The organism is Agrobacterium bohemicum (assembly GCF_001562555.1).
In the GTDB taxonomy this organism is placed as follows: Bacteria; Pseudomonadota; Alphaproteobacteria; order Rhizobiales; family Rhizobiaceae; genus Agrobacterium; species Agrobacterium bohemicum.
The window spans coordinates 315580-402893 of record NZ_KQ961025.1; the positions used below are offsets into that span (position 1 = coordinate 315580).

At 55.5% G+C, this 87314-nt stretch carries 78 protein-coding genes; 31 read left to right on the forward strand and 47 right to left on the reverse strand.

Annotation, left to right across the window (positions count from 1 at the left end; genetic code table 11):
* Positions 1 to 23 precede the first annotated feature (23 nt).
* Positions 24 to 641, forward strand: a complete 618-nt coding sequence (gene cobO / locus ATO67_RS07105; protein ID WP_067646042.1) for a cob(I)yrinic acid a,c-diamide adenosyltransferase — start codon at positions 24 to 26, stop codon at positions 639 to 641.
* A 3-nt stretch (positions 642 to 644) separates the two neighbouring features.
* Complete coding sequence (locus tag ATO67_RS07110; protein ID WP_067646044.1) at positions 645 to 2102, forward strand: cobyric acid synthase; 1458 nt, start codon at positions 645 to 647, stop codon at positions 2100 to 2102.
* On the opposite strand, the gene cbiB is transcribed toward ATO67_RS07110, so the two are convergent.
* The gene (gene cbiB, locus ATO67_RS07115) at positions 2089 to 3054 is read right to left on the reverse strand and encodes an adenosylcobinamide-phosphate synthase CbiB (protein WP_067646046.1); all 966 of its coding nucleotides are present in this window, start codon (positions 3052 to 3054) and stop codon (positions 2089 to 2091) included. The two genes, ATO67_RS07110 and cbiB, sit on opposite strands and share 14 nt — an antisense overlap.
* Between cbiB and cobD the strand changes: the two genes are divergently transcribed.
* Positions 3053 to 4081, forward strand: a complete 1029-nt coding sequence (cobD, locus tag ATO67_RS07120; protein WP_067646048.1) for a threonine-phosphate decarboxylase CobD — start codon at positions 3053 to 3055, stop codon at positions 4079 to 4081. The two genes, cbiB and cobD, sit on opposite strands and share 2 nt — an antisense overlap.
* A gap of 130 nt (positions 4082 to 4211) precedes the next feature.
* On the opposite strand, the gene ATO67_RS07125 is transcribed toward cobD, so the two are convergent.
* The 7 genes from ATO67_RS07125 to ATO67_RS07155 form a co-directional block, all read right to left on the reverse strand.
* Positions 4212 to 5489 (reverse strand): L-fuconate dehydratase, encoded by a 1278-nt coding sequence (locus tag ATO67_RS07125; protein ID WP_067646050.1) that lies wholly within the window; start codon positions 5487 to 5489, stop codon positions 4212 to 4214.
* 49 nt (positions 5490 to 5538) lie between these two features.
* Positions 5539 to 6549 carry a zinc-binding alcohol dehydrogenase family protein gene (locus ATO67_RS07130; protein WP_067646052.1) on the reverse strand — a complete coding sequence of 337 codons (1011 nt, stop codon included), beginning with the start codon at positions 6547 to 6549 and terminating at the stop codon, positions 5539 to 5541.
* A gap of 3 nt (positions 6550 to 6552) precedes the next feature.
* Complete coding sequence (locus tag ATO67_RS07135) at positions 6553 to 7374, reverse strand: amidohydrolase family protein (protein ID WP_067646054.1); 822 nt, start codon at positions 7372 to 7374, stop codon at positions 6553 to 6555.
* Between the two features lie 2 nt (positions 7375 to 7376).
* On the reverse strand, positions 7377 to 8390 hold the full coding sequence (locus ATO67_RS07140) for an aldo/keto reductase (RefSeq protein ID WP_067646056.1): 1014 nt from the start codon (positions 8388 to 8390) through the stop codon (positions 7377 to 7379).
* A 126-nt stretch (positions 8391 to 8516) separates the two neighbouring features.
* A complete protein-coding gene (locus ATO67_RS07145) occupies positions 8517 to 9458 on the reverse strand; it encodes an ABC transporter substrate-binding protein (RefSeq protein ID WP_067646289.1) in 942 nt (313 codons plus the stop codon).
* An 82-nt stretch (positions 9459 to 9540) separates the two neighbouring features.
* Entirely contained in the window at positions 9541 to 10563 is a 1023-nt protein-coding gene (locus tag ATO67_RS07150; RefSeq protein ID WP_067646058.1) for an ABC transporter permease, read from the reverse strand.
* Positions 10553 to 12127 (reverse strand): sugar ABC transporter ATP-binding protein, encoded by a 1575-nt coding sequence (locus ATO67_RS07155; RefSeq protein WP_067646060.1) that lies wholly within the window; start codon positions 12125 to 12127, stop codon positions 10553 to 10555. The genes ATO67_RS07150 and ATO67_RS07155 overlap by 11 nt, the downstream gene beginning before the upstream one ends.
* Positions 12128 to 12382: 255 nt before the next feature.
* Here ATO67_RS07155 and ATO67_RS07160 point away from each other — a divergent pair, with 255 nt between their 5' ends.
* Positions 12383 to 13075 carry a FadR/GntR family transcriptional regulator gene (locus tag ATO67_RS07160; protein ID WP_067646062.1) on the forward strand — a complete coding sequence of 231 codons (693 nt, stop codon included), beginning with the start codon at positions 12383 to 12385 and terminating at the stop codon, positions 13073 to 13075.
* A 45-nt stretch (positions 13076 to 13120) separates the two neighbouring features.
* A complete protein-coding gene (locus ATO67_RS07165) occupies positions 13121 to 14653 on the forward strand; it encodes a UxaA family hydrolase (RefSeq protein WP_067646064.1) in 1533 nt (510 codons plus the stop codon).
* Positions 14654 to 14750: 97 nt separating this feature from the next.
* On the opposite strand, the gene purH is transcribed toward ATO67_RS07165, so the two are convergent.
* The 4 genes from purH to htpX all read right to left on the reverse strand — a co-directional run bounded on the left by purH (position 14751) and on the right by htpX (position 20789).
* Complete coding sequence (gene purH / locus ATO67_RS07170) at positions 14751 to 16367, reverse strand: bifunctional phosphoribosylaminoimidazolecarboxamide formyltransferase/IMP cyclohydrolase (RefSeq protein ID WP_067646067.1); 1617 nt, start codon at positions 16365 to 16367, stop codon at positions 14751 to 14753.
* Between the two features lie 116 nt (positions 16368 to 16483).
* Positions 16484 to 18106, reverse strand: coding sequence for a heparinase II/III family protein (locus ATO67_RS07175; RefSeq protein ID WP_106404914.1), 1623 nt, complete (start codon positions 18104 to 18106; stop codon positions 16484 to 16486).
* A 344-nt stretch (positions 18107 to 18450) separates the two neighbouring features.
* A complete protein-coding gene (locus tag ATO67_RS07180) occupies positions 18451 to 19833 on the reverse strand; it encodes an RsmB/NOP family class I SAM-dependent RNA methyltransferase (protein WP_067646071.1) in 1383 nt (460 codons plus the stop codon).
* The gene (htpX, locus tag ATO67_RS07185) at positions 19830 to 20789 is read right to left on the reverse strand and encodes a zinc metalloprotease HtpX (protein ID WP_067646073.1); all 960 of its coding nucleotides are present in this window, start codon (positions 20787 to 20789) and stop codon (positions 19830 to 19832) included. The genes ATO67_RS07180 and htpX overlap by 4 nt, the downstream gene beginning before the upstream one ends.
* 108 nt (positions 20790 to 20897) lie before the next feature.
* Between htpX and ATO67_RS07190 the strand changes: the two genes are divergently transcribed.
* Positions 20898 to 21098 carry a DUF1674 domain-containing protein gene (locus tag ATO67_RS07190; RefSeq protein WP_067646075.1) on the forward strand — a complete coding sequence of 67 codons (201 nt, stop codon included), beginning with the start codon at positions 20898 to 20900 and terminating at the stop codon, positions 21096 to 21098.
* A gap of 64 nt (positions 21099 to 21162) precedes the next feature.
* On the opposite strand, the gene ATO67_RS07195 is transcribed toward ATO67_RS07190, so the two are convergent.
* The 8 genes from ATO67_RS07195 to hemE form a co-directional block, all read right to left on the reverse strand.
* Positions 21163 to 22047, reverse strand: a complete 885-nt coding sequence (locus ATO67_RS07195; protein ID WP_067646077.1) for a ParB/RepB/Spo0J family partition protein — start codon at positions 22045 to 22047, stop codon at positions 21163 to 21165.
* Positions 22048 to 22117: 70 nt separating this feature from the next.
* Entirely contained in the window at positions 22118 to 22912 is a 795-nt protein-coding gene (locus ATO67_RS07200) for a ParA family protein (RefSeq protein WP_067646079.1), read from the reverse strand.
* Positions 22913 to 22932: 20 nt separating this feature from the next.
* Complete coding sequence (gene rsmG / locus ATO67_RS07205) at positions 22933 to 23550, reverse strand: 16S rRNA (guanine(527)-N(7))-methyltransferase RsmG (protein ID WP_067646081.1); 618 nt, start codon at positions 23548 to 23550, stop codon at positions 22933 to 22935.
* Between the two features lie 11 nt (positions 23551 to 23561).
* On the reverse strand, positions 23562 to 25439 hold the full coding sequence (gene mnmG / locus ATO67_RS07210; RefSeq protein ID WP_067646083.1) for a tRNA uridine-5-carboxymethylaminomethyl(34) synthesis enzyme MnmG: 1878 nt from the start codon (positions 25437 to 25439) through the stop codon (positions 23562 to 23564).
* A gap of 55 nt (positions 25440 to 25494) precedes the next feature.
* A complete protein-coding gene (gene mnmE / locus ATO67_RS07215) occupies positions 25495 to 26820 on the reverse strand; it encodes a tRNA uridine-5-carboxymethylaminomethyl(34) synthesis GTPase MnmE (protein WP_067646085.1) in 1326 nt (441 codons plus the stop codon).
* A gap of 84 nt (positions 26821 to 26904) precedes the next feature.
* Positions 26905 to 28170, reverse strand: a complete 1266-nt coding sequence (gene rho / locus ATO67_RS07220) for a transcription termination factor Rho (protein ID WP_103587028.1) — start codon at positions 28168 to 28170, stop codon at positions 26905 to 26907.
* Between the two features lie 187 nt (positions 28171 to 28357).
* Positions 28358 to 28855, reverse strand: a complete 498-nt coding sequence (gene hemJ, locus ATO67_RS07225) for a protoporphyrinogen oxidase HemJ (protein WP_106404922.1) — start codon at positions 28853 to 28855, stop codon at positions 28358 to 28360.
* 59 nt (positions 28856 to 28914) lie between these two features.
* A complete protein-coding gene (hemE, locus tag ATO67_RS07230) occupies positions 28915 to 29949 on the reverse strand; it encodes a uroporphyrinogen decarboxylase (protein ID WP_067646089.1) in 1035 nt (344 codons plus the stop codon).
* Between the two features lie 405 nt (positions 29950 to 30354).
* On the opposite strand from hemE, the gene ATO67_RS07235 reads away from it, so the two are divergent.
* From ATO67_RS07235 to dnaQ, 5 genes are read left to right on the forward strand one after another with little or no spacing between them, the layout of a single operon-like run.
* Positions 30355 to 31176 carry a pyruvate, water dikinase regulatory protein gene (locus ATO67_RS07235; RefSeq protein WP_067646091.1) on the forward strand — a complete coding sequence of 274 codons (822 nt, stop codon included), beginning with the start codon at positions 30355 to 30357 and terminating at the stop codon, positions 31174 to 31176.
* 33 nt (positions 31177 to 31209) lie between these two features.
* Positions 31210 to 31809 (forward strand): Maf-like protein, encoded by a 600-nt coding sequence (locus tag ATO67_RS07240; protein WP_067646093.1) that lies wholly within the window; start codon positions 31210 to 31212, stop codon positions 31807 to 31809.
* Entirely contained in the window at positions 31802 to 32659 is an 858-nt protein-coding gene (locus ATO67_RS07245) for a shikimate dehydrogenase (protein WP_067646095.1), read from the forward strand. Before ATO67_RS07240 ends, ATO67_RS07245 begins: the two co-directional genes overlap by 8 nt.
* Positions 32656 to 33255 (forward strand): dephospho-CoA kinase, encoded by a 600-nt coding sequence (coaE, locus tag ATO67_RS07250; RefSeq protein ID WP_067646097.1) that lies wholly within the window; start codon positions 32656 to 32658, stop codon positions 33253 to 33255. The genes ATO67_RS07245 and coaE overlap by 4 nt, the downstream gene beginning before the upstream one ends.
* A gap of 2 nt (positions 33256 to 33257) precedes the next feature.
* Entirely contained in the window at positions 33258 to 33956 is a 699-nt protein-coding gene (gene dnaQ / locus ATO67_RS07255) for a DNA polymerase III subunit epsilon (RefSeq protein ID WP_067646099.1), read from the forward strand.
* 140 nt (positions 33957 to 34096) lie between these two features.
* On the opposite strand, the gene secB is transcribed toward dnaQ, so the two are convergent.
* Together secB and ATO67_RS07265 are read right to left on the reverse strand one after the other, a co-directional pair.
* Complete coding sequence (secB, locus tag ATO67_RS07260; protein WP_067646101.1) at positions 34097 to 34579, reverse strand: protein-export chaperone SecB; 483 nt, start codon at positions 34577 to 34579, stop codon at positions 34097 to 34099.
* Between the two features lie 83 nt (positions 34580 to 34662).
* A complete protein-coding gene (locus tag ATO67_RS07265) occupies positions 34663 to 35175 on the reverse strand; it encodes an FxsA family protein (RefSeq protein ID WP_067646103.1) in 513 nt (170 codons plus the stop codon).
* A 194-nt stretch (positions 35176 to 35369) separates the two neighbouring features.
* On the opposite strand from ATO67_RS07265, the gene ATO67_RS07270 reads away from it, so the two are divergent.
* The 5 genes from ATO67_RS07270 (at position 35370) to ATO67_RS07290 (ending at position 40728) form a co-directional block, all read left to right on the forward strand.
* Positions 35370 to 36065 (forward strand): Tim44/TimA family putative adaptor protein, encoded by a 696-nt coding sequence (locus tag ATO67_RS07270; protein WP_067646105.1) that lies wholly within the window; start codon positions 35370 to 35372, stop codon positions 36063 to 36065.
* Entirely contained in the window at positions 36062 to 37180 is a 1119-nt protein-coding gene (gene mltA / locus ATO67_RS07275; protein ID WP_067646107.1) for a murein transglycosylase A, read from the forward strand. The genes ATO67_RS07270 and mltA overlap by 4 nt, the downstream gene beginning before the upstream one ends.
* Positions 37180 to 37767, forward strand: coding sequence for a Smr/MutS family protein (locus ATO67_RS07280; protein ID WP_067646109.1), 588 nt, complete (start codon positions 37180 to 37182; stop codon positions 37765 to 37767). Before mltA ends, ATO67_RS07280 begins: the two co-directional genes overlap by 1 nt.
* Positions 37764 to 38129 carry a helix-turn-helix domain-containing protein gene (locus ATO67_RS07285; protein WP_067646111.1) on the forward strand — a complete coding sequence of 122 codons (366 nt, stop codon included), beginning with the start codon at positions 37764 to 37766 and terminating at the stop codon, positions 38127 to 38129. The genes ATO67_RS07280 and ATO67_RS07285 overlap by 4 nt, the downstream gene beginning before the upstream one ends.
* A gap of 160 nt (positions 38130 to 38289) precedes the next feature.
* Positions 38290 to 40728 carry a DNA gyrase subunit B gene (locus ATO67_RS07290; protein ID WP_067646113.1) on the forward strand — a complete coding sequence of 813 codons (2439 nt, stop codon included), beginning with the start codon at positions 38290 to 38292 and terminating at the stop codon, positions 40726 to 40728.
* A 115-nt stretch (positions 40729 to 40843) separates the two neighbouring features.
* On the opposite strand, the gene ATO67_RS07295 is transcribed toward ATO67_RS07290, so the two are convergent.
* On the reverse strand, positions 40844 to 41446 hold the full coding sequence (locus tag ATO67_RS07295) for a nitroreductase family protein (protein ID WP_067646117.1): 603 nt from the start codon (positions 41444 to 41446) through the stop codon (positions 40844 to 40846).
* 192 nt (positions 41447 to 41638) lie between these two features.
* Here ATO67_RS07295 and ATO67_RS07300 point away from each other — a divergent pair, with 192 nt between their 5' ends.
* The 8 genes from ATO67_RS07300 to ATO67_RS07335 all read left to right on the forward strand — a co-directional run bounded on the left by ATO67_RS07300 (position 41639) and on the right by ATO67_RS07335 (position 49839).
* Positions 41639 to 42481 (forward strand): fumarylacetoacetate hydrolase family protein, encoded by an 843-nt coding sequence (locus ATO67_RS07300; protein ID WP_067646119.1) that lies wholly within the window; start codon positions 41639 to 41641, stop codon positions 42479 to 42481.
* 169 nt (positions 42482 to 42650) lie between these two features.
* Positions 42651 to 43886 carry a polyhydroxyalkanoate depolymerase gene (locus tag ATO67_RS07305; RefSeq protein WP_067646121.1) on the forward strand — a complete coding sequence of 412 codons (1236 nt, stop codon included), beginning with the start codon at positions 42651 to 42653 and terminating at the stop codon, positions 43884 to 43886.
* Between the two features lie 45 nt (positions 43887 to 43931).
* Positions 43932 to 44699: a M48 family metallopeptidase gene (locus ATO67_RS07310; RefSeq protein ID WP_067646123.1), complete on the forward strand. Its 768-nt coding sequence runs from the start codon at positions 43932 to 43934 to the stop codon at positions 44697 to 44699.
* Between the two features lie 103 nt (positions 44700 to 44802).
* Positions 44803 to 45459 (forward strand): phosphoribosylanthranilate isomerase, encoded by a 657-nt coding sequence (locus tag ATO67_RS07315; protein WP_067646125.1) that lies wholly within the window; start codon positions 44803 to 44805, stop codon positions 45457 to 45459.
* Positions 45460 to 45461: 2 nt separating this feature from the next.
* Positions 45462 to 46682, forward strand: a complete 1221-nt coding sequence (gene trpB / locus ATO67_RS07320; protein WP_067646127.1) for a tryptophan synthase subunit beta — start codon at positions 45462 to 45464, stop codon at positions 46680 to 46682.
* 2 nt (positions 46683 to 46684) lie between these two features.
* Positions 46685 to 47524: a tryptophan synthase subunit alpha gene (trpA, locus tag ATO67_RS07325; protein ID WP_067646129.1), complete on the forward strand. Its 840-nt coding sequence runs from the start codon at positions 46685 to 46687 to the stop codon at positions 47522 to 47524.
* Between the two features lie 37 nt (positions 47525 to 47561).
* On the forward strand, positions 47562 to 48455 hold the full coding sequence (accD, locus tag ATO67_RS07330) for an acetyl-CoA carboxylase, carboxyltransferase subunit beta (RefSeq protein WP_067646131.1): 894 nt from the start codon (positions 47562 to 47564) through the stop codon (positions 48453 to 48455).
* A 40-nt stretch (positions 48456 to 48495) separates the two neighbouring features.
* On the forward strand, positions 48496 to 49839 hold the full coding sequence (locus ATO67_RS07335; RefSeq protein WP_067646295.1) for a bifunctional folylpolyglutamate synthase/dihydrofolate synthase: 1344 nt from the start codon (positions 48496 to 48498) through the stop codon (positions 49837 to 49839).
* 148 nt (positions 49840 to 49987) lie between these two features.
* Here ATO67_RS07335 and trxA read toward each other — a convergent pair whose 3' ends face one another.
* From trxA to chvI, 12 genes are all read right to left on the reverse strand, one after another.
* A complete protein-coding gene (trxA, locus tag ATO67_RS07340) occupies positions 49988 to 50308 on the reverse strand; it encodes a thioredoxin (protein ID WP_067646133.1) in 321 nt (106 codons plus the stop codon).
* A gap of 90 nt (positions 50309 to 50398) precedes the next feature.
* Positions 50399 to 53956: a double-strand break repair helicase AddA gene (gene addA, locus ATO67_RS07345; protein WP_067646298.1), complete on the reverse strand. Its 3558-nt coding sequence runs from the start codon at positions 53954 to 53956 to the stop codon at positions 50399 to 50401.
* Positions 53946 to 57122, reverse strand: a complete 3177-nt coding sequence (addB, locus tag ATO67_RS07350; RefSeq protein ID WP_067646135.1) for a double-strand break repair protein AddB — start codon at positions 57120 to 57122, stop codon at positions 53946 to 53948. The genes addA and addB overlap by 11 nt, the downstream gene beginning before the upstream one ends.
* A 25-nt stretch (positions 57123 to 57147) precedes the next feature.
* Entirely contained in the window at positions 57148 to 57867 is a 720-nt protein-coding gene (locus tag ATO67_RS07355) for a nucleotidyltransferase family protein (protein ID WP_067646137.1), read from the reverse strand.
* Positions 57868 to 57877: 10 nt separating this feature from the next.
* Entirely contained in the window at positions 57878 to 59392 is a 1515-nt protein-coding gene (tsaE, locus tag ATO67_RS07360; RefSeq protein ID WP_067646139.1) for a tRNA (adenosine(37)-N6)-threonylcarbamoyltransferase complex ATPase subunit type 1 TsaE, read from the reverse strand.
* Positions 59389 to 61824, reverse strand: a complete 2436-nt coding sequence (locus ATO67_RS07365) for a sensor histidine kinase (protein WP_245303916.1) — start codon at positions 61822 to 61824, stop codon at positions 59389 to 59391. Before ATO67_RS07365 ends, tsaE begins: the two co-directional genes overlap by 4 nt.
* Before the next feature lie 352 nt (positions 61825 to 62176).
* Positions 62177 to 63577 (reverse strand): adenosylhomocysteinase, encoded by a 1401-nt coding sequence (gene ahcY / locus ATO67_RS07370; protein WP_067646145.1) that lies wholly within the window; start codon positions 63575 to 63577, stop codon positions 62177 to 62179.
* Between the two features lie 126 nt (positions 63578 to 63703).
* Complete coding sequence (locus tag ATO67_RS07375; protein ID WP_067646147.1) at positions 63704 to 63979, reverse strand: HPr family phosphocarrier protein; 276 nt, start codon at positions 63977 to 63979, stop codon at positions 63704 to 63706.
* Between the two features lie 14 nt (positions 63980 to 63993).
* Positions 63994 to 64395, reverse strand: coding sequence for a PTS sugar transporter subunit IIA (locus ATO67_RS07380; RefSeq protein WP_067646150.1), 402 nt, complete (start codon positions 64393 to 64395; stop codon positions 63994 to 63996).
* Between the two features lie 125 nt (positions 64396 to 64520).
* The gene (locus ATO67_RS07385) at positions 64521 to 64985 is read right to left on the reverse strand and encodes an HPr kinase/phosphorylase (protein WP_067646152.1); all 465 of its coding nucleotides are present in this window, start codon (positions 64983 to 64985) and stop codon (positions 64521 to 64523) included.
* Entirely contained in the window at positions 64975 to 66753 is a 1779-nt protein-coding gene (locus ATO67_RS07390) for a stimulus-sensing domain-containing protein (RefSeq protein WP_425352189.1), read from the reverse strand. Before ATO67_RS07390 ends, ATO67_RS07385 begins: the two co-directional genes overlap by 11 nt.
* 64 nt (positions 66754 to 66817) lie before the next feature.
* Positions 66818 to 67543, reverse strand: a complete 726-nt coding sequence (chvI, locus tag ATO67_RS07395) for a two-component system response regulator ChvI (RefSeq protein ID WP_103587306.1) — start codon at positions 67541 to 67543, stop codon at positions 66818 to 66820.
* 336 nt (positions 67544 to 67879) lie between these two features.
* On the opposite strand from chvI, the gene ATO67_RS07400 reads away from it, so the two are divergent.
* Entirely contained in the window at positions 67880 to 69490 is a 1611-nt protein-coding gene (locus ATO67_RS07400) for a phosphoenolpyruvate carboxykinase (protein ID WP_067646158.1), read from the forward strand.
* 109 nt (positions 69491 to 69599) lie between these two features.
* A complete protein-coding gene (arfB, locus tag ATO67_RS07405; protein WP_067646301.1) occupies positions 69600 to 70034 on the forward strand; it encodes an alternative ribosome rescue aminoacyl-tRNA hydrolase ArfB in 435 nt (144 codons plus the stop codon).
* 3 nt (positions 70035 to 70037) lie between these two features.
* On the opposite strand, the gene coaA is transcribed toward arfB, so the two are convergent.
* The 7 genes from coaA to hisB form a co-directional block, all read right to left on the reverse strand.
* On the reverse strand, positions 70038 to 71006 hold the full coding sequence (coaA, locus tag ATO67_RS07410; protein ID WP_106404924.1) for a type I pantothenate kinase: 969 nt from the start codon (positions 71004 to 71006) through the stop codon (positions 70038 to 70040).
* 29 nt (positions 71007 to 71035) lie between these two features.
* Entirely contained in the window at positions 71036 to 71359 is a 324-nt protein-coding gene (locus tag ATO67_RS07415) for a phosphoribosyl-ATP diphosphatase (RefSeq protein ID WP_067646162.1), read from the reverse strand.
* Positions 71360 to 71375: 16 nt separating this feature from the next.
* On the reverse strand, positions 71376 to 72152 hold the full coding sequence (gene hisF, locus ATO67_RS07420) for an imidazole glycerol phosphate synthase subunit HisF (RefSeq protein ID WP_067646164.1): 777 nt from the start codon (positions 72150 to 72152) through the stop codon (positions 71376 to 71378).
* Positions 72149 to 72883: a 1-(5-phosphoribosyl)-5-[(5-phosphoribosylamino)methylideneamino]imidazole-4-carboxamide isomerase gene (gene hisA, locus ATO67_RS07425; protein ID WP_067646166.1), complete on the reverse strand. Its 735-nt coding sequence runs from the start codon at positions 72881 to 72883 to the stop codon at positions 72149 to 72151. Before hisA ends, hisF begins: the two co-directional genes overlap by 4 nt.
* Before the next feature lies 1 nt (position 72884).
* The gene (hisH, locus tag ATO67_RS07430; protein ID WP_067646168.1) at positions 72885 to 73535 is read right to left on the reverse strand and encodes an imidazole glycerol phosphate synthase subunit HisH; all 651 of its coding nucleotides are present in this window, start codon (positions 73533 to 73535) and stop codon (positions 72885 to 72887) included.
* A gap of 1 nt (position 73536) precedes the next feature.
* Positions 73537 to 74028: a DUF2628 domain-containing protein gene (locus ATO67_RS07435; RefSeq protein WP_067646170.1), complete on the reverse strand. Its 492-nt coding sequence runs from the start codon at positions 74026 to 74028 to the stop codon at positions 73537 to 73539.
* Positions 74029 to 74103: 75 nt separating this feature from the next.
* Entirely contained in the window at positions 74104 to 74700 is a 597-nt protein-coding gene (gene hisB, locus ATO67_RS07440) for an imidazoleglycerol-phosphate dehydratase HisB (protein WP_067646172.1), read from the reverse strand.
* Positions 74701 to 74901: 201 nt separating this feature from the next.
* Between hisB and hslV the strand changes: the two genes are divergently transcribed.
* The 4 genes from hslV (at position 74902) to ATO67_RS07460 (ending at position 80217) form a co-directional block, all read left to right on the forward strand.
* Positions 74902 to 75429 carry an ATP-dependent protease subunit HslV gene (gene hslV / locus ATO67_RS07445; RefSeq protein WP_067646174.1) on the forward strand — a complete coding sequence of 176 codons (528 nt, stop codon included), beginning with the start codon at positions 74902 to 74904 and terminating at the stop codon, positions 75427 to 75429.
* A gap of 77 nt (positions 75430 to 75506) precedes the next feature.
* Positions 75507 to 76817, forward strand: a complete 1311-nt coding sequence (hslU, locus tag ATO67_RS07450) for an ATP-dependent protease ATPase subunit HslU (RefSeq protein ID WP_067646176.1) — start codon at positions 75507 to 75509, stop codon at positions 76815 to 76817.
* A 147-nt stretch (positions 76818 to 76964) separates the two neighbouring features.
* A complete protein-coding gene (locus ATO67_RS07455) occupies positions 76965 to 77927 on the forward strand; it encodes a DUF1402 family protein (protein ID WP_067646178.1) in 963 nt (320 codons plus the stop codon).
* 118 nt (positions 77928 to 78045) lie between these two features.
* A complete protein-coding gene (locus tag ATO67_RS07460; RefSeq protein ID WP_106404915.1) occupies positions 78046 to 80217 on the forward strand; it encodes a malate synthase G in 2172 nt (723 codons plus the stop codon).
* A gap of 114 nt (positions 80218 to 80331) precedes the next feature.
* On the opposite strand, the gene ATO67_RS07465 is transcribed toward ATO67_RS07460, so the two are convergent.
* On the reverse strand, positions 80332 to 81018 hold the full coding sequence (locus ATO67_RS07465; protein ID WP_067646180.1) for a L,D-transpeptidase: 687 nt from the start codon (positions 81016 to 81018) through the stop codon (positions 80332 to 80334).
* 185 nt (positions 81019 to 81203) lie between these two features.
* On the opposite strand from ATO67_RS07465, the gene ATO67_RS07470 reads away from it, so the two are divergent.
* Positions 81204 to 81689 (forward strand): MmcB family DNA repair protein, encoded by a 486-nt coding sequence (locus ATO67_RS07470; protein WP_067646182.1) that lies wholly within the window; start codon positions 81204 to 81206, stop codon positions 81687 to 81689.
* Positions 81690 to 81711: 22 nt separating this feature from the next.
* On the opposite strand, the gene ATO67_RS07475 is transcribed toward ATO67_RS07470, so the two are convergent.
* From ATO67_RS07475 to lhpI, 4 genes are all read right to left on the reverse strand, one after another.
* Positions 81712 to 82302: an ActR/PrrA/RegA family redox response regulator transcription factor gene (locus ATO67_RS07475; protein ID WP_067646184.1), complete on the reverse strand. Its 591-nt coding sequence runs from the start codon at positions 82300 to 82302 to the stop codon at positions 81712 to 81714.
* A 69-nt stretch (positions 82303 to 82371) separates the two neighbouring features.
* A complete protein-coding gene (locus ATO67_RS07480) occupies positions 82372 to 83679 on the reverse strand; it encodes an ActS/PrrB/RegB family redox-sensitive histidine kinase (protein WP_067646186.1) in 1308 nt (435 codons plus the stop codon).
* A gap of 16 nt (positions 83680 to 83695) precedes the next feature.
* Complete coding sequence (gene hrpB, locus ATO67_RS07485) at positions 83696 to 86176, reverse strand: ATP-dependent helicase HrpB (protein ID WP_067646307.1); 2481 nt, start codon at positions 86174 to 86176, stop codon at positions 83696 to 83698.
* 13 nt (positions 86177 to 86189) lie between these two features.
* The gene (gene lhpI, locus ATO67_RS07490; RefSeq protein WP_067646188.1) at positions 86190 to 87131 is read right to left on the reverse strand and encodes a bifunctional Delta(1)-pyrroline-2-carboxylate/Delta(1)-piperideine-2-carboxylate reductase; all 942 of its coding nucleotides are present in this window, start codon (positions 87129 to 87131) and stop codon (positions 86190 to 86192) included.
* Between the last annotated feature and the right edge of the window lie 183 nt (positions 87132 to 87314).

Genomic DNA, 87314 nt, shown 5'->3' on the forward strand with positions numbered 1-87314 from the left:
GAGACCCGGAAGGACCAACCGCCATGACCCGCGACATCAGCGACAGCGAAGCCGAACGTCACCGCGCCAAGATGGTCAACCGCAAGGCGGTTCAAGATGCTGAAGTCTCCGAAAAGACCGTCGAAAAAGGTCTGCTGATGATCAACACCGGCCCTGGCAAAGGCAAGTCTACCGCAGCCTTCGGCCTTGCCTTGCGCATGCTGGGCACCGGCAGACGTGTCGGCATTGTCCAGTTCATCAAAGGCGCATGGTCCACCGGCGAACAACAGGCACTCGCCCTGTTCGGTGACCGTGTGGAGTGGCGCACCATGGGCGAAGGTTTCACGTGGGACACTCAGGATCTCAAGCGCGACGTCGCCGCCGCGACCAAAGCCTGGGAGGAAGCCAAGGTGATGATGGCCGATGACACCATCGGTCTCGTGGTTCTGGATGAGCTCAACATCGCATTGCGCTATGATTATCTACCGCTGGAAGAGGTGGTAGAGACCCTGCAAACTCGTCGCCCCGGTTTGCACGTTATCGTCACCGGCCGAAATGCCAAGCAGCCGTTGATGGATGCCGCCGATATGGTTACGGAAATGACGCTTGTGAAACATCACTTCAAAGCTGGTGTGAAAGCGCAATCCGGCATTGAGTTCTAATTCATGACAGCGCGCGTTTTGATGTTTCAAGGCACCGGCTCGGATGTCGGCAAGTCGCTGATGGTGGCAGGGCTGGCCCGCGCCTTCGTCCGTCGCGGACTGTCCGTCATGCCCTTCAAGCCGCAAAACATGTCCAACAATGCCGCCGTCACAGCAGATGGTGGCGAAATTGGCCGGGCACAGGCCTTGCAGGCACGGGCTGCTGGCGTTCCGCTTTCCGTGCATATGAACCCCGTGCTGCTCAAACCCCAAAGCGAGACCGGTGCGCAGGTGGTGGTGCAGGGCAAAGTAATCGGCAAAGCCAAAGCCGTAGATTACCAGCATATGAAGGCAGGGTTGATGCCGCGCGTTCTGGAAAGCTTTGAACATCTCAAGGCGAAAGCTGACATCATCCTGATCGAGGGTGCGGGCAGCGCTTCGGAAGTCAATCTCCGCGCCAACGACATTGCCAATATGGGCTTCGCCCGCGCAGCCAATGCCCCCGTCATCCTGATTGGCGATATCGACCGAGGCGGCGTCATCGCCAGCCTTGTTGGTACAAAGGCGGTTCTGGATGCAGACGATGCCGCCATGATTCATGGTTTCATCGTTAATCGTTTCAGGGGTGATCCAAACCTGTTCGATGAAGGAATGCGCATTATCTCAGATAAAACCGGCTGGAACCCGATCGGCCTCCTGCCGCATTTTGCCGATGCCAATCGCCTGCCAGCAGAGGACGCGTTGGGCCTGACAGCACCTGGGCAGCACAAACCCGGCGCGAAGATCCGCATCGCAGTGCCGATCCTGCCGCACATCTCGAACTTCGACGACCTTGATCCCCTTGAGGCTGAGCCGGATGTCGAGCTTATCAGGGTGCGCCAAGGCGATGTCATTCCCGCAAATTGTGCACTGGTGCTGATTTGCGGCTCCAAATCCACGATCGCCGATCTGAGCGCCCTGAAAAGTTCAGGGCTTGATGTAGATATCAAGGCGCATGCGCGCCGTGGCGGCTTTGTGCTTGGCCTATGCGGTGGCTACCAGATGCTCGGAAACACGGTGGCAGATCCTGATGGTATCGAGGGTACGCCTAACACGATAGAGGGGTTGGGCTTACTGGATATCGACACTGTGCTGACGGGAGACAAAAGGCTCGTTTCTGTCATCGGCCAAAGCTTCGATCACGTTTCTTTCTCCGGCTATGAAATGCATGTCGGTGTAACGACAGGGAATGACAACATGCGTCCCTTCTCTACGATGGGCGACCACGCCGAGGGCGCGATCTCTGCTGATGGCCGCGTCTTTGGCACCTATATTCACGGCCTCTTCGCAGACGACAATCAACGCAGCGCATGGCTGGAGCGACTGGGCGGCGAAAGCTCGGCACTCAATTACGAAGCGCAGGTGGATGACGTTCTGGACCGGTTGGCGGACCACATGGAACGCCATCTCGATCTCGATGCACTACTGGCTATAGCGCGATAGCCAAGGCTAACGCACCGAAAAACGCGATCAACATAGCATCCGCGATACGTGCGAGTGTCAAAGCCTGGCGAATATCGACAGATGTCAAATCGCGCCGCCCACCTTCGCCCATGAACCGCGCCTCGATCATTTGCCCGCCGTAAGACCGAGGACCGGCCAGCGCGAAACCAAGTGCCCCTGCCAGTGCCGCCTCCGGCCAACCGGCATTGGGCGAACGGTGATGGTGCGCGTCTTGGAAAATAGAGCGGAAACCAGCCCGAGGCGAAGCGCCATTCACGAAAAAAGCAGCGAGGACAAACAACAGGCCAGTCAGCCGGGAAGCGGGCAGGTTGACCAGGTCGTCCAGTCGCGCCGACGCCCAGCCAAATGCTTCATGACGGGCAGAGCGATGGCCAATCATGCTGTCTGCTGTGTTGATCGCCTTGTAACCCGCACCGCCGGCAAGCCCCAGAAGCCCTAACCAAACCGCGGGAGCGACGACACCATCGGAAAAGTTTTCCGCCAGACTTTCAATCGCTGCGCGGCAGACCGCAGCCTCATCCAGATTATCGGGATCACGCCCCACGATCATCGAAACGGCTTTACGACCGCCTTCGATACCCTCACGTTCCAAAGCCATCGCCACGGCCTCGACATGCTGCTCCAAGCTTTTCTGTGCTGGCAGGGATGCGCCAAGCACTGCCACGGCCAATATGCCGAACGGAAGCCATAGAAGTGCTGACTGCAACACCGATGCACTCAGCACCGTCGACCCTAGAAGGATAACAAGAGCGGCAACACCCGTGCCTTTGCGACGTAAAAATGAATCACTCCCCCGGTTCCATTTTCTATCTAGGAGCGCGATAAGCGAACCGATCCAGGTTACGGGGTGGCCGATGCGTTTGAACAGCCAGTCGGGATAGCCGAGAAGGCGCTCGATGAGCAGTGATAGGAAAGCGAGAGCGAAGAACATGGGCGAAAAGGTACCAGAAAAAGCACAACCGGCGATCCGCCATGGAGGCAATCTGGGCCACGCGCGCCAGCTTTTTCCGCAGGCGCCCGAACCGTGGATCGATCTTTCCACCGGGATCAACCCGCACTCCTACGCCCATTCGCCCATTCCTGCCAGCGCCTTTGCCCGCCTGCCGGAACCGGGTGCCGTCGAAACCCTGAAAAACATCGCGGCAACGGCGTTCAGCGCGCCCTCTGGCACTCACATTGCCGCAGCCCCCGGAACGCAGATGCTGATGCCGCTCTTGGCACATATGGCTGTCCAAAGCGGCGCGAAAAGATGCGGCGTTCTTTCACCGACCTACGCCGAACACGCCCGCACTGCCCGCATTGCAGGCCTGGCTGTAACCGAAGTCTCTGAAATCAGGGATCTCTTGGCCTTTGACTACGCCGTCGTCATCAACCCAAACAACCCCGATGGGCGGGTGTCTGATCGCACCGAGTTGCAGGGACTGGCAGCAGCCATGCGCAAAAAGGGCGGGCTGCTTGTGGTGGATGAGGCGTTCATCGAGACCGGTCATGCGCAAAGTCTTGCCAATGCAACAACATCAGATGGCCTCATCGTCCTACGTTCCTTCGGCAAGTTCTACGGCATGGCAGGCGTCCGTCTCGGCTTCGCAGTCGCCCATCCCGATGTCGCAGCAGAGCTCGAGTCAAGGCTTGGCCCTTGGGCCGTTTCAGGCCCGGCTCTGCATATCGCAACAGAAGCGCTCGGGGACCACACCTGGCAAGATGCAATGAGACTCCGGCTAAGGGATGATTCGGCACGGCTAAACGAGATGATGATAGAAACCGGTTTAACGATCGCTGGGAGTACGTCGCTCTTTACGCTCGTTCGCGATGAGCGGGTACCGCACCTGTTTGCCCACCTGATGCAACACGGCATTCTGACGCGCATCTTCGATGAGAGACCTAAGGATATTCGCTTTGGTCTTCCAGGAGAAGAGGCCGAGTGGGTGAGGCTCGAAGCAGCGCTGGCTGCGTTCTAGAGCAACGCGATTATCCCAATTCGACGTCATCCTCGGGCTTGACCCGAGGATCTAACGAACCCCAACATTAAACGTGGTTAGATCCTCGCCACAAGGGCGAGGATGACGGTGGAACGGGCAGCGAGCCCATTTACCCCTTGAACAAATAAGCCTCAATCGTTTCAGGCCTCATCTCAATCGAAAAACCTGCCATTTTCGGCGGCATGTAAGCAGCATTCTGAATATCGCAGGGCTCAATGAAGTGCTCATGCAGATGGTCGACATACTCGATGACGCGGCCATCCTTGGTGCCTGAGACGACAAGATAATCGATCATCGACAGGTGCTGCACATATTCGCAAAGCCCGACCCCGCCTGCATGTGGCCAGACAGGCAAATCGTATTTCGCTGCAATCAACAAAACGGCCAACACTTCATTGAGTCCGCCCATGCGGCAGGAATCGATCTGGACCACGTCGATCGCGCCTTCGGCGATGAACTGCTTGAACATGATACGGTTCTGGCACATTTCGCCGGTTGCGACCTTCACAGAACCAATCGCCTGACGAATTTTGCGGTGACCTGCGATGTCGTCAGGGCTGGTCGGCTCTTCGATGAAGAAGGGCTTGGCGAAAGCAAGCTTGTTAACCCACTCAATGGCCTGATCGACCTCCCATACCTGATTGGCGTCAATCATGAGGTAGCGATCGGGGCCGATCACTTCGCGGGCGATGGTCAGGCGACGGATGTCGTCTTCCAGATCGCGCCCGACTTTCATTTTCACATGGTTGAAGCCTGCATCAATGGCTTCCTGACATAGGCGTCGTAATTTATCATCGCCGTAACCCAGCCATCCCGCAGAGGTCGTATAGCAGGCATACCCCTCTTGTTTAAGGATCTGCGCCCGCTCTGCCTTACCGGTTTCGGCTTTCTTCAGGATTGCTAGCGCATCGTCGCGCGTCAAGACATCGGTCAGGTAACGGTAATCGACGATATCGGCGATCTGTTCGGGGCTCATATCGGCCACCAGTTGCCAGACCGGTTTGCCGACCTGCTTGGCCAGCAGATCCCATACAGCGTTGACGACGGCACCCGTGGCCAGATGCATGGCACCCTTGTCCGGTCCGATCCAGCGCAGCTGGCTATCACCCGTCAGATGACGCCAGTATTTGCCGGGATTTTCCAGGACGGCGGAAAGATCGGTACCGATAACCAGATGCCGCATCGCTTCGATGGCCATGCAGCAAATCTCGTTGCCGCGACCGATGGTGAAGGTCAGACCGTGTCCTTTCAAGGTGGTGTCATCGGTATCGAGAATAACATACGCGGCGGAGTAATCCGGATCGGGGTTCATCGCATCTGAGCCATCAAGGCTTTGCGAAGTTGGAAAACGCAAATCGAAAACGCGCAAATCGGTAATCTTGGTCATGGCCTCACTCGCAGTCGGGGGTCACAGAATTTCTTTATTTTTGCAGGTCTCAGGCGACTTCCACCATGCCTTTGATCACACCAGCCTTAGGGTTGGTCAGGTCTGCAAAGCGGGCGGGAACATCGGCCAGTGTCATACGGTGTGTGATCAGCGCTTCCGGGACTTTGCCGGAACGCTGCGCCGCTAGGACCACTTCAAAATCCTCAAGCGTCGCGTTGCGGCTGCCCAGCAACGTTGTTTCGCGCTTGTGGAACTCAGGATCATTGAAGCTGATGTCGCTAGCGACAATCGATACCAGCACGTAGGAGCCGCCATGGCCAACGAAGGAAAAGCCCCGTTCCATGGCTTTAGCATTGCCTGTCGCATCAAAAACGGCGTCGAAGAAATCCCCGCCCGTAATCTCGGATAGGCGGTCCTTATCGCCATCGCCAAGTGCGACGATGTGGGTGACACCTAGTTGATCCTTACAAAAATTCAACCGGTCTTCGCGGCTATCGATCATCGTCACAGCGGCACCATTGAGAACAGCAAATACGGCAACTGCCATGCCGATCGGTCCGGCACCGACGATCAACACCTGCTGACCGGTCTCGACCGCGCCTCGACGCACCGCATGTGCGCCGATGGCCAGAAATTCCGTCATCGCTGCTTGATCAAGAGTGAGACCTTCAGCCTTCAGAACGAACTGTTCTGGCACGCTCAGATATTCCACCATGCCACCATCGCGGTGTACGCCCAACACCCCGATGTTGCGGCAGCAATTGCTTTTGCCTTTCAGGCAAGCGCTGCAATGTCCGCAGGAAATGTAAGGGATGATGGTGACGATATCCCCTACAGCCAAATCGCTTCCTTCAGGTGCATCTTCCACCGTGCCGGATAACTCATGTCCCATAATGCGGGGATAGGAGAGGTAGGGTTGATTGCCGGTGAAGATATGTAAATCCGTGCCGCAGACGCCTATGCGGCGGATACGCACCAGAACATCGCCCTCGCCGCGGTGCGGCGTCGGCAATTCCTTGGCTGATAAAAGCCCGGGCTTATCGCAAAAAATCGCCAGCATATGTCACCTGTCAGAAAGAGAGTAAAAACGCACGGCATTGCCGCCAAATACTGCATCATGGTGGGCAGCGGGTACGATGCTGCGGCTGAAATCCAGCCATGCCTGATAATCGCCAGCCAGCCGCAAGACGGGCCAGTCGCTGCCAAACATCACCCGTTCAGCACCGAACAGATCGATAATGGTTTCAGCATAGGGCCGCACTGCCTCAGGCTTTTGATCACCGCGTTCGGTTAGCAGACCTGAAAGCTTGCAATAGACGTGGGGAAGGGCAGCCAAAGCCGCCATATCCTTGCGCCAATTGTTGTAATGACCGATTGCGATCAACGGCTTTGCACCGTGATCAATGACGATTGGAAGCCCGGTATGGCGGGTCGCGAAGGCAAGCAGATGCGGCAAATGCCGAGGGAGAACCAGCGCATCGAATACAAGGCGGTGATCGATCAAGGCTGTGACAGCTGGATCAAGCGCAGGATCCACTATCCAGCTGACATCGGCGATGTCCTGCAACATCGGTCGCACACCCTTAAAGGTAGGGTGGGCTGCGCGTCTGATGATCTGTTCAGACGCGTCCGGTGCCTTCATATCGAGCCAGCCGACAACGCCTTTAATGAAGGAATGCTTGTCGGCCAGCGCCAACATGAAATCCGTATCACCAGCCGTTTCCATCGTCTGCACCAGCACTGTGCCAGTTACACCCGCCTGCTGCATCAATGGCAGCAAATCGTCAGGAAGAAAATCCCGGTAGATGGCAGCCAAAGAAGGCGGCGGCCACTGGCCGGCACGATCCTTCAAAAGCCAGAAATGCTGGTGGGCGTCGATCAGCATGGTCAGACATTGCCTCCCGGTACCGGCGCACCCTCAGCAATCAGGTCGCGCTTTTGCAGTTCGCGCCAGAATTCAGCCGGAATATCCTGCTCGAACCATTCTATATTGGATGAAAGTTGCTGTGCGTTGCGCGCGCCGGACACCACTGTAACGGACGCGGCATGCGCCAGCGGAAATTGCAGCGCAGCAGCCTGCAACGAGACGCCAAGCTCTTCGCATACATCATGGAGGGCATCGACCTTGGCCAGAATATCGGCTGGCGCATCCGCATAATTGAACTTGCGATTGCCCGCCAGAATGCCGGAATTGAAAACACCCGCCATAACGATGGCAACGCCGCGTGTGGCACATGTGTTCAGGAAATCGAGGCTGCTCTGTTCAAGCAACGTGTAGCGTCCAGCCAGCATCGCAACGTCGATGTCGAAAACTTCCATTGCGCTGCGAACGACTTCCCATTCATTGACACCAAGGCCGACGGCACCTGTGGAGCCCTCTTCACGCAGCCTGGCCAAGGCCTTGAAACCGCCGCCGGATGTCAATTGGTCCCAGTAATGCTGATGCTTGTCGCCATGCGTAAAGGGACCAATATCGTGAATGTAGAGAATATTCGGCTTCAGAATGCCAAGTCTTTGCTGGCTCGCCTCGAAAGAGCGTAGAATGCCATCGTGGGAATAATCATAGACCGGACGGAAGGGTAGGGGTGCAATATAAGCGTCCTCTTCCGGTCCTACCGTTTCATCCGGCACCATGACACGGCCCACCTTGGTGCTGATCGTATAATCTTTACGCTCATGCTCGGTGACCATCGTACCCAGTCGACGTTCGGAACGGGTATAGCCGTAAAACGGCGCGGTATCGAAATAACGTATGCCGTGCTGCCAGGCCGTATCAAAAGCACCCTTGGATTCCTCATAGGGCGTGACGCGATAAAGGTTGCCCATCTGGGCACAGCCGAGCCCCATCAGCGTGACCTCGACCTCACAACGGGGCAGCTTGCGTTTATCGGAAACTTTCATCGCGGACACTTTCGAAAACTCAGTGTTGGTATGAATGATCGCGACAGGTCGCGATCATCCTAATAATCCAATTGTACTCTCTCCCACCATGCTCGCATTTGGCCCGAGCATGACGAAGAGCAGATATCAATAAAGAACGTTCTTCGCTTCCGGCTTGTCGATGTTGTCTTTGGTCACCACCACGACGCCGGTATCAACGAACTTTTCGACCTTTTCCTTGGCGATCAGCTTGGACACGGTCTGTACGCCCAGTTCACCCATCTGATAGGAGCCCTGAACCACGATGCCGGACAAAGTGCCGTCCTTGACGAAGCCCTGAAGGTCCTGATTGCCGTCAAAACCGATGGCGACAACCTTGCCCGCCTTGCCGGATTGCGCAAGCGCACGACCGACGCCAATGGCAGTGGGTTCATTCGCACCAAAGATGCCCTTGAGATCGGAGTTGGCCGCCAGAACGTCGGTCGTCTGGTTAAGCGCCGTCGCCATCTGCGACTGCGAATAATAGGGGCCGACGATCTGGAGCTTGGAATTCGCCTTGATGTAATCCGTGAAACCGCCAACACGGCCGATTTCGGAACCGGCACCGGCGACGTAGGACATAACGGCGATCTTGCCTTCCTTACCAACCTTTTCGATCAGTGCCTGGGCTGCCAGTTCACCGGCCTTTTTATTGTCGGTTGCGAGGAAGGACTGGTAATATTGCTCGGCACCCTTGGCGAGTTGCGAATCTACGATAACCACGGGGATGCGGGCTTCCCAGGCCTTTTTCACGGCAGGAACCAGCGCGTCAGGATCGGAAGGGGCTAGAACAATGCCTGCGACCTTACGGTTGACGGCATTTTCCACCATGTTGACCTGATCGGCGATGGCCGATTCCGAGGCCGGACCCTGGAAGGTCATAGTGTTGCCCTTGGAGTCCTTGATCGCGGCATCCGCACCCTTCTGGACGTTCTGCCAGAAGGTGGAATTCACGGTCTTGACGATGACGGCGATTTCACCGGCCTGAACAGCGGAAACGCTCCACAGCGCAATCACCGATGTCAAAAGAGCAGTCGTAAGCTTTTTCATGTTTTCCTCCATTGTGCCGGCGCAGCGATATCTCCTCGTCGCCGTGCCGGTTTCCCGCGGAAAAGGTCCGCACCCCTATAGATCATCGGCGGTTGCGCAGCTGGTCGATCCAGACCGTGCCGAGAATAACCAGACCGATGATAATCTGCTGCGTGAAGGCCGAAACGCCGTTCATGTTGAGGCCATTGCGCAAAATACCGATGACGAAGGCGCCGATAGCGGTGCCAGAAATCGTGCCGACACCGCCAATCAGCGATGTGCCACCAATGACGGCACTGGCGATGGCATCGAGCTCATACATAACACCCTCGTTCGGCTGCGCCGTGACAAGGCGGGACATCAGCACGCAGCCGGTCAAACCCGCCAGCGTGCCAGACAACACATAGGTAAAGTTGGTGACGCGGGCCACGTTGACGCCGGACAGCCGCGCGGCTTCCGCATTCGAGCCTACCGCATAGATGTGTCGTCCCAGTACAGAGCGGTTCAGCATGAAGGAAACGGCAATCGCGATCACGATCATCAGAATGACCGGGTAGGGAATGCCGGGAAATACCACATTCGGAAACCCGTCATCGCCAATGTTGACGATGCGAAACAAAGCGCCGTTGCCAAGTTCGCCAAAGGACTCGCCAAGGCCGGACACGGCCCGCGCACCGGTGATTTGCAGAGCGACACCGCGAGCGATCAGCATCATGCCGAGTGTTGCGATGAACGGCGGCAGCTTGAAGCGCGTGACCAGCAGGCCATTGATAAGGCCGCACAGAGAACCCGTCAAAATGCCGAAGAACATGCCAACCGGCACCGGCATGCCCAGCTCTTTTACCGCAAGAGCTGCGACCACACCTGCCAGCGCCAGCACCGAGCCCACCGAAAGATCAATGCCGCCAGTGATGATAACGCAGGTCGCGCCGATGCCGAGCAGGGCAATCGACGTCACCTGCAAGGCAATCGTCATGGCATTGTTGACGGTGAAGAACGCATTGCTGGTGGCTGAAAACACGATCGTCAGAAGCACCAGACTGCCGAGCGCGGCAAATTTCTGGATGATATCCTTCTGCCGGTCGCTGAAGGAAAAACGCTTGGGTGTTTCTGGACTAACCGACATGTCTATCTCCGCTGCTATAGCCGGAGGCATAGCGCATGATTTCTTCCTGATTGGTCTTTGCCGTTTCCAGAATTCCGGTAATTCTGCCTTCGTGGAAAACCGCAATCCTGTCCGTCAATCCCAGCACCTCCGGCAATTCGGAGCTGATGAGAATGACGCCGATACCCTTGGCAGCCAGTTCGTCCATGATTTGGTAGATCGCGAACTTCGCCCCAACATCGATGCCGCGCGTCGGCTCATCGAAGAACAGAACGCGAGACTGGCGAAACAGCCATTTACCGATAATGATCTTCTGCTGGTTGCCGCCGGACAAAAGCCGCACCGTCTGCTTGATGGAGGGTGTGCGGATGTTCAAAAGGTCGACGTAGCGCTTGGCAACCTCGTCATGTTTCTTGAAATCGATCAGTCCGAAACGGCTGGAGACGGCCTCCATATTGGCCAATGACGTATTGGCGGCCACCGACATCTTGATGGCAAGACCATCGGTCTTCCGATCTTCTGAGAGATACGCGATGCCGTTTTCAATCGCATCCTGTGGCGACTTGATGGACAGGGTACGTCCCTCGAAAGTAACCGTTCCCGCGTCAAAGGCATCGGCTCCGAAAATAGCCCGCGCCACCTCGGTGCGACCGGCGCCCATCAAACCTGCGAACCCTAAGATTTCCCCACGCCGAAGCTCGAAACTGACATCGTGAAACACGCCGGTGCGTGTCAGCCCCTCAACCGCGAAAATCACCTCATCGGTTGGCCTGGATGTTCGCTCTGGAAACTTTTCCTCGAGCGACCGGCCCACCATTCGCGTGACGATATCGTCAACCGTAACAGCCTTGAAATCATCGGTCGAGATATGACGGCCGTCGCGCAAAACGGTCACGCGGTCAACGATCTCTGCCATCTCGTCCAGCCGGTGCGAGATATAGACGATGCCGACGCCTGATGCCTTGAGATCGCGGATGACCTTGAACAAGAGCCGCGTTTCCTGCTCCGTCAATGATGACGTCGGCTCGTCCATGATCAGGACTTCGGCATCGAGCGACAGTGCCTTTGCGATCTCTACCATCTGACATTGGGCGACAGATAGGCCGCGCACCAGCTGGTCAGGGTTGAGATCGACGCCGAGCCGGTCGAGACAGCGTTTAGCGTCAGTGCGCAACTTCTTGCGGTCAACCAGAAATGCTCTCTTCGGCTCTCGAGCCAGATAGATGTTTTCGGCGATACTCAAATGCGGAACGAGGTTCAGTTCCTGATGAATGATGGCAATGCCGGCCGCCTCCGATTCCAGCGGCGAGGCATACTGAACTTTTTGCCCTTTGTGCAAAATCGTGCCGCTCGTCGGCTGGTACACACCGCTGACGATCTTCATCAGCGTCGATTTTCCAGCGCCATTTTCACCGCAGACGGCATGAACCTCGCCTGAACGCAGATCGAAATGCACGTCACTCAGCGCTTTAACGCCTGGGAACTCCTTGCTGATATTGTCCAGCCGTAGCAGAACGTGGCCATGCTCACGCACGGCGGCGGCGTCCACAATTCTGTTCTGAGCAGTCGATGCGCCGTGCGACATCCAGATCCTCCCGATAGCGCCCTAACTCCACCCAAGGCGCTGCGAATAGGAGAGATGGTTAGGCCGCATTTTCATCTTGGTCAAGCCAATTTTGGAATGTGGTGGAGATGAGTGTCATTTGATATTGATCAATCAAAAGAAATATCTAAAATTATATCACATTTTCAATGCTATAAACATTATCTTGCGTCTGTTTGACGTTGAGGATACGGTAAGGCCAAATCTTAGGAAGTGCGCCATTCGCGCAGAACTCATATGAATGGTCAGGCCAAAATTATGGAGCCGCGCAGGCTTTATCAGCAGATTGCAGATCAGATCCGCGAATTGATCGAGAGCGGAGAATTTCAGACGGGTTCGCGGCTTCCGCCGGAGCGTGAGCTGGCACAACGGCTTGGCGTCTCGCGCCCGTCTCTGCGCGAAGGGCTTATCGCACTGGAAATCGATGGAAGCGTCGAAATCCGCATGGGCTCCGGTGTCTACGTCCTACCCGAACCAGTGCAGTCAAGCACGCGAACCAAATCGCTTGGCGAAAGCCCGACGGAATTGATGCAGGCGCGGGCAGCGCTTGAAGGCACCACCATCGTGCTTGCCGCCAGTCGCATCGATGCGGACGCGCTGAAAACATTGCGGTCCACGCTAGATGCGATGCGCAATGAAATAGAGGCTGGACGCAAGCCTCTGGATCAAGACCGGCAGTTTCATATCATCATTGCCGAACAATCCGCCAACAGCGTCCTTGCCCGCCTCGTTGCAGATTTGTTCGATGAGCGTCACAGCCCGATGTCCGCACAGTTTCGGGTCAAATTCGAAGACAAGAACACCTGGACATTCGCCTTACAGGAGCATGAGGCTATTCTGGCTGCTCTGGAGGCGAAAGATCCATTACTGGCGCAATCGACAATGCATAGCCATCTTGACAGCTCCAGACGGAGATGGGTCGAGAATTAAAGACGACAAGCTCGAAAGAGCGGATTTTCGCGAGGAGGAGACCGCGTGACAGACATTTCAGAAGCCACCATTTTGCTCAACACAAGGGACAACGTCGCGGTTGCGCGTCGTTCCATTCAGCCCGGTGGTGCCACCGGTCGTGGAGAGTTGACTGCACTTGAGCTGATCGGGCGTGGGCACAAAGTGGCCCTCTCGACCATCAAAACCGGTCAGGATGTCATCAAATATGGTCAGATTATCGGTATCGCGACGCAGGACATCGAACCGGGTCGGCACGTTCACCTCCACAACCTGGCCATGGTGCCATCCGAGCACGCCCATCAATTCAGTGTCGATATCGAAGAAAAGGGCATGCTACCGCTGGATCAGCGCCGCACCTTTTTGGGCTTCGACCGCGGAGCAGGCGGTGTCGGCACACGCAACTACATCGGAATCATCGCCTCGGTAAACTGTTCCGCCACAGTGTCGCGCTACATAGCAGACTATTTCAACCGCGATGGCGGACTTGACGGTTTCGACAATATCGATGGCGTCGTGGCATTGACCCATGGCACCGGCTGTGCGCTCAACGCCAAGTCGGAAGGCTACAGACTGTTGATCCGCACCATCCAGGGCTACGCTCGGCACCCTAACTTCGGCGGCATCCTGTTGATCGGGCTAGGCTGTGAAACCAACCAGATTGCACCGATCCTCGAACACTACAAGATGGAAGAGGGCGAACGCCTTCGTACCATGACCATTCAGCAGCATGGCGGCACACGGAAAACCATCGAGGCGGCAATTGCCCAGATCAAGGATATGCTGCCCGTCGTCAATGCTGCAAAGAGGACGGAACAGCCATTGTCGGCCCTGAAGGTTGCCTTGGAATGCGGCGGTTCGGATGGTTACTCCGGTATTTCCGCCAATCCAGCCCTGGGTTATGCCTCAGATCTCATCGTCCAGAACGGCGGCACGACCGTGCTGGCGGAAACGCCCGAAATCTACGGTGCCGAACACCTCCTTACACGCCGTGCCATTACCCCGGCAGTCGCTGAAAAACTTCTGCAGCGCATCGATTGGTGGCGGGATTATACCGCTCGTAATGGTGACGAGTTGAACAACAATCCCTCCCACGGCAACAAGCTGGGAGGTCTGACCACGATCCTCGAGAAGTCACTGGGTGCTGTCGCAAAAGGCGGCTCCATGCCGCTGAAAGCCGTCTACGAATTTGCCGAAACTGTCACGGAACCCGGTTTTGTCTTCATGGACACGCCTGGCTATGATCCGGTCGCCGTCACAGGCCAGGTAGCAGGCGGCTGTAACGTCATCTGCTTCACCACCGGTCGTGGCTCCGTCTCGGGCTTCAAACCTTCGCCGTGCATCAAGATTGCCACCAACACCGAAATGTACGAACACATGAAGGAAGATATGGACATCAACTGCGGTGAGATCGTTACCGGTCGTGAGACCATTGAGGAATCCGGCAAAAGAATCTTCGAGCACATCATCGCTGTCGCATCAGGCGATAAAACCGTGAGCGAGATTTATGACTACGGCGATAATGAATTCGTGCCGTGGCAGGTCGGGGCTGTTACTTGAGCATGTGTCCCACGTGAAACATGAAGCCCTAGCATAAGCTCAAAAGCACCCTTATGGATAAGGACCGGGAGGTTCTACACCCTCCCGGCCGAGCTCGTTAATGCTTGAAATGACGCATGCCTGTGAACACCATAGTGACATTATGCTCGTTCGCCGCGTCGATCACATCCTGATCCCGCATCGAACCACCGGGCTGAATAACCGCTGTCGCACCAGCGGAGATCGCGGCGAGCAAGCCGTCTGCAAAGGGATAGAACGCCTCGGACGCAACCGCGGAACCTTTGGTCAGTGGCTCGGCAAGCCCCATCGCCTTGGCAGCGTCTTCAGCCTTCTGGGCCGCGATTCGCGCTGAATCGATGCGGCTCATCTGGCCAGCACCGATGCCTGCCGTCTGGCCGTCCTTGGCATAGATCACCGCGTTGGATTTCACATGCTTGGCAATCTTAAAGGCGAACTTCATATCTTCAAGCTCTTGCGCTGTCGGTGCGCGGTTGGTTACGACCTTAAGGTCGAGATCTTCGACCATGCCATTGTCACGGCTCTGGACCAGAAGACCACCGGATACGGTTTTCGCCGTAATACCAGCAGCGCGCGCATCTGGTAGACCACCGGCTGACAGAAGACGCAGGTTCGGCTTGCGAGCAACGATCAGCTTGGCTTCTTCGGTTACATCAGGTGCAATGATGACTTCGGTGAAAAGCTGGATGATTTCTTCAGCGGTTTCAGCATCCAGCGTGCGGTTCATGGCAATCACGCCACCGAAAGCAGAGACGGGGTCACAGGCCAGCGCACGCTTGTAGGCATCCAGCAAGGTGGTCCCCGTTGCAACACCGCATGGATTTGCATGCTTGATGATGGCGACGGCTGGTGCATTCTCGGGCAGGAATTCTGCGACCAGCTCGTAAGCAGCATCGGTATCATTGATATTGTTGTAGGAAAGTTGCTTGCCCTGCAGAAGCGTGGCCGTCGCAACACCGGGGCGCTTGTCTCCGGTCAGATAGAAGCCAGCACTCTGATGCGGATTTTCGCCGTAACGCATCTTTTCCTTCAGCACGCCGCCAATCGCGCGGTAGTGCGGCGTCTCGATGGAGAGCGCTTCGGCAAACCAGTTGGAAATAACCGCATCATACGCTGCGGTGCGCGCATAAGCCTTGGCAGCGAAACACTGGCGCAGCGCATAGCTCGTCTGACCGTCTTCGGCCTGCAATGCTTCCAGCAATTCTGGATAATCGCTTGGATCGGTCACCACAGTGACATAGGCGTGGTTCTTGGCCGATGCGCGGATCATGGCAGGACCGCCAATATCGATATTTTCTACCGTCGTCGGATAATCGCCACCCTTGGCGCGGACCTCTTCGAACGGATAAAGATTGATAACGGACAGATCGATGGCTTCGATACCGTGCGCCTGCATGGCTCTCACATGTTCGGCATCATCTCGGATCGCCAGCAGGCCACCATGGACATTGGGGTGCAACGTCTTGACACGGCCATCCATGATCTCAGGAAATTGAGTGATATCAGAAACGTCAGTGACCGGAAGACCTGCATCGGCAATGGTCTTCGACGTGCCACCTGTCGACAGAAGTTTCACGCCCAGCTTGACCAGAGCGCCCGCCAGCTCGACGATGTCAGTCTTGTCGGAGACCGAAAGCAGCGCAGTGCGGATTTTGACTTTGTCGGGAGCGGGAATTTTCTTGGAAACGACGGCCATTAAGACAACTCCGTAATGCGGAAAAGAGAAGCCGGTGAGCTAACCATCCGGCGGTTGCCGTCGCGTTAGCACAGCTTTACGTATTAATAAACATGGGGAGACGGAAGACGCCGATGCTACGGCGTCTTTTCGATAATCCAACGAACATCGACTGTGTCAGGAGGGTTGAACGAGATTTCGATCTGTTGCGAAGGACGAATGCCTGAGGCATCCGCCATGAATACGTCTTCCGCAATTGTAACAATTTGCCCGGGCGCGGAAAACACCCAGCCTGTACCATCGACTGCGGTCATCAAAACGGATTCGTCATTCAGCTGAACCAACTCTATGGAAGGGTGAATGTGGAAACGCGACACGGCATCAAGGCGTTCTATGGTTCTTTTCTTACCATCTTGAGATGGCTGAATGCTATCGCGGCCCTTAATCTTGGTTCCTGTAACATTCAGTTCCAGTTCGCGCTCGTGTATATATCCGAATTGCTTGAGATACCCATCGTGAGATGTCACCAGCACGTCGGCACCCTTGTCATCCATATGTCGCTCGATGTTTACGTCCGTCACACCCGGTATGACGATAGGCCCGATAAGCCTTGAGCGCGAGAGGCGTGAAGACGAGGTGTCATCGAGGGTCACTGTAGAATGCGCTGCTGTTGAACGGCTTGCGCGCCTAAAATCTGTGGCGGCATGGGGTGGAAAACCTGAGTTGACGATGAACCGGTTTCGAACCGAAGACAGCTCGAAGGACAGGCATCCACAATGCGCGCCCTTTGAAAGCTCAAGTGTCTGGGGAAGACCGGTGTCTACGATGACGACAGTCGATCCCGCCGATAACCGTTGATAGGCGATATCAGGCATCGCGCGAGAAGGCCGGCCGGATGTCTCATCGTATCGCAACACGGAAGCCAGTTCATTGGCAAGCGTAACCGTCGCACCGTTGAAGAGCGCCAGATCACCATCCTGATGACGAAAGAACCGGATGGCAGGAAACATGCGATCAATCGCAGGAACGAGGCCGGGCGGTACGTCATGTCCGAGATTGATATAGCTTTGTCGCAGCGGCAGCAGATCCAGCAGAAGGTCCAGCATCACACGTGGGTTGCGCGACACGTGTCCGCCATCCGGCAACACTTGCCGCTCCAACTCACGGTCAAGTTTCATGCCATGACGTGCAATATTTACCGCTCTATTCGGCAGTGAAATCGATGCGACAGCCAAGGCTATCCGGATTTTCAAGCGGATTTCACCATCAGGCGCATATTTTGCGATGAGGCTGAGATACCGCACGTGGTACCCAAGGCTTTTCAGAAAGCGGCGATAGAAGCCAGCATCTGCATTCTGTAGAATGACCGGAGAATGCGATAGCCAGGAAATCAGCCTTTGTGCCACAATTTCCGGGGTCCAGGCGACCCCTTTGATCCTTCGCCCATGAAGGGCAATCCAGTCTGACACCAGAAGCCTGGAGCGAGCGCAGGCCTCATCCGATTTGCTGGCGCGGACGTGCCGCAACCAGCCAAATGCGTGAAGCCTCTCTTCGAAAGCTGCCGATGGCAGATCGAGCGAGAAAGGGGATGCCCCGCCCGTTTCCAGAACGCGTCCAGCGAGCGCGATACGCCCCTTGACCAATTCCTGCGCGACATAGGGGTCGACCGCGCGCAAATCCGTAGGTGCTGCAACCAGACCACTGGGAACACGTTCGGCAAATCTCAGAAAACGGAGACGCGACGGCGCAATGCCGATCATGGCACGGTTTCTAAATATCCGTATAAAAAGCCCCGCAACACTCAAGTTGCTTTTCAGGGATGTAACCAAACTTGCGTTTCCCGCCCGCCCGAAGACGTGTTCTGGTTCAGTATCTCAGCTGGAAATCATCGTTGATTTTCGTGCTAAGACGCCGATTGAAAGCGACCTTTATGCAGCTGAACGTCCGCACCGCCCTTGGGAAAGGACGCCATATTGCGATTGCGACATCGATCAATATTTCAGGAAAAGCTTCATATTTTGTAAACGATCCAAATCCGGCATGACCAACGTAGATCATTCAAGATGTGAATCCGGCTCAAGGTTTAATGTCTGGCTAAAAATGCTTATGTCAAACGCAGAACCGCAGCATAAAAGCCGTCAACGCCGCCAAACATATCCGGCGTCGTACGCAGATCTCCGATATCATTGATAGCAGCTTCCAAGCCAGGAAACTGGGCTTTAGCAGTTGGAACACGCTGCAAGGAAGGTTCACTCGCGAGAACCTTCGCCACCATCTCCTCACCCTCGGACGGATCGAGCGAGCAGTTTGAGAACACGATCATGCCGCCGGGCTTGACCATGGTCATGGCGTGGCGAAGCATCTGTTCTTGCAGGGCTGCGAGCTTGGCGATATCTCGCTCATCCTTGGTCCAGCACACGTCCGGGTGCTTGCGCAAAGTTCCGGTGGAAGAGCAGGGCGCATCCAAAAGCACAGCATCGAACAAAACATCGGGCTGAAATTTCAGCATATTGCTTTCGATCGTCTCGGCTTTCAGCTTTAGTCGATCGAGATTTTCACGGAGCCGCTTCAGTCTGTTGCCGGATTGATCAAGCGCAGTAACATCCGCACCGGCAAGGATAAGCTGTGCTGTCTTGCCGCCAGGCGCGGCACAGAGATCAGCCACGCGTTTGCCCCTCAGGTCACCCATCAACCGCACCGGCAAGCTGGCAGAAAAGTCCTGCACCCACCATTCACCATCGGAGAAGCCATCCAGTCCGGAGACGGATCCCTCGAAAGAGCCAAGTCGAACGCTGCCATTGGGCATAACGATACCGTTCAACTTTTCAGCCCAATGATCGGGATTGGATTTTACAGTAACATCAATGACAGATGGCACAAGCTGCGCCTCGGCCATACGCTCCGCAGCGTCTTTTCCATAAATCTTGACCAGACGGTTGTAAAACCAGCTTGGCAAAACTGGCACTGCACTCACCGCCTGCAAAACATCGTCTTTTTCACGTCCCAAACGCCGCAAGACAGCATTGACGAGTTTTACGAAGCGCTTATTTCTTGGATCGCGATGTGCTTGCTCCACCGCCAGATCGACAGCCGAATGGTCCGGAATATCGAGATAAAGCATCTGAGTGACACCAACGACGAAAACATGGTGCAATGACCGCGCTCCCTGTGGCAAAGGCCCATCCAGAAGCATTGCGAGAACTGCTTCGATACGTGGGAGATGTCTCAGCGAGGTGTTGACGATGGCACGCACCAGAGCACGGTCAGGAAGGCTCAGTGCCCGATAGGCAGGGTTGCCGTTCTCCGCATCCAGCATGCCATCCAGCGATGTCTTTTTGTCCAGCACCGCAGAGATGATCTTGACTGCAGCTACGCGAGCAGCGAGCCCTGGTTTCCAGTCGTCAGCGAAGGATGCCTCGTTGTTGTTTCCACCAGACGGCTTACGTTTATGATGTTTTGCCGGCGTGGCGGAGGAATTCGATGTCAAGACCAGGGACCTTTGCGCTCGTTTTGATCGCTTTTTCCAAAACCGGTGTTTGGAACAGAGCGTGATTTGCGAACCGCATTAGCATTTGTCGGCTGAGAGGTCGATGCCTGCGAGTAACCCTTCGACATGGCATGAAGCGCAGCGATCCGGTTGTTCGTATCGGGGTGTGTCGAAAACAGATTGTCCATCCGTTCGCCGGAGAGCGGGTTGATGATGAACATATGGGCTGTCGCCGGGTTTCTCTCGGCGTCGTCATTGTGGATTTGCTTGGCTGCACCGGCGATCTTTTGCAGAGCAGAGGCAAGCCACAACGGATTCCCACAAATCTCAGCACCGCGTCGATCAGCGGAATATTCACGTGTACGGCTAATTGCCATCTGCACCAGCATAGCAGCAAGCGGTGCGACGATCATCGCCACCAGCACACCTATGAAGCCAAGCGGATTGTTGTTTTCACGATTTCCACCAAAGAAGAAAGCGAAGTTGCCCAGCATTGAAATCGCACCGGCCAATGTGGCCGTGATGGTCATCGTCAATGTGTCGCGATTTTGAATATGGGCCAGCTCATGAGCCATGACGCCAGCCACTTCCTGCGGCGTCAGGCTTTCCATCAATCCGGTCGATGCTGCGACAGCTGCATTTTGCGGGTTGCGACCCGTCGCAAAAGCATTGGGTTGAGGACTATCATAGACGTAGACCTTCGGCATAGGCAGACCTGCATTGTGCGAAAGGTCCCGGATCATGGCGAAAAAATCCGGCGCATTACGTTCATCGACTTCTTGCGCCCGGTAGGCCTTCAGCACCATTTTATCTGAATTCCAATAGGAAAACAGGTTCATTCCAGCTGCGACGAGAAGAGCGATCATCATGCCGCCTGTGCCACCAATTAGAAAGCCGATGCCCATGAACAAAGCGGTCATGAACGCCAACAACATAGCCGTACGCATCAGGTTCATCTAAAATCTCCGATCAAAAGGCGAAATGACTTATCAAGTCATAGCAACTTCTATAATCTGGTTACGAACAAACGTATTTCAATATGCTGTCATAAGGCCTTGAGATCTATGCAAGACGCGTACAACGACAACAGTGGCGAAAATGAAAAGAAGCTGCCACCTGCGGCAGAGCGCGCGCTGAAGGAGGCTGAGGAGCGCCGCCGGATGGCAAAGGCGCTGGAATTGCCCGCAGAAACCGGCGGGAGAGGCGGCGCCGAACCCGTGCGTTTTGGTGACTATGAAATCAAGGGGCGAGCCATCGATTTTTGAGCGAGGCTGCCTAGGCCCCGCTTCTATAAAATACAATTTTATATTTAAAATCAGTTATTTACGACTATTTCTGTTCAAGAAGACGACACACGCCTTCCAGTTGTTCAAGCGTGCGGTAATTAATACGGATATGGCCGCCCGTTCCCTTGTGATTGATCTTAACGTCAAGCCCCAAAGCATCCGACAGCGTGCGCTCCAGCGCAACCGTATCGGAATCCTTTTCATGCTCCTCTCTGCGCGGTAGCGTAGGATTGAGCTGCATGTGGATATCAGCCTGGGCCAGACGTTCCGCGTCGCGAACGGACAGTCCTTTTGCGACAATGGAGCGTGCAAGGTTGATTGGGTCTGACGTCGAAACCAATGCCCTCGCGTGCCCGGCCGACAGGGAGCCCTGTGACAACATATCACGAACGGGTTCAGGCAGCTTCAGAAGACGCAAACTGTTGGCAACGTGGCTTCGACTCTTGCCAATAATCTCGCCGAGATCATTTTGCGTGTAGCCGTGTTCAGCGATCAGTTGGTCATACCCCATCGCCTCTTCCAGCGGATTGAGGTCAGAACGCTGAACGTTTTCAACAATTGCCAACTCAAGTGCGGTGCGATCATCGACATCACGGACAATCACTGGAACTTCGGTAAATCCTGCAAGTTGTGCTGCGCGCCAGCGACGTTCACCGGCAATGATCTCATAACGATCTTGGCTTGTTGTACGAACGACAACCGGCTGAACGATACCATGCTGACGAATCGAGGATGCGAGATCCTGAAGTTCGCTCTCATCGAAATGACGGCGCGGGTTACGCGCGCTACGGGCAATAAACTCAATTGGAATAGTACGGTCTGCATTCACCGCGCGTTGCGGTTCACCAACAGGAAGCGGTTGGTCCATTTCGCCAATCAAGGCTGCAAGACCACGTCCAAGACGGCGCTTCGAAAGATCATCACTCATATTCAACTCCACAATCACGCAGACGCGTTATTCATCGTACTCTGCGGTGTAATGCTTATTTCGTCGCTGTTTAGGCGGCTTTCCGTAAACGCTCGCGCTGAATAACTTCAGATGCCAATTGCAAGTACGCTTGGCTTCCAGCACATTTCAAATCGTATAATATGGCGGGCTTACCGTAGGAAGGCGCTTCAGACACACGGACATTCCGAGGAATGAGTGTGTGGTAAACCTTTTCGCCGAGATGCGTGCGGACGTCGTTGACGACCTGCTGAGCCAGATTGTTGCGGGAATCAAACATTGTCAGCACGATGCCCTGGATATCCAGAGTAGGGTTCACGGTACCACGTATCTGATTGACGGTGTCGAGCAACTGACTCAACCCTTCAAGCGCGAAGAACTCACACTGCAGCGGAACAAGCACGGAATGCGCTGCGGCCATCGCATTCATCGTCAAAAGGTTGAAAGAGGGCGGGCAGTCGACAAGAATATAGGAATAGGAGCGAGCATCATCGGCTTGCAAAGCGTTTCTCAGAAAAAAGACCCGATTGGCTGCATTCGCCACTTCCATCTCGAAACCAAGCAAATCCATCGTGGAGGCGACGATGTCCAGATTTGGGACAGCAGTCGGCACCGCGACTTCCGCGACGGAATTCGTACCGACTAATAAATCATAGGATGAAAGTTTACGAGATCGCCGATCAATACCCAAGCCCGTGCTTGCGTTGCCTTGAGGATCGAGATCCACAACCAGAACACGTTCACCAATTGCTGCAAGTGCCGTCGCAAGATTGATGGCAGTCGTTGTTTTACCGACGCCACCTTTCTGGTTTGCAATCGTAATTATCCGGTTTTTTTCGAACATAATGCCGCACCTGACTTGGTAAATCAGCTTCTCGAGGCAAGGTGACTAATCTCCAGAACTACGGAGCTCGCTTCGACGCTGCTCTGATGTTTTAACAGATCGAAATCCCAACGACCACGCGCTTTTTGCACCTCTGCCTCATAATCCCGGCCTTTGTTGAAATAGCAGCGCAAATTTTCGTTTTTGCGGTTCCAAGGCTCCACATACTCCAGCAATAAGTCCAGGTCGGCGAGTGCTCTCGCAGATATGACATCACAATTGGTTATAACCGCCGATGCCGCTTCAATGCGAACGGGATGTACTTTTCCCCGCGCGCCTGTTTCATTCAAAGCCACACGAAGAAACCCGGCCTTTTTCCTATTGCTCTCCACAAGATGAACCCAGCCTTCACCGAACTCAGCCATAAAAATTGCTGTAATAATTCCGGGAAATCCGCCCCCGCTCCCTAAATCGACCCAAATCTGGGGCTTGGGAGAGAGTTGGAAAATCTGAGCGCTGTCAGCAATGTGCCGCGACCACAATTCGCCGAGCGTGGAGGACGCGACCAGGTTCGTTGTCGCATTCCATTTTTTGAACAGATCGACAAAATGCTCAAGACGCTCTTGTGTTTCACGTGAAACACTTTGACCGTTTATCATCATATTAGGACTCGTTATAGCTGTGAGCGCAACTTTTGATTTTGCGTGGAAGTGCCCTTTTTGACGAGAGCGAGAATGAGTGAGATAGCCGCGGGGGTCATTCCGTCAACACGTCCGGCCTGAGATATGTTGGAAGGACGCGCTTTTTGAAGTTTTTGCTTCAGTTCATTCGACAGCCCCGACAAAATGGAGAAGTCAAAGTCTTCCGGAATTGTCCGATCCTCATCCCGTTTGATGTCAACTATATCAGCACTCTGACGCTGCATATAAACCGCGTAACTAGCCTCGATCTCAAGGACTTCCCCGACCTTACTGGAGATCTCATGAAATTCGGGCCACACTGTTTTGAGGCTTTCGAAGGTGATATCGGGGTAAGCGAGCAATTCGTATGCGGAACGCCTTTGCCCATCATGGTTCAATTTCAAACCATGCTTCGCCGCTTGGGTCGGGCTGATTGAGCTTTCTTTTAAAACAGAACGACTGTGCTCAAGTCCCTCGACAAAATTATTGAATCTTTGTCCTCTGGCTGTGCCAACGATACCAGCGTTTATTCCAAAAGGTGTTAAGCGCAGATCGGCATTGTCTACACGAAGCGACAGCCGATATTCGGCGCGTGACGTAAACATCCGATACGGTTCTGTCACACCTTTGGACGTCAAATCATCGATCATGACGCCAATGTAAGATTCAGTACGGCTAAAGTGCACCGGCTGCCCCCCACCTGCAAGAAGGGACGCGTTAAGACCTGCGACGAGACCCTGTGCCGCAGCTTCTTCATAGCCTGTCGTCCCATTGATCTGACCAGCGAGAAAAAGCCCCGGTATCTTACGGCACTCGAGCGAAGGTCGGAGTTCGCGGGGATCGACATAGTCATATTCAATGGCATAACCGGGCTGGATGATCCTGACACCTTCTAGCCCTGGGATTGCATGAATGAACATCTCTTGAACGCTAGCGGGAAGGGATGTCGAAATACCATTTGGATAAATTGTATCGTCATCTAATCCTTCGGGCTCGAGAAATATCTGATGTCCGTCGCGCTCGCCGAAACGAACGATTTTGTCCTCAATGGATGGGCAATATCGGGGACCGACACCTTCAATTTGCCCCGAATACATCGCCGATAAATGGATGTTTTCTTGGATGATTTTATGAGCGACCGGAGTTGTCCGCGTCACACCACATTCGATTTGCGGATTGACGATTTGATCAGTCATAAATGAAAATGGCACTGGATCGGCATCAGCACCCTGGCGTTCAACTGCGCTCCAGTCGATCGTCTTACCGTCAAGACGGGCAGGCGTACCCGTCTTCAGCCGGCCCATGTTCAAGCCTGCCCGGGTTAGGGTGTCGGACAGTCCAATGGAAGGTTTCTCGCCAACGCGGCCCGCCGGTATCTTTTCGGAACCGATATGAATGAGACCGCGTAAGAAAGTTCCGCTCGTCAAAACGACTGCTGCGCAAGGGATTCTGCGACCGTCGGACATGATGACTGCCGTGATGGCACCGTGCACTATCTCGATATCATAGGCATCGCCTTCGATGACAGTCAAATTTTTGATAATGCGAATTTCGTTCTGCATTGCTTCTCGATACAGACGACGATCAGCTTGGGTCCGAGGTCCCCGAACCGCAGGCCCTTTTTTGCGATTGAGCATTCGGAACTGGATGCCACCCGCATCGGCGACCCGACCCATCAGGCCATCGAGCGCATCAATTTCCCGTACAAGGTGACCTTTACCCAAACCACCGATTGCCGGGTTACAGGACATTACGCCAATGGTATCTTTGTTGTGCGTCAATAGAGCGGTCTTCGAACCATGACGCGCAGCGGCAGCCGCTGCTTCGCTTCCAGCGTGACCGCCACCAATTACAACGACATCATATGTCATTATAAATCTCTTTGCTTTTGACGCATCTCATCAGAGTGCGAGTGTTTCACGTGAATCATTTGCCGATACAAAACTCGGAAAATATGACGCCGAGTAAGTCTTCGACATCAACGCGGCCGGTGATGCGACCGAGAGAGGTTGCAGCCAACCGCAGATATTCCGAGCGGATCGCTAGATCCATACCCTCGGATTTCAGCGCATCACTAACATAGTTTAACGTCTCTTCAAGGCGTTTCTTATGTCTTGCCCTGCCAGGCACAAGTGTCAGGGATGAACCGACACGCTTTTCAATCTCTGAAGCGATATGCTGATGCAAACAGTCTAGTCCCCAGCCAGTCTCGGCAGAGACAGAAATATGTTTTGCAATATCGTCAGGTGGTTGAGCCAGATCGGCCTTGGTCCTGATGAAGGTAAACGGTAATTCAGACAGTTCGGCCAATTGTTGCGGTGCCGAATCGATGTCAGACAACAAAAGAACGAGATCAGCCTGGCCTGCGGTTTGTTTCGCGCGACGAACACCTTCGAGCTCGACAACATCAATTGTATCTCGCAAACCGGCTGTATCGAAGACGGTTACAAGGTAACCGTTGATATTGAGATCAACACTCAAAACGTCGCGGGTAGTACCGGCAATATCGGTCACTATGGCGATATCTCGACCACTGAGCGCATTGAGGAGACTGGACTTGCCGACATTGGGCGCACCAACCAACGCGACCTTGAAGCCATCACGAACGATTTCTGACGATGACCCCGCCTGAAGGTGAGTGTCAAGCTCGCCATAAAGGCTGGAAACATCATTCCAGACCTTATCCGCGACAGAATCTGGGACGTCTTCCTCATCAGAGAAATCCAGTTCCGCTTCGATGAGAGCTCGACATCGGGTCAAGCGATGCGCCCAACCGTCATAGAGTTCGGATAAACGACCACTCGTCTGCTCGACTGCGAGACGCCGCTGCATCTCAGTCTCGGCCTTCAACAGGTCGGCGAGACCTTCAACTTCCAGCAAATCCATCTTGCCATTGTCATAGGCGCGTTTCGAAAACTCACCCGCGTCGGCGTGGCGTATTTCCGAGATAGCATCGAGTTCCCGAAACACAGCTTCTGCAACAGCTCTGCTGCCGTGAATATGGATTTCTACGCAATCCTCGCCGGTAAACGAGTGAGGCGCTGGAAACTGAAGGACCAGCGCTTGATCCAACTCTTCATTGTTTCGGTTACGAATCGTTTTTAATGCTGCTTTGCGCGGTGGTGGCAGATCGCCCGCTGTCATCAAACCTAAAGCCGTTAATGCCTTAGGTCCGCTCAATCGTAAAACGGCAACGCCCGCCGGAAGAGAACCGCTCGACAAAGCATAAATCGTATCATTGGAATGAGACATAAAGCGTCATCTCGCTAAAACAATTGGCCGCATCCGAATAACGGACGCGGCCTTATGGTCGGTTAGCATGATCTCAGAAGAAGATCAGGTGTTCATGGAATCGAAGAAATCACCATTCGTCTTCGTCTGCTTAAGCTTGTCGATAAGGAATTCGATAGCATCTGTTGTGCCCATTGGCGCCAGAATGCGGCGCAGGACAAAGATTTTCTGGAGATCCTGGCGCGGCACCAACAGGTCTTCCTTACGTGTACCGGATTTGAGAATATCCATCGATGGGAAGATGCGCTTATCGGCGACCTTGCGGTCCAGAACGATTTCAGAGTTGCCCGTACCCTTGAATTCTTCGAAGATAACTTCGTCCATACGGCTGCCGGTATCGATCAAGGCGGTTGCGATGATCGTCAGCGAGCCACCTTCTTCGATGTTACGGGCCGCACCAAAGAAGCGCTTGGGGCGCTGCAAGGCGTTGGCATCCACACCACCTGTCAGGACTTTACCCGAAGACGGGACGACGGTGTTGTAAGCGCGGCCAAGGCGCGTAATCGAGTCGAGCAGAATAACCACGTCACGCCCGTGTTCGACAAGGCGCTTAGCCTTTTCGATAACCATTTCAGCGACCTGAACGTGGCGAACGGCGGGTTCATCGAAGGTCGAGGAAACGACCTCACCCTTCACCGAGCGCTGCATATCGGTCACTTCTTCCGGCCGCTCATCGATCAGAAGAACGATCAGGTAGCATTCTGGATGATTGGCGGTAATGGAATGAGCAATGTTCTGGAGCAGAACGGTCTTACCTGTGCGCGGTGGCGCAACGATAAGGCCACGCTGACCTTTACCGAGCGGTGCCACGAGATCCATGACACGAGCGGAGAGATCCTTCGATGTCGGAACCTCCAGCTCAAGCTTGAAACGCTCATTCGGATAAAGCGGCGTCAGATTATCGAAATGGACCTTGTGGCGGATTTTTTCCGGATCATCGAAATTGATCGTGTTGACCTTCAGCAGCGCGAAATAGCGCTCACCTTCTTTCGGTCCACGAATCGGCCCTTCGACGGTATCGCCTGTTTTCAAGGAGAAACGGCGGATTTGCGAGGGCGAGATATAAATATCGTCAGGACCTGGCAGATAATTCGCGTTGGCCGAACGCAGGAAGCCAAATCCGTCCTGGAGAACTTCGACGACACCTTCGCCGATGATCTCGATGTCCTGACTTGCCAGAACCTTGAGGATTGCAAACATGAGCTCCTGCTTGCGCATCGTGCTCGCATTTTCGACTTCCAGAGATTCCGCAAATGTCAGCAAATCGGTAGGGGATTTGCTCTTAAGTTCCTGAAGCTTCATTTCAGCCATGAAGAGAAAGACCGTCTTTAAAATATGTGTGTGGGGAAAGGCTTGATCGCGAATCAGGTACTGGGGGTGTCCCGCAGACGGCTGAATAATTCACATGCCATTGAGATGAGTTACGGGAAAATAGCGATTCAACCGTAAAGCCGCAAGAGGAAAGCACCAATTCCGAGAAAATTATCGTGAACACCTCTCAAGCGAAGGGTTTCACAACCACAAGTATGACTATGGCGATCATCAGAACCGTCGGAACCTCGTTCATCAACCGCCAGTGACGGGCAGAACGTTTGTTTTCATCCCGGGCAAAGCGCTTGACGCTGCGGCTAAAGTAGACATGCGCCGCAGTCATGAGAACGACAAGACCGATTTTCGCATGCAGCCATCCGCCCGAAAATCCATAAACAGACCAGGCGAGGTAGAGACCCAGAACCCAGGAAATCATCATCGCCGGGTTCATTATGACCTTCAAGAGCCGCTGTTCCATGATTTTGAAGGTCTCCGATGTCTCTGATCCGGGCGCCGCATCCGTGTGGTAGATGAACAGTCGTGGCAGATAAAACAGGCCCGCCATCCAGGAAATCACCGCGATGATGTGCAACGCCTTGATCCAGAGATAAGCATCAGCCGGATCCACATGCAGAACGACCGCGATCAGCGCGACGAAGACCACGAGTGCCATACCGGCGCGCATCCGTGTCTTGCGACCGGCCTTTGCGGATGTCTGCTCATTGTGCGTTTGCTCGCTCTCGCTCATTTCACCACACCGTGGGAGCGTACCCTTGCGACGAGCCGTGCGACGTTCTCAGGGTCTGCTTGTGGGGTGATGCCGTGGCCGAGATTGAAGATCAGTGGTCCTGCCCCGAGACAGTCAAGGATAGCATCGATACCGTCTTCAAGCGCTTTGCCGCCGGCAACCATCAGCATCGGGTCGAGATTGCCCTGCACCGGACCGTCCTTCTGCAGATCACGAGCGAAAGAGAGAGGCACGCTCCAGTCGAGACCGATGGCATCGGCTTTCGTTTTCTGGCGGTAATCCTTCAGCAGAATACCGGCACCTTTAGCAAAAGCGATGATTTTAGCGTCCGGTTTACGAGCCCGCACGGATTGAATGATCCTTGCGACAGGCTTTACAGCGTAATCCTCGAATTCTTTTTCACCGAGCACGCCTGCCCAGGAATCGAAGATTTGCACGGCATCGGCACCGGCATCAAGCTGCGCTACGAGGTAATCAGCGGAGACCTCAGCCAGAAACGCCAAAAGCTTTTCCATGGCCTCCGGATGCTGGTAACCGAAAAGGCGTGCAGGTGCCTGATCAGGCGTGCCGTGACCGGCAATCATGTAGGTGGCGACCGTCCAAGGCGCACCACAAAAACCAAGAAGAGTGGTTTTTGATGGTAAGTCATGGCGAAGCTTCGTAACCGTTTCAAACACCGGTTGGAGATGCGGTAGGATGTTATCCGCCTTCAGATCCAAAATACCGGCAGGGTCAATTGGATCCATGGCCGGACCCTTACCCTCGGTGAAGGTCACATTGCGTTTCAGGGCGTCAGGTATCACCAGAATATCGGAAAACAGAATAGCTGCGTCCAGATCAAACCGGCGGATCGGCTGGAGCGTCACCTCAGTGGCAAGCTCTGGATTGTAGCACAGGTCCAGGAAACTTCCTGCGACTTTACGCGTTTCTCGATATTCCGGAAGATAACGACCCGCTTGCCTCATAAGCCAGATAGGGGGAGGGCTAAGTGCCTCTCCATTCAAAACCTTCAAAACGCTACGCTCAGACATCGGCTCATCTTTTCTAAAAATAAAATAAAAGAGATTCTTAAGATTTTCTATTTCTTAGAGTCTGTGAGTAGCAAGGATTAAATCCTGTCCGGCTTATATGCCGCATGCTGGAAAACGTCGTGGCTGTGAGGATAAGAGTCCACCAAAGATTGGATCGTTTCTTGGATAAGTCAAAATCCATCATAAAAACAGATATTTAAGGTTGAGATTCAGCCATTCTGAATTGTGGATAACAGCTGAAAGATTTTTAATAGCCTCTTATTGTCCTCACAATTCACAAGCGGGTCTTTGCTTGCTACACAAAAAGCCGATTGTGGATAAAACGCAGGTTTTGCGCCCAGCGGACCACCACCCGCTGCAAAGCCTCATCTTGTCCACCCTTATCAACAGGGAGACGAAAACAGCGTGGAGAACCAAAAAAGCTTCTTCCATCTTCACCTGATTTCTGACTCCACGGGTGAGACTCTGATGTCGGCAGGCAGGGCGGTGTCAGCGCAGTTTCAAACGGCCATGCCGCTGGAACACGTATATCCAATGATCAGAAACCAGAAACAGCTTCAGCAGGTCCTCGATAGCATCGATAAGGAACCCGGGATCGTGCTCTACACGATTGTTGATGAAAAGCTGGCGGAATTCCTGAACCTACAATGCCACGCTATCGGCGTTCCCTGCGTCAATGTTCTGGAACCTGTCATCGGCATTTTCCAGACGTATCTTGGGACAGCATCCAGACGACGGGTTGGTGCGCAGCATGCCCTAAATGCAGATTATTTTGCGCGTATCGAGGCGCTTGATTTCGCTATGGACCACGATGACGGGCAGATGCCGGAAAGTTACGACGAGGCGGATGTCGTTCTGATCGGCATCAGTCGGACGTCAAAGACGCCGACAAGCATTTATCTCGCCAATCGTGGCATCAAGACTGCGAACATTCCCGTAGTACCGGGCGTTCCGTTGCCACCGAGCCTATATGAGGCAACCAGACCTTTGATCGTCGGCCTGGTCGCGACCTCCGATCGTATTTCCCAGGTCCGTGAACATCGCGAGTTGGGGACGACAGGCGGTTTCGACCGTGGTCAATATATTGACCGGGCGACTATCATGGAGGAACTGAAATATGCTCGCGTTCTTTGCGCTCGCAACAACTGGTCTCTCATTGATGTCACACGGCGCTCGATTGAAGAGACGGCCGCTGCCATTCTTGCCCTTCGTCAACGGACACGTTAATCCATTTTCTAAACCGTTCGGAGACCATGGTTGATGAAACCAGACCTTATTCTCGCTTCCTCCAGTGCTTCCCGCCAGATGCTAATGCGCAATGCTGGCTTGGCCTTCTCTGCGCAGCCTGCCGACATTGATGAGCGCGCTATCGACGCGGAGCTTGAGAAACAGGGTGCGACCCCAGACAGGATTGCAGTTGAGCTCGCCAAAGCAAAGGCTTTGGCCGTCAGCGCTTTGAACCCGGAGGCAATTGTCCTTGGGTGTGACCAGACCATGTCACTTGGTGACAGAATTTATCACAAGTCGAAAGATATGGCTGAAGCGCATGCCAACCTGATGTGTTTATCAGGTAAGACGCACCGTCTTAACTGCGGCGCTGCATTGGCCAGAAACGGTGAGATTATCTGGGACGTCGTCACGATTGCCGACATGACAGTGAGACATCTGGATGCTGCTTTCGTCCACCGTCATCTGGAACGGGTCGGGCCGAACGTGCTTTCGAGCGTGGGCGCGTATCAGTTGGAGGGAGAGGGAATACAGCTTTTTACAGCGATTAATGGAGATTATTTCACCATTCTTGGTTTGCCGCTTCTGCCCCTCTTAACAGAACTTCGCGAGTTGGGTCTGATCGATGGCTGATTCACGTGAAACATTAACCAAAACAGCGTTTGTTACCGGCTACCCGATAAAGCATTCCCGTTCGCCGTTGATTCACAGACATTGGTTGGAAAGATTTGGAATTGTCGGGTCCTATCAAGCGCTGGAAGTTGCCCCCGACGACTTTGGTGCATTCATTGCAGAGCTGAAATCCGGTAATGGTTTTGTCGGTGGAAACGTCACGATTCCTCATAAGGAATCCGCCTATCGATTGGCAGATCGACCAGATGAGATTGCGCAGGAATTGGGAGCGGTCAACACCGTCTGGCTCGAGAATGGTGTGTTACACGCTTCTAATACGGATGGCTTTGGTTTCATATCCAATCTAGATGCGTCTCATCCTGGATGGGACAAGACAAGCCGGGCGGTGGTATTGGGTGCTGGGGGCGCAAGCAGGGCGGTTATTCAGGCGCTAAGAGATCGCGGCATCTCTGAAATCCATGTTGTAAACCGCACTGTTGAGCGCGCGAAAGAATTGCGCGATCGATTTGGCGCGCAGGTTTATGCTCATGCATTGCAGGCACTGGACGAAGTGTCCACGGGTGCGGGTTTTTTCGTCAATACGACATCTCTTGGAATGGAGGGTGGTGAGGTGCCGGATATTGATTTTTCAAGGCTGTGCAGCGGTGCTGTCGTCACTGATATCGTCTATGTTCCGCTGAAGACGCCCATTTTGAAGATGGCAGAGCGTCAGGGATACACCACAGTAGATGGCCTCGGCATGCTTCTTCATCAAGCCAGACCCGGTTTTGAAAAATGGTTTGGTCAAAAACCAACGGTCGATGACACGCTGAGATCTTTGATCATCGCTGATATGGATAAACGTGGATGATCGTCATCGGACTTACCGGATCGATAGGAATGGGGAAATCGACAACAGCGGGGCTATTTGCCCATGAGGGTGTTGCTGTGTTCGATTCGGACGCTGTTGTACACCAGCTTTACGAGGGGGAAGCGGTCTCATTGATTGAGGAGGCTTTTTCCGGCACTACGAATGAAGGCAAAGTCGACCGTGAAAAGCTTGGCGAAGCATTGAGGCGGAATCCGGCTAATTTTATCCGGTTGGAGCAGATCGTGCATCCGCTAGTGCGGGGTAAGCAACAGGAGTTTCTGGAGCAGGAACGTACCCTTGGTACCGAATTTTCGCTGCTCGATATTCCTCTTCTTTTTGAGACCGGTGCTGAAACCCGCGTTGATGTGGTCGTAGTCGTTACCTGTGCGACTGATATTCAGCGACAGCGTGTATTGGCGCGCCCGGGAATGAACGAAGAAAAATTACAAATGGTCCTTGCGCGGCAGGTGCCCGATGAGGAAAAAAGAAAACGTGCCGATTTCATCATCGATACCGGGCGGGGAATAGACGATGCCCGCGCCCAGGTGCTGGCGGTGCTTGTCGTCTTGCGGACTAGACGAGACGGAAAGGTGTGACGATGCGCGAAATCATATTCGATACGGAAACCACGGGGCTGGAATCGAAGGCCGACCGGATCATTGAAATCGGTGGCATCGAACTCTTCAATCATTTCCCGACCGGCAAGACGATCCATCTCTATATCAATCCGGCGGATCGAAAAGTTCACCCGGATGCGCTGGCGGTTCATGGCATCACGGACGAGTTTTTGCAGGACAAGCCGAAATTCGAGGACGTGGTTCAGGAGATTCGCGACTTCTTCGAGGGCGCGCGCTGGGTAGCGCATAATGCGACTTTCGATATGGGCTTTATCAACGCCGAGTTTGCCCGTCTTGGTATAGAGCCCGTTTCGCCGGAATTGGTGACTGATACGCTGTCCATGGCGCGTCGCAAACACCCGATGGGTCCGAACTCGTTGGACGCCCTCTGCCGCAGATATGGCATCGACAATTCGCACCGAACTCGACATGGAGCCTTGCTCGACTCTGAACTTCTTGCCGAAGTCTATATCGAGATGATCGGTGGTCGGCAGACGGCTCTCGGGTTTGGAGCTGCGGCAAAAACACAAAACGTGGATGTCGTTGATGACGTTCCCTTTGAACCTCTGCATCGTAGCAAACCACTCCCGATCAGGCTGGATCCGGAAACGGCTGCGGCGCATGGAAAGCTTGTTATGACGATGGGCGACAAGGCGATCTGGAATAAATACCAGCACTGAACATCCTCTACGGATAGTCGGTGAGCCATGATCACTCTGTTCTAAGCCTGAGCAGGTCGTTAAGATGCCATCGCCGCTCAAAAATAACCCGGGCTTTTGACCCGGGTTCTCTGTCTCAATCATCTGTCAGCTATCAGCTATCAGTTTGGAACGGCCTGGACCTGTGCACGGGCCTGTTCTTCAGCAACACGCTGGGCAAACATCTGAGAGAAATCGATAGGATCGATCATCAGTGGCGGGAAACCGCCATTGCGTGTGACGTCTGCAATGATCTGGCGTGCGAAGGGGAACAGCAGGCGAGGGCACTCGATGAAAAGCACAGGCAGCATATGTTCCTGCGGAAAACCGGTAATACGAAAAACGCCGCCATAGACCAGTTCAGCTACGAACAAAATCTTGTCGCCATCCTTGGCTTCAGCGTTCAGCGTCAGGACGACGTCGAAGTCGGAACCCGAAATCGGGTTTGCATTGACGTTGACGTTGATGTTGATCGCAGGCGCGCCATCTCTGGCCTGAAGCGAACGGGGAGCACCAGGATTTTCAAAGGACAAATCCTTGGTGTATTGGGTCAGAATATTGAGGGAAGGGTTTGCACCGTCCTGCGCACCGTTTTCAGTGGTCATACTATGTCCTCGCGGATTGAATTCTTGGAAAGCCGTCTATCATTTAGACAATAGGCTTACAACCCTTTGATATACGGGTCGCGTCAAGGTTTGGGCAAGTTGCGATCATCCCTGTTTTGCGACCAGGGAGAGTTGTTCGGCCCATCGCGATGGAAATCCTCGTCATCCAGATCCACCACCTTGGCAGAGCCGGAATTCTGCTGATCTCTGCGAAACCCTTGCGTTTTGAAGGACCCCGCAACGACGATGCGAGGACCGATCGCCTTCCAGATCAACGTCCTGAAGGCTGGCACTAGCAGAAGCAGTCCAATGATATCGGTAATGAAGCCAGGCACGAACAAAAGAATACCGGCGATAACGCGCATGCCGCCGTTGATCATCGCCTGAGCGGGTTCATCGCCGGTGCGACTGGCATTTTGCAGATTGCGCACCATGCCGAGACCGCCAGCTCTGAGAATGACGAGACCAAGGAACGAGGTAAATAGAATAAGCGCCAGCGTCAGCCACAACCCCAGTGCCTTGCCAACGACGATAAAACCGGCAATTTCGAGGATCGGCATCAGAAGTACGACGATGGGTAAGAACGAGAAACGCATATCGTTAGCCTTGCGTGTTACTGGAACACCGAGCCGAAAGCTTTCTTCCGGAAAATTCGATGCTGGATCGGGACGAGATCATCACTGTGCCGAACCTTTGATAGAGCCGATTGAATCTGCAGGTTTGAATGATGAGCAGATGCAGACTATATGATGTGTAGAAAATTAGATTTAAATGGCGGTTTCGGTAAAAGATGGGCTCAAGCGACTTTATAACATTGTTTTTCCTTGTGGCTGCAGTGCTGATCTTTCTTCAGCTTCGCAGCGTTCTTGGCCGTCGTACCGGTAGTGAAAAGCCTCCGATCGACCCTTATAGCCCACGCGATGCTGCCAAATCTCCCATTGAGGATAACAAGGTCGTGACCTTGCCTCGTCGTGGCGATGGTGAAGAGGAAAACCCTTTTGCAGAAATCGACGCGATTGCACCGGTAGGTTCTGCGCTCAATGATTCGTTGCGTGAATTGACGAAGACCGATCCGTCTTTCCGCCCCAAGGAGTTCCTGAACGGCGCGCGCATGGCATACGAGATGATCGTGATGGCTTTCGCCGATGGAGACCGCAAGTCTCTCAAAAATCTTCTGTCCAAGGAGGTCTATGAAGGATTCGATGCGGCAATCTCTGAACGGGAAAGCCGCGGCGAAATTGTCAAATCGACATTCGTCGGTACAGAAAAGATCGATATCACCCACGCCAGCATCCGTGATTCCGAAGAGCAGATTACCCTGCGGATCATCAGCCAACTGATTTCGGCAACCTATGACAAGGATGGCAAGGTCATCGATGGCGATGCGGAAAGTGTTTCCGAGGTTGATGACATCTGGACCTTCTCGCGTGATATTCGCTCGCGTGACCCGAACTGGAAGCTGATCGCGACCGAATCTGAACAATGACGACGACTGGGCAGGATTTCGACATCAAACATGTGTCGTTCGATGAACTGCCCGGTTGGCAGGCGGATGACCCGTCACCGCTCTTCCCGGCGCTTCGATCCGTCCTCACACATTTGCGGGGTGGCAAGCCCTATCGCACAGGCGCGATTGGCCTGACAGCGGACGATCTTGTGCCGCTTCTTGAAAAAGCCGACAAGGTTGAACTGGCGGGTGCAGAGATTGCCCGCCAGTTTTTTGAAGAACAGTGTCTGCCATTCAAAGTATCGCTCACGTCCGGTAAAAAAGGCTTCGTAACCGCCTTTTATGAACCGGGATTGGAAGTGTCCGCGACACCGGATACGGTCTGGAAATATCCAATCTATCGCCGTCCCGCAGATCTGATCGATCTGGATGAGAGCAACAGGCCTGCTGCCATCGATGCCCATTATGCCTTTGGTTTAAACCGTGAGGGAGCGATCAGCACTTACCCTGATAGAGGCGAGATTGATCGGGGCTATCTGCAAGGCCGAGGTCTGGAAATCGCCTGGGCGAAGTCAAAGGTCGATCTTTTCTTTGTTCATGTACAGGGTGCTGCGAGGCTTCGTTTTGCCGATGGAACCATCAAACGCATTACCTATGCTGCAAAAGCCGGCCACCAGTTTTCTGCGATAGGACGCTTGTTGCTGGACCGCGGCGAACTCGACGCTGCCACTATCTCGATGCAGACAATTCGCGCATGGCTCAACGATCACCCTGAGCAGGTGGACGAGGTGCTTTGGCACAATCGCTCCTACATCTTTTTCCGCGAGGCAGATGTGGAAGGCTTAGAGCTCGGCCCTATCGCTGCCGCAAAGGTGCCTCTGGTCGCCGGTCGGTCCCTGGCGGTCGATCGCCTGATCCATACATTCGGATTTCCGTTTTATATCAATGCACCGAGCCTGACGCATCTCGATACAGGCCAACCGTTCGGCAGGCTGATGCTGGCGCTGGACACCGGCTCGGCGATCGTAGGACCGGCGCGAGGCGATATTTTTACAGGCTCTGGATATGAGGCTGGAGAACTGGCTGGCACGGTGCGCAACGAAGCAGATTTTTATATATTGATACCGCGTGGAGCAGCGGAAAGGTATCGGTGATGAAGGGCGGCCGCAAGCTTGGCAAGGACGAGCGCATTTTATGGGGCAAGGTAGCAAAGACGACGCGGTTGATTTCCGGGCGCGTCGAAGACCTGCTTGCCTTTGAAGCGCTGGAAGCCGAAGTCGAGATTGTCGTGCCGAAGCAGCCTGAAACGAAATCCGGCAAACCCATTCCACCATTCCCGCAAATGATCATCGAAACGGTACCCCAGGCGACCCTCGCCGAGACGGACAGGAAGCGAATTCACACACCGCTGGAGAAGCCGGTCAAGCGCAAATTGACCCGCGGGCGTCTGCCGCTGGAGGCGCGGATCGATCTCCATGGCATGTTCCAAAGCGAAGCTCACGCCGTGCTGCTCGATTTTCTGATCCGTGCGCATGAGCGCGGGCTGCGCCACGTTCTCGTCATTACCGGCAAGGGTCGGTCCATGGGCAGTGATGGCGCGTTGAAGCGAGCGGTGCCCATGTGGTTTTCCAAGCCGGAATACCGCTACCTCATTTCGTCCTATGAGGACGCATCGATGAACCATGGCGGCGACGGCGCGCTTTATGTGCGTCTTGCCAGACGGCGAGGCGATACGTCATGACTCCTTTTGCCGATGCCGTGCGCGTGCTGCGGGAAAAAAAGGGTGTGACGCAAAAACAGATGGCGCTGGCGATTGGTGTTTCGCCTGCCTATCTCTCGGCGCTGGAACACGGCAAGCGAGGCAAACCGAGTTTCGATTTGCTCCAGCGTATTGCCGGATATTTCAACATTATCTGGGATGAGGCTGAAGAATTGTTCTCGTTGGCGGGTGCGTCAGACCCACGTGTTGTGATCGATACCGCCGGTTTGCCGAAGGAATATACCGCTCTGGCCAATGGATTGGCGCGGAATATTCGCAAGCTGTCGCCAACTGTGATAGATGAATTGGCAGAGGTGCTGCAAAAAAGCCGTTCTTGCGATTGAAACCCGCGCTATCCCCTGTTTTGTGCCGGGTTTTGGCGGTTGTGGACTTTGGATATCGAGGCGGAATTTCTATAGTCACACGTCAGATTTAAAGTGATTCGCTGTAGCACTATCCTGGTTTGAGATGGCGCTGCGACAGATACATTTGGAAAGAGTGCTTATGACTGAAACGACGTCGAGCGAAAAAAACGCCGCCAGTGCAGCCTATGGAGCCGACTCGATCAAGGTCCTGAAAGGCCTTGATGCGGTGCGCAAACGTCCCGGCATGTATATCGGTGATACCGACGACGGTTCCGGTCTGCACCACATGGTCTACGAAGTCGTAGATAACGCCATCGATGAAGCGCTGGCCGGTCACGCCGATCTTGTAACAGTCACGCTGAACGCCGATGGTTCGGTTTCCGTCACCGATAACGGTCGCGGCATTCCAACCGATATCCATACCGGGGAAGGCGTCTCGGCCGCCGAAGTCATCATGACGCAGCTGCATGCGGGCGGAAAGTTCGACCAGAATTCCTATAAGGTTTCGGGCGGCCTGCATGGCGTGGGTGTTTCCGTTGTCAACGCGCTGTCGGTCTGGCTGAAGCTGCGTATTCGCCGCAACGGAAAAATCCACGAGATTTCCTTCACGCACGGCGTGGCCGATGGCCCGCTGAAGATCGTTGGCGAATATGAGGGCCGCTCTGGCACGGAAGTCACCTTCCTTGCCAGCACCGACACCTTCACCATGACCGAGTATACCTACGCGACGCTGGAACACCGGTTGCGCGAGTTGGCCTTCCTGAATTCGGGCGTGCGCATTCTTTTGACCGACAAGCGTCACTCCGACATCAAGCAGGAAGAGATGTTATATGATGGCGGTCTTGCAGCCTTCGTGCGTTATCTCGATCGGGCCAAAAAGCCGCTGGTGGACAAGCCGGTTTACATCATCGGCGAAAAAGACGGCATCACCGTTGAAGTCGCGATGTGGTGGAACGACACCTATCATGAAAACATGCTGTGCTTCACCAACAACATTCCCCAGCGAGATGGCGGAACGCATATGGCTGGTTTCCGTGGCGCGCTGACGCGCCAGGTTACCTCCTATGCAGATAGTTCTGGTATCACCAAGCGTGAAAAAGTGTCACTGCAGGGTGAAGATTGCCGTGAAGGTCTGACCGCCGTTCTCTCGGTCAAGGTCCCCGATCCGAAGTTCTCGTCGCAGACAAAAGACAAGCTGGTGTCTTCAGAAGTGCGTCCGGTCGTTGAAAACCTCGTCAATGAGGCGCTCAGCACCTGGTTTGAAGAACACCCGACCGAAGCCAAGATCCTTGTCGGCAAGGTCGTTGAAGCCGCAATTGCGCGTGAAGCCGCTCGCAAGGCCCGTGAACTGACCCGTCGCAAGGGCGCGCTCGACATCTCATCCTTACCCGGCAAGCTTGCCGATTGCTCGGAGCGCGATCCGGCCAAATCCGAAGTCTTCCTCGTCGAGGGTGATTCGGCTGGTGGGTCTGCAAAGCAGGGTCGCTCGCGTGAAACACAGGCTATTTTGCCGCTGCGCGGTAAAATCCTGAACGTGGAACGCGCTCGGTTCGACAAGATGCTGTCGAGCCAGGAAATTGGTACGCTGATTACGGCTTTGGGCACATCCATCGGTAAGGATGAGTTCAATGCGGACAAGCTGCGTTACCACAAGATCATCATCATGACCGATGCTGACGTGGATGGCGCCCATATTCGCACGCTGCTGCTGACGTTCTTCTTCCGCCAGATGCCGGAACTGATCGAGCGTGGTCATATCTATATCGCCCAGCCACCACTCTATAAGGTCACGCGCGGCAAGTCCGTCCAGTACCTGAAAGACGAGAAGGCGCTCGAAGAATATCTGATTACAATGGGTATTGACGAAGCGTCGCTCACGGTCGGCTCCGGCGAAGTCCGTGTCGGCGATGATTTGCGCGAGGTTATTCTCGACGCGGTGCGCATGCGCACGCTGATTGACAATTTGCACTCACGCTACAGCCGCTCTATTGTCGAGCAGGCCGCCATCGCCGGTGCGCTCAACCCGGAACTGTCCGCAGATGCCAGCAAGGCTGAAGCCACGGTTGCTGAAGTTGCGCGTCGTTTGGATATGATTGCCGAAGAGACAGAACGGGGCTGGACAGGCGAAGTTTTGAACGATGGTGGCTTGCGCTTCTGGCGCATGGTGCGCGGCGTGAAGGAAGTTTCTACGCTGGATATGGGCCTGATGGGATCGGCAGATGCTCGACACATCGATCAGCTGGCCACTCGCATGGGTGACGTCTACAAGACACCGCCGGTGCTGAAGCGCAAGGACGGAGCGCTGACGATTTCCGGACCACGCTCGCTTCTCGACGCGATCTTCGCGTCCGGTCGCAAGGGCCTTTCGATGCAGCGGTACAAGGGGCTGGGCGAAATGAATGCCGAGCAGCTATGGGAAACCACGCTCGATGCCAATGTGCGTTCGCTGCTTCAGGTGAGAGTCCCGGATGCGACGGATGCAGATAGTCTCTTCGCCCGCCTTATGGGTGATGAAGTCGAGCCTCGGCGCGACTTCATTCAGGAAAATGCCCTGAACGTAGCCAATCTCGACATCTAATTTTAAACGGTGGATTGTTGCAAAAAAACGATTCACGTGAAACGTCTTGTTAAAGAAAGGCCCTGTGGAACACTCCATCGGGCCTTCTCGCATGATGGCGAGCCGCCGTCGCTCTTCAATCGGCTTTGCCGGTGAAACTTCCTTCGAATGCTACGTCAGAGAGTGGCAGTCTTTCACTGGGATTTTCTCGTGCAGCCAAATCGTCGGGCAGGGTGCTTTTGTCAGCGATGGTGCCAATGGCAACTGCTGCTTCCACGACATAGCCTTCAGGCACGTTCAGCGTTTCAACGATCTTGTCATTGAAAATACCGGCCATGGCATGGGCGTGGTAACCGAGATAATGCGCCTGCAAGGCGAGAGCGAACCACGCCGCACCAGCATCGAAGGAATGGGTCGTCGCGGGTTTTTTCTCACCGTCGCGTGAAACATTATAATTCCGTGAAATGACGAAAAGCAGGACGGATGCGTCCTTCGCCCAACGCTGGTTTCCCTCCATCAAAAGACTGATGAATGTGTCCCAATGCGGGCTGCCCTTATGGGTATAAACGAAACGCCACGGCTGCTGATTGGATGCCGACGGCGCCCAATGTGCTGCATCGAGAATTGTCAGCAAATGTTCTTTGGGCATCGCTGCATCAACGAAAGCGCGTGGCGACCATCGGTCCAGAAAGATGGGATCCACCGGGTATTCTGACTGACGTGAATTGCTGTAGGTCATATCATCTCCTCGACAATTTTCGGCGTCACAATAACACCTCGTGAAGCCATGGAATGGTGTAGCCTTCATTGGAGGACGCGCAAAGCAGAATGCGCGAGATCAACGAGGGTCCGCATTTTTGATGGTCTAAGCGTGACAAGGATAAATAGTTCGTTCATATATGCATGATCATAGCTATAGGGAGAGAGTTCCATGAAACTGATGCGCGTTGGCCAACCTGGCCAGGAAAAGCCAGCCATCCTTGATGCAGATGGTAAAATCCGAGATCTGTCGGCGCATGTGAGGGACATTGGCGGTGAGGCAATCTCTCCGGACGGTTTGAAAACCATTGAAAACCTCGATCTTTCTTCACTTCCTGTATTGTCCGAAGACCGTATCGGCGCCTGCGTTTCCGGCACTGGCAAGTTTATCTGCATCGGGCTCAACTTCTCCGACCATGCCGCCGAAACCGGTGCCAAGGTGCCGCCAGAACCGGTGATCTTTATGAAGGCCACCTCCGCCATCGTCGGTCCTGACGACAATGTCGTCATTCCCCGCGGTTCGGAAAAGACAGACTGGGAAGTCGAACTGGGAGTCGTGATAGGCAAAACGGCAAAATATGTGTCTGAGGCTGACGCGCTTGATTATGTTGCCGGCTATTGCGTGTCCCATGATGTGTCGGAACGTGCTTTTCAAACTGAGCGTCAAGGGCAGTGGACCAAAGGTAAATCCTGTGACACCTTCGGCCCTATTGGACCTTGGCTCGTTACCAAGGACGAAGTTGCCGACCCGCAAAACCTCGGCATGTGGCTGAAGGTCAATGGCGAGACGATGCAGAATGGCTCCAGCAAGACCATGGTCTATGGCGTTGCCCACGTCGTGTCCTACCTCAGCCAGTTCATGTCCCTGCATCCCGGCGACATCATTTCCACCGGCACCCCGCCAGGCGTCGGCCTTGGGATGAAGCCTCCGCGCTTTCTCAAAGCCGGTGATGTGGTCGAACTCGGAATTGACGGGCTTGGAACGCAGAAGCAGACATTCATCGCTGATATCTAATTGAAGATCGTGGAAATAGTGCATGGGCAGGCTTCGGCTTGCCCTTTCGCATTGAGCCACGAAGGATAGGAGGACTTCGCATTAGTCTCAAAATCGGTTGATTTTGTGCAAGTGCGAAAAGATGCTACTCTCCTTAAAAGACTGAGATGACGATGGGAGGCGTTTATCTATGTTCTATCAATTTTATGAAATGAACCATGCCGCGATGGCGCCGCTGCGCGCCAGTGCCGACCTCATGCGTCGAGCCTATAGCAATCCGCTCAATCCCATGTCGAATACGGCTTTTGGTCGCAGTCTGGATGCAGGCTTCGAAGTTTTCGAGCGGTTGACCCGACGTTACGGTAAACCGGAATTCGGACTTTTCTCCACGCTGGTCGATGACGAGCCTGTGGCCGTTAACGAGGAGATCGTCTGGTCGAAGCCGTTTTGTAATCTGGTACGTTTCAACCGTAATGTTGCTGTTGATCGCAAGGCCGACCCAAAAATTTTGCTCGTCGCCCCGATGTCTGGACACTATGCCACGCTTCTTCGGGGAACAGTTGAAGCATTGCTATCCTCTGCCGAGATCTACATCACCGACTGGATGGATGCGCGAACAGTGCCGCTAACCGACGGCGGGCTCGATCTGGATGACTACATTTCCTATGTCATCGAGATGCTGCATCACATCGGTGAAGGCGTGCATGTCGTGGCCGTTTGCCAGCCATCGGTGCCGGTACTGGCGGCCGTTGCCATCATGGAGGCCGATGGGGATACCTTCTCACCGGCTTCGATGACACTGATGGGTGGGCCTATCGATACCCGCATCAATCCAACCGCAGTCAATGAAATGGCCAAAGGCAAGCCCATCGAGTGGTTTCGCGACAATGTGGTGATGCAGGTGCCGTGGCCGCAGCCAGGCTTCGGCCGCGCCGTCTATCCCGGCTTTCTGCAGCTGTCTGGCTTTATGTCCATGAACCTCGATCGGCACATGACGGCGCACAAGGATTTCTACCTCAACCTCGTCAAGAATGACGGAGAGCCGGCAGAGAAACACCGCGATTTCTATGATGAATATCTGGCAGTGATGGATTTGACCGCGGAATTCTATCTCCAGACTGTTGAAACCGTTTTCATCGAACATGCTCTCCCCAAGGGTACAATGCTGCACAGGGGCAGGACGGTGGAACCATCTGCTATCCGAAACGTCGCGCTATTCACCGTGGAAGGCGAGAACGACGACATTTCCGGCGCCGGCCAGACGAAGGCTGCTCATGACATTTGCTTGAACATTCCCAATGAGAAGCGGGAACACTACGTGCAGCCGGATGTCGGCCACTATGGCGTTTTCAACGGCTCACGCTTCCGCAGCGATATCGCACCCCGTATGCTGGATTTCATGCGTAAACATCAAAAGGCCGTGTGAGGTGAAGCTGATAGCTTTTCGCATCGCGAATCGCTATGAAAGGACATGTTTTCGCTTCTCCGAAAGACCTTGAAATCGTCTGCGCTGTCCCGGTCTGCGCCATCGCAGCGCATGGTGGATGTTGACGGTCGTAGCTTGCCGATTACCATCAGGGAAAATCAACGTGCAACCCGCATCACCTTGCGGATCGAGCCCGGCGGCAAGGCGTTGAAAATGACCATTCCCTACGGTCTTCACCACCGAGACGTGGACGATTTTCTTGATCGCCATAATGGTTGGCTCAAAAGCAGACTGTCGAAATTTTCCGATGATGCTGGGCTGGTGGATGGCGGCAGCATCTTCATTCGTGGCGTTCTGCATCGCATTGAACATACCGGCACATTGCGTGGTGTCACTCATCTGGCCACTGGCGAGGCTGGAGAAGCGGTGCTGCGTGTCAGCGGGCTGCCAGAAAATCTAAGAAAGCGGATTGCAACGTTTTTGAAGAGGGAAGCGCGCGCCGATCTGGAACGTCTCGTTGCCGTTCATGCCAACAGCATCGGTAAGCCGATCCGTTCGATTTCCATAAAGGATACCCGTAGCCGTTGGGGGTCCTGCTCGCATGAAGGCAATCTCAGCTTTTCCTGGCGCATCGTCATGGCGCCGGAAAGCGTGATCGATTATCTGGCCGCCCATGAAGTAGCGCATCTTCGCGAGATGAACCATGGACCAAAATTCTGGGCTTTGTGCGAGACGCTGTGCCCGGATATGGAAACGTCGAAAACATGGTTGAAACGGAATGGATCGCAACTTCACGCAATCGATTTCGACTAAAACCATTCTAAACATTTTGGATTCACGTGAAACATTTGCTCTGTTTTAACGACTGTTTCGATTTGGCTCGACTCGACGGTCATTTCGTGGCACCTCCCAAGCTATGAGACCGGATATCAAGATTTGCGGATTGACGTCGGCGGATGCAATCGAACGGGCCGTTCGGCGCGGTGCGAGCCATATCGGCTTCATCTTTTTCGAGAAAAGCCCGCGCAACATCGAACCCGACATTGCCGGTAAACTTGCAGATGCCGTGCGCGGCAGCGTCAAGATCGTCGCCGTCACCGTCGATGCCGGCAATGATGAGCTGGACGAGATCATCGATCTGTTGAAACCCGATGTGCTTCAGCTTCATGGCAGCGAAAGCCCCGAGCGGGTGCTGAACGTTAAAGCCGTCTATGGATTGCCTGTCATTAAAGCGTTTTCCATTCGCGATGACGATGATCTTGCCAGAATTGATCCCTATATTGGGATTGCCGATAAATTTCTGTTCGATGCCAAGCCGCCAAAGGGTTCCGATCTGCCCGGCGGCAATGGCGTCTCTTTCGACTGGACGTTGTTGCGGTCTCTTGACGAAAGTGTGGATTACATGCTTTCGGGAGGCCTGAACAAGGACAACATCGCTGCAGCCTTGGCGGAAACCGGGGCGAGGGGAATAGATGCATCTTCCGGTGTCGAGAGATCACCGGGTATCAAGGATCTGGCCATGATCGACGCATTTTTCGATGCGGTCCGCTCAGCAGGATCAAAGGGAGTTTGAGAGTGAACGAAACGCTGAAACCCAACTCGTTCCGCGCCGGTCCCGACGAGGACGGCCGTTTTGGTATTTACGGAGGCCGCTTCGTTGCCGAAACCCTGATGCCATTGATTCTTGAGTTGCAGGAGCAGTGGAACAAGGCAAAGACTGACCCCGAGTTTCAGGCCGAGCTTGCCCATCTCAACACCCACTACACCGGTCGTCCAAGCCCGCTTTATTTTGCCGAGCGGCTGACACAGGAGCTTGGTGGCGCGAAGATTTACTTCAAGCGCGATGAGCTGAACCACACCGGGTCGCACAAGATCAACAACTGCCTTGGCCAAATCCTGCTTGCCAAGCGCATGGGCAAGACCCGCATCATCGCGGAAACCGGTGCTGGCCAACACGGCGTTGCATCTGCAACGGTCGCGGCCCGTTTCGGAATTCCCTGCGTCGTCTATATGGGCGCAACCGATGTGGAGCGTCAGGCCCCTAACGTATTCCGAATGAAGCTTCTGGGTGCCGAAGTAAAGCCGGTGACGGCTGGCCACGGCACGTTGAAGGACGCCATGAATGAAGCGTTGCGTGACTGGGTCACCAATGTCGATGACACCTATTACATGATTGGTACTGCGGCTGGTCCGCACCCATACCCTGAAATGGTCCGCGACTTCCAGTCAATCATCGGGCACGAGGTGCGTGAGCAGATGATGGCAGCGGAAGGTCGCCTTCCGGATATGCTGATAGCAGCCGTCGGCGGCGGCTCGAATGCCATCGGTCTGTTCCACCCGTTCCTTGATGATGCCAGCGTCAAAATCGTTGGCGTCGAAGCCGGCGGTAAAGGTCTTGAGGGTGAGGAGCATTGCGCGTCGTTGACGGCGGGATCGCCCGGCGTACTTCACGGCAACCGCACTTATCTGTTGCAGGACAGCGATGGCCAGATCAAGGAAGGTCACTCGATTTCTGCTGGTCTCGATTATCCCGGCATCGGACCAGAACATTCCTGGCTGAAAGATGCGGGCCGTGTTGAATACGTGCCCATTAAGGACAATGAGGCGCTGGATGCCTTCCAGTTGCTGACGCGAACCGAGGGCATTATTCCGGCGCTGGAACCAGCCCATGCGCTGGCGGAAGTCATCAAGCGTGCGCCGAAAATGGATAAAGACCAGATCATCGTCATGAACCTGTGCGGCCGTGGCGATAAGGACATCTTTACCGTGGCGAAACTTCTGGAAATGGGTGCGTAATCATGACTGCACGTATGGACAAGCGCTTTGCCGATCTGCGCGCTGAAAATCGCCCCGCACTGATCACCTATTTCATGGGTGGCGACCCGGATTTCGAAACGTCGCTCGGTATTATGAAATCCCTCCCGGAAGCCGGTGCCGATGTCATCGAACTCGGCATGCCGTTTTCCGATCCGATGGCGGATGGCCCGGCCATTCAGCTCGCTGCACAGCGTGCGCTGAAAGGCGGGCAGACGCTGAAAACGACGCTCGATCTGGCGCGGGAATTTCGCAAGCAGGATAATGCGACACCGATCGTTCTGATGGGCTATTACAATCCGATCTATATCTATGGTGTCGAAACGTTTCTGGACGACGCGTTGGCGGCTGGCATAGACGGCCTGATCGTGGTCGACCTGCCGCCGGAAATGGACGACGAGCTGTGCGTGCCGGCTCTGAGCCGCGACATTAATTTCATTCGCCTTGCGACGCCAACGACCGATGAGAAGCGATTGCCTGTTGTTCTCAAAAACACCTCGGGCTTTGTCTACTATGTATCGACAAACGGGATTACCGGTTCTGCACTACCGGAACCGGCCCTGATTTCTGGCGCAGTCGGGCGGATCAAGTCGCACACGAATCTTCCGGTCTGCGTCGGCTTCGGGGTCAAAACGGCCGATCATGCCCGCGCGATCGGTGCAGTTGCCGACGGCGTCGTGGTCGGCTCTGTCATCGTCAACCAGATTGCCGCCAGCCTGACCAAGGATGGCAAAGCCACGAATGACACTGTTCCCTTCGTCACAACACTGGTAAAGGGACTTTCAACGGGTGTGCGCGCATCGCGCCTTGCCGCTGCCGAATAAGTCTTCGGTTCAGCGCAGATAGTCAGGAGTATTAGACGTGAACTGGATCACCAATTACGTACGGCCTCGGATCAACTCCATGCTTGGCCGCCGCGAGACGCCGGAAAATCTTTGGATCAAATGCCCAGAGACAGGCGAGATGGTCTTCCATAAGGACCTCGAAGAAAACAAGTGGGTCATTCCGGCCTCCGGTTTTCACATGAAGATGCCAGCGAAAGCGCGTCTTGAAGACCTGTTCGATGGCGGTGTTTACGAAGCGCTACCGCAGCCGAAGGTCGCTCAGGACCCTTTGAAGTTTCGCGATTCCAAAAAATATTCTGATCGTCTGCGCGACAGCCGTGTGAAGACCGAACAGGAGGACACGATTCTTTCCGGTGTCGGCAAGCTCAAGGGCTTGAAGATCGTGGCCATTGTGCACGAGTTCCAGTTCATGGGCGGCTCGCTGGGTATCGCTGCCGGTGAAGCTATCGTGAAAGCGTTTGAGCGCGCTATCTCCGAGCGTTGCCCCGTCGTGATGTTCCCCGCTTCCGGTGGTGCACGTATGCAGGAAGGAATTTTGTCGTTGATGCAGCTGCCGCGCACCACGGTTGCCGTCAACATGCTCAAAGAAGCGGGCATGCCCTATATTGTTGTCCTGACCAACCCGACAACGGGTGGTGTCACTGCATCTTACGCCATGCTGGGTGATGTGCATATTGCCGAGCCCGGTGCTGAAATCTGCTTTGCTGGCAAACGCGTCATCGAACAGACGATCCGCGAAAAGCTGCCTGAGGGTTTCCAGACATCGGAGTATCTGCTGGATCACGGAATGGTCGACATGGTCGTGGATCGGCGCGAAATTCCCGACACGCTGGCTAGCCTGTTCAAGATCATGACCAAGACACCAGCCGATAGGTCGACGGAAATCCTGCCGCTGGCGGCTTCCGCCTGACGTCTATAGAGACTGGGCTCCGGAGGGGCCGATGACGGATATGACGACGCCTGCGCAAAGCGAGGCAGAACGGATCATCGAAAAGCTTTTGGGCCTTCATCCCAAAGGCTTCGATCTGTCACTCGACAGGATCACCATTCTCCTCGAAAAGCTTGGCAATCCGCACAAAAGATTGCCACCCATCATCCATGTTGCTGGCACCAACGGCAAAGGCTCGGTTACAGCCTTCAGCCGCGCGCTTCTGGAGGCCGCAGGTCTGAGCGTGCACGTCCACACCTCTCCCCATCTCGTCAATTGGTATGAGCGCTACCGACTCGGCATTCGCGGCGAAAAGGGCCGCTATGTCGAAGATGAGGTTCTGGCCGATGCGCTGGAACGTGTTGCTTCTGCCAATGGCGGCCAGATGATCACCGTCTTCGAAATCCTGACAGCCGTTACCTTCGTTCTGTTTGCGGAACATCCAGCCGATGCTGCTATCATCGAGGTTGGCCTTGGCGGCCGTTTCGACGCCACCAACGTCATCACCAACCCGGCGGTTTCGATCATCATGCCGATCTCGCTCGATCATCAGGCCTATCTGGGCGACAGCGTCGAGCTGATTGCTGCCGAAAAGGCCGGGATCATGAAATCGGGATCGCCCGTCGTCATCGGTCATCAGGAATATGACGCAGCGCTCGATGTGCTGGTCGATACCGCAGAACGTTTGAAGTGTCCGACCGCAGTCTACGGGCAGGATTATTCCTCCCATGAAGAGTTTGGGCGCATGGTCTATCAGGATGAGTTTAGCCTGGTAGATGCACCACTGCCGCGCCTTCCTGGCCGCCATCAACTCGCCAACGCTGCCGCCGCCATCCGCGCCGTCAAGGCGGCTGGCTTCGAAGTGACGAACAAGATGATCGAAACGGCGATGGCCTCAGTCGAATGGCCGGGCCGCCTTCAACGGATCAAGACTGGCCATATTGTTGATCTCGCACCTGCCGGTTCGGAAATCTGGATCGATGGCGGCCATAATCCTGGTGCTGGCGAAGTGATTGCCGAAGCTATGGCAGGCTTTGAAGAAAAGCAGTCGCGTCCGCTGTTTCTCGTTTCGGGCATGATCAATACCAAGGATCAGGTCGGTTATTTCAAGGCCTTCGCCGATATCGCTCAATATGTTTTTACGGTGCCTATCCACGGCACGGATGCAGCAATCGATCCAGTGGTGCTGGCGCACGCAGTGTTCGATGCCGGGTTGGTCGCCGCGCCGACATCCTCGATTGAGGAAGCGCTGGAAGAGCTGAAAAAGCGCATTGTACCCGGAAAACCAGCGCCGCGGATTTTGATTGGTGGCTCGTTGTATCTGGCAGGCAATGCGCTGGCATTAAACGGCACGGTTCCGACGTAAAAGCCCGCGGACATCGGCTTTGAGAATTGAGCCGCCAGATCCCCATCGTCATCCTCGGGTCAAGCCTGAGATGACGTCGAGGGTGGGGATAATCCAACAAAAAAGCCCGGCGATAACCGGGCTTCTCTGATTTCAGGTCAACGCTCAATCAAGCAGCACTGGAAATCCATGCTGAAAGAGCGGTCTTTGGCGCTGCTCCAACCTTGATGTCCGCCACTTCACCGCCCTTGAACATGGCGAGCGTGGGGATGGAGCGAACGCCGAACTGCGCTGCAAGCTCCGGATTTTCATCAATGTTCAGCTTCACGACCTTGACCTTGCCAGCGAGCTCGGTGGCGATTTCTTCAAGGCTGGGGGCAATCATCTTGCACGGACCACACCATTCAGCCCAGAAATCGACAACGACGGGCTCTACGGAATCCAGAACTTCGGCCTGGAAGTTTGACGTATCGACTTTCACGGTAGCCATGGTTGGCTCTCCTTTCGATGACTTGATTGTCAGTGATTTCGGTTGATAGACAAGTGATGCCGGTGGGCAGCAATTTCAATGTCCGGTATCTCACTTTGTCTCGATTGCGGCAAGGGCGGCGGCAAGCGCATCGTCGCTGAGCGTCACAAATGAAGCGTTTTCCGTGTAGACCAGAGCGCATGTAAAGGTCTTGCCTGGATAAAGCGGCGCCAGAATGCTCTTGTAAATGGCAAGCTGTGCCTTGTGCGCCAGAGATATGTCGGCATCTTTCTCCGGCGGCACGCGGTTGGTTTTGTAATCGACCAGAATGACCCGGTCGCCTTCCACCGCCAGCCGGTCGATCCGACCGGAGACCGCGTAATCCTTCGTGCCCAACCGCAAGGTTCCCATGATGGAGATTTCCGCGCGACTATTGTTGGAAAAAGCAGATTTGAGCGCGGGTGCTGACAGAACGTTAAGCGTCGAGCGAATCAGATTTTCGCGGTCCGTCTCCGGCCAGAACCGGGCGGCGCGTTCCGCATACCGGCGGGCAGCATCGTCGCGCTGTTCCAAGGGGTATTCCGGCAATGTCTGCAGCATCCGGTGCACCAGCTTGCCGCGTTGCAAGGCAAGGCCGGATGAGACCTCCTGTTTGGCAAATAGCGGTGAAGTGACCAGCAGGTCCTCGGATCCGTCATCGATGATCGTTCCGGCACCGGAAGGGCTGAGCGGACGCGGCAGAGCTGGTGGTGGAGCCAAAGGCTGCATCAGCGAAAGTGGCAGCACCTCCCGAACGGGAAGGGGCAGCGGTTCGGTTTTGGTGATTGCCTTGGCGTCTCGGCTGGTCGAGTGCCACAAGAGACCATCCCAGTCTTCGCCGCCTGCGGAAAAACCTTGGCGTTTGCAGCGGGTTTCATCCGCCGCCAGCGAACGCGCAATCATCGCATGCCAGCAATCGAGATTTTCCCGGGGGCCCCGATAGCCACAGACGATCAAGTGATCGGCAGCACGCGTCATCGCCACGTAGAGAAGACGGCGATATTCCTGCTCAGCCGAAAGCTTGAGTCGGTCCTCATCTTTCGACACCAGCGCATTGTCAAAACCTTTGCCCGGCAACCAGATGGGTAGCGAAGCATCATGGGTTTCGATGAAACGCAGTTTCGGCAGATGGCTGTGGATGAAAGCCTTCGAGCCGCCGTCGACCAGAAAAACAACGGGCGCTTCAAGACCCTTGGAGGCATGCACCGTCATGATGCGGACTTCGCCGCGTTCCTTGTCCTGTTCGCGCTTGATTTCAGGCGCGTCGGTTTCCATCACGGAAATAAAGGATTGCAGGCCCGGAAGGCCGGTCCTTTCATGATCGAGCGCGAAGGACAGAAATTCGTCCATAACGTCGCTGGCTTCATTGCCCAGCCGTCCGAGGAATTTTGCTCGACCTTCATGCAGGGTCAGCACGGCAGCAAAGAAGTCATGGATCGTCTGCGTTTTTGACAGTTCGATGAAGTGTAGAAGTTGGGCCACGGAAACCGTGAAATGGCTCCCTTCCGGCTGTTCTGATACCGCTCGCAAATACTGCCAGACGCTGGTATCCGGCGGGCGTTTGGCGGCGATCTCGAAGATGTCTTCTTCTGAGTGATTGAACAGCGGGCTTTTCAGCAGTGCCGATAGCGACAGGTCGTCCTGCGGCAACAGCACGAAGCGGCCAAGCGCCAGCAAATCCTGAATGGCGATGTGGTCGGTCAGCCGCAGGCGGTCCGCACCGGCAACGGGAATGTTCTTTCGCTGTTTTAGCTCGCGGGTCAGCGCGTTGACGAAGGCGTGGCGCTTTCTGACCAGAACCAGAATATCACCCGCCTCGATAGTGCGTTCCACGCCCTTTTCCACCACCGTTTCCTTGCCGATCATCTCAGCGATTCGCGCTGCGATGCGGCGCGCGACGATGGCGGGCGGGGCGCTTTCGCGCAGCGCATCGAAGGGTGCCGTCCAGTCCTCTTCATTTTCCACCGGCTCGGCGGCAATCATGTCCCACAGTTCAACGGTACCTGCCTGTCCTTGGCGGTTGGAGCGGTGCTCGACGGGCTCCTTCTCGGCGCTCAACCCCTCCGCATGTTCTGGCAGGGAAAAGACCTGATCGACGGCGGCAAGAACATCGTCTGTGGAGCGGAAGGACAGGGGTAGACGGACGGAATGGAATGTCTGTTCCACCGCGGTGACGCGCCGCTGCGTTTCCCGGCTTTCCTGCGAAAAGCGTTCCGGCCGCGCGCCCTGGAAGGAGTAGATCGACTGTTTCTCGTCACCTACGGCGAATACTGTGCGCCGCCCCTCACGCGCCGTGTGACCATGGAAGAAATCAGCCGCCAGCGACTGGATGATGGACCACTGCACAGGGCTGGTGTCCTGCGCTTCGTCCACCAGAATGTGATCGATACCCTGATCCAGCTTGTAGTGAACCCAGGCTCCGGCCGTATCGCGATTCAAAAGCGTCGCAGCGCGCTCTATCAGATCCTCGAAATCCAGCTGGCTGCGCTGTTTCTTTAAATCCTCGAAATCACCGATCAACCGTTCTGCGAGAGTCAGCGCATGTCTGGTCGCTTCCAGCATGCGGATGGTGCGGTATCGATCTCGGCAGGCGACGACATGGGCACGAGCCGCTGTCAGGTTGTCCAGCAGGGTGGGTGCAGACTTTTGCATGGCCTTGTTGATAACGTAAGCGTCGGACTTCGGCGCGCCTTGCGAGGTCAAAAGAGCAGCTTCAATGAATTCGACGCGCTTGAAAACATCTGTCGTACGTGCGGCTTCACGAAGGGCGTAGGCGACATCGATGACACGCGATCCGCCGATTTCGTCGCTCAGGGTTAGGTAGGTTTCCATCGACAGGCCGGAAAGACCGGGCAGGGGCCAATAGGCCGCCGCTGCCGTTTCTTCTGTTTCCTCCGCGCCAACCCCTGCCTTGGCCCGCAGCGCGGCATCGACTCCACCGCTCTGGCGTGCCTGTTGAAGAAAGCCGTTTAGCGCGTTGCGGTTGGAAACGATGGCGCCGAGCAGCGCCTCCAGCCCGGTCTCATCGGCGATATCGAGAACGTAAGCCAGCGCGTGCGCCAGCGGCTGATCTGCCTCCATGGAGACGGCGGTCAACAGCGTGCGGCGCGCTTCTGCCAACAGCGCGCTTGCGGCACGATCATCCAGTACCGAGAAATGCCCGGCGACATTCGCTTCCAGCGGAAACTGGTGCAGCAGCGCTTCGCAAAAGGCGTGAATGGTCTGAATTTTCAGGCCACCCGGCGTTTCCAGCGCCTTGGCAAACAGCCGCCGTGCTTCCTTCAGCTTAATGAGATCGGGAACACGGCCTTCGATGGCGGTGATGCGATCACTGAGATCGGCGTTGGAGAGTGTAGCCCAGTCGGCGAGACGGTCGAACACACGGCTCGACATCTCCGATGCCGCCGCCTTGGTGTAGGTCAAGCAAAGGATCGCGGATGGGCGGCATCCGGCCAGAAGCAGGCGGATCACCCGCTGCGTCAGAACGTGAGTCTTGCCAGACCCGGCATTGGCCGACACCCAGGCGGAGCTGGTGGGGTCTGACGCGCGGGTCTGCTGCGCGCTCGTCCAGTCGATCCAGCTTTTCGGATCGTCCTGCTCAGGGCCGTGATCGATGATGTCATTCAGCATCGCCATCTCCCGGTTCTGCCGTCGACCATTCGGAGACACGGGCAAGGTGGTCATATTCGCCGCCATAGGCCTGCTGCTCTTCGGGAATCAGCCGCGAAACGAAGCCGTTTTTGCCTTCGCGCAGCGAAATCAAGAACTTGGCAAGTTGGTCGAGGGAATCACTCGCCAGCTCCACTGCCGATTTCGGCGCGGTTTTGGCTGTTGCCTTGGTGTGTTCGTTGTTGATCGTATCCGTGCCAAAGCGCTCGCCTGGGCGCAGGCGCACATAGATCAAATCCTCCGGTGTCGGAGAGCCCGTATCGCGGAAGGCACCGCGCATCAGCGCCGCCGCTTCCAGCGCCAATTGCGGATCAAGCAGCGAACGCGCCTGTTTGACGGAAGGCGAAAGTCCGGTCTTGTAATCGATGATATCGGCCTTGCCGGATGTCTTGATGTCGATGCGGTCGGCGACGCCGGTCAGGCGAATGCCCGCTTCCGGAATTTCCTGCCCGGCCCTCGCCTCTATGTGGCTGCGCTTGACCAGTGCGCGACGATCTTTTTCCCATTTCAGAAACTCGCGCGCGACAGCTTCGAAGCGAGGCCGCCAGACCACATCGATATGCGGTGGCAGGTTTTCCGCATCGAAACAGGCATGCAGCACCCTGGACATTGCCTCTTCGGCAGCGGGCGTACCGGGCACATGTTCTTCGCGGGAATAGGTTTCCATGATGCGGTGATAGAGTGTTCCACGGTCGGCAGCACCCGGATCACGGTTGAATTCATCCAGCGGATCAAGCTTCAGGATGCGTCGCGCATAGATGGAATAGGGATCGCGCCGCAGCCTTCCAACTTCACTGAAGGAATAGGATTTTGGTTGCAGCTCTGCCGGCGGTGTAGGTGCAGGACGCTTGGCGGCTTGCTGGCTATCGCCTTCATCCAGCATGGTAGCCCAATGGCGGTAGGCCGTGCCACGTGCCTTCAATGTCTCGGTAAACTCTTCCCCGCCCAGCGCCAGAAGCCGTTGCAGCCAGCGTGAGGCGACGGCGGGGGTGGAGCCCTGGCGCAGAGCGCGGGTGTAGAAAATATGTCGCGTGCCATTCGCCATCTCGAAATCATGCGCCAATTGGCCGATGCGTCGTTCCGGTGGCTCGAGCCCGATGGCGGTTTTCATGTTACGGGACAGGAAAGGATTGTTGGCTGTCTGGCCGGGCCATATGCCCTCGTTCAAGCCGCCGATGATGACGGTATCGACGCTTTGAAGACGGGCTTCCAGCGCACCAAAAATGAAGACACGAGGGTGGCGCATGGCGCGAGGCTTGATCGATTCGCCAGCAATCAGCGCCGTCATGATGTCGATCCATTGCGGACCGTTGGCTTCCAGCACGCTGCCGCACTCCATCAACTCCGAAAGAAGACCGGACAGTTTTTCGCCCGCCTCATGCGACCAGAGATTGGCCAGATCACCTTTTTCATCGATGCATATGGCTTCGATCACCCGCCCTGTTCGCTCTGCCCAGTCGGCCAGCGTAAGCCGCGCCGTTAAACGGCCACTGATGGGGTCTTTGCGGACAAAAGCCGCATCCAGCGGTTCGATGGCCCTCTTGATCTGACGGGCCAAATCGGCAGCGACGATGGCAGTGCCCTCAGTCAGAGATTTCCGCCATTGCGGCGGATGCCTGTCGTCGGTCTGGAGGGCGATTTGCTGTTGCAGAAGGGTTTCCAACGTGTCGAGCGTCGTTTCTGTGCGACCACCGCGTAACGCCAGCAGTTCCAGGCCGGCAACGGCCTGGCCCACGTCTGCTTCGCCAAGACCGAAGCGGGCGAGGGGGTGTTTGAGCAGAGACATGACCGCAACGGGATCACCGGGACGCAAGATGGCTTCGAGCGCCAGCATCAACAGACCAGCCTGCTGCGTGGCTGACAGCGGCGTACCAGCGGAATCGTCGGCCTCGATGCCGAAGCGGGCAAGCTCTGTCGCGACGCGGCGCGCAAGCCCACGGTCCGGGGTAATCAGTGCCGCCTGTGATTGGCCGCCTATGCCGGGCTTTTCGAGCGCCAGGCGAAGGGCAATGGCGATGGCCGTTGCCTCTTCGCGTTCATTGGCGGCTTCTATGATAGACGCGGTGGCGAAGGCCTCATCGAAAAATGCATCGCTTTTTTCGGAGCGCCATTCATTCCACTCGCTGGTTGCCTTGGCCGGGGCAAGGGCCGTGGAAAAGATCGCGGCACGGTTTTGCAGGTCGGCGTCCAGCACACCGATCTGCTCGGCCTCGTTACGCGATACGCCGAGCTTTTGCAGCAGGATGAACAGGCCATATTGCGAATGCGTGCGGCTGGACGGATCGTCAGGGCTTTCATTGATCGACTGCCACTGGTCCTCGGGCATGTCTATGTCTAGGCCCGGCAGAACGACGGTTCCCTGAGGCAGGGCCGCGACTGATACAATCAGGTCCGCCGCTGCCGGGATGGAGCCGGTGGAGCCAGCAACGATGATGGGATCGTCCGATCCGATCTTTGTCAACCGCTCGGCTTCCGCGCGTAAAATGGCGTTGCGGTGCCGCCCGGCTGAGGATTTGTTGAGTTCTTCTAGCCGTGCGGGCCAGAAGACGCTGGCAATTTTCAGGAAATCGGCGGTCAATTGCCACCATTGCGCATGGTCGGCGGTGTTGAGCTTGGAGAGCGCATCCCAATCCCGATCTTCCGTGTCCATGGCGTCGATGACTTCGCCCAGCGAGCGTGCCAGCCAGATGGCATCGGCCGGGCTTGCGGGGGCGACCAGCGGCGAATCGGAATGAACGGCGCGGATCGCATCCGGCAGGCTGTTGCGCCAGGCAAGGATCAGGCGTGCAAGTTCGACCAGTCGCGCCGTGCTGGAAATGGGTGGCGCGAGATCGATGGTTGCGGGCGTTTCGACATCGAAGAAGCCGCTATCGTCATCGGTCTCGCCCAAGGGACGGATGATGGGCAGAATGGCCGACTGGCCGCCGAGCAGATCCACGAATTCCGAACGCAGTACACGCGCCGAACGGCGGGTGGGAACGTAGATAGTGACCTTGGCCAGCGACAGCGGATCAGCGGCATCGTAACGAAAGCCGGGTGTCAGCCTGCCATCGCATAGTGCTGCTGCCAGCGTTCTGAGGAAAGGCGTTCCGGGGGCGATGGTTAGAATACGCTTGGCGTGCGCCAATGGGTCATCTCACTATTCGGTTGCTTTAGAGGGCTGCGATGGTTCGTTCCGCATCTTCTATAGCATCCGGCGTGCCGACAGTAATCCATTGACCGGAAAGTGACAGGCCAAAAAGCCTGTTTCCGATAATGGCACGGTCGAAATAGATGTTGAGATTGAAGGCATCTGTAGGCGCGTCTTCCAGGAGCCGCGTATCCATGGCGATAGCACCGGCATAAACCACCGGACGCGGCTCACCTTCGTTGTAGCGAGTCAATTTCCCATCATCGGCGAGGTTGAAATCCTTTTTGCCGTTATGGCCAGTCGTCCGGTCCATGTCGACGCAGAGCAGCGCCATGTCCATGGTCTCAGGGTCGAAAAAATGTGCAAGCCTCTGCAGATTAGTGTTTTCATCAGGCGTTTCGCCAACCCAGAACAGGTCGGCATTCATCACGATAACGGGCCCAGGTTCCAGCTGTTTCAAGCCCTTGGCCAGTCCGCCACCGGAATTCATCAACTGTTCCCGTTCGTCCGAGATCAGGATTTTAACGTCTTTACGCGTCTCAAGATGATCGACCATCTTGTCGGCATGATGGTGCACATTGATGACGATAGTTTCGACCCCGGCCTCAACAAGCACATCAATGACGTAATCGATCATCGGCCGCCCGGCGATCTTGACCAGAGGTTTGGGAATCGTATCGGTAATCGGCCGCATTCGGGTACCCAGACCCGCCGCCAGCACCATCGCTTGTCTGATCGTCATGGGAGACACTTCACTCTTTGTGGATATCGATGCCTGCACGCTCGAACCAATAACGCAGGATGTCGAGATCGGGATGTTCCAGCGCTGAGCCCAGATAGGCGAATGTGCGTGGCATGTGTTTCATATAATGCGGCTTGCCGTCCCGCTTCATCAACCGCACCCAGATTCCCGCCAGCTTGCAATTGCGCTGGGCTGCCATGATCGCGAAAGCTCTCAGGAAGGATGCTTCATTGAAAGCAGGGTTGTTGCGCCTGATGCCGAGATAGTGCGCCATCAACCGCGCCTGCATATCAGGTGAAATCGTAACCCGCGCATCCTGAATGATGGACGCCAGATCGTAAGCCTTCGGCCCTATCATAGCATCCTGAAAGTCGATGATCCCAACTCGGTCAGTGCCGGTTTTCTCGGGTTGCCAGATTATGTTGGGCGAATGAAAATCTCGCAGCAAAAGCCCGGTTTCCGCATTATCGAGCTTTTCGATTAACTGGTCCCATACGGCAAAGAAGCCCTGCCTCTCACTGTTATCGATTTCTGCGTCATGAATATACGGCAGGTACCAATCCAAAAGCAGCGATGTCTCGATCTTCATCGCATCCGCGTCGAAGCGCGGCACTTGATAGGTCGTGCCATTCGTGAGAGTGATATCGCCAGAAGCGTAGGCATCATGCAACGCTGCGAGACAAGCGACGCTTGCCAGATAGCGCTCCTCAATTGGATTGCCCTCGGCATCCAACACCCCATCGCGACCCATATCCTCCAGAAGCAGAATGCCGCGCTCCAGATCCTGCGCTAGGATGGCGGGTACGGAAAAGCCGTTGGCTGAGAGGTAGTTGTCGATTGCAACGAAGGGGGTGACCTCGCGGGCGAGATGCACGATTTCGGCGTAGGTCTTGCCATCCTTGATGACTGGCCCTTTTGGGGGCGGCTGCCAATCCATCAGCAGGGATTGGCCCTTGATGTCGCTTACCAGCTCATAGGTGCGATAGGCGGCATCGCCGCTGAAATACTGACGGGAGGCGTTCTGTTTGCCGTTTTGATCAAGAAAATCGCGGATCGCAAGTACTCGCTCAAACCGCGCTCTTTGCCTCGGCGGTGCATCGATGGTCGCCACACGTCCTTCGCTCTGGTGGGTCAGGCGCAGCGTGATCGTGCTGTCATTGGGCAATACATTTGCCGCCATCTCCGGCCATTCGATCAGGCAAACGCCATCGGTCAGCATCTCGTCAATGCCGAGTTCATCCAGTTCGGAGGCATCAGACAAGCGATAGAGATCGAGATGCGCGACGGGAAACCGGAGATCGTAGGACTGGACGATGGTGAAGGTCGGACTGGGTACCTCGAGATATTGATCACCGGCAATTGCACGGATCAGCGCGCGCGCCAGCGTTGACTTCCCGGCACCGAGATCGCCGATCAGCGCAATGCAATCGCCGGGCTGTACGGTCAGCGCCAACTCCTCGCCAAGCCGGATCGTCTCGGCTTCATCGGCGAGGAAAATGGAAATAGGCGGAACCGTCTCGTTCATTCTGCGGCGATGGAATGCGGATGTGAGCCGGATGGAATGCGGCAACTGACCACGGTGCCTTCACCGGGGCGGCTGTCGATGGTGACATTACCGCTGTGGAGACTGACAAAACTTTCAACGATGGAAAGGCCAAGGCCAGCGCCAGTGCGGCGTCCGCCATTGCCACGTGTCGAGAAGCGGTCGAAGACGGTTTTTAGCATGTCTTCCGGGATACCTGGTCCTTGGTCTGCCACTGAGAAAACGAAGTCGCCTTCGCTGCGCTGGCACGTCAGCGTAATAGCCGATCCCTCGGGTGCAAAGTTTGCGGCATTGGTCAAAAGCTTGATGAGAATCTGCTTCAGACGCTGATGGTCGGCAACGATTGCACCCAAATGCGCAGGGGCGATGATCTCCAGCAGAACACCGCTTTCCTGCAAGCGATCCGTTATCTGCACCGACACATCGGCCAGAAGTTCGTTCAGATCGTTTTCGGTATAGTTGAGATGCATGATGCCTGCGTCAACAGTCGCCAAGTCAAGAATGTCGTTCACAATTGTCAGCAGTACGGATGAAGACGTGGAGATGTGATCGAGATATTCCGCCTGACGGTCACTGAGATCACCGATGGCGGGCGTTTTCAGGAGATCCGTAAAGCCAATGATATTGGTCAAAGGCGACCGGAGTTCGTAGGACACGTGCTGGACGAAGTCGTTCTTAAGCTCGTCGGCCTTGCGCAGCGCTTCGTTCTTTTCCTTCAGTGCCCGTTCTGCACGCACGCTGTCTGTCATGTTGACGAAGGTCAGCATGGTTTGAGAATCCGGCAAAGGAATAATCGCGTAATCCAGCACGAGGCCTGACAAAAGTTCGAGCGTGCCCTGTTTCGACAGGCGTTCATCATCGAAACTCGTGATGAACTGGCTGAAAGCGCGCCAGCCATCCGGCTTTTCATAGGATTGCGAGCAGGCTTCTTCTATGGAGCGAATATGCTTACCAGCCTCGGCTTCTTCGCCGGTGATGGCCCACAGCGCGCGGAAGGCGGGGTTCGACAGGCGGATGCGTCCGTCTGCACCAAACACGGCTACACCTTCGGAAAGATGGTCGATGGTTTCACCCTGAACCTTAACCAGCGTGTTGTAGCGCATTTGCAGGTCGACCTGCTCGGTCAGGTTTTCAAAGACCCAGGTTGCGCCGCCCTGCGGATGCGCTGTTGCGATTACACGCAGCGTCTGTCCGTTCGGCAAATGCCAGAGATCTGTTTTCGTATCGAGGGAACGGTAGACAGCGAGAGCCGTCTCTTTCCAGCTCTTCCAGTTCAACTGTTCCGGCAGTTTGCCATCGGAGCGCAGGCGGTCCAGAAGCTCGGAATTATCCGGTTTGGATTCCAGCAGAACAAGATCGACACCCCAGAGACTGACGAAGGCCTGATTGTAGAATTGCAGGCGCTGTCGGCCATCGAAGATCGCGACCGGTGTTGCCAGATGATCCAGTGTCTCGGCGTGGCTTTTAAGGGTGCGTTTCAACTCTTCACGCACGGTTTCGGCTTCCGTCGTGTCGATGGCTATGCCCGCGGAACCGCCCGGCGTTTTTATATCGACAACATCGAAAAAGGTTCTGTTGCCGGAAACGACGGTGGAGATGCGGTCATGATAGGGTGATTCAGGTGTGGCGCTCGCGCGAATTTTCTGGCGTGTGACAGTGTTCAGCAACTCGCGCTGTTCGCTGACGGCCTCATGTGGGTTGCGGGCGTCCACGCCCTGTGCATACGCGTGGTTCACCCATGTCAGTGCACCATCGGAATTGCGTCGCCAGACGGGCTGCTCAATACTGTCGAGAAGATCCTGGAATGTCGAGATCGACGATACCAACCGCTCACGCTCGACTTTAAGATTGGCAAGCTCTGCACGCAGATTATTGAGCGCCACAAAACGGGCAAATGCCTTGCCGCCGGACACGCGACCTTGAACCTCTATCACCTCGCCGCGCTGCGTCTCGACGGTCAGGTCGAAACTCTGCGCGTGGCTGCGCAGTTTTTCAATGGCTTTTTCAAGCGGAGCAGCGGACGCCGGCCGAAGCCAGCGACCGAAGGCCAGAAAATCGTGATCGGCCTGTGGTACCCCAGTTTCTGGTGGTAGTTGACCTATGAATTCCGCTCTTTGGCTCGAGCTTTCCCAGATCACGATACGGCGCGACTTATCCGCAATCAGTGCTTCGTATTTCGAAATCTTTGCATTGGCTTCGGAGAGCGCCGCTTTGAATTCGTTGGTCTCAGCTTCGATGTTTCCACGTTGGCGAACAAGCCAGACGATGGAAAATAGCGTCGCTGAAACGACACCGATAAACAATGAATAGGTTATGGTTTCTGAGGACGAGAACAGGCGTTCTCCAGTCTGCAAAACCGTGTTTTGCTGTGCTTGCGCAACTGTCGCAAAGCCGCTCAAGACAGTTCCCGTCATCAGGACGGAAAGTGTCTTCGCTCTTTTGCGAATAACGCTCACTGACCCCGCAAGCGAGGCTTTCAAGCGACTACGCACCGGCGCATCCAAGCTGCCCGGCTCATGGTGGTTTTTCGCCCGCTTTTGCGCGCGTGAATCGTCTACCGTCATCCCCGGTCTGTCTCCGTCCTATGTGCCGCATTCTCGACAAGACATCCCATTTCCGCACGCTATGCCCGCGCACGAATCAAGTCTTGTGACAATACCGCCTTCGGAAACCCCCGTGAAGGGAGGGTGCAAAAAGATATGGCGGACTTTGTCAAGCCCGCCATATCCATATCTAGTACATTAATTGTGGATATTAACCATAAAATCAATATCTGTAGTGTTCAGCCTTAAATGGACCTGTCTTGGACACGCCAATATAATCTGCCTGAAGATCAGAAAGTTCTGTCAGCTTCACGCCCAGCTTCTCAAGATGCAGACGCGCAACCTTCTCATCCAGGTGCTTTGGCAGCACGTAGACGTCGTTCTTGTACTCGCCCTGCTTCGTGAACAACTCGATCTGGCCCAGAACCTGGTTGGTAAAGGACGCAGACATCACGAAGGATGGGTGACCCGTAGCATTGCCGAGGTTGAGCAAACGGCCTTCCGACAGAAGGATCATGCGGTTGCCCTTGGCGAACTCGATGAGGTCTACCTGCGGCTTGACGTTGGTCCACTTCAGGTTCTTGAGAGCAGCAACCTGAATTTCGTTGTCGAAGTGGCCGATGTTACCAACGATGGCCATGTCCTTCATCTCGCGCATATGCTCGATGCGAATGACGTCCTTGTTGCCGGTGGTGGTGATAAAGATGTCAGCCGAGGCGACGACGTCTTCCAGACGAACGACTTCAAAACCGTCCATGGCAGCCTGCAGCGCGCAGATCGGATCGATTTCCGTGACCTTGACGCGAGCGCCAGCGCCCTGAAGCGAAGCAGCAGAACCCTTGCCAACATCGCCGTAACCGCAGACGACGGCAACCTTGCCTGCCATCATCACGTCGGTGGCACGACGAATGCCGTCAACCAGCGATTCCTTGCAGCCATACTTGTTGTCGAACTTCGACTTGGTCACGCTGTCATTGACGTTGATCGCAGGGAAAGGCAGCAGACCCTTCTTGCTGAGGTCGTAGAGGCGGTGAACGCCTGTCGTGGTTTCTTCGGTCACACCCTTGATGGCATCGCGCTGCTTGGTGAACCAGCCCGGAGAGGCGGCAAGGCGCTTCTTGATCTGGGCGATGAGGATTTCTTCTTCCTCGGAATCAGGCTTGGACAGAACGTCTTCGCCAGCTTCCGCGCGCGCGCCGAGCAGAATGTACATGGTGGCATCGCCGCCATCGTCTAGGATCATGTTGGAGAAGCCGCCATCGGTCCACTGGAAAATCTTGTCGGTATATTCCCAATATTCGGTGAGGCTTTCACCTTTGACTGCGAACACCGGAATACCGGTTTCGGCAATGGCCGCTGCCGCATGGTCCTGGGTGGAGAAAATGTTGCAAGATGCCCAGCGAATGTCAGCGCCCAGTTCCTTCAGCGTCTCGATGAGAACAGCTGTCTGGATGGTCATGTGCAAGGAGCCGGAGATCCGTGCACCCTTCAAAGGCTTGGTCTGGCCGAATTCTTCGCGGCAGGACATAAGGCCCGGCATTTCGGTTTCGGCGATGTCGAGTTCCTTGCGGCCGTAGGCGGCCAGGTTGATATCGGCAACGATGTAATCTTTTTCAGCACTCATAAGTATCTCCTGCTCAAAGGTGGCAGGGACGAACCGCTGCCTTAAAGATAGCTGCGGTTTATCAGGCTGGGATCAATCTGGCAATAATGATATAAAGAAGTCTTTATGTCTTTATATGCGTGGTTATCAAACCTCTTCGCCGAAACGGTCTGCAACTAGCGCTTCAAGTGCTGACAATGCCTCTTGCGCCTGATTGCCGCTGGCTTCGACAACGACAGTGCAGCCTGGGCTGGCAGCCAGCATCATCAGGCCCATAATGGAAGTGCCACCAACGGTCATGCCATCTTTGGAGACAGTGATTTCTGCGTCGAAACCATCAACCATCTGCACGAATTTCGCAGACGCTCGGGCATGAAGGCCGCGCTTGTTGACAATCAGCAATTCCCGCGAAAGAGGCGACATTCAAATGAACTTTTTTACTTGCCGCTGAGAACGCGGCTGGCGACATTGATGTATTTTCTGCCAGCATCCGAGGCCTCCTGCAAGGCCTTCTCCATGTTATCTTCGGTGCGAATGCCCGCAAGTTTGATCAGCATGGGTAGATTGACGCCTGCGATGACCTCGACATTGCCATTATGCATGACGGAAATGGCCAGATTGGAAGGCGTACCACCAAACATATCGGTCAGAATAATGACGCCATTGCCGTCATCGGCGCGGTCTACGGCATCGAGAATATCCTGCCGACGTTGATCCATGTCATCTTCGGGACCGATACAAACTGTCTCGATCAATTTCTGAGGACCGACCACATGCTCTACCGCGTGTCGGAATTCCTCAGCCAGCTTGCCATGGGTGACAAGCACTAGTCCGATCATTAAATGCTCCCTTTCGCACGCACCTTGATTGCCGACTATCGCAATGCCGCAATCATGTCTATCGGTGGGGGCACATCTTGATGAGGAAAATACGAAGCGCAAGCCCCAAATTGCCGGTTTTCCATTCACATTCCCTTGGTTATGAAAAGATTCTGAGCAAGTGCAGCAAATTTTCCATAGGGCATGATGCTGTCGCGCGGAATATGCAGTAAGGGCAGATGGGCACCGCCGACAAACTCCATCATTTCATTTTCAGGCGGCAGACGGGGGCTTTCCGGGTGTAGGGCAGATGTGATGGCATAATGCATCTGCGCTTTTGCCACGCTGTCCATGGAAATAATGCCGCTGCCGCGCAGTTCCAAAAGTCCCGCAATCGGCTCGGGTCGTTCCGCAATCACGATCCCGTCGCGGATCGTGATAAAGACCTGATCATCCGCCAAGAGAACTGCTGACAGGCCACAGCGCTGAGCCTCTGTCAGAAAACTGAATGCAAGCTCGCTTTTTCCGCTGCCGGATGGGCCGACAAAGAGGAGGCCTGTCTGCCCGACTACGATCGCGGTCGCGTGAATATTGGTTCGCTCAGCGCTCATTGGCTTGCGCAAGTGGAAGCGACAGGCTGAAACGTGCACCGCAGATGACGCCATATTTGTCGATGATGTTTTCGGCCTTCAAAGTCCCGTTATGCGCTTCTGCAATCTGTCGGCTGATGGAAAGGCCGAGCCCGGAATTCTGGCCAAAACCTTCGGCGGAAGGGCGGTCGGTATAGAAACGTTCGAAAATTCGATCGATGTCTTCGGCCTGAATGCCGGGGCCATTGTCTTCAACGCGCACGATGCAGCGATCTTTCTGCCTCAACAGATGTACGAAAATCCGGCCATTATCGCTGTCGACGAAGGAGCGGGCGTTTTCGATGAGGTTGGTCACGATCTGGCCGATGCGAAGATCATGGCCGTTGACGATGTAGCTGACCTTGGTGCCTGGCTTATGATCGACGGTCAAATCGATCGTGACCTTCTTTTTCTTGGCGCTGATCTGGCGGGATATCTCGACCAGATTGCCGAGCAGCACTTCCAGATCGACGGGCGAAGCATCGGCACGGGCGAGTTCGGCATCAAGGCGCGAGGCATCCGAGATATCGCTAATGAGACGGTCCAGACGGCGCACATCATGAAAGATGATTTCAGTCAGGCGCTGTTTGGATTCCTCGGTTTTGGCCCGAGGCAGGGTTTCGACGGCGCTTCGCAAGGATGTCAGCGGGTTTTTAAGCTCGTGGCTAACGTCTGCAGCAAAACTTTCGATCGCGTCGATGCGATCATAGAGCGCGTTGGTCATCTCGCGGAGAGCGATGGAAAGGTTGCCGATTTCATCCTGTCGCGCCGAAAAATCCGGGATTTCCTCACGTGCTTTCGCACCGCGTCGCACGCGGATCGCTGCCGCCGACAGGCGTCTCAGCGGCGTTGCTATCGTGGAGGAAAGCAACAGCGACAGAACAATATTGACGAGGGTAGCAATGCCGAAAACGCGCATGATGGCGAGACGCTCGGCATGCACGATCTTATCGATATCACCAGCCTGCGTGGATAGAAGCAACACGCCTAACACCGCACGGAAGCGCTGCACAGGAACGGCAACGGAAACGATCAGTTCGCCTTTTTCCGTAACGCGCACCACGGCACCGCGAACACCGGTTAGGGCGTTCATCACTTCCGGGTAGATGGAGCCATCGCCGCCCGGCGTTTCTTTGTAGAGCGGCAAGCTGCTGGGTTGGAGCATGCGATTGAAGACACTGGCGAACCACTCGCTCCATGTCTGCGTTTCCTGCACGACGGGCGGCAGATCGTAGCGCAAAACCTGGCCGCGTGAATAAAGGTGGCGCGAATCCAGCAACAAGTTGGCATCCGCATCGAAAAGACGGGCACGGGTGCGGGTTGGTGAAATCAACCGCCGAAGGACGGGTGCTACACGCTCGGGATTGATCGGAAAGCTCAGGTCTTCATCGTTGGGCACAGGCGTGATGCTCTGACCCGCCTGCAATTCCAGCAGCTTTTCAGGGTTGATGGTGATGGAATTGGTGTCGACAGATGCAGAGGCCGAAATCGCGCCTGCGATAATTTCTCCCTGTGTCAGAAGGCTTTCGACACGCGCATCGATCAGGCCTTCGCGGAACTGATTGAGATAGAGAATACCACCGACGAGAACCACGGTCGCCGCGACGTTGAAAAATAGGATACGCCGGGTGAGGCTGGAAAACACGGCATTGCCGAAAATACGCCGGACAATCGTCAGCGGATGAATACGATGCCGTCGACCGCTTTCACGGTCGTCGGCATCGGTATGATCCGATACGCTGTCCTGCATTTTGTTCAGCAACGTCGTCCCTCAGCGCCGCTATATCGCGGCGTCATTTCATGGCTGCCGTATCTCAGGCTGCTTCGCGAAAGCGATATCCCACACCGTACAGTGTTTCAATCATGTCGAAGTCGTTATCGACCAGTTTGAACTTCTTGCGCAGGCGCTTAATATGGCTGTCGATGGTCCGGTCATCAACATAGACCTGCTCGTCATAGGCCGCGTCCATCAGTGCATCACGGCTTTTGACCACACCGGGGCGCTGGGCCAACGAATGCAGGATGAGGAATTCGGTCACGGTCAAGGTGACGGGCTCGCCCTTCCAGGTACAGGTGTGGCGTTCCTGGTCCATGGCCAGTTGGCCGCGCTCCAGGGTACGGGCCTGTTGGTCTGCTGTTGGCTTCAGCGGGCTTGCACCCGGCACGGCGGCGTCACGGCTGCTGGCGCGACGAAGGATCGCCTTGACGCGCTCGACCAGAAGACGCTGCGAGAAGGGTTTAGTGATGAAGTCGTCCGCGCCCATTTTAAGGCCGAACAGCTCATCGATTTCCTCGTCCTTCGAGGTGAGGAAGATCACCGGCAGGTCGGACTTCTGGCGCAGGCGGCGCAGCAGCTCCATTCCATCCATACGCGGCATCTTGATATCAAAAATCGCCAGTTGAGGTGGACGTGCAACCAACCCGTCGAGGGCAGACGCACCATCAGTATATGTTTCGACCTTGTAACCTTCTGCTTCAAGCGCGATCGAGACCGACGTCAAAATATTCCGGTCATCATCCACAAGCGCAATTGTCTGCATAATATTGGTCTCCAGCGTCATTCATCAATACTCCCGACATGCACCCCAGCCAAAGGTTGCGCCGTGAGCCTTTCTCATGAGTATAAAGGTGGAACAAATTGTGGCAAAGGAAAAGAGTGGCTTTCTTGGCTGTCCGGCAGCAGTAAATTCTGCAGAGGCAGACATTGCCGGATTCAACAGGGAACTAAACCGATTTAAAATGGAATAAAATCTTTTAAATCGATTAATATATTGAAATTATTGATTATTTTTAAAGTCGGACTTGTCTTTTGTTTTAACCGGGATTAATTTCCGTGAAAATTTCAACGGCTTTGTTTAACGAAAAGGAACGCGCCCGTGGAGGAACTTGGAGTACATAATCCTGAAAATGGACTGTCGGCACTCGGTCTGACTGGCGTTTCCGCGGTTCACTACAATCTCATAGAGAGCGAATTGTACGAACACGCGATCCGCAACGGTGAGGCAGACGTGACTGCTGACGGAGCATTGCGTGCGGTCACCGGCCAGCACACGGGTCGTTCTCCAAAGGACAAGTTCGTTGTTCGCGATGCTTCGACAGAAGATAAAGTCTGGTGGGACAACAACAAGCCGCTTTCGCCTGAGCACTTCGACATTCTTCATAAGGATATGCTTGCCCACGCCGCTGGCAAGACGCTCTATGTGCAGGATCTTATCGGTGGTGCGGATGAGGGCAATGCGCTTCCAACCCGTGTCGTGACTGAACTTGCATGGCACGGCCTGTTCATTCGCAACCTGTTGATTCGTCCATCCCGCGAAAAGCTTGCATCCTTCAAACAAAAGCTCACGATCATTAATCTACCGAGCTTTAAAGCCGACCCTGCCCGCCACGGCGTTCGCACTGAGACAGTTATCGCGTGCGACCTGACCAAGGGCCTAGTTCTGATCGGCGGCACTTCCTATGCCGGTGAAAACAAGAAGTCTGTCTTCACCGTTCTCAACTACCTGCTGCCTGCCAAGGGTGTCATGCCCATGCATTGCTCGGCCAATGTCGGTCCTGATGGTGACGCTGCTGTGTTCTTCGGCTTGTCCGGAACCGGAAAGACGACGCTGTCTGCCGATCCATCGCGGACACTCATCGGCGATGACGAGCATGGCTGGGGCGAAGACGGTATCTTCAACTTCGAAGGTGGCTGCTATGCCAAGGCCATCAAGCTTTCGGCAGAAGCGGAGCCTGAGATTTATGCCGCCACTCGTCGCTTCGGCACAGTGCTGGAAAACGTCGTTCTCGATGAAAACCGCGTTCCGGATTTCAACGACACGTCGTTGACGGAAAACACCCGTAGCGCCTATCCGCTGCACTTTATTCCGAATGCATCCGATACTGGCCTCGCCGGTCATCCCAAGACGATCATCATGCTGACCGCCGATGCCTTCGGCGTGCTGCCGCCGATTGCCCGGTTGACGCCGGAACAGGCCATGTACCACTTCCTCTCCGGCTACACGGCAAAGGTTGCTGGCACGGAAAAGGGCGTGACTGAGCCGGAAGCGACATTCTCGACCTGCTTTGGTGCACCCTTTATGCCGCGCCATCCCGCCGAATACGGTAATCTGCTGCGTGACCTCATCGGCAAGCACGGCGTCGATTGCTGGCTGGTCAACACCGGCTGGACCGGTGGTGCCTACGGTATTGGCAAGCGCATGCCTATCAAGGCAACCCGCGCGCTTCTGAGTGCAGCGCTCACAGGGGAGCTGAAAAACGCACAGTTCCGCACGGATGTGAATTTCGGCTTTGCGGTCCCGACCGCGCTTGATGGTATCGACAGTGGCATTCTCGACCCGCGTTCGACCTGGGCTGATGGTGCAGCTTATGACGCCCAGGCTAAGAAGCTGGTTTCCATGTTCGTCACGAACTTCACCAAGTTCGAAGACCATGTCGACGGCAAGGTCCGTGATGCTGCTCCCGGTCTGTTGGTCGCTGCCGAATAAGAACTGAAAATGGATTCACGTGAAGCCCGGCCTTGCGCCGGGTTTTTCGTTTCTGCATGTGGTTTTCATCCGCACCGATCTGTGGCATCACCGCTGCCGGAGAACGAACATGGCCAGCGCCCCGCTATTTATCAGCAACCGAATCACGATCGCCGGATGGGAACTGACGGAACAATTCGTGCTGGCAGGTGGTCCCGGCGGGCAGAACGTCAACAAGGTGTCGACCGCCGTTCAACTGTTCTTCGATGTCGCCAATTCCCCGTCTCTGCCAGATCGCGTCAAAACGAACCTGCTTCAGCTTGGTGGCAGGCGGGTGTCGAAAGACGGCGTTTTGATGATCGAGGCCAATCGCTTTCGTACGCAAGAGCGTAACCGCGAAGACGCGCGAGAGCGGCTGAAAGAACTCGTCCTCAAGGCCGCGGAACCGCCGCCGCCAGTGCGCCGGGCGACGAAACCCACCAAGGGTTCGGTCGAGCGGCGTCTCAAAGCCAAATCCGGCCGTTCTGACGTCAAAAAGATGCGCAGCAGGCCCGATAAGGAATAGCCCTCAAAGCTTGCGAAGCGCCACCGTGTCGATCAGGTGGTTTTGTCCCTTGCGCAAGATCAGGTCGGCACGCGGGCGTGATGGCAAGATATTTTGCCGCAGATTCTTGAGATTGATGTTTTCCCAGAGCCCCTCGGCAATCGCCCGGGCTGCTTCTTCCGATATAGAGGCGTAGCGATTGAAGTAAGACGATGGATCGCGGAAGGCTGTTTGCCGCAGGTTCATGAAACGGTTGACGTACCAGTTATGGATCAGCGGTTCGTCGGCGTCGATGTAAATGGAAAAATCGAAGAAATCCGATACCATCGGCACGATCCGTCCACCCGCTGGCAAATCGCGCGATTGCAGGACGTTGATGCCCTCGAAAATCAGAATGTCTGGCCGGTCGATGGTGGTAAATTCGTTGGGAACCACGTCATAAGTCAGGTGCGAATAGCGGGGCGCCATCACATCCGGTTGCCCGGCCTTGATAGCTGAAAGAAACCTCAACAAAGAGCCGATGTCATAGCTTTCGGGAAAGCCCTTTCGCTCCATCAGACTTTCCCTCCGCAAGACCTCGTTGGGGTAGAGGAAACCATCTGTGGTGATGAGATCGACCTTGGGGCTGGATGGCCAGCGCGCCAGAAGTTCTTTCAGAATACGGGCAGTCGTTGATTTACCAACAGCGACCGATCCGGCAATGCCAATGACGAAGGGGGTCTTGTTAACACCTGCCATGTTGAGGAACTGGTTGCGCTGTTCGAACAGGACCTGCGACGCCTCGACATGGGTAGAGAGAAGGCGCGACAGCGACAGGTAGATGCGCTTGACCTCGTCCAAATCGATGGGGTCGTTCAGCGAACGCAATCGTTTCAACTCGTCAGCCGAAAGCGTCATCGGCGTATCGGCGCGGAATTTCGACCACTCTTCCGAACTGAAGAAATAATAGGGTGAATATTCGTCGGGGCGGAAATGATCGAGCGTGTTTGGCATGCTTTGTCCTCCCATGCGTGCCACGGTCGTCATTTAGCAGGCCTCGATTCCTTTTCCTGCAGGCCGGATTGGCGAGTGCGGCGCTCCAGTTCTGCGAGCACGTCGGAGAGTGGAATATCCGCGATCTTCAGAACCACCAGTAGGTGGTAAAGCAGATCGGCTGCCTCATCCGTCAGGTTCTTGCGATCATTGGATATGGCGGCGATGACGGCTTCCACCGCCTCTTCGCCCAGCTTCTTGGCCGCGCGGGGCTGGCCCGCCGCCACAAGCTTGGCCGTCCAGGATTGCTCGGACGAGGCGCTGGCACGTTCAGCGACGATGCGCTCCAGATCGGAAAGGGAAAAGCTGGTCATCTCTCGCTACCTTGGCTTAATCGAGGCGCATGGCGATGCCGTGCTCGGTCATATAGGCCTTGGCTTCACCGATGGAATAGGTGCCGAAATGGAAGATGGATGCGGCCAGAACTGCCGTCGCGTGGCCATCTCTCACGCCGGCAACGAGGTCGTCCAATGTGCCGACACCGCCGGATGCGACGACAGGCACACGGACCTGATCGGCAATCGTGCGGGTCAGCGCGATGTCATAACCGCTTTTGGTACCATCGCGGTCCATGGAGGTGATCAGCAATTCGCCAGCACCGCGCTCCACCATCTTGATGGCGAATTCCACAGCGTCGATACCGGTCGGCTGGCGGCCGCCATGGGTGAAGATTTCCCAGCGATCGGTTTCGCCTGTCACGGAAACCTTCTTGGCATCGATGGAAACGACAATGCACTGATTACCGAATTTGTCTGCCGCCTGCGCCACGAAATCAGGGTCTTTCACGGCAGCGGAATTGATCGAGACCTTATCGGCACCGCACAGCAAAAGCTTGCGAATATCTGAAACGGCACGAACCCCACCGCCGACCGTCACCGGCATGAAGCAATGGTCCGCTGTGCGGGACACGACGTCGAAAATCGTATCGCGATTGTCGGAGGAGGCGGTGATATCGAGAAAGCAAAGCTCATCGGCACCGGCAGCATCATAGGCTTTCGCGGCCTCCACCGGATCACCGGCATCGATGAGATCAACAAAGTTGACGCCCTTGACGACGCGACCGTCTTTGACGTCGAGGCAGGGAATAATGCGGGCTTTCAGCGTCATGCGCGTGCCTCCTTGATCAACGCCAGCGCATTTGCCGGGTCGATGCGGCCATCATAGAGCGCGCGCCCTGAGATGGCGCCCTCCAGCTTGGCGGCATCCGGCTCCAGCATACGCTTGATGTCTTCGATGGAGGCCAAGCCACCAGAGGCGATCACGGGAATGGAAACGGCATTGGCTAGTTCCAGCGTGGAGGCCCAGTTGATACCGGCCAGAATGCCATCGCGGTCAATATCGGTGTAGATGATGGCGGCAACGCCCGCACCCTCGAAACGTTTGGCGAGTTCGATGACACCGAGTTCAGAGGCTTCCGCCCAGCCTTCTACTGCAACCTTGCCACCCTTGGCATCGATACCGACAGCGACCTGTCCGGGGAAACGCTTGCAGGCTTCGATGACCAGAACCGGATCGCGCACGGCAACGGTGCCGAGAATGACGCGGGCAAGTCCGCGGGAAAGCCACGCTTCGATATGCGCCAGCGTTCTGATACCGCCACCCAGTTGCACTGGGTTCTTGGTGGATTTGAGAATAGCATCGACGGCATCGCCATTGACGCTCTGCCCGGCGAACGCGCCGTTCAGATCCACCACATGTAGCCACTCGAAGCCCTGGTCTTCGAAGGCCTTTGCCTGCGCGCCGGGGTCCTCGTTGTAGACGGTGGCCTGCTCCATGTCACCAAGCTTGAGGCGAACGCACTGGCCGTCTTTAAGGTCGATTGCAGGAAATAGGATCATGTCAGGGCTTCCAGCGCAGGAAATTCGAAATGAGGGCAAGGCCAAGTGTCTGGCTTTTTTCCGGGTGGAATTGCGCCCCGACCTTGTTGTCGCGACCCACGAAGGCCGTCATCGCGCCACCGTAATTGGTGGTGGCAATGACATCCTCGGCATGTTTGGCGGCAAGGTGATAGGAGTGCACGAAATAGGCGTGCAGGCCATCCGCACCGGTCTTGATGCCGTCAAACAGTGGGTGAGGGCGGTGCAAGTCGAGCGTGTTCCAGCCGATCTGCGGGATTTTCAAGTTAGGATCGGAGGGCGTCATTTCCACGACATCGCCCTCGATCCAGCCGAGGCCTTCGCTCGTGGTCTTTTCCAACCCGCGTGAGGACATAAGCTGCATACCAACGCAAATGCCAATGAAAGGGCGGGCCTTGGTTTCGACGGCTTCGATCAAAGCCTCATTCATACCGCTCACGGCATAAAGACCCGCGCGGCAATCGGCATAGGCCCCTACGCCAGGCAGAACGATGCAATCAGCGGATGCAACGGCCTCCGGACTGTCAGTTAGATCGATGGTCGCATCGATACCGGCTTCGCGGGCAGCGCGCTCAAAGGCTTTCGTCGCCGAGCGCAGATTGCCGGAGCCGTAATCGATAATTGCCACACGCATATCAGCGCCTTCCATTCAAATCGAATTGAAACGACCCGGCTGGATCGTTCATGAACCCGTTGCCGTTTGTGCGGTCCTGTTTCCATTCCGGCTGCGGGATTTTGGAGATTTGCGAGATGTCATCTTCTGGCAGGTTTGAAAAGTAAATCTCCTCGGCAGCGGCAAGGTCACGTGCGTGAACGACATCTTTTAACGTCCAGCCGTTGCAAAGGAGATGTCGAACAAGAATATTTCGTCCTTCGAACCCAGCGATCAAACCTGCGGCGAGCGCGAAGAGTGCGCCTGTAGTGCCGAAGCCTTCCAGTCCTGAAACCTGACCTGCCGACACTTGCAAAACAACAATTCCGATGGCGACCAACCACAGGCGCTGGATGGCGAACCACACCCAGGGAAATAGCAGGGCAAGCCATGAGAAGCGATCAGCGATGAACCGCGTGGAGCGGTGATCGCGGTCTGGACCGCCGGGTGCTTCAAGAACCAGATAAGATGTCATCGGCTTTCCTGACAATGGTCTCAGCGATGGATAAAAGCGCAATGGCTTCGTGCCGCTCTGACGATTTCATCTATCTCAGGCCAGCATGCCCTTTGTCGAGGGAACGCGGTCTGCCTGACGGGGATCGATCTCGGTGGCAACGCGCAACACGCGGGCAACCGCCTTGAAGCAAGTTTCGGCTATATGGTGGTTGTTGGCACCATAATGATTCAGGATGTGAAGGGTTATACCGGCATTCTGTGCCAGCGCCTGAAAGAATTCACGCACGAGTTCGGTATCGAAGGTGCCGATCTTTGGCGCAGAGAATGCGACATTCCAGACAAGAAACGGACGACCGGAAATATCGACGGCGGCCTTGGTCATGGTTTCGTCCATGGCAAGATCAAGCGACGCATATCTGGCGATGCCGCGACGGTCCCCGAGTGCCTTGGCAATGGCCTGGCCGATGGCAATACCGGTGTCTTCGACTGTGTGGTGATCATCGATATGCAGGTCGCCCGTCACATCGATGTCCATGTCGATAAGCGAATGGCGGCTGAGCTGGTCGAGCATATGATCGAAGAACCCCACACCGGTGGAAATCTTCGATTTGCCTGTCCCGTCGATATCGATGCGCACGGAAACGTTTGTTTCGTTCGTCTTGCGGGAAATCTCGGCTCTACGCTCTGCCATTTGGCTGCTCCGTATCAATATCGGGGTTCCTTATCAGCAAGACTGGCAAATATCCAGCCATTACATTGTCTTGCCGCATTGCACCCCGGTCCGCACCGTCCGGCTCATTTGCAATCGCAAAAACCGGACTTACATAGACTTCGAACAGGGATCGAAGACGCATCCCGTTGCAACGCCCTCTCAAGGGCAAACAGGTGTTTGATGACAACAATTATTACTGTGAGAAAGGCCGGCAAGGTGGTGATGGCCGGTGACGGTCAGGTCAGTCTCGGCCAGACGGTGATGAAAGGCAATGCTCGCAAAGTGCGCCGCATCGGCAAGGCCGGTGATGTGATTGCAGGCTTTGCCGGTGCCACGGCCGATGCCTTTACGTTGCTCGACCGTCTTGAAAAGAAACTGGAGCAATATCCCGGCCAATTGATGCGCGCAGCCGTCGAGTTGGCCAAGGACTGGCGCACGGACAAGTATCTCCGCAATCTCGAAGCCATGATGCTGGTGGCCGACAAATCGATTACGCTGGCGATTACGGGTAATGGCGACGTTCTGGAGCCGGAACATGGTGCGATCGCCATTGGTTCGGGCGGAAACTATGCGTTCGCCGCTGCCCGTGCGCTGATGGATTCGGAAAAGTCGGCGGAAGAGATCGCGCGTCAGTCGCTCGATATCGCCGCCGATATCTGTGTCTACACCAACCATAATCTCGTGATTGAAACGCTCGACGCAGAGTAAGCTGCGCCTTCCAAAACCCATGGGTTCTCTGGGCCGGGCCTGATGGCTGGCCGCAACAGGACGCCGAAAGGAACAAGATGACGACTTTTTCTCCTCGCGAGATTGTCTCGGAACTCGACCGTTATATCATCGGTCAACATGACGCCAAGCGCGCCGTGGCGATTGCTCTTCGCAACCGGTGGCGCCGCCAGCAACTCGATGAAAGCCTGCGTGACGAGGTCATGCCGAAGAACATCCTGATGATTGGGCCGACCGGCGTCGGCAAGACCGAAATTTCCCGTCGTCTCGCGAAACTTGCTGGTGCACCCTTTATCAAAGTCGAAGCCACAAAGTTTACCGAAGTCGGGTATGTCGGTCGCGATGTCGAGCAGATCATCCGTGATCTGGTGGAAATCGGCATTGGGCTGGTGCGCGAAAAGAAGCGCGCCGAGGTCCAGGCGAAAGCCCACGCCAGCGCCGAAGAACGGGTGTTGGACGCGCTTGTTGGCTCCACAGCATCACCAGGGACGCGTGAAAGCTTTCGCAAAAAGCTTCGCGATGGAGAGATGGACAAAAAGGAAATCGATATCGAGGTTGCCGACACGAGTTCCGCTATGCCTGGCTTTGATATTCCCGGTATGCCACCCGGTGCCAATATAGGCGTCCTCAATCTCTCGGACATGTTTGGCAAGGCCATGGGTGGCCGTACGAAGAAGGTGCGCACGACGGTTGAGAAGTCCTATGCCGATCTGATCCGCGATGAATCCGACAAGATGCTGGACAACGAGCTGATCCAGCGCGAAGCGGTGAAGTCCACTGAAAATGACGGCATCGTCTTTCTGGACGAGATCGATAAGATCGCGGCGCGTGATGGCGGCATGGGTGCGGGTGTGTCCCGCGAAGGCGTGCAGCGTGATCTTTTGCCGCTGGTGGAAGGCACGACCGTGTCCACGAAATATGGGCCTGTGAAAACCGATCATATTCTGTTCATCGCATCCGGTGCTTTCCATGTATCTAAACCATCGGACCTTCTGCCCGAACTTCAGGGCCGTCTGCCGATCCGCGTCGAGCTGAAGCCTCTGACCAAGGAGGATTTCCGCCGTATTCTGACGGAAACCGAGGCAAGCCTCATCCGCCAGTATATAGCGCTGATGGCAACGGAAGATTTGAATCTTGAATTTACAGATGACGCCATAGACGCTTTGGCTGATGTTGCGGTCCATCTGAATTCGTCCGTTGAAAATATCGGCGCACGTCGTCTTCAAACGGTGATGGAGCGGGTGTTGGACGAAATTTCGTTCAATGCGCCGGATCGTGGCGGCTCTGCTGTGAAGATCGATCAGGACTATGTGAAAAAACACGTAGGAGACATTGCTGCCGACACCGACCTCTCTCGCTACATTCTTTAAGCTGCGTCAGAGTGCGGCCATCTTTGCCGCACTCTTATTTTATTTGCCTTCTCTCGACATTTGACCACGTTTTTCGCTAATGAAAACGTTAATAGCTTTTGAAAGTATGGTCCGGTCTTAAAGCCGGTCGAAGAAAAGGCATTTCCCGTGCGTAAAACCCTTCTGGCATTGGCCGCGATTTTTGTCTTCGGCGTGGTTTATCCGTCGTTCGCGCAGGCGGCGACGGTGCCCCCCGGTAACCGCAATGCGGAGCAACCGGGCATACCAGGCGCTTCAGCGCGCCGCACGAAAAGCTCTAACTCCACATTTGATCGCAAATATCAGAAGGTCATCGATCTCCTTTCAAGCGATAAGCAGTTGATCTCAAAGATCAAATCGACGGCGGGCCGCTATGGGATCGACCCGATTCATATGATCGGCGCTATCGTGGGCGAGCACACCTATAATGTCGACGCCTATGACCGGCTTCAATCCTATTACGTCAAGGCTGCTTCATACGCTGGCAACAGCTTCCGTTTCGGTTACAAGGACGAAACTATCGCCCAGTTTCTGTCGCATACGCAGTTTTCCAAATGCGAGACGAAGCGCGATTCGGCCAGCTTATGGACCTGCCGGGAAGACGTCTGGGACGATAGCTTCCGGGGCAAAAAGGTTGATGGTGTCAGCTATCCGGACAATCGCTTCAGTTCGGTTTTCTTCCAGCCCTTTTATGCGGGCCAGACCTTTGGGCTTGGCCAGATTAATCCTTTGACGGCACTGATGCTGTCTGACAGGGTTGCGCGCGTTTCCGGCTTTGAAAATCTGGATGAGAATGATGCCGCCGCGGTCTATACGTCGATCATGGACCCGGATCGGTCGCTGGCTTACATGGCGGCCGCCATTCGCAAATCCATCGATGACTATAAGTCGATTGCCGATATGGACATTTCCAAAAATCCGGGCCTGACATCCACGCTCTATAATCTGGGTGGATCGCAGCAGCGAGCCGCTGCGCTTGCCCAGAAGAACCGTCAGCGTGCCGCAAGCGGGGAAGCGCCATTGTGGCCCGAGGAAAATTATTATGGCTGGCTGGTCAACGACAAGCTGCCGGAACTTCAGAATCTTTTGTAATTTTCTAGCAAGGTCGGATGAAGTATTTCTGAAAAGAAAACCGTTAGACGCTGGCCCGTGATTGACGAGGCGGCCTTTCAGCGTCCACTCTCCGACCCAATAATGACAAGGGAGATATATGGTGAGCCGCATCGAACAGCACGGTCTTTTATTTGACGAAACGCTTTATCGCTTTTTGAAGGACGATGTCCTGCCGGAAACAGGACTGGACGCAGACGCCTTCTTCGCGGGTTTTTCAAAGATTGTGCGCGAGCTGTCGCCAAAGAATCGGGACTTGCTGGCCAAGCGTGATGCCTTTCAGGAAAAAATCGACGCCTGGTATCGTGAAAACGGCGCGCCGATAGATCTTGATCAATACGAGGCGTTCCTGAGAGACATCGGCTATCTCCTGCCGGAAGGTGGTGCCTTCAAGGTCGATACGCAAAATGTCGATCCTGAAATTGCCCTGCTCGCCGGTCCACAGCTCGTCGTGCCGGTGATGAATGCGCGCTACGCGCTGAATGCCGCGAACGCCCGCTGGGGTTCGCTTTACGATGCGCTTTACGGCACAGATGCCATTTCCGACGATGATGGTGCCGCGAAAGGCAAGGGATACAATCCCAAGCGGGGCGCGAAGGTCATTGCCTGGGCACGGGATTTTCTGGATCGCTCTGCGCCATTGGCAAGCGGCAGCTGGTCACAAGTATCCGGCGTCAAGATTGAAGACGGTGTGCTGGCGATTGAAGTTGGCGGCGCATGGGGCGGATTGAGTGATCCTGCACAGTTTTCAGGCTTTGGTGGTGAGGCCGCCGCACCTTCATCAATCCTTTTGGCGAAGAACGGCCTTCACGTCGAAATCGTCATCGATCCCTCGACCGATATTGGCAAAACCGATGCGGCGGGCATTTCAGATGTCATTCTCGAATCAGCGCTGACGACGATCATGGATTGTGAGGATTCCGTCGCTGCGGTCGATGCGGACGACAAGGTCGTGGCTTACAGCAATTGGCTCGGCCTGATGCGCGGTGATCTGACCGAAGAAGTGGCCAAGGGCGGTTCAACGTTCACTCGCCGTCTCAATGCAGACCGCAATTACACCGCCCCAGATGGTTCTGCACTGACTATTCCGGGTCGCTCGCTGATGCTGGTGCGCAATGTCGGCCACCTCATGACCAATCCCGCGGTGCTTGATCAGGATGGTAAGGAAATCCCCGAAGGCATCATGGATGCGATCGTCACAGGCCTGATTGCGCTTTATGATGTCGGTCCCAACGGACGCCGCCAGAATTCGCGTGCCGGCTCCATGTATGTGGTCAAGCCAAAAATGCATGGTCCGGAAGAGGTGGCATTTGCATCCGAAATTTTTGGTCGCGTCGAAAAGCTGATCGGCATGGAGCCCAACACGATCAAAATGGGCATCATGGACGAGGAACGCCGCACCACCGTCAACCTCAAGGAGTGCATTCGCGCCGCCAAGGATCGTGTCGTCTTCATCAATACCGGCTTTCTGGATCGCACCGGTGATGAAATCCACACCTCGATGGAAGCGGGCCCGATGATCCGCAAGGGCGACATGAAGCAGGCTTCTTGGATCGCAGCTTATGAGAACTGGAATGTCGATATCGGTCTGGAATGCGGTCTTTCCGGCCACGCCCAGATTGGCAAGGGCATGTGGGCGATGCCGGACCTGATGGCGGCAATGCTGGAGCAGAAGATCGCCCATCCGAAAGCCGGTGCGAACACGGCCTGGGTGCCGTCACCCACAGCTGCGACGCTGCATGCCACGCACTACCATAGCGTCGATGTGGCAGAGGTTCAGGGCGGATTGAAAAATCGTGATCGTGCCAAGCTTTCCGACATCCTGTCGGTACCCGTCGCGGTTCGCCCAAACTGGAGCGCAGAGGAAATCCAGCGGGAATTGGATAACAATGCGCAGGGAATATTGGGCTATGTCGTTCGCTGGGTCGATCAAGGCGTTGGATGCTCGAAGGTCCCCGATATCAACAATATCGGCCTGATGGAGGACCGCGCGACACTGCGTATTTCCGCCCAGCACATGGCCAATTGGCTGCGCCATGGTGTCGTTTCCGAGGCACAGATCATGGAAACCATGCAGCGCATGGCCGCTGTTGTGGATGGCCAGAATGCGGGTGACCCAGCCTATGTGCCAATGGCGGGAAACTTCGATACATCCATCGCTTTTCAGGCCGCTGTAGAGCTGGTGCTCAAGGGTAAAGAACAGCCCAACGGCTATACCGAACCGGTCCTGCATCGCCGCCGTCTTGAGTTGAAGGCCAAACAGACAGCTTAACGGGTTTCTTTGGCGTCCCGTCGGCGACGCGTGATGACGGGCGACAAAAGCGATCCCAACAAAAAAGCCGCCGGGAAATCCTCGGCGGCTTTTTTGACTTGATGACCGGCGATCTTACTGGATCACGATAACCTTGGATGTGCGGCCTGGCCGGACGCGGCTGTAGAGATCAATGACGTCCTGATTGATCATACGGATGCAGCCAGATGAGGCAGCCGTACCGATGGATGCCCACTCAGGCGAACCATGGATGCGGAACAGTGTATCCTGGCCCTTCTCGTTGAAGAGATACATGGCGCGTGCGCCCAGCGGGTTGGTCAAGCCAGGGCCCATGCCGCCTTCCACATATTTGGAGATTTCAGGCTTGCGCACAGCCATTTCCTTCGGCGGATGCCACATTGGCCATTCCTGCTTCCAGGCGACATAGGCTTCACCAGCCCATGCAAAGCCCTGCTTGCCAACGCCGATACCGTAGCGCACAGCCTTGCCGCCCGGCAGGATGTAATAAAGGAAACGCTCGCGGGTGTTGACGATAACAGTGCCTGCTTTTTCCGGCGTTTCGAAATTCACGATCTGGCGGTGGAAACGCTTGTCCACGCGGTTGATCGGAATGGCTGGCAGGGCATAGCCTGCATCGGTCGTCGCACCGTAAACTTCGTCACCGAAGATCTGCGTGGTTTCGACATAGGCCGGTGCCGAGGCGGTGCCAGCAGGTGAGGTCTGGGTCGTCGTGGAGGCGCAACCGCCCAAAGCAAGTACGGACGACAGGCCGAGGGCAGTCAAGGAAGTGCGAATGCGCATGATGTTCTCGCGGGAAATATCGGCTATATGAGTCGATGTAGGAAGCTCTATTGAATAGATCGGTTATTTTCGATTAATCTTAGGTTGGCAAGCCGTTGCACCGCAGCAAAAGAATACGGTGCACGAAATCGCGGCCTCATGGCCTTTTTGCAACATGAAAGGGATCGATTTCCCGGATTTCATCCATGACTATTCTTTCTATCATCAACAATAATCCGTTAATCGACGGGCGGCAGTCAGAAAACGCGATGCTTGTGCGTCGCGGCGTTCAGATATTGCTGAACGAAATGCGCCACGCCGTTTTGCCGGAACTGTCACTGTCCAGTGGTAGACGGGCCGATCTCATCAGCATTTCGGCAAAGGGAGAGGTATGGATTATCGAGATCAAATCCTCCATCGAGGATTTCAGGGTGGACCGTAAATGGCCAGACTATCGGCAACATTGCGACCGGCTGTTTTTTGCGACCCATAACGGCGTGCCGCTCGATATTTTTCCGCAAGAGTGCGGAATGTTCGTATCGGATGGCTACGGCGCGCTCATGGTGCGCGAGGCACCCGAACATAAATTGCCACCAGCGACGCGCAAATCCCTGATGCTGGAGTTTTCTCGTGTAGCAGCCCGCCGCCTGATGATGGCCGAGTGGTCAACCGGCAAAAGCTATTCCGATTAGAGTAACTTGGTGGCGCCGGATATTATTTCGGCGCCCGCTTGGCCAATATGCGTTGCAATGTACGCCGGTGCATATTGAGGCGGCGCGCTGTTTCTGAGACGTTTCGCTCGCACATTTCATAGACACGCTGAATATGCTCCCAGCGTACCCGGTCCGCCGACATGGGATTTTCCGGCAAATCCATCTTGTCGCCTTCTCGCTGGGTCAGCGCATTGAACACGTCATCTGCGTCGGCGGGCTTGGCAAGATAATCGAGCGCGCCGAGCTTTACCGCTGTGACGGCAGTGGCGATGTTGCCATATCCCGTCAAAACCACGATTTGCGTGTCGTCACGGTGCTGTCGGATCGCCTCGATTACCTCAAGACCGTTGCCGTCACCCAATCGCAAATCGACGACGGCATATTTGGGCGGTGCCAGTTTTGATTTCGCGATGCCCTCGCTGACGGATTCGGCGGTCTCTACGGTAAAGCCGCGCGTTTCCATGGCGCGTGCGAGGCGCCGCAGAAACGGACCGTCGTCATCAACGATCAAAAGTGATTTGTCCGGCCCGATCGGGTCGATATCTACCGGTGCGATCGCATCTGGCTTATCTTTTTGTGTGTCGTCACTCATCCCAGCAGTCTCCAGCGGTCTTCTTCACATATAGGGACCTGGCAGGTCTCATTGAATGCGAGAGTAAAGTCAGTTACTCTTCTTATCGTCCATGATCGCGCGTGGCCAGACAACCGTCACCCGCGCCCCTGCGGCATCTGGTCCACGGTTCTCAAAACTGAGCGTTGCACCGGAGCGCTCGAGAAGGGTTTTCGCGATGAACAATCCAAGCCCCAACCCACCGGCGCGTGCCTCATTCTGGCGCTTCGTGACGTAGGGTTCACCGATCCGCGCCAGAATGTCCGGGGCATATCCCTGGCCATCGTCTTCGATCATGACCTTCACTTGCTGCGCGTCATGTTCCGCCGTCACCGTTACGGATTCGCGTGCATAATCGACCGCGTTTTCCAACAGATTGCCAAGACCATAGATAATACCGGCATTGCGTGCGCCGACCGGCTCGCCGCTTCGACTGCTTTTTTCAACCAGCCGCAGCTTGATGCCGAACTCACGGTGCGGCGCCATGACCTCCTCGATGAGAGAGGAAAGCGGAAGCTTGCGCAGGTGCTCTTCGCCGTCTGCAGAGAGCGAGGTTAGCCGGCGCAGAATATCACGACAACGCTCGCTTTGACTGCGTAGCAACGCAACGTCCTCCCTAAAACGGTCGTCCCTGCCCAGCTCTCGCTCCATCTCTTTAGCGACCACACTGATGGTCGCGAGAGGAGTGCCGAGTTCATGTGCGGCGGCGGCCGCCAGTCCGTCCAGTTGCGACAGATGCTTTTCCCGCTCGAGAACAAGTTCTGTCGCAGCCAGCGCATCTGCCAGCTGATTGGCCTCGTGGGACACACGGTATGCATAAAAGGCAGCGAACAACATCATGGCAACGATGGAGCACCAGATGCCAACATGGATGATCAGCTGGATCGGCAGCGTCTCATCCGGATACCATGGAACCGGAAAGGGTGAGAAGGCTATCGTCGTGACGCAGACAAGCGCAAAGACCAGCAGCATCAACGAATGTTTCATGGGCTGCGACGCAAAGGCGATAATGACCTGTACGCAGATAAGCGGTGCAAAGGGGTTGGAAAGCCCACCGGTGATGTAGATCAATGCCGTCAGTTGAAGAAGATCAAAGGCGAGAAGCAGTGTCGCTTCCCACGGGTCAAGGCGATAGGTGGCCGGAAAGCGAGCCGATAGGAACAGGTTTGCCACTGCGAGCGCACCGATCAGCACGGCACAGGTGAGAAGAGGCAGCGGAAAATTGAGGCCGAAGGCAACGATGAGGATCGTCGCGCTCTGCCCGACCACGGCCAGCCAGCGCAGCCAGACAATTGTCTGCAAACGGATATGGCGACTGGCACGGCCGAGCCGCGTGTTTTCTTCTGGCTGAACGGCCATCCGCCGATCTCCTGTCTTACGTTCCGCGCGGCTTTACGCGATTGGTCGGCAGTGCCGAGGCTGGATCTTCGGGCCATGGATGGCGTGGGTAGCGCCCGCGCATATCGGCACGTACGTCTTTCCACGAACCTGCCCAGAAACCGGGAAGATCCCGCGTGGTCTGTATCGGCCTGTGTGCGGGCGAGGTCAATTCCAGAAGCAGTGGCAATTTGCCGCCCGCGACCGAAGGGTGCTGCTTCAAGCCGAAGAGTTCCTGCACACGGATTGTCAGAGTCGGCTCGTCCCCATCGTAGCTGATCGGGTGTTTTTGTCCCGTTGGGGCCTCGAAATGCGTCGGCAGCAATTTCGTCAGTTCACGTTGTGCCGAATGCGGAACGAGCGATAGCAGCCCGTCCATGATGCCGCCGGACCTGATCTCCTGAATACTCCTGGCATCATGCTGGTAAGGCACGAACCATTCATCCAGCCGCCCAACCAGCGCCTCGTTGCACGTATCCGGCCACGGGTCACCAATGGTCCGGTGAAGAAAGCCCAGACGCTGGCGCAACTGCTGCGCTTCTTTGGAAAAGGTGAGAATGACCAAACCGTGCTCGCGAATGCCATTGGCAAGCGCAAGTGCGGCTTTCTCGCCGCTCGGTTTGCCAAGCGGGGTCTCTTCCAGAACAATTGCACCAATGCGGGTGACGCGACGGGCACGAACCTGACCGCTGGCCTTTTCGAAAAACAGTTGGTCCTCCGTGCGGACCGCGTCCGGCACATGTTCTTCCACATCTTCACGCCCTATCGAGGCCGCTGCCAGAATGCGCGGCTGCGCAGCGCGCCCGGTCACATCCGCCACGACCAGCATTTTTTCCGTGGCAAGACGCTCTGTCTCGGCAAGCTCCGCCCCTCGACCGTTGGCCATCACGTAACGCCCACGCCCGCCCCGCTGGAAGGCAATGCGATCGGGATAGGCACGCAGCAAGAGTTCTCCAGCGGTGACGGTATCAGCAGATGCGTCTCGAACCCTGCCGCCAAGGGACAAGACAATCCGTTTGGCCAGACTTTTGGCTGCGGTTGCACGTTCGCCTTTTTCATATTTGAAACGGCGAAGCCTTTCCTCCAGATCGATATCGCTGCCGCCAAGTCCTTGTTCGGTCAAAATCACCGCCAGCATTGCCGCATCGTTTCCATGTCCTGCCTCCTGCGCGGCAATGACCATGGCGGATAGGCGAGGGGGCATGGCCAGCTCCCTCATTTTCTTGCCACGCGGGGTAATAGTCATTGACGCATCCAGCGCGCCAAGGCTGGTCAAAAGCGCGCGCGCCTCGATGAGAGCGGACTGCGGTGGCTGATCCAGAAAGGCAAGCGAAGCCGGGTCGGTCACACCCCAATGCGCGAGATCGAGTGCCAGCGCGGACAAGTCACTGGCCAATATCTGCGGCGGTGTAAAGGCCGCAAGTGCGGCCGTCTGCCCCGTATGCCATAGCCGGATGGCGATGCCTGGTTCGGTACGCCCAGCGCGCCCCGCCCGTTGATCTGCCGAAGCGCGCGACACCTTCACCGTTTCCAGTCGTGTCATGCCCGTCGACGGCTCGAAAACCGGTAGGCGCTGCAAGCCGCTATCGATCACGACGCTCACGCCATCGATGGTGATTGAGGTTTCGGCAATGGAGGTTGCCAGCACGATCTTGCGCTTTCCCGGCTCTGTCGGCTTGATCGCAGCATCCTGCTCTTTCTGCGACAGGTTGCCATAAAGGGGAATAACGTGGGTATCCGGGCCGAAGCGACCGTCAAGCCTCTCCACGGTCCGCGTAATTTCGCCCTGACCTGGCAGAAAAGCGAGAATTGATCCTTTTTCGTTTCCGTGGACCTCGATGATTGCCCGTGCGACGCTATCTTCTATCCGCTCACGGCTCGGCCGGTCATCATAGCGTATGTCTATTGGAAAACTGCGCCCCAGACTTTTGATAACCGGGGCTTCCCCCAATAGGTTGCTTATTCTTTCCACATCGAGAGTGGCCGACATAACGACGATCTTCAGATCATCACGAAGTCCGGCCTGCACATCCAGTGCCAATGCGAGACCGAAGTCGCCGTCGAGCGAGCGTTCGTGGAACTCATCGAAAATGACAGCGGACACGCCGCCCAATTCCGGATCATCCAGAACCATGCGCGCAAAGACACCTTCCGTTACGACCTCAATCCGGGTTTTGGGCGAGATACGGGTGTCCAGCCGCATACGATAGCCTACGGTTTCCCCAACCGTTTCTCCCAAGAGCGCTGCCATGCGACTGGCCGCAGCCCGGGCCGCCAGTCTTCGTAGCTCCAGCAGAATAATCTTGCCGTCTCCGCGCCATGATTGGTCGAGCAGATAAAGCGGCACCAGTGTTGTCTTGCCCGCCCCGGGCGGCGCCGAAAGCACCGCCTGCCCATGGCTTGCCAGCGCAACGCCAATCTCCGCCAACACATCCGTAACCGGGAGGGTAGGCAATATCTGCTCTATAATCTGTGTCATGCCACTCACGAGTTCAGGTCTTGACGCTTTCATAGGCCAAAATGGCGCCTGCGAGGTCTTCCAGCGCAGCGCCGACGGATTTGAAAAGCGTTATTTCGTCATCATTAGCACGCCCGGCATGGTGACCAGACACAAGTTCACGAAGTTCAGCACGAATATCATTGCGTCCGATGACACCTGCAGCGAGAGGCTGAACGATATCGCCTCCCTCCTTCAGTGCGCCATCGAACGTATCGACAAAAAGGCTGGCACGTATCACCGCCATATCGTCGCTTTCGCGCATGGTAGGCTTGAAAGCGCCGACAAGATCGAGATGGGCACCGGCTTTCAACCATTCGCCCTTGATCAAGGGGTCTTGAGAAAGCGTTGCGCATGAAATGATATCAGCCGAGCGTGCTGCCCCTTCAAGATCGGTGCAGGCCTTCGCATCAAATCCAAGCTTACGTGCGTCCTCAGCAGTTCTCTCTGCGGCAACAGGGTTGCGTCCCCATATACGAAATGATGTCAGCGGCCGTGTGGTGGCGTGCGCCTCTATCAAGTTGAGCGATAATCGTCCGGTGCCCACCATCAACATAGAGGAAGCATCGTGACGCGCGAGATATCTGGCAGCCAGAGCCGATGTCGCTGCCGTGCGCCGCGCCGTCAACTCACCGCCCTCTATCGCAGCCAGCATTTCGCCCGTCTTGCCCGAGGACAGTAAATAGGTGCCAAATATCGCTGGAAAAGAACGCAGGCCGTTATCGGGGAATACAGAAAGTATTTTTACGCCCATATAGGACCCGGGCACCCAGGCAGGCATCATCAACAATGTTGCGTCGTTCTCGCCCGGTACCTCTACCCCATGATGGTGCCTGACAGGCATGACGCAGCTACCGCGAAACATGCTCTCTATTGCATTGATAAGTGCGGGCCACGCCAAGGCGCGCCGAGTTTCTTCTTCGTTGAGAACCAGCATGACAAACTCCCGTTCCGATGATTGGGATAGACCTTAGCAAGGCCGCATTGTCTGGTGAAGGGAGAGGAGGCTGATGGGCTGTAAAACGCCGCTTTACAGGAAAGAGCCAGTATTGGCTTTTTTATGCGGGGCGGGGTGGTTGGGCGGGGTTAATCCAAAATACTTTTTGAAATCAATAATTTA

What these genes read in the sequence shown, in the direction of transcription:
- cobO (WP_067646042.1), top strand. Translation starts at nt 24, where the DNA reads ATGACCCGCGACATCAGCGACAGCGAAGCCGAACGTCACCGCGCCAAG.
- ATO67_RS07110 (WP_067646044.1), top strand. Translation starts at nt 645, where the DNA reads ATGACAGCGCGCGTTTTGATGTTTCAAGGCACCGGCTCGGATGTCGGC.
- cobD (WP_067646048.1), top strand. Translation starts at nt 3,053, where the DNA reads ATGGGCGAAAAGGTACCAGAAAAAGCACAACCGGCGATCCGCCATGGA.
- cbiB (WP_067646046.1), bottom strand. Translation starts at nt 3,054, where the DNA reads ATGTTCTTCGCTCTCGCTTTCCTATCACTGCTCATCGAGCGCCTTCTC.
- ATO67_RS07125 (WP_067646050.1), bottom strand. Translation starts at nt 5,489, where the DNA reads ATGACCAAGATTACCGATTTGCGCGTTTTCGATTTGCGTTTTCCAACT.
- ATO67_RS07130 (WP_067646052.1), bottom strand. Translation starts at nt 6,549, where the DNA reads ATGCTGGCGATTTTTTGCGATAAGCCCGGGCTTTTATCAGCCAAGGAA.
- ATO67_RS07135 (WP_067646054.1), bottom strand. Translation starts at nt 7,374, where the DNA reads ATGCTGATCGACGCCCACCAGCATTTCTGGCTTTTGAAGGATCGTGCC.
- ATO67_RS07140 (WP_067646056.1), bottom strand. Translation starts at nt 8,390, where the DNA reads ATGAAAGTTTCCGATAAACGCAAGCTGCCCCGTTGTGAGGTCGAGGTC.
- ATO67_RS07145 (WP_067646289.1), bottom strand. Translation starts at nt 9,458, where the DNA reads ATGAAAAAGCTTACGACTGCTCTTTTGACATCGGTGATTGCGCTGTGG.
- ATO67_RS07150 (WP_067646058.1), bottom strand. Translation starts at nt 10,563, where the DNA reads ATGTCGGTTAGTCCAGAAACACCCAAGCGTTTTTCCTTCAGCGACCGG.
- ATO67_RS07155 (WP_067646060.1), bottom strand. Translation starts at nt 12,127, where the DNA reads ATGTCGCACGGCGCATCGACTGCTCAGAACAGAATTGTGGACGCCGCC.
- ATO67_RS07160 (WP_067646062.1), top strand. Translation starts at nt 12,383, where the DNA reads ATGAATGGTCAGGCCAAAATTATGGAGCCGCGCAGGCTTTATCAGCAG.
- purH (WP_067646067.1), bottom strand. Translation starts at nt 16,367, where the DNA reads ATGGCCGTCGTTTCCAAGAAAATTCCCGCTCCCGACAAAGTCAAAATC.
- ATO67_RS07175 (WP_106404914.1), bottom strand. Translation starts at nt 18,106, where the DNA reads ATGATCGGCATTGCGCCGTCGCGTCTCCGTTTTCTGAGATTTGCCGAA.
- htpX (WP_067646073.1), bottom strand. Translation starts at nt 20,789, where the DNA reads ATGAACCTGATGCGTACGGCTATGTTGTTGGCGTTCATGACCGCTTTG.
- ATO67_RS07190 (WP_067646075.1), top strand. Translation starts at nt 20,898, where the DNA reads ATGCAAGACGCGTACAACGACAACAGTGGCGAAAATGAAAAGAAGCTG.
- ATO67_RS07195 (WP_067646077.1), bottom strand. Translation starts at nt 22,047, where the DNA reads ATGAGTGATGATCTTTCGAAGCGCCGTCTTGGACGTGGTCTTGCAGCC.
- rsmG (WP_067646081.1), bottom strand. Translation starts at nt 23,550, where the DNA reads ATGATGATAAACGGTCAAAGTGTTTCACGTGAAACACAAGAGCGTCTT.
- mnmG (WP_067646083.1), bottom strand. Translation starts at nt 25,439, where the DNA reads ATGACATATGATGTCGTTGTAATTGGTGGCGGTCACGCTGGAAGCGAA.
- mnmE (WP_067646085.1), bottom strand. Translation starts at nt 26,820, where the DNA reads ATGTCTCATTCCAATGATACGATTTATGCTTTGTCGAGCGGTTCTCTT.
- rho (WP_103587028.1), bottom strand. Translation starts at nt 28,170, where the DNA reads ATGGCTGAAATGAAGCTTCAGGAACTTAAGAGCAAATCCCCTACCGAT.
- hemJ (WP_106404922.1), bottom strand. Translation starts at nt 28,855, where the DNA reads ATGCGCGCCGGTATGGCACTCGTGGTCTTCGTCGCGCTGATCGCGGTC.
- hemE (WP_067646089.1), bottom strand. Translation starts at nt 29,949, where the DNA reads ATGTCTGAGCGTAGCGTTTTGAAGGTTTTGAATGGAGAGGCACTTAGC.
- ATO67_RS07240 (WP_067646093.1), top strand. Translation starts at nt 31,210, where the DNA reads ATGAAACCAGACCTTATTCTCGCTTCCTCCAGTGCTTCCCGCCAGATG.
- ATO67_RS07245 (WP_067646095.1), top strand. Translation starts at nt 31,802, where the DNA reads ATGGCTGATTCACGTGAAACATTAACCAAAACAGCGTTTGTTACCGGC.
- coaE (WP_067646097.1), top strand. Translation starts at nt 32,656, where the DNA reads ATGATCGTCATCGGACTTACCGGATCGATAGGAATGGGGAAATCGACA.
- dnaQ (WP_067646099.1), top strand. Translation starts at nt 33,258, where the DNA reads ATGCGCGAAATCATATTCGATACGGAAACCACGGGGCTGGAATCGAAG.
- secB (WP_067646101.1), bottom strand. Translation starts at nt 34,579, where the DNA reads ATGACCACTGAAAACGGTGCGCAGGACGGTGCAAACCCTTCCCTCAAT.
- ATO67_RS07265 (WP_067646103.1), bottom strand. Translation starts at nt 35,175, where the DNA reads ATGCGTTTCTCGTTCTTACCCATCGTCGTACTTCTGATGCCGATCCTC.
- ATO67_RS07270 (WP_067646105.1), top strand. Translation starts at nt 35,370, where the DNA reads ATGGGCTCAAGCGACTTTATAACATTGTTTTTCCTTGTGGCTGCAGTG.
- mltA (WP_067646107.1), top strand. Translation starts at nt 36,062, where the DNA reads ATGACGACGACTGGGCAGGATTTCGACATCAAACATGTGTCGTTCGAT.
- ATO67_RS07280 (WP_067646109.1), top strand. Translation starts at nt 37,180, where the DNA reads ATGAAGGGCGGCCGCAAGCTTGGCAAGGACGAGCGCATTTTATGGGGC.
- ATO67_RS07285 (WP_067646111.1), top strand. Translation starts at nt 37,764, where the DNA reads ATGACTCCTTTTGCCGATGCCGTGCGCGTGCTGCGGGAAAAAAAGGGT.
- ATO67_RS07290 (WP_067646113.1), top strand. Translation starts at nt 38,290, where the DNA reads ATGACTGAAACGACGTCGAGCGAAAAAAACGCCGCCAGTGCAGCCTAT.
- ATO67_RS07295 (WP_067646117.1), bottom strand. Translation starts at nt 41,446, where the DNA reads ATGACCTACAGCAATTCACGTCAGTCAGAATACCCGGTGGATCCCATC.
- ATO67_RS07300 (WP_067646119.1), top strand. Translation starts at nt 41,639, where the DNA reads ATGAAACTGATGCGCGTTGGCCAACCTGGCCAGGAAAAGCCAGCCATC.
- ATO67_RS07305 (WP_067646121.1), top strand. Translation starts at nt 42,651, where the DNA reads ATGTTCTATCAATTTTATGAAATGAACCATGCCGCGATGGCGCCGCTG.
- ATO67_RS07310 (WP_067646123.1), top strand. Translation starts at nt 43,932, where the DNA reads ATGTTTTCGCTTCTCCGAAAGACCTTGAAATCGTCTGCGCTGTCCCGG.
- ATO67_RS07315 (WP_067646125.1), top strand. Translation starts at nt 44,803, where the DNA reads ATGAGACCGGATATCAAGATTTGCGGATTGACGTCGGCGGATGCAATC.
- trpA (WP_067646129.1), top strand. Translation starts at nt 46,685, where the DNA reads ATGACTGCACGTATGGACAAGCGCTTTGCCGATCTGCGCGCTGAAAAT.
- ATO67_RS07335 (WP_067646295.1), top strand. Translation starts at nt 48,496, where the DNA reads ATGACGACGCCTGCGCAAAGCGAGGCAGAACGGATCATCGAAAAGCTT.
- trxA (WP_067646133.1), bottom strand. Translation starts at nt 50,308, where the DNA reads ATGGCTACCGTGAAAGTCGATACGTCAAACTTCCAGGCCGAAGTTCTG.
- addA (WP_067646298.1), bottom strand. Translation starts at nt 53,956, where the DNA reads ATGCTGAATGACATCATCGATCACGGCCCTGAGCAGGACGATCCGAAA.
- ATO67_RS07355 (WP_067646137.1), bottom strand. Translation starts at nt 57,867, where the DNA reads ATGACGATCAGACAAGCGATGGTGCTGGCGGCGGGTCTGGGTACCCGA.
- tsaE (WP_067646139.1), bottom strand. Translation starts at nt 59,392, where the DNA reads ATGAACGAGACGGTTCCGCCTATTTCCATTTTCCTCGCCGATGAAGCC.
- ATO67_RS07365 (WP_245303916.1), bottom strand. Translation starts at nt 61,824, where the DNA reads ATGACGGGAACTGTCTTGAGCGGCTTTGCGACAGTTGCGCAAGCACAG.
- ahcY (WP_067646145.1), bottom strand. Translation starts at nt 63,577, where the DNA reads ATGAGTGCTGAAAAAGATTACATCGTTGCCGATATCAACCTGGCCGCC.
- ATO67_RS07375 (WP_067646147.1), bottom strand. Translation starts at nt 63,979, where the DNA reads ATGTCGCCTCTTTCGCGGGAATTGCTGATTGTCAACAAGCGCGGCCTT.
- ATO67_RS07380 (WP_067646150.1), bottom strand. Translation starts at nt 64,395, where the DNA reads ATGATCGGACTAGTGCTTGTCACCCATGGCAAGCTGGCTGAGGAATTC.
- ATO67_RS07385 (WP_067646152.1), bottom strand. Translation starts at nt 64,985, where the DNA reads ATGAGCGCTGAGCGAACCAATATTCACGCGACCGCGATCGTAGTCGGG.
- ATO67_RS07390 (WP_425352189.1), bottom strand. Translation starts at nt 66,753, where the DNA reads ATGCAGGACAGCGTATCGGATCATACCGATGCCGACGACCGTGAAAGC.
- chvI (WP_103587306.1), bottom strand. Translation starts at nt 67,543, where the DNA reads ATGCAGACAATTGCGCTTGTGGATGATGACCGGAATATTTTGACGTCG.
- arfB (WP_067646301.1), top strand. Translation starts at nt 69,600, where the DNA reads ATGGCCAGCGCCCCGCTATTTATCAGCAACCGAATCACGATCGCCGGA.
- coaA (WP_106404924.1), bottom strand. Translation starts at nt 71,006, where the DNA reads ATGCCAAACACGCTCGATCATTTCCGCCCCGACGAATATTCACCCTAT.
- ATO67_RS07415 (WP_067646162.1), bottom strand. Translation starts at nt 71,359, where the DNA reads ATGACCAGCTTTTCCCTTTCCGATCTGGAGCGCATCGTCGCTGAACGT.
- hisF (WP_067646164.1), bottom strand. Translation starts at nt 72,152, where the DNA reads ATGACGCTGAAAGCCCGCATTATTCCCTGCCTCGACGTCAAAGACGGT.
- hisA (WP_067646166.1), bottom strand. Translation starts at nt 72,883, where the DNA reads ATGATCCTATTTCCTGCAATCGACCTTAAAGACGGCCAGTGCGTTCGC.
- hisH (WP_067646168.1), bottom strand. Translation starts at nt 73,535, where the DNA reads ATGCGTGTGGCAATTATCGATTACGGCTCCGGCAATCTGCGCTCGGCG.
- ATO67_RS07435 (WP_067646170.1), bottom strand. Translation starts at nt 74,028, where the DNA reads ATGACATCTTATCTGGTTCTTGAAGCACCCGGCGGTCCAGACCGCGAT.
- hisB (WP_067646172.1), bottom strand. Translation starts at nt 74,700, where the DNA reads ATGGCAGAGCGTAGAGCCGAGATTTCCCGCAAGACGAACGAAACAAAC.
- hslV (WP_067646174.1), top strand. Translation starts at nt 74,902, where the DNA reads ATGACAACAATTATTACTGTGAGAAAGGCCGGCAAGGTGGTGATGGCC.
- hslU (WP_067646176.1), top strand. Translation starts at nt 75,507, where the DNA reads ATGACGACTTTTTCTCCTCGCGAGATTGTCTCGGAACTCGACCGTTAT.
- ATO67_RS07460 (WP_106404915.1), top strand. Translation starts at nt 78,046, where the DNA reads ATGGTGAGCCGCATCGAACAGCACGGTCTTTTATTTGACGAAACGCTT.
- ATO67_RS07465 (WP_067646180.1), bottom strand. Translation starts at nt 81,018, where the DNA reads ATGCGCATTCGCACTTCCTTGACTGCCCTCGGCCTGTCGTCCGTACTT.
- ATO67_RS07470 (WP_067646182.1), top strand. Translation starts at nt 81,204, where the DNA reads ATGACTATTCTTTCTATCATCAACAATAATCCGTTAATCGACGGGCGG.
- ATO67_RS07475 (WP_067646184.1), bottom strand. Translation starts at nt 82,302, where the DNA reads ATGAGTGACGACACACAAAAAGATAAGCCAGATGCGATCGCACCGGTA.
- ATO67_RS07480 (WP_067646186.1), bottom strand. Translation starts at nt 83,679, where the DNA reads ATGGCCGTTCAGCCAGAAGAAAACACGCGGCTCGGCCGTGCCAGTCGC.
- hrpB (WP_067646307.1), bottom strand. Translation starts at nt 86,176, where the DNA reads ATGACACAGATTATAGAGCAGATATTGCCTACCCTCCCGGTTACGGAT.
- lhpI (WP_067646188.1), bottom strand. Translation starts at nt 87,131, where the DNA reads ATGCTGGTTCTCAACGAAGAAGAAACTCGGCGCGCCTTGGCGTGGCCC.